Here is an 81,183-nt window from a genome sequence, read left to right on the forward strand (position 1 = left end):
CCCGCGGGCGCCCGCGGGACCCGGACGTGGCGGCCCGGGTCCTCGATGCCGCGCTCGAGGAGTACGGCGAGCGCGGCTGGGCCGGCTTCACGATGGACGCGGTCGCGCGCCGGGCAGGCGTCGGGAAGTCGACGGTCTACCTGCGCTGGCGCGACAAGGACGCCCTCCTCCTCGACGCCGTCGAGTCGCGGGCGGGCGGGATCGAGGCGGTCGACACGGGGACGCTGCGGGGCGACCTCGAGGCGCTGGCCACGAACCTGTTCCGGCACTACCTCGACCCGGCGGGGTGGGCCACCCTGCGGATGGTCGTCGACGCGGCCGGGTCACCGTCGACGCTCGGACGGCTGGGTGAGCGGGTCGCCCGACAGCACACCGATGCGGTGCTGCCGCTGCTGCAGCGGGCGGTCGAGCGGGGCGAGGCCCCGGTCGGCTTCCCGGCGACGACGCTGATGCTGTGCCTCTACGGCGCGGTCACGATGAACCGCATCCTGCTGCCGGGTGCGGACCGGCCGGTGGACGAGGTCGTCGTGCAGGCGCAGGTGGCCGACCTCGTCGACTTCGTGCTCACCGGCGCTGGCGTGTCCGGCCGACGCCCGGGCTGACCGACCGGCTCACGCCGAGGGGCACTCAGGCGACGACGTGCGGCGCGGGGCGCGGCGCGTCGAGCCGCGCCGGGTCGCCAGCCGCGAGCGCGCGGCCGACGAGGACCGCGACGGGGAGCGCGAGGGCGACCCAGGCGAGGAGGACGACCACGGCGACGAGGAGCATGTCTCCATCGTGGGGGTCGGCCCCGGGATTCCCCATGGCCCGTTCGAGTCATCTTCGCCGCCCGGACGGGTGTGCGACGGCGGGCGCCGGTCACTCGTAGCCGAGCACCTCCCGACGCCGCTCGCCCCAGGCGAGCGCGGAGGCGATGGCGTCCTCCAGCGACAGCTCGGCCTTCCAGTCCAGCAGTCGGTGCGCCTTGTCGACGTTCGCGAACGCACCGACCGCGTCACCGGGCCGGGGAGGCGCCTCGCCGAGCGGCACCTGCTCACCGAAGACCACCTCGAACGCCGCCACGAGCTCCCGGACGGTGACGCCCGTGCCCGTGCCGACGTTGATCACCGTGCTGGTGGCCTGCTCCTGCGCGAGCACGTCGTCGAACCGCTCCACGGCCCGGACGTGGGCACGTGCCAGGTCCCAGACGTGGACGTAGTCGCGGATGCCGGTGCCGTCGCGGGTGGGGTGTTCGACGCCGGTGATGGTGAACCGGTCCTTCTGCCCCCGGGCGGCCATCACCAGCTGCCCCAGCACGTGGGAGGGCTCGCGGGCGTAGATGCCGGTCTCGAGGTCCGGGTCGGAGCCGATCGGGTTGAAGTAGCGCAGGATGATCGCGCGCAGGTCGGTGGCGGCGGCCATGTCCTCGAGGACCTGCTCCATCATCCGCTTGGTCCGGGCGTACGGGGATCCGGGCGTCAGCGGGTCCTGCTCGGTCACCTCGAACGGCTGGCCGTCGCCCGAGGCGTCGGCACCCTTGGTGGCGTAGAGGCTGGCTGAGCTGGAGAAGAGCACCCGTCCGAGGCCGAGGCCGTCGAGCTCGTCGAAGAGCTCGAGCGACTTGGCGACGTTGTCGCGGTAGTACTCGTACGGCTGCTCGACCGACTCGGGCACGATGATGCGGGCCGCCATGTGGATCGTGGCCTCGAGGTCCGGGTGCTCCTCGGCGATCCGGCGGAGCAGGCTCCGGTCGGCGATGTCGCCCTCGTAGAAGACCCGGTCCCCGACGAAGGCGCGGGGGCCGGTGAGCAGCGAGTCGAGCACGACCGGGACATGGCCGGCCTGCTCCAACGCCTTGCACGTGATCGAGCCGATGTAGCCGGCGCCGCCGGTGACCAAGACCTTCATGGCACCACCCTAGGGCCGGGCGAGCCCTCCGGCGACGAGGCTCGACGAGGGCTCGACGAGGGCTCGACGAGGCCCAAGAGACCTCTCAGGCACATCCACGCCGTCCGCGCAAGCACGTCTGGACCGCTGGTCTGGACCAGCAATCCAGATCGGGTCCCTCGGCGGCCTCGACGGCCCCGATCAGGCCGGCGCGCGGTCGTCGGTGGGCGAGGCTCCCGGCGTCTCGTCCGTGGTGGGCGGGCCCGTCAGCGGCTCCCACGAAGAGACCGATCCTAGGAAAAGGCGCTGGTCAGCGGCCTTGAGCCGACGGCCGATCAGGACGGCGAGCGGCAGCGGCACGAGACACCACGCCACCAGCCCGACGATCACCCAGGTCACGCTTCGCATTGTCCTCGGAATCGCGGACCAGCGGGGGGCCATCCACGAAATCAGCAGGTAAAACCGGCGCGAACAACGGGGTCGGAGGTTTAACGCTCCACCAGCGGGTACAACGCCAGAGCCGGCATTCAGTGCTGGCAGAGGGCCAGGGACACGGCCCTCGCTGCAGATTCCGCCGACGGGCGCGGGTCCAGGCTCGGGGTGCGACCCACCGCCACCTGGGCGGAGCGAACCCGGACACAACCAACTCGTGGGGGAGTGCGTGTCGCATGACCATTGAATCGCTCAGGAGTGAGCGGGTGAGGCGTGGGGTGACCAGGCCGTCCCGAGCCCTCAAGTACCTGCCGACCACGGCCCTGGCGCTCGATGCGTTGGTGCTGCTCGGGGTCGGGGTCGCCGCGGCGATGGGTCGGGAGCGGATCAGCCTGTTCACGCCGTCGGTGGAGGTGTCCCACACGCTCGGGGTCGCCGGCCCGCTGATGCTGGGTGGGTGGCTGCTGACGATCGCGGCCCTCGGCGGCTACCGCACCAACGTCTTCGGTGCAGGGGTCGAGGAGTACAAGCGGGTCATCAACGCGAGCTTCGTGGCCGCGGGACTCGTCGGTGTCGGCTGCTACCTCGCCTCGTTCGAGCTCTCCCGCGGGTTCTTCCTCCTGGCCTTCGTCCTGGGCGTGGTGCTGCTGAGCGTCGAGCGGCTGCTGCTGCGGCGTGCCCTCCACCAGGCTCGCCGCACCGGTGCGCTGCGGCAGAACGTCCTCATCGCCGGTTCACCGTCGTGCATCGACGAGATCGCCGGAGTCTTCCGCCGCGAGTCGTGGCTGGGCTACCAGATCCTCGGGGCCCTCGTGCCGGCCGACGAGCGGGTCGAGGAGACCGACTCCGGCGTCCCGGTGCTCGGGACCACCGACGCCGCCGTGGCGACCATCCTCGAGTCCGGGGCCGACATCGTCTTCCTCGCCGGCGGCGCGGTGACCTCGGCCGACGAGATGCGCACGCTGGTGTGGGAGCTCGAGAACGACCCGGTCCAGGTGGTCGTCGCCCCGAGCGTCACCGACGTCTCCCGCGAGCGCGTCCGGGTGCGTCCCGTCGGTGGCCTGCCGCTGATGCACATCGACCCGCCGCGCTCCATCGAGGCGACCCGACGGGCCAAGCGGCTCTTCGACATCGCCGGGTCGGCGGCCCTGCTGTTCCTCTTCGCGCCGATCTTCCTCTTCACCGCCCTCGCGATCTTCGTCCACGACCGCGGCCCGGTCCTCTTCCGGCAGACGCGCACCGGGCAGGACGGCCGCGAGTTCTCGTGCTTCAAGTTCCGGACGATGGTGGTCGACGCGGAGGCGCGCCTCGCCGAGCTCCACGCACAGCAGGGCTACCAGGAGGGTCTGTTCAAGATGAAGAACGACCCCCGGATCACCGGCCCGGGTGCGATCCTGCGCCGCTACTCCCTCGACGAGCTGCCGCAGCTCATCAACGTCCTGCGCGGCGACATGAGCCTCGTCGGACCTCGCCCGCCGCTGCCGCTGGAGGTGGAGAAGTACGACCCGGCCGCCCGTCGCCGCCTCCACGTCCGCCCCGGCATGACCGGACTGTGGCAGGTCTCCGGCCGCTCCGACCTCTCCTGGTCCGAGGCGATCCGGCTGGACCTCTACTACGTCGACAACTGGTCGATGGTGCAGGACCTCTCGATCCTCGCCAAGACCTTCGGGGCCGTCTTCGGCTCCCGCGGCGCCTACTGAGGCCGCACCCACACCCCACCCGGTGTCACAACCCCCCCAGGCTCCACCGACCCGGAAAGCTGTTGATTCCCATGACGTCCCTCCGCACCCGGCTGCTCGCACCGGTGACCGCCCTGGCGCTCTCGCTCGGCACGGTCGCCGCCACCGCACCACCCGCCGCGGCCGAGTCCGGCGGCCCGGACACCACCCTGGTCTCGGCCGCCGCCGACGGCGGACCCGCCGACGGGTGGGCCGACCGGCCCCAGATCAGCGGCAACGGCCGGTACGTCACCTTCGACTCGAACGCCACGAACCTGACGGGCGGCATCCCCTACCCCGAGCGCCGCGTCTACCGGCGCGACCTCACCACGGGCACCACCCAGCTCGTGAGCGCCACCTCCTCCGGGGCGCCGGCGAACGAGTGGAGCAGCTTCTCCTGGCCCTCCGACGACGGCAACCTGGTCGCCTTCGTCTCCGACCAGTTCGACCTGTCCACCCCCACCGCCCGGGCCCGCGCCGTCTACGTCCGGGACATGGCGGCAGGGACCACGGAGCTGGTCAGCGTCAGCTCCTCGGAGCAGCCCGCGAACGGCGCCTCGAGCCGGCCGATGATCTCCCCCGACGGCCGCTACGTCGCGTTCAGCTCCTACGCCAGCAACCTCACGCCGGAGGGCGGCAACGGCCAGGAGCAGGTCTTCCTCCGCGACCGGGCGGCGGGCACCACCACGCTCGTCAGCGTGGCCACCGACGGAGGCGTCGGCAACAAGCGCAGCTACCGCGGCATGGTGAGCGCCGACGGCCGCTTCGTCGCCTTCGGCTCCTTCGCCACCGACCTCGTCGGCGGCACCAACCCCGACGTCGAGAGCGTCTTCATCCGTGACCTGGCCGCCGGCACGACGCAGCGGGTCACCGTGCGCAGCGACGGGTCACCGGCGCCGATCGGCGGAGCCCGGCCCTACCTCTCCCCCGACGCGCGCTACGTCGTGCTCAACACCTACGACCCGCTCGTCAGCAGCGACACCGACACCTACAGCGACGTCTACGTCTGGGACCGGACCACCGGCGCCATGGAGCGGCAGACCGTCTCCACCACGGGTGGCGACAGCAACGGCGACAGCCTCCGCGGGTTCATCACCGACGACGGCCGCTACACCACCTTCAACAGCTTCGCGACCACGCTGACCGACAACGACCGCAACTCGTCCGGCGACGTGTTCCTGCGCGACCGATCGACCGGGAAGACCACCCTGCTGAGCCTGTCCTGGTTCGGCGGCGGCGCCGACGGCCAGTCGTTCCGGCCCGTGATGAGCAACGACGGATCGGTCGTCGCCTACCTCAGCGAGGCCCGCAACCTCGTCGAGGGCGACCGCTCGACGGACTGGCAGGTCTACGCCGTCACCACCGCCTCCGTCCCGACCACCGCGGACACGACCCCGGCGTCGGCCACCGTGACCTCGCCGGAGCAGGGCCAGGTCCTGCCCTCGCCGGTGACCCTCCGGGGCACCGCGACCGACGACCGCGCGGTCGACAAGGTCTTCGTCCAGGTCCGGAACAACGACACCGGCCTGTGGCTGCGCCCCGACGGCACCTGGGGATCCGGCGCCGTCCGGGTCCCGACCACCCTCGCGAACCGGTACGCCGCGAGCACCGGCTGGTCGGTCGAGCTGCCGCTGGAGCCCGGCAAGTACGGCTTCGAGGTGGTCGCGCTCGACGTGGCCGGGAACATCCCCTCGAACCGGCCGTGGACCGGGTTCACCGTCGGCACCGGCGAGACCGCCGACACCACCGCGCCGACGATCTCGGTCAGCACCCCGCAGGGCGGCCAGACCGTCCCCTCGCCGGTCACCTACTCCGGCACCGCGTCCGACGACCGGGGCGTCGACCGCGTCTTCGTCCAGGTCCGCGACAACAGCACCGGCCTGTGGCTGCGCCCCGACGGCACCTGGGGCGACGGCGCCCGACGCATCCCCGTCACCCTCGCCAACCCCGGCGCCACCACCACCGACTGGTCCATCGACCTCGCCCTCGACCCCGGCAAGTACGGCTCCGACGTCGTCGCCTTCGACGCCGCCAGCAACAAGTCCGACAAGCCCTGGACCGGCTTCACCGTCGGCACCGGCGAGACCGCCGACACCACCGCGCCGACGATCTCGGTCAGCACCCCGCAGGGCGGCCAGACCGTCCCCTCGCCGGTCACCTACTCCGGCACCGCGTCCGACGACCGGGGCGTCGACCGCGTCTTCGTCCAGGTCCGCGACAACAGCACCGGCCTGTGGCTGCGCCCCGACGGCACCTGGGGCGACGGCGCCCGACGCATCCCCGTCACCCTCGCCAACCCCGGCGCCACCACCACCGACTGGTCCATCGACCTCGCCCTCGACCCCGGCAAGTACGGCTCCGACGTCGTCGCCTTCGACGCCGCCGGCAACAAGTCCGACAAGCCCTGGACGTCGTTCAGCGTCGGCAGTGCCGACACCACGGCGCCGACGGTCAGCACCAGCAGCCCGGAGCAGGGCGCGACGGTCGGCAGCCCGGTGGCGTTCCGCGGCACCGCCTCCGACGACCAGGGCGTCGACCGCGTCTTCGTCCAGGTCCGCGACAACAGCACCGGCCTGTGGCTGCGCCCCGACGGCACCTGGGGCGACGGCGCCCGACGCATCCCCGTCACCCTCGCCAACCCCGGCGCCACCACCACCGACTGGTCCATCGACCTCGCCCTCGACCCCGGCAAGTACGGCTCCGACGTCGTCGCCTTCGACGCCGCCGGCAACAAGTCCGACAAGCCCTGGACGTCGTTCAGCGTCGCCGCGGGCTGACCAGCAGCATTGAGAAGGCACAGCCGCCTGCGCACGGGCGCGGCCGCCACCGCTCTGGTGGCGGCCGCGCTCACTGCGGCCTGCTCCACCGCCCACGACGACGCGCAAGGCGCTGAGAGCCACGGCCCACGCGACCCGCGGACCTGGCCGTACGCGCCGACCTCGATCTGGAACCACCCCCTCGGCGCCGAAGGCGAGCGGGTGCCGCTGCCCGTGGCGCCTCCGGAGCAGACGCTCGCGGTCGAGGAGGACCTCATCGTCATGGCACCCGACAGCCCCCCGCGGCCCCTGCTCGAGCACGACGCGGCCTGGTCGGGCCGGTCGCGCTGCGACTCGACCACCGGCCGTGTGCTGGCGCCCGCCGTACCGATCCCGGAGGGCTGGCACACCGACCCCGGGTACGTCGGGTCCACCCCGAACCACTCGGCGGCGATCCTCATGCCCGACGGCACCGTGCTGGAGACCCAGCCGTTGCACGTCTGCGCCGACGGGACCGTCGTCTCGCAGTACGCGCCCGAGGCGTGGCGCGAGGGCTCACTGCGCTCCGACGGCCGTGGGGCCCCCGGCTCGCACGGCGGCTCGGACCTCTCGGCGCTCGGCGGGACCATCCGGCTGGGCGAGTGGGTGCCCGGCGCAGAGGTGATCCCCCACGTGCTGAAGATCGAGCTGTGGGCCGACGAGTACCTCTCCCGCCACGCCGGTGGCCACCGCTGGCCGGCGTGGAACGCCGACCGCACGGTCTGGCGCTACGGCGGCCAGGAGCCGGAGGCCCAGATGGGCTCGCTGCTGGCCCTGCCGGTGGACTTCGACGTCGACGGGTTGGACTCGGAGCCGGCGCGGATCCTCGCCCGGACGCTGCAGGGCTACGGGGCGTACGTCGTCGACGACACCGCCCGGTCCACGGTGGCGTTCGCGACCGAGTGGGGTCCCCAGGGCCGGGTGATCGAGGAGTTCCGCGACGCGTGGGGCTTCGACCTCGCCGGCGACCTCGATGCGGCCTCCGGCGACCAGCGGCAGTTCCTCGAGGACCTGGTGGAGATCTACGGTGCTCTGGAGGTCGTCGCCGACAACGGCCCGAGCACCATCGGCGGCGCCGGCGAACGCCTGGCGCCGTGGGCCCCACCGCTGGAGTCGGCACCGTGAGCCGGCCCCCTGGACCGGCACAGCCGATCTGACCGAATCGAAGGAGACGAGAACCCCGTGCGCGTGCTCCATGTGAACAAGTTCCTCTACCGCCGTGGCGGCGCCGAGTCGTACATGCTCGACGTCGCCGAGCTGCAGCGCGCCGCCGGCGACGAGGTGTCGTTCTGGTCGATGGAGCACCCGGACAACCAGCCCGACCCGAACGCCGACACCTTCGCGCCGCGGATGGAGCTGAACCCGCCTCCCGAGGGCCTCCGCGGCCGGGTGACGTCGGCGGCAGGCGTGCTCTACCGGCCCTCCGCCCGGGCGGGGATCGAGCAGGTGCTGGACCGGGTCCGCCCCGACGTCGTGCACCTGCACAACATCTACCACCAGCTCTCCCCCTCGGTCCTGCGCCCGCTCGCCAAGCGGGGCATCCCCGCAGTGATGACGCTGCACGACTACAAGCTGGTCTGCCCGACGTACCAGTTCCTCGACCACGGGAAGATCTGCGAGGCCTGCCTGCCGCGCAAGTTCCACCAGGCGGCGGTCCGGCGCTGCAACCGGGGGTCGGCGTCGGGGAGCGTGCTCGCCTCGGTGGAGATGAGCCTGCACACCGCGCTCGGGGCGTACGGCGCGGTCGACGTGTTCATCTGCCCCAGCGCGTTCATGCAGCAGAAGATGGCCGAGGGCCGGGTCTACCCCGACCGGCTGGTGCACCTGCCGCACTTCGCCGACCTCACCGAGGTGGAGCCGGCCGAGCAGCCCGGCAACGGCATCCTCTTCGCCGGCCGGCTCTCCCACGAGAAGGGCGTCGACGTGCTCCTCGACGCGGTCGCCCGGCTGCCGCGCGAGCTGACGCTCACGATCGCCGGCGACGGCCCCGACCGACCCGCGCTCGAGCAGCGTGCGGCGGACCTCGGCCTCGGCGACCGGGTCCGCTTCCTGGGCCGGGTGGCCGGCCCGGAGGTGCACCGGCTGATGCGCGCCTCGGCCGTGGTCACCGTGCCGTCGCGGTGGTACGAGAACCAGCCGATGACGATCCTCGAGGCCTTCGGCACCGGACGCCCGGTCGTCACCACCGAGCTCGGCGGCCTGCCCGAGCTGATCGAGGACGGCGCCACGGGCCGGCTGGTGCCGCACGACGACGCCGCCGCGCTGGCCGAGGCGCTCGCCGACCTGGCGCTGGACCCCGCCCGCGCCCACCGGATGGGCGCGCTCGCCCGCGAGCGGGCCTCGGCGACCTTCGCCGTACCGGTCCACCTGGCGGGCCTGCGGGCGCTCTACGCCCGCGCCGCCGAGCGGAAGAGGGTCGCGGCATGAGCCTGCGCATCGCGATGCTCGGGACCCGAGGCCTGCCGGCGACGTTCGGCGGGATCGAGCACCACGTCGAGCAGGTGGGCCGCCGGCTCGTCGAGCGCGGCCACGAGGTCACGGTCTACTCCCAGCGCGGCTACAGCGGCCAGCGCGGGACCACCACGCACCACGGCATGACGGTCGTACAGGTCCCGTCGGTCGCCTCCCGCAGCCTCGAGGCCCTCGCGCACGCGGGCCTGTCCACGGTGGCCGCGATGCACGCCCGCCACGACGTCCTGCACTACCACGCCGTCGGCCCCGGCGTCGCCGCGCCGCTGCCCCGCGCCGTCTCGCACGCAGCCGTCGTGCAGACCATCCACGGCCTGGACGCGGAGCGGGACAAGTGGGGGCGTGGGGCGCGGGCGATGCTCCGCGGCGCGACGTGGCTCTCGGCGCGGGTCCCCCACCGCACCGTGACGGTGAGTGCAACCCTCAAGGACCACTACGCCGCCCGCTACGGCCGCGAGTGCACCTACATCCCCAACGGGACGAGCCCGCGGCCCCGGGCCGAGCTGTCCGCCGCGGCCCGCGACGCCGGGGTGGAGCCCGGCCGGTACGTGCTCTTCGTCGGCCGCCTGGTGCCCGAGAAGCGCCCCGACCTCCTCATCCGCGCCTGGGCGGACGTGCCCACCGACCTGCGGCTGGTCGTGGTCGGTGGCTCCAGCTACACCGACGAGTACGTCGAGGAGCTCCACGCCCTCGCCGCCGCCGACGACCGGGTGCTGATGCCGGGCTACGCGTTCGGCGACGAGCTCGACGGCTACTTCTCCAGCGCCGGCCTCTTCGTCCAGCCCTCGGCGCTCGAGGGCCTCCCGCTCACGCTCCTGGAGGCGGTCGGCAGCCGGCTGCCCTCGGTGGTCAGCGACATCCCGCCGCACCTCGAGGTGGTCGGCGGCGACCGCCCGGGCGCCCGGGTCTTCGCCACCGACGACCGCGCCGACCTGGTCCGCGCGCTCAGCACGGCGCTGGCCGACCTCGACGGCGAGCGGCGCGCCGCCGGCGTCCTGGCCGACGACGTGCTCGCCCGGTACGACTGGGACCGGTGCACCGACGAGCTGGAGCAGGTCTACCTGGCCGCGGCGGGCCGCCGGTCGGTCGGATGAGCCGGGAGTGAGCCAGGGATGAGCCAGCGATGAGCGGCGTCGTCAGCACCCCCACGGGGGGCGCACCGGCCAGCAGCGGCGCGGCCAGGACCGCGGGCCTGGGGCGCGACAGCGGCCGCACGGTGATCGGCACCGCGGTCACCACGCTGTGCAACTTCGTCCTGCTGGCAGCCATCGCCCGCGGCCTCGGCAACAGCGCGGTCGGGCTCTTCTCGATCGCCTTCGCGCTCCGGGCCATCCTCGTCCTCGTCTGCGGGCTCGGCATGCGGGTGGCGCTGACGAAGTTCGTCGCAGGCCACCGGGCTCGCGGCGACGGGGAGGGGCTGCGCGGCTCGGTCCTGCTCGGCGTCGCGCTGCCGACCGTCTGCGCGACCGTGCTCGGCGGTGCGCTGGCGCTGGCCGCGGGCCCGTTGGCGCGGGAGCTCTTCGACAATGCGGCCCTCGTCGTACCGCTGCGGCTGGTGGCACTGAGCCTGCCCTTCGCCGTGCTCATGGACACCTCGCTCGCGGCCACGCAGGGCTTCTCCTCGATGCGGGCCTACGCCGGCATCGGGCTCACCCTGGAGCCCCTGCTGCGCCTGGGCCTGGTGGTGGCTGCCATCGCCGCAGGCGCCGGCCTGGACGCCGTGACCGCCTCCCTGCCGGTGGCCAGCGCGGTGGCCAGCATGGCCGCGGTGGTGGCGCTGCGCCGGACCATGCGGCGGGTCTCCCCCGGCGTCCGCGTCCCGTGGGGCGAGCTGCTCCGGTTCGCCTCGGTCAGCTGGGTGGCCTCGCTGGCGACCCAGGGGCTGCTCTGGGCCGACGTCCTCATCCTCGGTGTGCTCGCCTCCGCGGAGGACGTCGGCGTCTACCAGGTCGCCACCCGGATCGTGCTCGCCGCGATGCTGATGATCACTCCGCTGACGACCGCGATGGCGCCCCGGGTGGCCCACGCCCACGAGCTCGGGGACCGCCGTGGTCTCTCCGAGCGCTACCTCGGCGTCGTGCGGTGGACCTGGCGGCTGACCGTGCCGCTCCTCGTGGGCGTCGTCGTCGTCCCGGGCGCCGCCCTCAGCGCGTTCGGCGGTGACTTCGAGGCGGGGATCGTGGTCATCCACGTGCTGGCCGTCGGCGCCGTCATCGAGGCCCTCGCCGCTCCCTCGGCGGTGGTCCTCAACCAGACCGGCCACAACCGCCTCAACATGATCATCAACGTCTCGGCGCTGGTCACCAACGTCGTGCTCAACATCGTGCTGGTGCCGCGCATCGGGATCGTCGGCGCGGCCATCGCGTGGTCGGTCGTGCTGCTGGTGCCCGGCCTGGTGCGCATCGTCGCCGTCCGCCGCCTGGCGGTGGACCGCTGGCCGTTCGGCCGGCCACAGGCCGTCTCGCTGGCCGGAGCCGCCCTCGGCGGCCTGGCGGTGCTGGCCGTCGACGACCTGCTGCCGTCCGCGTGGGCGCTCCGCCTGCTGCTGGCGGGGTTGATCGTGCTCGCCTGCTACCTCGCGGTCGTGCTGCCCTTCGGGCTCACGCGGACCGAGCGCCGGCAGCTGCGCTACCGGGGGCAGATGCTCAAGCGGACCGCCGCCACCCGGCTCCCCGTGCTGCGCAAGCTGCGCAACCGCTGGCACGTCCGCTCCCTCACCCTGGGCTCGGCGCGGATCGAGATCGAGCAGCTGATCAGCCCGTTCCGCTACGACGTCCTCGCCCGGGTCGACATCTTCCGCCTCATCCGGGACCACCCGGTGCCGGTCGAGCGGGACTTCCCGGCGTTCCTGGAGCTCGCGAACGCCAGCCGCTACCGGCTCTGGTTCGACGAGGTGCTCTCCGACGTGCTGGCCCTGCGCGGCGCGCCGCCGTCGGTGCGCGACAAGGTCTTCGAGCAGATGGTGATGCGCGGCGTCCAGCTCTACCGCAGCGTCGAGCGGCACGGGTTCGACCGGCGCCACCCGGTGACGGTCGCGCTGGTCCCGGCGGGGGTCTCCGTCGGGGGCCGGGCGCTGGCGGAGGACCGGTGGATCCCGATGGACGGCTGCCACCGCCTGGCGTTGATGTACCTCTCGGGCCGGCGCTGCATCGAGAGCAGCGACTACGTCATCGACCCGCTCGACCAGCGCCTGTACCACACCGCACGGATGGCGCGGGCCGAGCGGCTCGCGCGTGAGGAGCTGCTCGGCTTCTTCGCGGCCGGGCTCGCCGAGCCCGACGCCGGCGCCCCGCCGATCGGCTCGTGGGAGGAGCTGCTCGACCGGCTGCGCAACCCCGCGAACCGGGACCCCCTCGAGGCCTGGCCCGAGGCGGCCTGGCTGAGCCGGGGGTCGGGCGAAGGACAGGACGCGGAGTCAGGGCCAGACTGGCTCGAGGTCGACGAGCCCGGTGAGCAGCGCCCGGTCGTCGGCTAGCCGCTCGCGCAGCCACGCCTCCGAGCCCGGCGGCAGCGGCGCCTCGCCCGATCCCTGGACCAGCGCCTTGTGCGCGCGGTAGTCGGCCTGGTGGTGCGGCTCGAGCCCGAGGTGCGCGAAGGCCCGGGCCATCACCGCGGCCGGCTCGGCGAAGAGCCGCTCGCTCTGCAGCACGAGCACCTGCTCGGGTCCGAAGACCCGGTGCAGCCGCTCCAGCTGCGCGCCGTACCGGCTGCGGCCGAGGTAGCTGAAGTGCCGGTGCGCGAACGCCCGCTCCGCCACCGAGCCACGGGTCAGCCGCGCCTCCTCCTGCTCCAGCGCCGCCTGGAAGTCCAGCGTCTCGAAGCCGCGTGCGGTCTCGTACCGGTGGTGCGACCAGGCCCGCTGCACGGGGTCGCGCAGCACGAAGAAGACCCGGATGCCGGGGACGTCGGCGGCCATCCGGGCCGCCGCCTCGGGGTGGTAGGCGTAGTAGGGGCTGGACTCCCCCACCAGCGGCCGCCCGCCGAGGCGCCGCTCGAGCCGGTCGACGTACGACGTGGGCGGCAGGTGCCGCCGGAACCACGCCGGTCCGCGCTCGTAGTTGACGTCGTAGTAGCGGCAGCCCTTCTCGACCAGTCCCCTGAGCACCAGCGGGTGGTCGACGAGGTACTCGTCGAGCGAGGTGGTGCCGGCGCGCTTCGCTCCCACGATCGAGTACGCCGGGTACTCGCGCGGGCCGGGCACCAGCCGGGTCAGCTGCCGTCGGGCAAGGTGGCCGGCCCGCCGGGAGACCGGGGGCAGCAGCGAGCTGGTCACCGGCTGCCGACCGGGTCGTCCGCGGGGTCGTCCGCGGGGCTGGCCGCCGGCCGCGGGTCGACCGTGATCCGGCCGCGGGCCTCGGTGACGTGGACCAGGATCGCGGCGCACGGCATCAGCACCCACAGGAAGGTCACGTTGTCGATGAGGTTCTCGGCGACCGAGGCGATCACCACGCCGAGCGTGTAGGTGCCGAGGCCGGCGACGGTCGCCTGGGTGAGCGGCCCGGCGACCACGCCGGCGGCGGGGAGCGCGTCGCCCCGCGCGTCGGAGGTCTCCGGGCCAGGGTCGGGCCGCAGCCCGAGGAAGCCGAGGTAGCGGTGGAGCGGGGTGCCGCCGACGCGCAGGATGGCCCGGCCGGCGACCATCACCAGCTGCAGGAGGAACCACAGGTAGGCGGCGAGCCCGAGCACGCCGGTCTCGACCAGGGCCCGGACGTAGTCGTTGTGCGGCTCCTTGCCGGTGAGGACCACGGACTCGTCGGGGCCGAGGCCGAGCAGCGGCTCCTCCATCGACAGCGGGAGGAGCTGCTCCCAGTGGCCGAAGCGCCAGGCGAGCGAGCTCTCGTTGCGCGGCGGCGCGTTGCCCGGCTCGAGCGAGGTCAGCCGGTCGTTGACCGCCGGGACGAAGAGGACGACGAGCACCGCCGCGACGGCGGCACCGAGGACGAACCGGCGGCTGAGCAGCATGCCGACGCAGCCGAGGCCGATGAGGGCGGCGAACCAGGCGCCCCGGGTCTGGGTGCCGAGCAGCTCGACGGCGGCGAGGAGCAGCAGCGCCCCGGCGTACCACCGGACCCGGCCGCGGGAGCGGATGAACCACGCGGCGCTGACGATCACCAGCGGGACGAGGAAGTGCCCGTAGTTGTTGGAGAGGTAGAAGACCGACTTGAGCGCGGTGACGCCGTCCTTCTCGTGGGCGACCGGCACGCCGACCAGGCCGAGCAGCGGGAAGAGCAGCGGGACGACGTAGGCGAGCCCGAGCACCCCGAGGAGCCGGGCGGGGGTGAGCTTCCGGCGGTGCAGCAGCAGGTCGAGCACGAGGAACGCCGCGACGCCGGCGGCGAAGCGGAGCACCACCTGCGCGGCGCCGGTGATGTGCGGCGCGGCGAAGGCGCTGAGCGCCATGACCAGGAGCATGGCGAGCGCGGCGCGGACCAGGGGCACCCGGAGCCGGTCGGCGAGGTCGCCGCGGTTGAACCAGAGCCAGACGAGCGAGACGAGGAGCACCGCGCCGCCGAAGACGTCGGTCAGCGCGAGGCCGGCGCTGCGCGGGCCGGCCGCGAGGTCCAGGAGCGGGCGGGCCACGATCGCGCCGCAGGTGAAGACCGCGAACGAGCGCCACGCGGAGAGCCCGGCGGCGACCAGGACGACGACGGCGGTGACGCCCGCGGCCACGGTGACGATGTGGCTGGTGGTCGCCAGCAGCGTGACGGCGACCAGGGCGAGCGCCACCGCGAGGCCGACGCCCACGAGGCGGCCACGGGTGTCGGGCCCGCGGTCGGGGGCAGGGCCCGCCGGCGGGCCGGCTGCGGGTGCGACCTCAGTAGCCATAGCGGTGCCTCCTCGGCGCGGTGATCGCCGAGACCACCGCCTGGTCGCGGCGCGGCATCGCGGTCTGCCACTCGTCGTCCCGGCGCAGCTGCACCGGCCCCAGCCGGACGCGGTTGGGGTTGCCCGCCACGGCGTGCGACGCCGCCAGGTGCAGGCCGTCGCCGCGGACGAACGAGAGGTCGGCCTCGAGGCCCGCGTGTGCGGCGGCGCGGCCCAGCTCGCGGGCCGGGTCGGCGACGAGGTCCTCGTAGCGCACGACGAGCGGGTTGTCCGGGTCGTCGCGCCACAGGGCCGGGACCGAGGAGCTCGACTCCAGCCACATCAGGCCCGACTTCACCGGGGAGAACCGTTCCATCTCCTCCTCGTACCCACCGACCTGGTGGGAGGCGGCCTGCCGCTGCCAGGACCAGGCGACCGCCCGGGGGTCGCGGACCAGGTGCACGATCCGTACGTCGAGCAGCGGGCTGCGCTCGAGCAGCGCGCCGTAGGCGGGGAGCTTGGAGGAGTCGACGACCACCGACGCGCCGCTGACCTCCGCGACGGCCGTGATCAGGCGGCCGAGCACGTCGGCCAGCTCGTCGGCCTCGGCGCTCGGGCGACCGGCCAGCCACCACGGGACCCGGCGGGTGCGCACGAGCCGGGCGATCCGGCGGTCCAGCTCGTCGGCCTCCGCGGTCGTGGGGACGGAGCCGAAGACCATCTCGAACGCGGGCAGCCAGACCGGGCAGCTGCGGACCGGCTCCCGGCACCCGCAGTGGCCGTCCTCGACGAGCCCGCGCCGCAGGCCCAGCTTGATCTCGCCGGCGCTGACCGCGCCGGGGACGCTGCCGAGCGCGTTGCCCAGCAGGGTGGATCCGCTGCGGCCGCCGCCGGCGATGAGCACGACGGTGGTGCGGGCCTGTCGGGTCATGGGTCCTCGTCGTTCGTTGGCCGTGCGGGGGGCGGTGGCGAGCACCGTGGCCGGAGCGAGCGGGTGGACGGTTAGTCTAATCAGGCTCTCGCCCGGCGGACCCGCCGGAACCACGTGACGAAAGGCTCCGCCGCGATGACCGAGCTGTCCGACGCTGCCCGCCCGACGACCAGCCCCCTGCGCCGCTACTGGTGGATCCCGGCGCTGCTGGCGATCGCCGCGGGCGTCTCCGCGACGATCACGTCGGCTCCCGAGGGGTCGGTGACCTACGGCGTCATCAACACCCGCAGCGTCAGCAGCCTCCCGAACGACCGGCTCGACCTGATCAACGACGTCAGCACCGCCGCGGCGCTGCCGTCGGTGCTGGAGGAGCCGGCGGAGATCGCCGGGATGTCGGTGGACGAGCTGCGCGAGGCGATCAGCATCGAGCGGATCGGCGACACCACGCTGGCGCGGGTGACGTTCACCTCCGAGAACGAGGACACGGAGGTCGAGCGCGAGGTGATCACCGCCGTGGTCGGCGGGGCCACCGAGTTCCTCGCCCGGGCCTCGAGCAGCGGCGGCGGCGAGCCCAGCCCGCAGCTGGTGGCGGCCCGGGAGGCCGAGGAGGCCGCGTCGGCCGCGGTCGCCGAGGCGGTGGAGGAGAACTTCGGCATCGAGCCGACCCGTGAGTACGCCGTCCTGCAGAACCAGACGCTGTCGGCGAACGACCGGACGGCGGCCGAGCGGCGCGAGGCGGCACGCCGGCTGCGGACGACCTCCAAGCAGGCCCGCGCCTACGAGGAGCTGCTGCTCAACCAGCAGCGCGCCGAGACCACGGTCACCCGGCTCGAGGCGACCGAGGTCGACCGGGTGGCCCGCCAGGCCGACCTGGCCGCCGGCGTCCCGGTCTCCTTCGAGGGCGACGTCCCCTCCACCAACGACGTGACCGCCCGGGCTCGGCGGATCCTCGCCGCGGCCGCTGCCGGCGCCCTCCTGGGTGTGATCCTGGTCATCGCGATCGCCCGCACCCGCCGCCGCGACACCCCCGCCTGACCCGTCGAGGTGGCACCCCCGCACGGTCGACGTGGGACCGCGGCACGGTCGACGTGGCAGGCCAGCACGGTCGAGGTGGCACTCCTGCACGGTCGGTGGGACGGGGCCACCACCTGGGCCATGCCAGCTGCACCCTTCGGGTCGAAGTAGGCCGAATCGAGACCCAATGCTGGTTTGGGGCGGCCGAGGACTGGGTATGGCGGCGCGCCACCCCCTAGCGTGTGGGCGTCGCATGTCCCTGACTCGGAAGGACCCCCATGCGCTCCCTCCCCCACGTCCTGGTCACCCTGACCGCGACCGCGTCCCTCTTCGCGGCGACGCCGGCCCCCGCCGGCGCCGCGAACGACTCGCTCACCGTGACGGCACAGGCCACCTCGGGCCAGGCCGCCGCGCGGACCTCGGCGCCGGCCGGCCGGGTCGCGCTGACCTGGGCGCCGACGTACATGGCGAACGACCACCACTACACCCGGCGTGAGGCCCGCAGGCTGGCCCGGCAGTTCGACCTGATCGCCGGCATGCCCATCGCGTTCCAGGACCACGTCTCCGCGATGCGCCGGGCGAACCGGCACCTGGACCTGATCGCCTACTCCAACGCCACCCTGGCCGCGCCGACCGAGGTGCGCGGGCTGCCGGAGTCGGCGTTCGCCCACGACACCGCCGGCCGCCGGATCACGGCCAACGGCTGGGGCACCTTCTTGATGGAGTCCTCCAGCCAGGCCTGGCGCGACGCCGCGGTGCGCCAGTGCGACCAGCGCTCCGACCTCGGCGGGTACGACGGGTGCCTGGTCGACATGCTGACCCTCGGCATCTTCTCGAAGAACTTCGTGACGGCCCTCCCGGTCGTGCCCGGCACCGGTCGCACCTACACCCAGGCGGAGTACCGCACCCAGATGGCGCAGCTCTCGGACGTCTACTCCCGCCAGCAGCCCGGCTTGATCCTCGTGGGCAACGCGGTGGAGAACAGCTACCGCTACTGGCAGTCCGACGTCCCGTCCCGGCCGCTGGCGACCGGCATGCCCGGTGCCCAGATGGAGGACTTCCTCCGCGGCGCGCACGACTCGGTCACCGACCTCCCCCGGGGCGGCGAGTGGCGCCGCAACGTCCGGGTCATCAAGGACCTGGAGCGGCACGGGGTCACCGGCCTGTTCACGACGAAGCTGTGGGTCGGCGCGTCGACGAAGCAGGTCAAGCGGTGGCAGGCCTACGCCATCTCCTCGTTCCTCATGGGCGCCGACGGCAACTCCTACCTCGCCTTCACCCGCTCCCGCGACCAGGCCGGCGCCACGGCCCGCAACGCGCCGTACAGCATGCCGCGGTCGATCGGTACGCCGAAGGGGAAGATGCGCCGCACCGGCTCGGGCGCCTGGAAGCGTGCGTTCACGGGCGGCGTCTCGGTCGTGAACCCGACCGGCCGCGCGCGGGTCGTCCGCCTCGGCAAGCCGCACCGGACCCTCGACGGCAAGATCGTGCGGAAGATCCGGCTGCGCCCGCGGACCGGGGACGTGCTGGTCCGCACCCGCTGAGAGCCGGCGCGTCCGGCAGACTGCGCGCATGCCCAGCGCACTCATCACCGGCATCACCGGCCAGGACGGCCTCTACCTCGCCGAGCTCCTGCTCGCCAAGGGGTACGACGTCCACGGGCTCGTGCGCGGGCAGAACAACCCCAAGCGCGACCTGGTCACCGACCTGGTGCCGGACGTCCAGCTCCACTTCGGTGACCTCACCGACATGTCGAGCCTGATCCGCGCGCTGCGCGAGTCGGACCCGGACGAGGTGTACAACCTGGGAGCGGTCTCGTTCGTCGCCTACTCCTGGGAGAACGCCCACCTCACCACCGACGTGACGGCCACGGGCGTGCTGAACCTGCTGGAGGCGGTGCGGCTCCACGTCGGCAGCGACGTGGACCGCGTCCGCTTCTACCAGGCCTCGAGCTCGGAGATGTTCGGGAAGGTGCAGGAGACGCCGCAGCACGAGGGCACCCTGCTCTGGCCCCGGTCGCCGTACGGCGTGGCCAAGGTCTACGGCCACCACATGACGATCAACTACCGCGAGTCCTACGGCATGCACGCCTCGTCGGGGATCCTCTTCAACCACGAGTCGCCGCGACGCGGGCCGGAGTTCGTGACCCGCAAGATCAGCCAGGCGGTCGCCCGGATCAGCCTCGGGCTGCAGGACCACGTGCTGCTGGGGAACCTCGACGCCCGCCGCGACTGGGGCTTCGCGGGCGACTACGTCGAGGCGATGTGGCTGATGCTGCAGCAGCCCCAGGCCGACGACTACGTGGTGGCCACCGGCGAGACGCACTCCATCCGGGACTTCCTGGACCTGGCCTTCGCCCACGTCGGCATCGAGGACTGGACGCCGCTGGTCCGCCAGGACGAGCGGTTCATGCGGCCGGCGGAGGTCGATGTGCTGCTCGGGGACGCCGGCAAGGCCCGCGACGTCCTGGGCTGGAAGCCGCGGGTCTCCTTCCCCGAGCTGGTGGCGATGATGGTCGAGGCCGACCTCGAGGCGACCCGGCAGGGGTGGTGAGGTGACCAGCGCCGGGGCCAACGCCGGTGGCCGGGCCTTCGTCACCGGCATCGGCGGCCAGGACGGCGGCTACCTGGCCGAGCGGCTGCTGGCCGACGGCGTCGAGGTGCACGCGTTGGCCCACGCGGCCGAGCCGCTCCCCGACGTACCGGGGGTCGAGCTCCATGTCGGCGACCTGACCGACGTGCCGGCGGTGCGGGAGCTGGTCTGCCGGCTCGCGCCCGACGAGATCTACAACCTCGCGGCCCTCAGCTCGGTCGCCCGTTCCTGGCAGGAGCCGGACCTGGTCGCCGCGGTCAACGGCACCGCCGCGGTGGCGCTCCTCGAGACGGCGTGGCTGGCGCGCGAGCGGACCGGGAAGGACGTCCGGTTCGTCCAGGCGTCGAGCGCGGAGATCTTCGGCCAGCCCGAGCGCTCCCCCCAGGACGAGCGGACGCCGCTGCGGCCGGTCAACCCGTACGGCGCGGCGAAGGCCTACGCCCACCTCGCGGTCGGTGTCTACCGCGCCCGCGGGCTGCACGCCTCCGCCCTGGTGCTCTACAACCACGAGAGCCCGCGCCGCCCGCGCGGCTTCGTGACCCGCAAGATCACCTCGACGGTCGCCGCGATCGCCGCCGGCCGCGAGCAGCGGCTGGTGCTCGGCAACCTCGACGCCGTCCGGGACTGGGGCTGGGCGCCGGACTACGTCGACGCCATGGTCCGGGCGGCCCACGCGGAGGTCGCCGACGACTACGTGGTGGCCACCGGTGTCGGCCACACGGTGCGCGACTTCGTGGCCGCGGCGTTCGGGCACGTCGGGATCGCGGACTGGGAGCCGCTGGTGGGCGTCGACCCGGCGTTCGTGCGGCCGGTCGACCCCACCGACCTCACCGGCGACTCCTCGCACGCGGGCGAGCGGCTGGGCTGGCGGCCGTCGACGGGGTTCGAGGAGCTGGTGGGCCGGATGGTCGACGCCGACGTCGCGCTCCTCCGGGACCGGCCGCGGGCTCAGGACTCGAGCAGGTCCAGCAGGTAGCGGCCGGCGACCGGTGGTCGAGCCCGTCGTAGGCCGCCGGCCGGTGGTCGAGCCCGTCGAGACCACACCTTCCTACACTCGGCCACGTGCGACGGGTTCTGGTCACCGGCGGTGCCGGGTTCATCGGCAGCAACTTCGTCCACCACCTGGTCGAGCACACCGACGTCGCCGTCATCGTCCTGGACAAGCTGACCTACGCCGCGAGCCGCGAGTCGCTCGCCGGGCTGGCGGAGGACCGGGTGCGCCTGGTCGTCGGTGACGTGGCCGACGCGGCCGCGGTCGACCCGCTCGTGGCCGAGACGGACCTGGTCGTCCACTTCGCCGCGGAGTCGCACAACGACAACTCGCTGGCCGACCCGGCCCCGTTCGTGCAGACCAACGTCGTGGGCACGTTCACGCTGCTCGAAGCCGCCCGCCGGCACGGCGCCCGGCTCCACCACGTCTCCACCGACGAGGTCTACGGCGACCTGGAGCTCGACGACCCCGAGCGGTTCACCGAGGCCACGCCGTACAACCCGAGCAGCCCCTACAGCGCGACCAAGGCCGGCTCGGACCTCCTGGTGCGCGCCTGGGTCCGCAGCTTCGGCGTGCAGGCGACGATCTCCAACTGCTCGAACAACTACGGCCCGTGGCAGCACGTGGAGAAGTTCATCCCCCGCCAGGTCACCACGGTCATCGACGGCGGACGGCCGAAGCTCTACGGCGCCGGGCGCAACGTCCGCGACTGGATCCACGCCGACGACCACTCGGCGGCCGTGTGGACCGTCGCGACCCGCGGGCGGATCGGCGAGACGTACCTCATCGGCGCGGACGGCGAGAAGAGCAACGCCGACGTCGTCCGGATGGTCCTCGCCCACTTCGGCCGCGACGAGGACGACTACGAGCACGTCACCGACCGCGCCGGCCACGACCTGCGCTACGCCATCGACGCCACGAAGCTCCGCACCGAGCTGGGGTGGCAGCCCCAATACGCCGACTTCGCCGACGGCTTGGCCCGCACCATCGAGTGGTACGTCGACCACCAGGACTGGTGGCGCCCGCACAAGGCGGCCGTCGAAGCGGCGTACGCCGCGAAGGGCCAGTGACCCCGGTGGCCTCGGAGCGCTACGTCCGCGAGTAGTGGCCGGTGCTCGACGGCACGACCTCGTCGCGGCACAGCGCCACGAGCGTGCGGACGACCTCCTCGCGCGGGCCGGAGACCGGCAGGCCGTCGACCTCGCGGGCGGTGACCGGCGGCACGGGGACGTGCGAGACGAGCGCGTGCTCGGGGCGGTGGTCCCGCGGCTCGTGGTCGGCGAAGAGCTCCTCGTGGAGCTTCTCGCCCTCCCTCAGGCCGGTGTACTCGATCCGGATCTCCTCGCCGGACTGCCGGATGAGCTGCTGGGCCATGTCGACGATCCGCACCGGCTCCCCCATGTCGAGCACGAGGGCCTCACCGGCGCTGCCGATGGCGGCGGCCTGGACGACGAGCTGGCAGGCCTCCTCGATGGTCATGAAGTAGCGCGTCACCTCGGGGTCGGTGACGGTCACCGGCCCGCCCTCGGCGATCTGCGTGGCGAACGACGTGAGCACCGACCCGCGGCTGCCGAGCACGTTGCCGAACCGGACGGAGAGGTACGTGCCCTGCGCCCGGTAGGCCTGCTCGGCGGTCATCCGCTCGGCGATCCGCTTGGAGTAGCCGAGGACGCTCGAGGGGTTGGCCGCCTTGTCGGTGGAGATGTTGACGAACTTCTCCACGTCGTGGCGGTGCGAGGCCTGCAGCACGTTGCGCGTGCCGAGCACGTTGGTCTTCACCGCCTCGGCCGGGTACTGCTCGAGCATCGGCAGGTGCTTGAGGGCCGCGGCGTGGAAGACCACCTCGGGCCGGCGGGCGGCGAAGACGGCGTCGAGCGCCGCGGCGTCGCGGATGTCGCAGAGGACGACCTCGTCGGAGTCGAGCAGCGCCCGCCCGTGGATGGAGAGCTGCAGCGCGTGCAGGGCCGACTCGTCGCGGTCGAGCATCATCAGCTCCGCCGGGGCGAACCGGTGGATCTGCCGGCACAGCTCCGAGCCGATGGAGCCTCCCGCGCCGGTGACCAGCACCCGGCGGCCGGTGAGGTAGTCGGCGATCGAGTCGACGTCGGTGTCGAGCTGGTTGCGCCCCAGCACGTCGGTGATGTTGATGTCACGCAGGTCTCGGATGCCGACCCGCTCCGAGAGCAGCTGCGTGGAGGAGGGCAGGACCTTGACGTCGGCGCCGGCGCGGACCGCCGCTGCGCGGATCCGGTCGACGACCTCGGTCGAGGCGCTGGGCAGGGCGAGGACCACCGTGTCGGCGTCCGTGGCCCGGACCCACTCCTCCACCTGGTCGGTGGTGCCGACGACCGGGACGCCCCGGATCCGCAGGTGCCGCTTGCGGGGGTCGTCGTCGAGGAGGCCGACCGGCCGCCAGCGCCGCTGCGGGTCACGCAGCATCGAGCCGATCAGCTCGCGGCCGGCCTCGCCCGCGCCCACCAAGAGCGCCACAGAGGCGCCCTCGGCGTGGACCTGCCCGACGTCGCGCTCGCGCAGCCGCCGCCAGGCGGCACGCGCCCACGCCATGAGGACCAGGGCGCTGAGCGTGGCGCTCACCGGCACGCTCCGGGGGACCCAGAAGCCGGCGAGGTTGACCGCGAAGACCACGGCCCCGGTGGCGAGCGTGACGGCGCCGAGCAGCATCATCTGCTCCAGGCTGCCGGTGCCGGCGCGGCCCTGGTGCAGGCGCACGGCGGTGGCGAGCGCCAGGTAGAGGCCCACGGTGGCCAGCGCGGCCACGCCGACGGCCACCCACGGCACGTCGGTCGCGGCGCTGTCGTAGCGCAGCCAGGCGAAGAAGAAGTACGACGAGACCCACGCCACACTGTCGAAGGCGAGCGCCGACGGGACTCGGTGACGGCGCACGAAGGCGACGGCGTCACTCACGGGGACTCCAGGGAGAGCAGAAGACGGGAGGCCAGCCAGTGTGCCACGCAGGTGCCGACAGGGCGCCCCTCCTCGTCCGTTCCGGTCAGCAGGAGGGGCCCGCCGGGGCCATGCCGAGCCCTCGGGTGGTCGCCGGTGCCCGGCGGACGGAAGCCGGCGATCGGCGCTGGTGCGGCTACAGTGTCGCGCGCATCACGGCCCCGGTGACGCCCAGACGAGGACGGTAAGCGCAGCGTGGAACTGAAGGACTACTGGCGGACCGTCCGACGCCGCTGGAAGCTCATCCTCACGACTGTCCTCCTCACGGTGGGGATCGCCGCCGCGTACACCTGGACGGTCACGCCGCAGTACGCCTCGAGCGCGCGCCTCTTCGTCTCCACCACCCCGTCGGACACCGCCGACGCCTACCAGGGCAACCTCTTCGCCTCCCAGCGGGTGACGTCGTACGCCGAGATCGTGGACGGCCGGCGGCTCGCGGGCCGCGTGGCGGACGCCCTCGGCGGTGAGCGGACCGTCACCGAGTTGCTCGAGACGGTGTCGGCCTCCGTGGTGCCCGAGACCGTGATCTTGGAGATCACCGCCACCGACCCGGACCCGATCGAGGCTCGCGACATCGCGCAGGCCTACGCCGAGGAGCTCAGCGACCTGGTGCCCGAGCTCGAGGCACCGGGCGCCGAGGAGCGGACGCTCATCAACGCCACCATCACCGATGACGCCGTCGCCTCGGACGAGCCGGTCAGCCCCCAGCCGGTCCGCAACCTCGGGCTCGCCTTCGTCCTCGGTCTCCTGCTGGGCATCGGGCTGGCGGTGCTGCGCGAGCTGCTGGACACCACGATCGGCTCCAACGAGGACGTCGAGGCGGTCACCGAGACCCCGATCCTGGGCCACATCATCGCTGACGGCGGCGCGGTCAGGAGCCAGCCGGCCGAGGTGCTCGGCTCGGCGTCGCCGTGGGCCGAGGCCTTCCGCGTGCTCCGCACGAACATGCAGTACGTCGAGGTCGACCACGAGCAGCGGGTCTTCGTCGTGTCGAGCTCCCTGCCCGGCGAGGGGAAGACCACCACCGCGGCGAACCTGGCCGTCACGATGGCGATGGCCGGCCAGCGGGTGGCGCTGGTGGAGTGCGACCTGCGCCGGCCGCTGATCGCCTCGCGGCTCGGCCTGGACGGCGCGACCGGCACCACGAGCGTGCTGATCGGCAAGGTGTCGCTCGAGGACGCCCTCCAGCCCTACCAGGACACCGGCCTGCAGGTGCTCGCCTGCGGCCCCATCCCGCCGAACCCCTCGGAGCTGCTGCAGTCGCACGCGATGACCGCGATGCTGGAGCAGCTGCGCAGCCGCTTCGACACCGTCATCCTCGACGCCCCGCCGCTGCTGCCGGTCACCGACGCCGCACTGCTCACGGCGCAGGTCGACGGCGCGATGGTCGTCGTCCGGCACGGCCGCACGACGCGGGACCAGCTGATGCACGCGGTCGAGCGGCTGACGAACGTCGACGCCAAGACCGTCGGCGTGGTCATCAACGCCGCCCCTGCACGGAAGTCCAACCGCAGCTACGGCTACGGGTACGGCTACGGGTACGGCTACGCGCCCCACCCGACCGCCGACGACGGCACCGGGCCGTCGGCGCAGGCCGGACGTCGGCGAGGCAAGCACACGCCGGTCCGCTGACCACCACTCCCCCGGTGGTCGAGCGCACCCATCGGTGGTCGAGCTTGTCGAGACCACTACGTGCGCCGATGGAACGCCACCTGGCCGTCGGGCTCGTGCCGCATCTCGTAGACCGGGTCGTGGGCCCGGCGATGATGGGACGGGCAGAGGTTCATCAAGTCCTCGAGGTTCGTCTCGCCACCACTGGCCCACGATCGTCGCCAGTGGTGGGCCTCGCACATCCAGGCCGGCCAGTCGCACCCGAGGGCGTTGCACTCGGGCTGCCTCAGGTTGAGCGCCCGGCGTTGTGCGGGGGATGCGAGGCGTGAGCTGCGGCCCAGGTGGAGGACTTGACCCTCGGTGTCGAGGACGGCGGTGATGATCTCGGCCTCGCAGGCGAACCGGCGCGACTGGGCGCCCGACATCAGTGCGCCGGTGTCGAGCATGCCGTGGGCGTCGCCGCCCCGAGCGGTGTCGAGGGTCATCGTCACGACGGCGGTGGCGTTCAGCCCGCCGAGCTGGGGCAGACGGTCGGCGGGGAACCGCTCGATCAGCGAGACCAGCGCCGCACCCAGCCGCTCGGGCGAGGGACGCCGCTCGTAGGCGCCGGCGCCGCCGACGGCGTTCGTGTGCTTGGGCGTGGAGAGGGCGACGAGGTACTTGTGCAGCATCTCGCCCTGCGCCTCGGGCACGCTGAACTTCCCCACCATGCTGCCCCGGCCGTCGGGGCACATCGTGAGGAACGCCTTCGCCGCCGCCTCGCGCTCCTCCCGCTCCAGCGCCCGGGCGTCGGCGGCCTCCCCGATCTCGGGAGCGAGGACGGCGAGCAGCCGCTTGGTGAGCAGCCGCAGCGCGCGGGCGTCGTGACCGGTGGCCTCGATGAGGAGGTGCTGCTCGGCACGGGCCTTCAGGTCGGCGTCGAGGTCGTCGGGCAGCGCGTCGAGGGCGTCGACGATCACCCGAGCCTGGTCGGGGTGGAGGTGCCCGCCCGCGAGGGCGACGCGGACGGCCTCGTGTCGGTCGAGCGCCTGGGCGAGCCGCATCCGTCCGACCGCGACCGGGCGGGTCTGGCGGGTCTCCACCGCCCACGCGACCGGGGTCGACGTCGCACCGGTCCGGGCGCCGGTGTCACGGCGGTCGGCCTCACGGGCCAGCCGCAGCTCCAGCTCCTCGACCTGCGCGCGCAGCCGCCCGGCCTCGGCCAGGGTCTCGGTCAGCTCCGCGTCCGACAGCGACCACAGCCGCGCCTCGGCCAGCCCGTCCAAGGTGTCCCGTGAGCGCGCCACGACCTGCGAGACCGGATGGTCCCCGCCAGGTCGCGCCTCCTTCACCATACGCACATTCTTCCGAACACATGTTCGAACAGCCATCCCCAAGATCGGGGAATCCCCGGCGCCAGGGGCCGTCAGCTTGCGGTCAGCGGCGGCGCAGGCTGGTCAGCGCAGGTCGGACGTCGGCGAGATAGACGAACGCCGCGACGGTGAAGGCGAGGTTGAGCAGCAGGATCGAGATGCCGAGGAACGGCAGCTGCAGCAACAGCCCGAGGCCGAGGATCGTGCACCACGCCGCCTTGCTGAGCTTGCCGGCCGCCTCGTAGGCCTCTGCGGGGAACAGCAGGCTGTTGACGAAGGCGAAGATCTTCACCGCCAGCAGCACGAAGAAGACGAGCAGCATGACGTAGGACTCGACGGCGAAGACGCTCTGCACGTCACTCAGCCTAGGCGCTCGCTGTCGAGCACGAGCGTGATCGGGCCGTCGTTGACCGACTCGACCTGCATGTCGGCGCCGAAGCGGCCCCGCTCGACGGAGGCGCCGAGCCGCCCGAGCTCCGCGCAGACCGCCTCGTACGTCGGCTCGCTCACCGGCCCCGGTGCGGCGGCCTGCCAGCTCGGTCGCCGGCCCTTGCGGGCGTCGCCGTACAGCGTGAACTGGCTGACGACGAGGACGGGCGCGCCCACATCGCTCGCGGAGCGCTCCTCGCGGAGGAGGCGCAGGTCCCAGATCTTCCGCGCCGTCCAGGCCACCTGGTCGGGCCCGTCGCCGTGGGTGACGCCGAGGTAGACGAGCAGGCCGGGACCTCGGATCGCGCCGACGACCTCGCCGTCGACGGTGACACTCGCCTTCAGGACCCGCTGGATGACCGCCCGCACCGGCCCAGCGTGCACGAGGCCCCCGGACCGGTGGTCCGGGGGCCTCGTGATCAGAACAGGCTGAGCTGGCCGTCAGCGGCCGGCTCGGGAGCCGTCCCAGAGATCGGCGCTCTTCAGTCGCCGACCTTCTTGGCGGCGGCGGTGGTCGCCTTGGTCGCGTTGCTCGCGGTCTTCTTGGCCGCCGTACCGGTGGCCTTGGCGCTGCTGCGCGGGGTGGTGCTCGTCTTCTTCGCGGTGCGCTTGGCCGTGGTGGTGGTCTTCTTCGCGGTCGCCTTGGCCGTCTGGCTGGTGGCCTTGGCGGTCTGGTCGGTCGCCTTGGCGGTCTGGGTCCGCGTGGTCTTCGCCTTGGTCACGGTCGTCTTCGCCGAGGCGGCCGTGGCCTGGGTGGCCTCCTGGCGGCGGATGCGGGCCAGCAGCTGCTCACCGCGCTTGGCGAGGTCGGCGTAGCGGTCGGAGACGACCACGACGTTCTCGGTGACCGCACCCTGCACGCGGGTCGGGAAGGCGAGGGCCTCCCCCTGCAGCTCGGCGACGCGGGCTTCGACGGCGGCGCGGCGGGCCTTGGCGTCCTTCGAGAGCGCGTCGACGCGGGTGCTGACCGCGACGACGGCCTGGTCGCGCAGCGCCTTGGGCTCGAGGTCGATGCCGGCGACGCTCTTCTGGACGTCGGCGAAGCGCTTCTGCACGTCGGCGACGTAGTCGCGGACGTAGCCGACGGCGAGGTCGGTGGCGCCGACGCCGGCGTAGAGCGGGCGCTTGGCGACCTCGGGGATCTCGATGGTCGTGATGTCGAACCTGGCCTTCGCCATGGCGTTTCTCCTCTTCGTCATGGGCCGGCGGGCGCCGGACCGCTGGTCAGCTCTGGTCGTCGTCGTGCGCGTCGGCCCCGGGCTGCCCGGCGTTGAGGGCCAGGAACGAGGCGTACACGTCGAGCAGGGAGTGCTTCTGCCGCTCGGTCAGACCGGGGTCGTTGAGGACCGCCAGCTCGACCGAGCCACCTACGCCGTCGTCCGGGCTGACGATGCCCGCCCGGACGTAGAGCTGCTCTGCGGAGATCCGCAGGGCCTTGGCGAGCTGTTGCAGCACCTCGGCCGAGGGGCGGCGCAGGCCCCGCTCGATCTGGCTCAGGTACGGGTTGGAGACGCCGGCCAGCTCGGCGAGCTGCCGCAACGAGAGCGACGCACTGGTGCGCTGCTCCCGGAGGTAGTCACCGAGGGACCCAACTGCGGTCCCGACCTTTCCCTTCGCCATGCATCCCATAGTGCTTGCTCCTGCTAGCGCTTGCAAGTCTGCTAGCACGTGCGTCGAGTCACAGAGCAGCGCGAACGCCGCTGGCAGCAGCTAGCACTGCCTCGGTGGTCGAGCCTGTCGAGACCACAGCCCCGGTGGTCGAGCGCAACCCCCGGTGGTCGAGCGCAACCCTCGGTGGTCGAGCGCAACCCTCGGTGGTCGAGCGCAACCCTCGGTGGTCGAGCCTGTCGAGACCACACCCCCCTTCAGAACGCCGCGCGGATCTCCCCCACGACCCGGCCACCGCCGTGCAGCTCGTGGACGCCGGTGCGGGCGACGGCCTCGGAGTCGACGCCGGACCGGCGCAACGCCGCGGCCAGGACGACCGGTCGCGCCCGCTCGGCGCCGTCGTCGATCTTGAGCGCGAAGGCCCTACCGTCCGGCAGCGCCAGCACGTGGCAGGCTTCCGCGCCGCTCTTGCCGATCGCGCCGGGGAGCGCGATCAGCACGTCGCGCTCGTCCCGCGTGGTGCCGGAGACCATCTCGGGGTGCTGCCGGATCGCCTCGGCGATCCGCCGCTCGGGGCCGCCGGTGGCGACGGCGAGCGCCCGGAAAGCGCGGGCCAGGCCGGTGAGCGACGCCGAGAGGAGAGGCGCGCCGCAGCCGTCGGTGGCGACCGTGTCGACCGGCTCGCCGGTGAGCTCGGCGAACGTCGCGAGGATCGCCTGCTGCAGCGGGTGGTCGGGCGCCAGGTAGGTGGCGGTGTCCCAGCCGTTGACCACGCAGGTCGCCAGCATCCCGGCGTGCTTGCCCGAGCAGTTCATGTGGACCTGGGTCTTCTCGCCGCCGGCCCGCACGTGCGCCAGGCGGACCTCGGGGTCGTAGGGCCAGTCCAGCGGCGTCTGCAGGGCCTCCTCGCCGAGGCCGACGGAGGCCAGGATGCGGCGTACGCCGTCGAGGTGCACCTGCTCGCCGGAGTGCGACCCGCAGGCCAGCGCCAGCAGGTCGGGCGGCAGGTCGAGGCCGGCGCGGACCATCGCCAGCGCCTGCAGCGGCTTGTTGCACGAGCGCGGCAGCACCGGGGAGGTGACGTCGCCGACGGACCAGTCGACGGCGCCGTCTGCTGCGAGGGCGACCACCGACCCGCGGTGGTGGCCCTCCACGAATCCCGAACGCACGATCTCGGCCACGACCACCGGGGAGGACGACATGGCCGAACCGTACCGAGCGCGGTTTGCAAAGATGAGCCCGTGCCGAACGCCCCGCAGCATTGCCCCTCGCCGCGCGAACTCGACGACCTCGAGCTCCTCGTGACCGGGGGCCTCGCGCCGCTCACCCGCTTCGACGAGCCGGGGAGCCCGGTGACACTGACGCTGCCGCCGGAGGTCGCCGGCGCGGCTGCCGACGCCGGGGCCGTCGAGCTCGTCGACCCCGAAGGTCTCCCGCTCGCACGGGTCTCGGTGCCCGACGGCGCGATCGAGCCGCTCACGCACGTGCAGTACGGCCCCTTCCGGCGCTACTACCTCTCCCCCGGCCAGGTGCGCGAGGCGTACGCCGGCCGCACCTTCGTCCCGGTCACCGACGCCCCGACGCAGGCGCAGCTCGACGGCCTGCGCGCGCTCGGGCCGCTGGTCCTCCTGGCGTACGTCGGCGCCGGCACCCCGGAGCTGTCGCCGGTGGCCCTCATCCGCGCGACCCTCGCCGCGGCCGAGCTGCTCCCCGACGCGGCCGTCGTCGCCGTCCCGCTGGCCAGCCACGGCGACGCCGAGCTCGACCACCAGCTCGGCGTGCAGGTGGCCTCCACCTACGCGGCCGGCGACCCGGTGCACGCGCTGCCGTCGGACGTGGTCTCGACAAGCTCGACCACCGAGGACGACCCGTACCCCCCGACCATCGCCGAGATCGTCGCCTTCGACCGCCCCGACCCGGCCGACCAAGGTCTGGTCCTCTTCTTCACCGGGCTTTCGGGCAGCGGCAAGTCGACCCTGGCCCGCGCGCTGATGGACCGCCTGCTCGAGCAGGGCACCCGGACGGTGACCAGCCTCGACGGAGACGTCGTCCGCCGGAACCTGTCGGCCGGCCTCACCTTCTCCAAGGCCGACCGGGAGACCAACATCCGCCGCATCGGCTGGGTCGCCGCGGAGATCTCCCGCCACGGCGGGGTCGCGGTGTGCAGCCCGATCGCGCCGTTCGACGAGACCCGCCAGCAGGTGCGGGCGATGGTCGACGAGGCCGGCGGGGCGTTCTTCCTCGTCCACGTCGCCACACCGCTGGAGGAGTGCGAGCGCCGGGACCGCAAGGGCTTGTACGCCAAGGCGCGGCGCGGCGAGATCCCCGAGTTCACCGGGATCTCCTCGCCGTACGAGGAGCCGGCCGACGCCGACGTCCGGGTCGACACCACCGGCCGGACCATCGACGAGGCCCTCGAGGACGTCGTCGCCGCCCTGCGCGAGGCCGGCTACCTCGACCTCGGCTCGTCCATCCCGGTGGTTGAGCCTGTCGAAACCACCTCAGCCGTGGTCTCGACAAGCTCGACCACCGAGGCGAGCTCGACCACCGAGGGACGGCCCCTCAACGTCCTCTTCGTCTGCACGGCCAACATCTGCCGCTCGCCGTTCATGGAGCTGGTGGCCCGGCGGCTGGCGGGCCCGGACGCGACGGTGACCTTCGCCAGCGCCGGCACCCACGGCTTCCGCGACCACCCGATGGACGAGGTCATGAGCGGCACGCTCGCCAGCCGCGGCGCGGAGGCCGGCGGCTTCACCAGCCGGCCGGTGACCCCACGGCTCGTCGACCAGGCGGACCTCGTCCTCACCGCGGAGGCCGCACACCGGACGTACCTCCTCGACGACCAGCCGTCCGCCTTCAAGAAGGTCTTCACGCTCGGCCAGTTCGCGGAGGCGGTGCGCGCGGCGGACCCGTCCCTCACCGGCCGCGCCCTCGTCGAGGCCGTCGGCGAACGGCGCGGACCGGCCGACGTGGCCCTCGACGTGGCCGACCCGTACCGCCGGGGCCCCGAGGCGGCGGAGCAGGCCGCGGCCGGGATCGAGGGACTCCTCCGGCTCGTCGTGCCTCGCCTGACGGGCGGCAGCGGGACCTCCGCGCCCTGATGTTCCTGCTCCGCAACGCGATCCGCGGGTACGCCTGGGGCTCGCACACCCACCTTCCCCGGTTCCTGGGCCTCGAGTCGTCCGACGGGCCGCAGGCCGAGCTGTGGATCGGGGCGCACGACAGCGACCCGTCGTACCTCCCCGACGGCCGGGCGCTGAACGACGTCATCGCCGAGGCACCCGTCGAGCTGCTCGGCGAGCGGGTGGTCGACCTCTTCGGCCCGCGGCTGCCGTACTTGATGAAGGTGCTCGCCGTGGCGGAGCCGCTGTCCCTGCAGGTGCACCCCAGCACTGACCGGGCCCTCATCGGCCACGCCCGCGAGGAGGCGGCCGGCATCCCGCTGGACGCCCCGCACCGCAGCTACAAGGACGCCTCGCACAAGCCGGAGCTGATCTTCGCACTCACCCGCTTCGAGGGGATGGCCGGCTTCCGCGACGTCACCCGGTCGGCGCAGATCCTGCGGATGCTGGACCTGCCGTGGGCCGATGACCTCGCGCACCGGCTCGAGGCCGGCTCGCCGTTCCAGACGCTCCGAGCGGTCGTGACCGACCTGCTGGCGCAGGGCGGGCCGGAGACCGCGGAGCTCCTCGCAGCCATCCGCGAGGCGGCCGTCCGCGCCGAGGAGCGCGGCCACCGCGAGGAGATGCGGGCCAACCCGGTCCGGCTCGACCCCGGGCGGATCAACCGCGAGGCGATGCGGGTCTTCGCGATGGTCGCGAAGCTCATCGAGCAGTACCCCGACGACCCCGGGGTGCTGGTGACGCTGCTGCTCAACCACGTGGTGCTGGCGCCGGGCGAGGCGATGTTCCTCGACGCCGGCGTGCTGCACGCGTACGTCTCCGGGCTAGGCGTGGAGATCATGGCGTCGTCGGACAACGTCCTGCGGGCCGGCCTGACCCCCAAGCACCGCGACGTGCCGGAGCTGCTGGCGGTCACGAACTTCACCCCGATGCCGCCCCCGCAGTGGGAGGCGAGCGAGCGCGGCCCCGGCCACGCCGTGCTCGAGCCGCCGGTCGCCGACTTCGCGCTCACCGTGGGTCGGGCGCCGGTCGCCGCCCCGCCGGCCGACGGGCCCCGCACCATCGTGGTGCTGCAGGGCACGGTCGACCTGGTCACCGGCGGGGAGCGGGTCACGGCCTGCCAGGGCGAGACGGTCTTCGTGCCGCACGCGGCCGGGCCGCTCACGATCGAGGGCGAGGGACGGGTGGCGATCGGCGCCGTACCGGCCTAGGGCAACCCCTCAGCCGCCCCATCGCTGGTTGAGGAAGGCGCGCTAGCGCCTGTCTCGAAACCAGGCCAGACCTCAGCCCCAGCCGTCGACCTCCGGATGGTCGATCCAGTGACGGCCCTCGTGGCGCAGCGCACGGATGTCGGCCTCGACCATGATCCGCACCAGCTCGGCGAACCGGACGCGCGGCTTCCATCCCAGCCGCTCCTCGGCGCGGCTGGCGTCGCCGACCAGTGACTCGACCTCCGCCGGGCGGACGTAGCGCTGGTCGAAGCGCACGTGCTTCTCCCAGTCCAGCCCGGCGTGGTCGAAGGCCGCCGCCACGAACTCCCGCACCGTCGCGCTCTCGCCCGTGGCGAGCACCAGGTCCTCGGGCTCGTCGGCCTGCAGCATCCGCCACATGCCCTCGACGTACTCCGGCGCGTAGCCCCAGTCCCGGACGGCGTCGAGGTTGCCGAGGTAGACGAAGTCGTCGAGGCCGGCCTGGATCCGCGCCACCGCGCGGGTGACCTTGCGGGTCACGAAGACCTCGCCCCGGCGGGGCGACTCGTGGTTGAAGAGGATGCCGTTGACGGCGTGGAGGCCGTAGCTCTCGCGGTAGGTGGTGGTCAGCCAGTGGGCGTAGGCCTTCGCCGCGCCGTACGGCGAGCGCGGGCGCAGCGGGGTGCACTCGCTCTGCGGCGGCGGCTCGGCGCCGTACATCTCCGAGCTCCCGGCCTGGTAGTACCGGCAGCCGGCGCCCGAGCGCCGCACGGCCTCGAGCAGGCGGACGGCGCCGATGCCGGCGGCCTCGCCGGCGTGCTCGGGCTCCTCGAAGCTGGCGCCGACGTAGGACTCCGCGGCGAGGTTGTAGACCTCGTCGGGCCGGATCTCGTGGAGCAGGGCCAGCAGCCGCCCGCCGTCGGAGAGGTCGCCGCGGTGGAGGAAGAATCGGGTGGTCGGCTCGTGCGGGTCGGCGAGCAGGTGCGCGATGCGCGCGGTGTTGACCGTGGAGGTACGCCGCGCCAGGCCGTGGACCTCGTACCCCTTGGCGAGCAGCAGCTCGGCGAGGTAGGACCCGTCCTGGCCGGTGACGCCGGTGATCAGCGCCCGCTTCATTCCCCTCCCCCTTTCGGTGGTCGAGCTCCATCGGTGGTCGAGCCCACCATCGGTGGTCGACCCCACCATCGGTGGTCGACCCCACCACCGGTGGTCGAGCCTGTCGAGACCACACTCTCGCACCGACTCGCCGCGCCGAGTCGGCACTCCACCTTCGACCCCCTATAGTCTAGTGAATCGCTCGACCATGTCGTGTTGAGCAGCGCCGATCCCGAAGGACCTCCATGGACGACCTCTTCACCACCGCCGCGCTCGCCGTGCTGGCGGTGAGCTTCGGCGTCGGCATCGTCGTCGGCCTCACGGGGATGGGCGGCGGGGCGCTGATGACGCCGGCGCTGATCTTCCTCGGCATCCCGCCGACCGCCGCAGTGGCGAACGACCTGGTGGCCGCCGCCGTCAACAAGACGGTCGGCGCGTCGGTCCACTGGCGCACCGGCTCGCCGAACCTCAAGCTGGCGGGCTACCTGATCGCGGGATCGGTGCCGTTCGCGCTGGCCGGTGGCTTCATCGTCCAGGAGCTCGGCGGCCAGGATGCCGAGGACTTCCTGGTGACCGCGATCGGCATCGCGCTGCTCTTCGCGGCGGCGAGCTACGCGCTGCGGATGTACCTCCAGTTGCGCCTGGTGACCTCCGGCAACGAGGCGCCCGCCGGCGAGCCGGACATCCGCCCGATCCCGACCCTGATCGTGGGCGCGGTCGGCGGCCTGCTGGTCGGCATCACCTCGGTCGGGTCGGGCTCGCTCATCATGGTCGCCCTGCTGCTGCTCTACCCGACGCTGTCGGCGCTGAAGCTGGTCGGCACCGACCTCGTCCAGGCGGTGCCCCTGGTGCTCGCCGCGGCCATCGGCCACGTCATCGTCAACGGCGTCGACTGGGCGGTGCTGATCCCGCTGATCGTGGGCGGTACGCCGGGCACGTTCCTCGGCGCGCGGATGGCCAGCTGGGTCAGCCAGTCGGTGATCCGCCGCGGCATCGTCATCGTGCTCACCCTCACCGGCCTGAAGATGCTCGAGGTCCCCGCCGAGGTGGTCGGCATCATCGGCGCCGGCATGCTCCTGCTGGGCCCGCTCGCCTGGGGCTGGGTGCGCCAGACCCGCGGCCTGCCGGCCTTCGACAACAACGCCGCGGCTTGGTACCACGACCGCCAGCGGCAGTAGGTACGGATCAGTCCTCGAGTGCAGTCCCTTTTGACAACCAAGTCTTCCCCGCCGACAGCGCATGTGGAAACCGAGAGTCGCTTTCGCCAACGGCCGGACGGGCGGGAACCTCTAGTCTGTCACCGCCTGGCCAGGCAACACTTGAGGAGTAGTTATGGCTCGACCGAAGTTGGGAGCAGCCGCTCGGAGTCACCCCGTAACCGCGCGAGTGCTTACGGAGTACCGACTGAAGCAGTTGCGGCGTTCGCCGAAGGGCGGCGAGCTTCGGCGGTTTGCGGAGCACTCGCAGCCAGGCACGATGACCGTGGATGTTGGCGCCAGCGTCGGTAACTTCGCGATGGCTTCGGCGCGCGCGGTCGGCCGGCGCGGCCGCGTGCTCGCGCTTGAGCCGAATCCGGAGGTATTCGCCGAGCTCGTCAACTCGACCTGGGGCGCGCCTGTTACGCCGCTCAACCTCGCCGCCTCCGACAGGCGGGGAGTCGCCTCGTTCGCGGTGCCCACGGATGAGGGGGGTAGCGCAGTACCTCCGCTCGGAAGCCTAGAGAGCCGGCCGGGTCCGCATGACACGTTCCTGGTGCGGACCGTCTTGCTGGATGAGCTTCTACCCCCCCACAGCGAGGTGTCAGCCCTCAAAATCGATGTAGAAGGTCATGAACTGGCTGTGCTGCAAGGCGCCGCCGAAACCATCGAGCGATGCGGGCCCGCGATCATTATCGAAATCGAGAATCGACACCTGGCCGAGTCCGTCGTCGAGGATGTCGTTCACTGGATCGTCGACCGCAATTACCGCGGCTGGGGCGTCCGTGGCGATGACCTGCTGCCCTGGCGGGAATTCGACGCACACGAGTGGCAGGACAGATGGCTCACGCAGAATGCGGACGGCACCGTGGACATTGGTGCCGGTTACGTGAACAATTTCCTATTCCTTCGGCGGTGACGTCCAGAAACTCAAGTCAACACCGAAGGCTCGCGGAGCGCAGTGTCGGACAGCTGGCCGGTAGGGATTACCGGCTAGCCGCCGAACTCCCAGCATCCAATGTCGACGATGGTGTCGTACCGGACCGCGAACGACCGCGTCAACGGCATCGACCTGCGTCGCGAGCGGCTTTCCGCCGCGCGCCTCGGTGCGAACGATGGCGTGCTGATTGCGGATGTAGCCGGACCGGTCTGCCGCACGGGTGAACAACTCGCTGGCGTCGTCCGTTGAGACCGAGGGCGTGCATCAGGATCGCGGCCTCGGCTTTCTAGACCATCGTCTCCGAAAGGGTCGGACTGGTTGTTGTAGGAGATGAACGCTCGGCACAGAGCGCGAGGTAGCCGTGACGGGGGAGGCGCGGAAGGGGCGGTCCGGCGACATCGGAAGCGTCGTGGAACCGTCGATGTGGCACTCCATAGCGAGCCGCATGGCCGACGGCAAGGTTTGTAATGACGAGGACGCGCGGATGAGCGCGCTGTCTGCGTCGAGGAAGCGGAACGTGTTCGCCGCACTTGGCCGCGATGACGCCAGCCGCCGCCAGCCGTCGCACCGAAACCCGGTCGACGAGCGTCTCAGCGAACGAGGACGACAGAGTCGGCAGTCACATTGCTTTCATTGGGCGCCGGCATCTAGCTCGACTTCGACGCTAGGGCCGGCCCAAGGCCCGATAGGTCCACCCGGCGCTGCGCCACACGACCGGATCGAGAGCGTTGCGCCCATCGATGATCCGGGGCCCGGTCACGTGCGTGGCCAGGTCGACCGGATCGAGCGCCACATACTCGGGCCACTCGGTGAGAAGCAGGACGGCGTCAGCGTCGCGGACCGCGTCCTCCACGGTCGCCTCAAAGGCGAGGTCCGGCCAGGCCTTGCTCGCGTTGTCGATGGCCTTGGGGTCGGTCACGGTCACCTGCGCGCCCTGGAGCTGCATCTGCGCGGCGACGTTGAGCGCCGGGGAGTCGCGGATGTCGTCGCTGTTGGGCTTGAACGCCGCGCCGAGCACGGCGATCCGACGGCCGACGATGGAGCCGCCGCACACCTCGCGGGCGAGGTCGACCATCCGCACCCGCCGGCGCAGGTTGATGGAGTCCACCTCCCGCAGGAAGCTCAGCGCCTGGTCGACGCCGAGCTCGCCGGCGCGCGCCATGAAGGCGCGGATGTCCTTGGGCAGGCAGCCGCCGCCGAAGCCGACGCCCGCGTTGAGGAACTTGCGGCCGATCCGGGAGTCGTGGCCGATCGCGTCGGCCAGCGCCGTCACGTCGGCGCCGGTGGCCTCGCACAGCTCGGCCATCGCGTTGATGAAGGAGATCTTCGTGGCGAGGAAGGAGTTGGCCGCCACCTTGACCAGCTGCGCCGTGGCCAGGTCGGTCTCGATCTTCGGCGTGCCCGCCGCGAGCGCCTCGGCGTACACCTCGTCGAGCGTGGCGGCTGCCCGGCGGCCGGACTCGGCGTCGCCGAGGCCGTAGACGAACCGGTCCGGGTGGAGCGTGTCCTGCACGGCGAAGCCCTCGCGGAGGAACTCCGGGTTCCACACCACCTCCGCCTCGGGCTGGACCGCCGCCACCCGCTCGGCCAGCTCCTCGGCGGTGCCCACCGGAACCGTGGACTTGCCGACGACCACGTCACCCGGCTTCAGCAGGGGCAGCAGGTTCTCCGTGGCCGACCAGATGTAGCGGAGGTCGGCGGCCTTCTCCCCGCGCTTCTGCGGCGTGCCGACGCACACGAAGTGGACCGTCGCGTCCGCGGCCCGCTGCGGGTCCGTCGTGAACTCGAGTCGCCCGGTGCCGACGCCCTCGACCAGCAGGTCCTCGAGGCCCGGCTCGAAGAACGGCGCCTCGCCGCGCGCCAGCGCCGCCACGTGGTCCTCGACCACGTCCACGCCGACCACGTCGTGGCCCAGCTTGGTCATGCAGGCGGCGTGGACGGCACCGAGGTAGCCGCAGCCGAAGACGGAGATGCGCACGGAGCGGAGTCTAGGGACACCGAGGCGGTGCGACCCCGAGCCAGTAGGTTGCGGGGGCCCGGCCAAGGAGTGAACTGTGGACGACGCCCGAAGGCGCCTCGCGACCGTCGCGCTCGTGGCGTACCTGCTCCTCCTGGCGTGGGGCCTGCTGGCGCCGACGCCGGACGCGCCCTCGGCGCTGGTCGCCTGGATGAGCGAGACCGCCGCCGACACGGGCCTGCCCGCCGCCCTCACTGACCCGAGCCGGATGGAGTTCCTGGCCAACGTGCTCGTGATCGTGCCGGTGCCGGTGCTGGTCGGCCTGGCCGAGGTCGGCCGCACCGCCGCATGGGACTGGCGCGACTGGACGTCGTGGGCCTTCGTCGGGTCCACCGCCGTGGAGACCACGCAGGCACTGCTGCTGCCGGCCCGCTCGGCCACGCACGTCGACATCGTCGCCAACACCGCCGGCGGGCTCCTGGGGGCGCTGGCCGTCGCGCTGCTGCGCCGGTGGCTGGTCCGTGGCGGACGCGACTTCGACCGTGGCGAGCGCCGGTGGCTACGATGACGGCTGCTGTCCCGACGAGAGGTCCTGCGCACGTCATGACTCAAACCCACGCCGACTACCGGCTGAGCCAGCTCGACCAGCTGGAGGCGGAGTCGATCCACATCTTCCGTGAGGTCGCCGCCGAGTTCGAGAAGCCCGTCCTGATGTTCTCGGGCGGCAAGGACTCCATCGTGATGATGCGCCTGGCCGAGAAGGCCTTCTACCCGGCGAAGATCCCGTTCCCGGTGCTGCAGGTCGACACCGGCTACGACTTCCCCGAGGTCCTCGCGACCCGCGACAACTGGGTCAACCGGCTCGGCGTGCGCCTGATCGTCGCCAGCGTCGAGGAGGCGATCGCCAACGGCGTCGTCGTCGACGACGGCAAGACCAGCCGCAACCGGCTGCAGATCGGCACCCTGCTCCACGCCATCGAGGAGAACGGCTTCACCGCCGCCTTCGGTGGCGGCCGCCGCGACGAGGAGAAGGCCCGCGCCAAGGAGCGCGTCTACTCCCACCGCGACGAGTTCGGCCAGTGGGACCCGAAGAACCAGCGCCCCGAGCTCTGGAGCCTCTACAACGGCCGCCTCCACGAGGGCGAGCACATGCGGATCTTCCCGATCTCCAACTGGACCGAGCTGGACATCTGGGACTACATCGGCCGCGAGGGGATCGAGATCCCCTCCATCTACTTCTCCCACCAGCGCCGCGTCTTCGAGCGCGACGGCATGCTGCTGAGCGAGAGCGAGCACAACCCGCTGAGGGCTGGCGAGACGGTCACCGAGCGCACCGTCCGCTTCCGCACCGTCGGCGACCTGACGCTGACCGGCTGCGTGGAGTCGACCGCCAGCACCATCGACGAGATCATCGACGAGGTCGCCATCGCCCGCGTCACCGAGCGCGGCGCCACCCGTGGCGACGACCGGTTCTCCGAGGCCGCCATGGAGGACCGGAAGAAGGAAGGCTACTTCTGATGAGCACCAACGATTCGCCGGTCGAGACCTACCCCGAGACCGAGGGCCGCGGCACCGTGAAGAGCGACCGGATGGACCTGCTCCGGTTCGCCACCGCGGGCTCGGTCGACGACGGCAAGTCCACCCTCATCGGTCGGCTGCTGCTGGACTCGAAGTCGATCTTCGAGGACCAGCTCGAGGCCGTGGAGTCGACGTCGAAGTCCAAGGGCTACGACTACACCGACCTCGCGCTGCTCACCGACGGCCTCCGGTCCGAGCGCGAGCAGGGCATTACCATCGACGTGGCCTACCGCTACTTCGCGACGCCGAACCGCAAGTTCATCATCGCCGACACCCCGGGCCACGTGCAGTACACCCGGAACATGGTCACGGGCGCCTCGACCGCGGACCTCGGGCTCGTGCTCGTCGACGCCCGCCAGGGCCTCACCGAGCAGTCCCGCCGGCACGCGGTGATCCTCTCGCTGCTGCGGGTCCCCCACCTGGTGCTCGCCGTGAACAAGATGGACCTCGTCGACTTCTCGCAGGAGGTCTACGACAAGATCCACCAGGAGTTCACGCAGTTCGCCACGAAGCTGAACATCCCCGACCTCGCGGTCATCCCGATCTCGGCGCTCGCCGGCGACAACGTGGTGAACCGGTCGGAGAACATGTCGTGGTACTCCGGCCCCACGCTGATGCACCACCTCGAGAACGTCCACGTCGCCTCCGACCGCGACCTCATCGACGCGCGCTTCCCCGTGCAGTACGTCGTGCGCCCGAAGTCGGACGAGCACCACGACTACCGCGGGTACGGTGGCATGGTCGCCGGCGGCGTGCTGAAGCCGGGCGACGAGGTCGTCGTCCTGCCCTCCGGCATGACCAGCAAGATCGCCGGCATCGACCTCTTCGACCGGGAAATCACCGAGGCGTTCCCGCCGATGTCGGTCACCGTCCGCCTCGAGGACGACGTCGACGTCTCCCGCGGCGACATGATCGCCCGGGTGCGCAACGCGCCGCAGCCCAGCCAGGACATCGACGCGATGATTTGCTGGATGACCACCACCCCGCTCAAGCCGCGGCAGAAGCTGGCCATCAAGCACACGACCCGCACGGCTCGTGCCCTGGTCAAGGACATCCAGTACCGCCTGGACGTCAACACCCTGCACCGCGACCAGGAGACCAAGGAGCTCGGGGTCAACGAGATCGGCCGCGTCCAGCTGCGCACCACCGTGCCGCTGCTGTGCGACCCGTACTCGCAGAACCGGACCACCGGGTCGTTCATCCTCATCGACGAGGCGACCGGCGTCACCGTCGGCGCCGGGATGATCAATAGCGCCGGGTAGGTAGGTCCTTTTAGATACGCCGCTGCCGTCCCCCTTCGCCGCCTACAGCTGGCTTGGCGACTTTGGGGGCTACAGCCTGCCTTCGGCGTGTCGCCACTACCTTCGTCCAGGTACAGCACCTGATGCTCGAGGCTCCGCTAGTGTTCCTGGCGCCGCGGACCTCTTCGGCGATTAGGCCACAGACCCGCCTCAAGTAGCGAAGCGTCCCTGAGTGTCATGTGCCGGCACCCACTTCGTGGCCTAAAAACTCGCTCGCATCACGGCTAGAGGTCGCCATGACGCCGCCCGATTACCAAGCCCTGACCAATCGTGTTGGCACCTTGAGACGTCGCGTGCCCCGCTGGTGATCTGCCAACCCACAACCTGAGCAGTGCATCGACTCGCGGAAATTGCCGCAGATGTCTTTGTTGCCATCAGCGCCGCCGAAGACAACGGCACACCAGCATCAACGTCCGCTATATCGCCGACCGCATGGCTCCAGACAGTCCGCAGGAAGGACGAGCCTGCAGATCCTGCGGGTCGTCGGTCACTGACCAGCATCGGGACAGCGCGCTTGAAGCTCCTCGACGGTCGCGGCACCGAGAGGACGGAAATTGACACAGGGAGGTTAGGCGCACGTCTGAGCACCCCAACTGACGAGACCCCGCCTTGAGCCAGTCTTACGGCGCGACGCCGTCATCTTGCTCGAACGGGCGGCGCTACGCCGTTCGCATCGGAACGCAGGGCACCTTGGCCAACCATTCTGGAGACAATGAGCAGGGGCAAGACGAAGTAGCAAGCGATCTGCGAGAGAACCGACAGCGAGACTATCGGAGCCTGAGCGAGCCAAAGCGAGACAAAGGAGGCGACATAAAGTTGAAGCGCAGACGACTCCGCGCTCATTCGATTTTCAAGCTGGCGAAGCAACCGACCGAACAGTACGGCAAAGAGCAGCAACGGAATGAGGCCCACGGAAAGATCAAGTTCAGCCCATAACGGCAGAATTTGATCGTTCGCCGCTCCGCCATAAATGATGTAGTTGTAGTGATCCGCGCCGGCCGAACCCCGAAATCCCTCACCGAAAGTCGGGATCGGAGCGAATAACGAAGCAGAAAGACTCCGAAGATCGAACCAGTCAGGCTGAGAGTACGCCACGCCCACTAGGTGGGGGGACTGAAAATAGACGAAGAGGCTTCTTTCGAGAGTCGCGAAGAAACCGAGCGCTTCGGCGCCAGCTCCACCCAGTTGCTCTTGTCGAGCCTGCCCCACGCTCACGAAGAAGACAAGAATGCCGACAGCACTGGCGGTGAGCCAAGTCCCCAGACGGCGCACTCGACCCATTCGCACTAGGACGAGAATGGCCGACATGAAAGGCACGACGAACACGGCTCGATTGAGCGAGAATGTTCCGAGAGCGTAGACGACGATCGGGATGAGCGCCGCACTCTTCACGACCGCCCCGGAGACGGACGCTGAGCGCCCGATCAGCAAGAACGCCCCAGCAGCCGTAAGCGGCGTCAAAAGAGTCCCGAAGAGCCCGAGTAACGGCGGGATATCGACGATCGCCGATGTGACCGAGCCGGATTCCTTACCACCAGCCAAGCGAACAGCGAGACCGAAGAGCCCCAAGCTTAGTATCAAGAAGCCGGCAGAGGAAGGCGGCCAGGTCACGGGCACTCTTAGTCCCCTCCCAAGCTTCGGAGCTAGGCCGTGCCAGCCCCACACCGTCCCGGCCACGAAAACCAGAAGCGCCAGTTGCGAGCGCACGGCCAAATCATCGGACGCCAGTGCGCGGAAGCCAACATCGACGTGTCCGGACAAGACGAACACAATGGGCAACACCGTGCCGGCAAGAGCTGCGATGGCCAGAAAGGGGTCAATGACTCGCAGGCGGGTCATGTCCATCTCACCTGACCGCACCACCCCCAAGGCGACCACCAAGCCGATGGCAGAACCGGTGAGGCAGTACGTAGCTGGCGCTGCGGTCAGAAGAGCGAGACCAGCCAACACGATAACAGCTGACATGCAAGCTAGAGCACTAAAGGTTCGCATCCACCACGTCCCAATCCAGGGAAGACGGTCACTACGCCGCGTAAACCGCGGCCGTCATATCGGCGATCTCGGGCCACCGATACTTCGCGGCCTGCTCCACGCAATGGCGCACCCGCACTTCTGGCGGAGAGTCATCGCTAAGGACACTGAGTACGCTCTCATGGAACGCGGCACGATCGCCGACCTTGAACAGGTGCCCTGCGGTACCAACCGCCTGGGGAATGCCTCCGAGATCGCTCGCGACTACAGGGGTCCCGCACGCCAACGCCTCGATGGCGGCCATCCCGAACATCTCATTTTGACGCGTCGGCAGGACAACAACGCTGGCACAGTTAAGAACGCCAGCCAACACGTGTTCAGATACGGCGCCGGTACAAACCACGCCTTCCGACTCAAGTTTGCGCATGAGATCGCTCTTGCCGACCGCTCCGAATCGGTCGGGAGGGCCTACGGCGACGACCGTTGTTTCCGGCGCGCTCTCAGCCAACAGCCGGGCGAGAGGACCAAGAAGGTCCGAACCCTTCTGTTCGCACACGCGTCCCAAGTACACGACGAGGTCACCCGGTGGGAGCTTGAGGTGCCTTCGGGCGGCATCAGCCGCCACAGCGTCAGGCTTGAACTGACCTAGGTCCACGCCGTTCGGCACCATCGTGAGCGGAACATCCACTTCGGGATAGAAGCGGGCGAACTCCCCCTTGCAATAATCGGAGACGGGCGCGATCGCATCAAATTTGCGGAGAGCCTCCACATAATACCGCCGACCATAGCGATTGGACGTCAGACGATACCTGAAGAAGTCGACCGTGAGCACCCGCTTCCGAAAGACGCCGCCTAGTACCCGCGCCGCGTCGGGCGACCCATGTGCGTGTAGCACGTCCCCGGAGAAGCCATTCAGGTACTTTCGCGCTCTGAGCAGGAACTCATAGTCCCGCAACGGTCGCCGCGCCCGAAGGCCTAAGGACACAATTTCGACTCCATCCACGCGGACGTTGTCCGCTGCCGAGTCCGGAGACAGTACGACCACGTTGTTCCCAGACTGGGCCTGGACCTTCGACAGTTCTAGGATTCGCCGTTGAACGGCACCGCCTCGATCAGATACAACTGGGACCTCAGAAGGCCCGATATGTACGATGCGCATAGCTAGGTTTCCATCAGCCTTTCATATAGGGCTAGGTGTTCCTTCGCCATCGTCTCAACCGAGAACTCGTCTCGAACTTCAAGCGACCTCAGTTTCGCCTGACCATTCAGACTATGCCGGTTGGTAGCGTACTCCCGAAGTGCCATCTGAAGGCCGTACGGATCGTCACGATCGAAGAGTACGCCCGCGCCCCTGACCTGCTCTGAGATTCCTCCCACGTTCGACGCAACGACGGGCACCCCAAATGCCAGAGCTTCCGTCACGACGCTGGGTAGGGCCTCACTCCAGGAGGGGAGCAGCAGCACATGTGCCCTTCGATATTCGCGATAAAGCGCCTCGCCCGAAAGTTGACCGACGAACTCGACGCGAGCATTGAGACCCAGTTCCTTACACTTCTGCTTCAACTGGCGCTCAAGGGAACTATTATGGTACACGAGCCTCAGTGACATGCGCGGTTCAGCCACCATAGCATCAAGGATCATGGCCACTCGCTTCAATCCAATCAGTTGACCGACAAAGAGGCCATGGATTTCGCCTTCATCTGGCTTCAGCGCTGGCTCACTCGCCGGAAACGCCATTCCGTTCCGTATAACACGGAGCTTGGAACGGGTGCCCGGGTAGAGGGCACAAGCATCATCAAGCTCTCTCTGGCTCAAACAAACGCCCGCGTCCATCCTTCGCATGACCAAGCGTAATCCTGCTCGTCTTCTCCATCCCGACACCTGCTCGGCCCCGTGCCGGGTGAAGACGAAGCGGACGGAACGGTCCATGAGTCCAGCCACGACCGCGGCTTTACTCAGGTGGTGCACGTGGACTAGATCGACGTCGCGCGGGCGAATGATCCTCGCCAGGTCTTCCAAAGGGACATTGATGACGTCCACGCCGCGCGCGGTTAATGCCTCGGTGAGGACCATCTCTGGTGTCGGCTGCTGCAGTAGCCGCTCGGCTTCAGTTCTCCGGAACACCCCTCCAGCCAATAGAACCCTCATTATGGAGTCCTGGGATGCGTGCTCGTCGGGCGACTGCCGAGCGCCAGAGCGACGATCGACGCACCGTACGCAGCGAGATGCGATATGGCTAAGCCAAGGGCGCCCCATTGCGGTATTGCGAATGCAGCCATGATGACCAGCACTGCGCCCAGCACCCAGTCACTCACGACCCACGCGGTGATGCGACCAGTTCCTACCGCGACGGCCCCTATCACGTTGTTCAATGCCATGAGACCTCCGACCACAGCCATCACGATGAACATCCATCGATACTCCCCGTAGCTTGAGTCCAAGATCGGCAAAACCACGACCCCGATGATGACCACGCAACACACCGCAGGAAAGGTCGACAAAGAGCCTAGGCGCCACATACGTCGGTACAGCACTCTGCGCCGGCGAGATTCAGGCGGGAGCGAAGCGATTGATGGCAAGGACGTGCTCGCCAGTGCCGTCGGATACAGTGTCACGAGTAGCAGGAATCGGTTGATGAGCACGAAGGCGGCAGTTCCGCCGAGTCCAGATTCGGAGGAAGCCAGCCATACCAGCCCTGCCCACATCGCACCCTGTATGCCGAATGAGGCACTACCCGATACGAATCCCTGCTTGAGCAGACTGCCGCGCGCCTCGCCGCCGACGCCGCGGGGTCGCGATATCAATGCTCGTCGGTAGAGCCAGGACACTCCCGCTAACGCGGCACAGAGCTCACCGCCCGCGGCTCCTAGCGCCAAGCCCGCGCCCCCACCGCCCATGGCTCCGCCTGCGATTGTGCCGGTCGCAACAAGAACCGAGCGCACGATTCCAAGCGCTGTACAGATACCGAAGGCTCGGTAACCAGCACTGATTGCGTAGATCAACGGGTTCAGCGCCAACCCGAAACCCCACAGGCTAAGCGTGCCGACCGCGGTGGGGGTAGCGATCGCCGACGGGAGAACTTGAGACGCTGGCCCTAGGACGAGAACCGATACACCTAACGCAATGGTCGAGGTCATCATCAATGTGACGGCCAGCGAGTAGCCCGCCACACTCGATTGAGTTCCCCCACCGTCGCTGGCCGCGATCTGACGGGTGACGAGTGGGGCGAGGCCCAAGAGACCTGCTGCGCCGACAAAGGAAGCACTAGAGGCCAAGAGGCCGAACTGCCCGATGCTGGACGGCGCGAACAGAAGAGCCATCGTGAGGGCGACAACCATGCCTAGGGACCGGGCGACAAGATTGCTGAGCGCAATCCAGGCGGTCCCAGCGCCGAGCGATAACGGGCCGCCACGGAGTTGACTGGTGGCGAGAGCCGCCTCGTGCCTGCGCCTTGCCGTCCTGGTCATTGGCTTGATCGCTTATCTGCTGACCGCAAGCGGGTCCGCAACCCGCGCGCTCGCGCCCTTAGATTGGAGATCAACTGGTACTGCGCAACTCGCCACTGCAGTCGCTCTAAAAAGGCGATCCAGCGATTGACTCCGACCTCCCGAGCAAGTTCTCGCTGCGCTCGCCAAATTCGATTCAGAGACCTTCTTGTCGGTCGCCGACGGCTTATTTGGTTTGGGCTCAGTCGGTAGTCGACAAGCGGCTCGTGAATATTGGCCGTATCGCCGACCTGAGCCATTCTCATCCATAACTCGTAGTCCTCACGGAGATGAGCCGCCTCATCGTAACCGCCCAGGCGGCGGGCGACTTCTGCGCTGAACATGACAGAGGAATGGACGAATCGATTTTTTTGCACGAGCAGTCTGGCTAACGACCCGCTGGATGCAACGGTCCGAGTCCCGGTCTCATGTCCGCGCACATCTATAAGAACCGCAGATGCACCGAGGAGCACTGTCTCGGGGTGGTCCTCAAGGTAAGCCGACTGCTTCCGCAGACGCAGCGGGTGAGCGCGGTCATCAGCGTCGAGGCGCGCGACCCACTGACCTTGAGCGGCACGTAAGCCATCGTTCAAGGCGACCGCAATGCCACCACGAACGGACCTTTCTACGAGGATCAGTTTGCTCGATGGGATTGCATCCCGCGCGGCCTGCGTTATGGCAGGATCCGTTCCGTCCACGACTAATACGAGCTCCCAGTCCTCGAACTCCTGCTCGACGATCGACGTGAGCGCCTCAGACAGGTAGGGCGCTGGAGCTGAGACAGGCATCAGTAAGCTGATTAGCGCCCTACTCATGCTCGGTACTCCCGAAGGTGTGCCGATACGACCGTGGGCGTATCAAAGGTGCTTCTCACACGGTCCGATGCTTGTTTTCCGAGGCGCTTTCTCAATCGGTGATCAAGGCTGAGCGTCTGCCACGCACTGGCCAGCTGATCGACGCTCTGCCGGGCCATGATCCCGGTTACGCCGTCCTCGACTGCATCCTTGCAACCTGTAACTCGATAGGTGACCGCTGGAAGTCCAGCGGCGGCAGCTTCGATGATGACATTCCCGAACCCTTCCCTGTGACTCGGGTGAATAAGCATGTCGGCCGCACTCAAGAATGGGACGATGTCGTCGACGTGGCCAAAGAAGTGCACGTCGGTCCGCTCTTTCAGCGCGTCGAGGGCAGCCTCCAACGCACGTGAACTTCCGTCCATCCTACCCAGGATCCAAAGTTGCGAGGGGCCGACTTCCGAAACGCTCGCCCAAGCGTTAGCGAGGTCCAGCATCCCTTTATCTTGAGCGATTCGGCCAATGAAGATCGATACAACACAGGTTTCCTCGAGCCTATACTTAGCTCGGAGGTCGCGTCGCGCGTTCTCATCCCTGGCGTACTTATCTGCGTCAACGCCGGATATACTGCCTGGCCCGGGGCTCTTAACTTTCTGGGAGGTCTGCCCCTGCGCGATAAGCTCATCGGCCACAGATCTACTGACGGTAACGACCTTGGTGGATAGTGAGCACGCCAGAACCTCGATCTTCACCAGAAGCCACCGACGGAAGCCGGTGGCCGTCTCGTATCGAAGCCCGTGCACCGTGTAGATTCTCACCGGAACTCGACAGATGAACGCGGCTACACCTACTACAACTGCAGCTTTCGGTGTGCCGTAGTTCACGATCCTCGGCCGGTGGTGTCGAAGATGTCGCACTGCCCGATAGAGCGCCGCAATGTCCCGTAGCAAACTTACTTGGCGGCTCATCGCAAGTTCGAGGGGAATTGTGTTCGTCGCCCGTGCGAACTTCTCCAATTCTTCCCTCCCGGCGGCCATAGCTCCCACGGAAAGATGGCGACGGACGAGCTCAACAGCGTGCGGGCGCATGAAAGCATTCAGCGACGTCGCTGTGGTTGCGGCGAGGATGACGTCAAGGCGCCGTGGCGATGATGAGCTTGTCATCTTGCGGGAACTCCCCGAACAGTCGCCTTAGGTGGCACGTCCCGCGAGACGCAAGCGCTCGCTCCAACCACCGCACCGTCTCCCACTTGCCGCTGCAGCATGATGACCGCCCCCACGCCGATGAGCACATCGTCTCCTACCACGCAGTCGCCGGAGACAGCAGAAAGGGGACTCAGGCTCACGAAGTCGCCCACCGTAGCGTCGTGGCCCATTATGACGTTGAATCCAACTTGGACATGCTGGCCTAGGGCCGTATTGGTGTCCAACGCTGCTCCGCTACAGACGACGGATCCTGCGCCGATGGATACCTCGGTGCCGATCATGGCGGCGGGGTCGATGAGGGTTGCAGCGATGAACTCCGCCGTATCCATTCGGCTCGCTAGTGCACGACGAGTTCCCGGTGATCCGATCCCGACGACGTAACGGGGTCGGTCCGGCCTTTCGATGAGGGTGTCAATGGTCCCCAAGTACCTCAGGTTCCGACGCCTCAAGCGTTCGAGATTGATGTCCGACGGCGCGTCATCAACAAAACCCAGCAGGTCCCACACCGGGGTCCCTGCAACTGCGTTGATCCGTGCGACCACGTCCGCGACCTTGCGACCGAATCCACCGGCCCCAAGTATGACGATCTCCGCAGCGCTACTCATTCGTCGCCCCCAGGAATTCTGTCATCGTAACCGTCCCTTCCGCACTGATTCCATCGCGCTTCAGTACTTTGAGGACCGTCATGCCGACTATTCTGAGGTCGAGCATCGGGCTCCGGGCGTCGACGTACTCCACGTCTCGCTCGAACCTCTCCTCCCACGTGATGGCGTTGCGGCCACTGACCTGGGCGAGGCCCGTGACCCCCGGGCGAACCTCATGGCGTCGGCGTTGAGTCGCGGAGTAACGAGCCAAGTACTTGACTCGTAGAGGGCGGGGCCCGACCAGGCTCATGTCGCCTCTGACGACGTTCCACAGGGTGGGCAGTTCATCGAGGCTCGTGGAACGGAGCAAGTGGCCAAGAGGCGTCATCCGCGCCTCGTCGGTCACCAGGCCGCGCGCGGGGTCCGGGGCGAGCATCGTCCGGAACTTCACCAGCTCGAAGATCTGCTCGTCCTTGCCGGGGCGCTGCTGCCGGAAGAGCACTGGCGGGCCGAGCCTCCGACGGATGAGCACGGCGACAACGGCTTGCAGTGGCAGGCTGACGAGCAGCGCCAGACCGCCGACCACCACGTCGAGGAACCGCTTGACCGGGTCGTACCGCTTCCCCCTCATCGGCACGTCACGGCATCGATCGCCCGCTGCACGCGAGAGAACTGCTCGTCGGTCATGCCGGACCCGGCCGGCAGGGTCAGTCCCCGTGCGAAGACCCGCTCGGACGTGCCGTCAACCGTCCCCTGCAGCCCCTGGGACACCGGTTGGAGGTGCATCGGCTTCCACACTGGTCGAGTCTCGATGCGCGCGTCGTCCATGCCGTCGTGGAGGTCGGCCGCCGTCCATCCAGCGATCTCCGGGTCCACGACGATCGCGGTCAACCAGCAGTTGTCGCCGCGGTCATCCGCGCTCCCGAGGATCCTCACCCCCCGGTGGTCGGCGAACACCTCGCGATAGCGCTCGCGCCACTGCCGGCGACGCTTGAGCATGTCGTCCAGGCGAGTCAGCTGCGCACGACCGAGGGCCGCCAGAATGTTCGAGAGGCGGTAGTTGTAGCCGACCTCGGTGTGCTCGTAGTGCGCGACGGGCTCGCGGGCCTGCGTGGACAACTTGCGGACGTGATGCGCGAGCCGCTGGTCGTTCGTCAGCAACATGCCACCACCGGAGGTGGTCATGATCTTGTTGCCGTTGAAGGACAACACCGAGGCGTCACCGAACCCGCCGGCCGGGCGACCGGCGTACGTGGCCCCGAAGGACTCCGCCGAGTCGCACAGCAGCTTCGCACCCGCCCGCGCGGCGATGGCGCCGATGGCGCCGTAGTCCACGCACTTGCCGAGCATGTCGACCGGGATGATCGCGGGGATGCGCCCCCCCGCAGAGCCGATCTCGGCGACCGCTCGCTTCAGGAGGGCCGGGCTCATGTTGCCGGTCTCCTCGTCGCAGTCGACGAAGTGCGGTGTGGCACCGACGTACCTGATCGCGTTCACCGTCGCGGCGAAAGTAAAGGTCGAGACCGGCACGACGTCACCCGGGCCGACGCCCCACGACACCAGGGCCAGGTGCAGCGCCGCGGTCCCTGACGACAGGCCGACGGCATGCGCCACGCCGACCCGGTCAGCTACTTCGCGCTCGAACGCGTCGAGGTCCGGCCCCGCAGGCGCCACCCAGCCCGACTGCATGGCGCGGAGGACGTACTCCTGCTCCAGCTCGCCGACGTCCGGCGGGGACAGAAGAATGTCGTACACGCCTGCTCTCGATCCGGTCGTGGGTGCTGGCCCTGTCGATTCTCGCTCAGCCACAGCCGGTCCGGAACTCAGACGCGTAATCTCCTGCCCGGATGCCGGGCGTCATCCGCAGCAGGCCGGGACCCCCGCCGGCAGCATCGGCGCGCATCGTCCAGCGGACGAGGGTGTCGGGCTGGCCGGTCAGCAGCACCGCCATGCTCGTCGCGGGGCGGTCGAGGTACTCGACCTTCTCCCAGCCCTCGAGCTCGCGGCCGTTGACGGTGATCTCCTCGATCGTGCCGCCTGCCGGCCCCAGGAGGTCGATGCCGACGAACTGCGATCCTCGGGCCACGCCGGGCGTCCCGAGCCCCGTGACGGAGTCGGGCAGCGCCTCGGCCTCTGCCTGGGAGATGTCCTGCCGCAGGGTCATCGAGCCGACCAGGACCTGCTCGCCGCCCTCGCACGACACCGACTCGACCTCCGCGCCGTAGCGGAGGTAATAGGACATCTTCGATCCGGTGCCGTCGTTGACGGCCACGTCCACGACCGGTCCCTCGGTGGCATCCGGCTCCACGGATCCGGTGACGCTGGTGCCCTGCAGGCGCTCCTCGACGTCGGCGTCGAACGGCGCCACCAGCAGCCGGCGCTCCTTGGCCGCCCGGTGCAGCGCGCTCACCAGCTGCGGAGCCGACACCGAGTCGCTGGTGACGGCGTCGAAAATCGCCCGCGCCGCCGCGGCGAAGAGCAGGTCCTGCGCCTCGGGCGTGCGCTCCAGGTAGGGCCGGTTGAGCAGCTCCTCGACCACGTTGTCCGCGGTCAGGGTGAGGCCGGCGACGTCTACCGGCCCGGTCGCCTCCAGCAGGTAGGACATGGAGACCGGGTCGAGGGCGATGATGCCGTCGAGGTCGACCGTCCCGACCTCCTCGGCCCACCGTGCCCGCCACAGCTCCGCGGCTCGCGGGAAGTGGGGGGTGAAGTTCGCGTCCTGCCAGTAGGTCCCGAGCTCCTCGCCGAAGAGGGCGACCTCCGGCTCCGAGAGCGGGAGCACCGGGGCGTCGAGCTCGGCGAAGCTGGCATCGCCCTGCTGGCCGAGCGACACGCGCCCGTCCTCGGCGGTGACGACGGCCCAGGAGCCGGGCATGCCGCCGGTCGCGCGGATCTCGGCGTTGTTCTGGAAGACGAAGAGGTAGTTCTGGGGCCCCTCCCCGCCCAGCATCGTGGGCAGGACGGCGAGCGCGGTGTCCGCGCTCCGCAGCCCGGCCGCGCCGTCCGCGACGTACTCCTCGAGCTGGCGGTACTGCGTGGCCAGCACGTCGACGAAGTCGTCGGCGTCGTGCTCGGCCAGGCGGTCCTCGGCGTCCCCGAACGCCTCGGCACCGCTGGCGACCGGCGACTGCAGTTCGCGCAGCGCGGGGATCGAGACGGTCGTCCTCCCCGCCACCACCTGCTCCAGGCTCCCGCGCACGTCCAGGAGAGGCGGCAGGCCGTCCTCGCTCAGCCCCGCGAGCGCCTGGCTGACCGCGGCCACGCCGTCGGCGTCGTCACCGACGACGGGCAGCCACCCCGCGACCGCCCACACCGGGCCGTCGGTCCGCGAGGCCGCCGTGCGGGCATGGACCTGCATCTCCGCCAGCGCGTCAGCGGCGGCTGCGTCGTCGCCGTCGCGCAGCGCCGACTGCAGGGCATCGGCGTCGTCGGCGGCGGCCCTCAGGTGGCCGTTCACCGTGTAGGCGAGCCACGCGGCGTACGCCGCCAGGGCGAGAGCGACCACCCCGAGCGCGATCAGCAGCACCCGTCGGCTGCGTAGCGCCTGCATCACGAAACTCCTGGCGGAAGATGGTCCGGACATGCGACCGGCCGGCACCCGAAGGTACCGGCCGGCTGGTGGAGCTCAGATCACTTGATCGTGATCCGGTAGGTCTCCTTGCTGCGCTTGAACGGGGTGCCCGGCTCGGGGATGAAGACGACGATGACCTTGTACTCGCCGGCGCGGGTGAAGCGCGGGCCGATGTACTTCTTCGGGCCGTCGTAGTCCTTGCGCTTGATGACCTCGAACTTGCTACCGACGTGGCGGTAGATGATCTTCACGCGGCCGGTGGGCTCGACGCCCTCGACCGGAGCGGTGATCCGGACCTTGATCTTCGGCTTGTTGCCACGCTTGATCGAGCCGGGCGCACGACCCTTGTTGTCGGTCGACTCGCAGGTGCCCTGGTAGCCACGGTTGCAGTCAGCGCTGGCCGGCGCGGTCGACACGCCGATCAGACCCGCCGACATCATGGTGGCCGTCGCGAGGCCAGCGATGATCTTCTTCATGCTGTCGAATCTCCCATGCTGGCCCCGGGGGAGGCCATGTCGTCAAGGTGGTTGGAGCGACGGTATCCCATTTCCTGGGGCAGCCCACACTTGTTGACGCCTATTTTTCCCGCGCGCGCTCGTGGCGACTGACAGGACTCGCTGCGCGGGAACCCTAGGACTTCTCTCAAGACTTCTCTCAGGTTCGCCGGAAAGCCCGCCGGCGGCCAGCGCCGGCTGCCAGACTCCCGCCGGGTTGCGGCGACAGAGGATCGCTGCGCCGCACGCATGACGGGAGGCCACAGGGGTGCTCGAGCACGAGTCGAACACCCTCGACGACCACCGATCGATGATCGGGCGGGACGTCGAGGTGCTGACCGCGGACGGCAGGACGGTCACGACCCTGCGCGTCGACGCGGTGCATGACCGAGGCGACGACGGGAGCGGACACCGCACGCACGCCGTCGAGCTCTCCGCGCCGGCCGAGCCGGCGCTGGGCCAGGACACCTATGCGGTGCGTTGGCCGGGCGGCCAGGAGGGTTGGCTCTTCGTCGTGCCGACCGGCCAGCACGGTGGCCGCCTCACCTTCGAGGCCGTCTTCAGCCAGGCCGTGAGCACATGACCGGCCTGCCGGGCATCGGCCTGAGCCGCCGGCGGCTGCTCGTCGGCGCGGGGGTTGCCGTCGCTGCCGGGGCGGTCGGGCCGACGGCGCTGCGACTCACCGACGACGACCGGCTGTCCGAGGTCGTCCCGACCCGCAGCCTGCTCGCCGTCCACCTCGACCAGGCGTTCACCACCCGTCACGACGACCGGGAGGTCACCTTGGTGCTCCGCGAGCTCACCGACCTCTCCCCCGACTCCGACGCCTCACGGGCTGAGACCGACTTCCATGCCCGGTTCGAGGCCGCCGGCGACCTGCCGCAGGGCACCTACACCCTCGAGCGGGACGGCTACGGCCGCAGCGACGTCTTCCTCGTCGCCGGCGCTCGGAGCACCGAAGGCGGGCGCACCCGCACCAGCCTCGGCGGCACCTTCGCCGGAGCACCCGGAGGGACGCGGTAATGCCGTACGTCGGGGAGATCCGGATGTTCGCCGGCAACTTCGCGCCAGCCGGGTGGGCCTTCTGCGACGGCCGGCTGCTGCCGATCAGCGAGAACGAGACGCTCTACCAGCTCATCGGCACCACCTACGGCGGTGACGGGCAGGAGACATTCGCCCTGCCCGACCTCCGGGGCCGCGCGCCGGTCCACCAGGGACAAGGGCCCGGGCTGTCGTCCTACCGCATCCCGGGTGAGCACTACGGCGTCGAGCAGGTGACCCTCACGCTGCCGCAGGTCCCGCGGCACGACCACCCCCTGCTCGCCGGCGGCGAGCCCACCAGCCCGTCGCCCGTCGGCGCCGCCCCGGCCCGCCCGGCCGGCGGCGCGGCGTACGTCGACGGGCCAGCCACGCCGGGGCAGACGCTGCATCCCCAGACCCTCCGACCCGAAGGCGGCGACCAGCCGCACGAGAACATGATGCCGACCCTCACGGTGTCGTTCATCATCTCGCTCTTCGGCATCTTCCCCTCCCAGACCTGAGAGCCCACCGTGAACTCCGACTACTTCCTCGGCGAGATCGCCGTGTGCGCGTTCAACTTCGCTCCCAAGGGCTGGGCCTTCTGCGAGGGCCAAGTGATGCCGATCAGCCAGAACACCGCGCTCTTCGCCCTGCTGGGTGTCACCTACGGGGGCGACGGGAAGACCACGTTCGCGCTGCCGGACCTCCGCGGTCGGACCGTGATGGGCCACGGGCAGGGTCCCGGGCTCAGCGACCGGTGGCTCGGTGAGCAGGCCGGCGTCGACAGCGTGACCCTGCTGCCCCACGAGATCCCGCGGCACAGCCACACCGTGCAGGTCTCGACCGAGGCCGCCACGTCGGGCGACCCGGCCGGGCGGCTCCTCGCGGTGCGGGAGACCCGCACCTTCCGCGCCGTCGCGCCCGACGCCTCGCTCGCGCCCGCGTCGCTCGGGACCGCCGGCGGGTCGCTCCCCCACGAGAACCGCCAGCCCTACCTGGCGCTCTCCTTCGTCATCGCCCTCCAGGGCGTCTTCCCGCCCCGCGGCTGACGCCGCGCCTCGACACACGGAGCCTTCGTGGAGCCCTACCTCGGATCGCTGATGCTGACCGCGTTCACCTTCCCGCCCAAGGGGTGGGCGCTGTGCAACGGCCAGTTCCTGCCGATCAACCAGAACCAGGCGCTCTTCGCGCTCCTCGGCACCACCTACGGCGGCGACGGGCAGACGACGTTCGCGCTGCCCGACCTGCGGGGCCGGGTGCCGGTCAGCGCCAGCTCGAGCGTCGGAGTCTCCCTCGGGGAGCGCGCCGGCGCGGAGGCCGTCACCGTCTCGCAGCAGCAGATGCCGAGCCACCGCCACGGCGTGGGCGCCACCGGGCGACGCGCCCTGAGCGGCGACCCCGCGAGCGCGACGTTCGCGCCCGGCGAGCTGGCCTGGGCCGGCGCCCCGAGCACCGCGCTGGCGCCCACGTCCGTCACCAACGCCGGCGGCAGCCAGCCGCACACCAACCTGCAGCCCTCGATCGTCCTCTCGTGGGTCATCGCCCTCCAGGGCATCTTCCCCAGCCAGAACTGAACGGACGCCGATGCCCGCCACCGCCGCCACCCCCGCGCTCTCCACCTCGATCGTCGGCGTCACGCCGGGCCGACGCCGCGCGGCCGGGCTCGCCGGCCTCGTGATCACCGGGCTCCTGACCACCCTGCCGGTCGCGCCGCCCGCGGCCGCCGGACCGGTCGGCGCGGCCGAGGGCCCGCTGAGCCAGGCCGCAACGGTCACCGGCCCGACCGGCGTCGCCTCGAACGGCACCGACCGGCACCTCGTCGTCTGGTCCGAGCCCGTCCCGGTCGACGCCGGTGGCACCCGGTGGGAGATCCGCAGCCGTCTCGTCGACGCCGACGGCACCGCCGTGTCGCCCGCCGACCCGCCGCGGATCGTGGCCGCCTTCGGCGCCGACGGGGACGGGACCCAGGACGCACTCGACGCCGCAGTCACGTGGGACCCCCGCGGGAGCCGCTACCTCGTCGCCTACGCCGCCGACACCCACCCCGACGTCGCCGACCCCGCCAACCCCGTGGACCTGACCGCCACCGAGATCTTCGTGCAGGCGGTCGCCGCCGACGGCACGCTCGACGGCGCGCGCGTCCAGGTCTCCGAGACCTGCGCCGACCCGGACGACACCGGCTGCGACGCCCGCCGTCCCGACCTCAGCGTCGACCCGACGAGCGGCGAGGTCACCGTGGTCTGGGAGGCCAACGGCGACGCCACCCCCGAGCAGCGCAGTCGCACCGACGTGCGCGCGCGCACCCTCGGCGCCGACCTGAGCGCCCTCGGAGCCCCGGTGCTGCTCAGCGGCGGTGAGACCGCCGGGCTGGGCCTGGATCCCGCGGTGGCCGAGGGCCCCGGCGGCGCGGCTCTCGTCACGTGGAGCAGCCTGACCACCGGCGGCACGCTGCAGCCGGTGGCGGCCCTGGTGCGCCCCGACGGCGCGGGGCCGACCCGGACGCTGGCCGCCGGCGGCGACGCCGAGCACCTCGACGTGGTCGCCGACGCCCACGGCTGGCTGGTGGTCTGGGCACAGAGCGGCGAGGTCCGCTGGCTGCGGCTCGGCTCCACCGGCGCGACCGCCGCCGGGCCCGCCGCCCTCCCCCTCGGCGGCACAGCCGTCACGCCTCGGCTCTCCCGGGCCGTCGACCTGGACGACTGGACCCTCGCCTGGGTCGACACCGCCACGGCCGGCGCCCCGACCGTCAAGGCCACCCGCTTCGAGCAGTCCGGGAGCGCGGCCCCCGCCCGTCTGGTCACGCACCCGGTCAGCGCGCTCCGCACCGGCGCCGCGTCGCCGACCCGACCCGCGGTCGCCCACGCCGGGCTCACGCCGTACGTCGTGTGGTCCGGCGAGGGCTCCACCCTCGCGCCCGGCGAGAGCGAGGCCTTCGGCCGGGTGCTCGGCCCCGACGTCGACCTGCGCGCCACCGTCGACGGAATCCCCGACCGGGTGGTCTCCGGGTCTCCCGGGGAGTACCCCAGCGACCAGCTCCGCGCCCTGGTCACCGTCACCAACGACGTCGCCGCCCGGGACACTTCCCTCGGCGCGACCGTCGACGTCGAGCTCCCCGCCGGCTTCGTGCTCGACAGCGACCCGGTGCAGGACGTCACCGGACCCGTCGCCGAGCCCGGCGCAGTGTCGGGCGGAACGCTGCAGCTGACCGTCGGCGCGCTCGCCCCCGGCGCGGAGGCCGCCTTCACCGTGGTGGGGCGGCCCGCCGAGGATCTCGTCGCGGGCACCGTGCAGCGCGTGCGGGCCACCGTCCAGCCCACCGGCGGGCCCACCGAGGTGGCGCCCGGCGACAACACCGGCGAGGACACCGCGACCGTCGTCGCGCCGCCCCGGGTCGCGTCCAGCACGCCCGACCCGGCCGGCCCGGCCGGCGCCGGCGACGCGACCTTCCTGCTGACCTTCACCGAGCCGGTCACCGGGCTGGACCTCGCCGACCTGTTCCTCACCACCACCGGCACCGCGAGCGGCACGCTGGCCTCCCTCGGGACGGTCGACCAGAAGACCTTCACGGTCTCCGTCAGCGGCGTCGGCGGCAACGGCACCCTCCGCCTCGACCTGCCCGCCGGGAGCGGCGTGCGCGCGGTCGACGACGGCACTCCCGTGCCGCCGGCCCTGGGATGGACCTCGGGTCAGTCGCTCACCGTCGACACCACCGCGCCGTCCGTGACCCTGGACGGCCCGACCGGTCCGGTCGCCGGGTCGTTCGACGTCACGCTGACCTTCTCCGAGCCCGTCACCGGCCTCACCACCGACGACCTCGTGACCGACAACGCCACCGTCACGTCGGTGACCGGCAGCGGGACCTCCTGGACCGCCACCCTCGCCCCAACCGCCGACGGCACCGTCACCGTCGACCTCCCCGCCGGCACCGTGACCGACACCGCCGGCAACACCAACACCGCCTCCTCCACGCTGACCCGAACCGCCGACACCACCCGCCCCACCGTCACGCTGAGCGCGCCCGCCGGCCCGCACCGTGCCGCGTTCGAGGTCTCGATCAAGGCCGACGAGCCGATCACCGGCCTCGCCCTCGCCGACCTCGTCATCGACAACGGCACCGCCAGCGACCTCACCGGCAGCGGAACCGACTGGACCGTCACCGTCACCCCGGCCGCCGACGGCACCGTCACCGTCAACCTCCCCGCCGGAGCCCTGACCGACGTCGCCGGCAACACCAACGACGCCTCCGCGACCCTGACCCGCGCCGTCGACCTCACCCGGCCCACCGTCGACCTCTCCGCCCCGGCCGGGTTCGTGCGCGGCGCCTTCGACGTCACGCTGACCTTCTCCGAGCCCGTCACCGGGCTCACCGCCGCAGACCTGGCGGTCGACAACGCCACCGTGGCATCGGTGAGCGGCACCGGAGCGACCTGGACCGCGACGTTGACCCCGACCGCCGACGGCACCGTCACCGTCGACCTACCCGCCGGCACCGTGACCGACGCCGCCGGCAACGCCAACCACGCGTCGGCGGCCCTCAGCCGGGCCGTCGACCTCACCCGGCCCACCGTCGTCCTCACCGCCCCCGCTGGCCCGCGCAACGGGGGCTTCGGGGTCGGCCTCAGCTTCTCCGAGCCCGTCACCGGGCTCACCGCCACAGACCTGACGGTCGACAACGGCATCGTCCTGGCGGTGAGCGGCTACGAGAGGTCCTGGACCGCCGCGGTCATCCCGACCGCCGAGGGCCAGCTCACCGTGGACCTGCCCGCCGGGGCCGTGACCGATGTCGCCGGCAACACCAACCTCGCCTCCGCGACCCTGACCCGGACGGTCGACCTCACCGGACCCACGGTCGAGCTCACCGCCCCCGTCGGCCCGGTCAACGGACCGTTCGAGGTCTCGATCGACGCCCACGAGCCGATCACCGGCCTCACCCTCGCCGACCTCGTCGTCGGCAACGGCACAGCCGGCGACCTCACCGGCAGCGGCACCTCGTGGACCGCCTCGATCACCCCGACCGCCGACGGAACCGTGACCGTCGACCTTCCCGCCGGGGCCGTGGCCGACGCCGCCGGCAACAGCAACGAGGCCGGCTCGCAGCTGCTCCGCACGGCCGACCTCACCCGGCCCACCGTCGACCTCGACGCCCCCGCCGGCCCCCACCACGGGCCCTTCGACGTCACGCTCACCTTCTCCGAGCCCGTCACCGGGCTGGCCGTCGACGAGCTCTCCATCGGCAACGGCACCGCCAGCGACCTGACCGGCAGCGGGACGCGCTGGACCGCCGTGGTCACGCCGACCGCGGACGGTGCCGTCACCGTCGACCTGCTCACCGGGGCGGTGACCGACGCCGCCGGCAACACCAACCCCGCCTCCACGACCCTGACCCGCACCGCCGACCTCACCCGGCCCACCGTCGACCTCGACGCCCCCGCCGGCCCCCACCACGGGCCCTTCGACGTCACGCTCACCTTCTCCGAGCCCGTCACCGGCCTCGGCCTCGACGACCTCGAGGTCACCGGCGCGACCGTCTCCGACCTGGCCGGCACCGGCACCACCCACACCGTTCGTGTCACTCCCAGCGCCGAGGGCGACGTCACCCTCCGCGTCACGGCCGGCGCGGCCACCGACACCGCCGGCAACACCAGCGTCGCCTCTGCGCCCCTCACCCGGACCGTCGACCGGACCGCACCGTCGGTCACGCTGACCCAGGGCGGCACGGGCCCGGGCACCGCCGACCGGGCGACGATCGTCGCCACGTTCTCCGAGCCGGTCGTCGGCCTGCGCGCCGACGGCGTGGAGGTCACCGGAGGCACCGTCCTCACGGTCACCGGCAGCGGCACCCGCTGGGAGATCGGCGTCGCCCTGCCCGGCGGCAGCACCACGGTCCGCCTACCCGCGGCCGCCGCTCGCGACCTCGCCGGCAACGCCTCCACGGCCTCCGCGCCGATCACCTTGACGCGCGACACGGCGTCCCCCACGGGAGCACTGAGCTCCACGACCCCGGAGGCCACGAACGCCTCCCCGATCCTCGTCACCCTCCGCTTCGACGAGCCGGTCACCGGGCTGCGGGCCGCGTCGTTCGCGGTGCAGGGCGCGACGGTCGCCGCACTGCGCGGCGGCGGAGCGGCGTACGAGCTCGACGTGGTCCCGACCGGCGACGGCGAGGTGCGGGTCTCCCTGCCGGCCGGGTCGGTCGTCGACGGGGCCGGCAACGGCAACCTCGAGATCGGTCCGCTGGTGCGCTCCTTCGAGAGCACCGGCCCGACGACCACCATCGAGGTCGGAGCCGCCGTGACCCGGGCCCCCGAGATCGAGCTCACCGTGCGCTTCTCCAAGCCTGTCGAGCCACCCGCGCCGGCCGAGCTGGAGGCGTCCCTCGCGGCGGCCCTGGCCGGCGCCGAGCTGGTCGGCTCCCAGGTGGTCGACGCGCAGACGATGATCGTGTCGGTCCTCGCCACCGGTCCCGGCGAGGTCGTGCTCGACCTGCCCGCGGGCCTGGCGCTGACCGGGCACGGCAACCCGAGCAGCCCCGCCCGAGCCGTCGTCACCCACGACCCCGTCGCACCGACCGCGACGCTCAGGCCGGCCACCGGCAAGGGGTCACCCACCAGCGACCCCGAGGTCGCCTTCACCCTCCGGGCCGACGAGCCCATCTCCGACCTCGCCGCCGACGACGTGTCGGTGCGTGGCGCCACCCGCGCCGGCCGGGTCCGGGTGGAGCGCCTCTCACCGGCGGCCTTCCGCCTGACGGTGACCGGCATGCGCAAGGACGGCAAGCTCTGGCTGCGCGTCGCCCCCGGCGCCGTCACCGACGCGGCCGGGAACCCGCTCGGCGCGCTGGCCTCGGCGGCCGTCGAGTGGCGGGCACCGCTGGTGCCGACCCTCACCGTCGACACCGCAGGCGCGCGCTGCCTCACCAGCGACGCCGTGGCGATCCCCCTGCGGCTCGCGGGGCCCCGTGACGCCGACCTGCTCGTGCGGACAGGCACCCGTCGTACCGGGAGCCCGGTGAGCGCGACCGTGCGCGGCAGCGGGACGCAGCGCACGCTCGTGATCCGGCCCGCCGACACGGGGCGGACCAAGCTGGTCCTGGTGCTCCAGTCATCCGGCGGGCGGGACCGGGCCGCGCTGACCGTGGTGGTCGGCACGCCGGGCGACGACCGGCTCCGCGGCACGTCGGGCCCCGACGTCCTCATCGGACGCGACGGCGACGACAAGCTCACCGGACGGGGCGGTCGCGACGTCCTCTGCGGCGGCGGCGGCGCCGACACCCTGCTCGGTGGCGGTGGTGCGGATCTCCTCGACCCCGGCCACGGCGCCGACACCGTGCGCGGGGGCCGCGGCGCCGACACGCTGGCGCCGCGGCCCGGCAGCCACTAGGTCGACCGAGGTCGTACGGACATGACACCGGCCGGCACCCGAAGGTGCCGGCCGGTGGCTGGGGTCAGGTGACGCTGGGGCGCCGGACCGTCGTGCTCAGAGGACGACGACGACCTCGGCGACCGAACCGACGGAAGCGATGACCTTCTTGTCGGTCGGCTCCGCCTTCGGCGCGAGCGTCCGCAGCGTCCACTCGCCGTCGCCGGCGAAGAACCGGAAGTGGCCGGTGGCCGAGGTGGGGACCTCGGCGGTGAACTCCCCCGACTTGTCGAGCAGCCGGACGTAGGCGTTGCCGACCGGCTCGCCGCCGCGCAGCACCTGGCCCTGGATCACGGCCTCCTTGGCGACGTTCACGCCGTCGAGCGAGAGCCCGCCCTCAGTTGCACCGCACATGTGACACCTTCTTCTGGGTTGGTCGGGTCGTGGTTCCGAGACGGCGCTGGCGCGCCTCCTCAACCACCGAGTGGGTCGGTTCAGGCCTCGCCGGGCTCGTCGCCGAGCGCCACCGGGACGCCGACGAGGGAGCCGTACTCGGTCCAGGAGCCGTCGTAGTTCTTGACGCTCTCGTGGCCGAGCAGCTCCTTGAGGACGAACCAGGTCAGCGAGGAGCGCTCACCGATGCGGCACAGCGCGATGGTCTCCTTGGAGTCGTCGATGCCGACCTCGGCGTAGAGGGCCTTGAGCTCCTCGTCGGACTTGAAGGTGCCGTCGTCGTTGCAGTTCTTGCTCCACGGCACGTTCAGCGACGTGGGGATGTGGCCGGCGCGCTGGGCCTGCTCCTGCGGGAGGTGGGCCGGGGCGAGGAGGCGACCGGCGTACTCGTCGGGGCTGCGCACGTCGATCAGGTTCTTCACGCCGATCGCGTCGACCGTCTCGTCGCGGAACGCGCGGATCGAGAGGTCGGGGTCCTGCGCGGTGTAGGTGGTCGCCTCGCGGTTCGGGACCTCGTCGGTCAGCTCGCGGGAGTCGAGCTCCCACTTCTTGCGGCCGCCGTCCATGAGCTTGACGTCGGAGTGGCCGTAGAGCTTGAAGTACCAGTAGGCGTAGGCCGCGAACCAGTTGTTGTTGCCGCCGTAGAGGACGACCGTGTCGTCGTTGGAGACGCCGCGCTCGGAGAGCAGGGCGGAGAACCGGTCGCGGTTGACGAAGTCACGGCGGACCTGGTCCTGCAGGTCGGTCGTCCAGTCGAGCTTGATCGCGCCACGGATGTGGCCCTTGTCGTAGGACGTCGTGTCCTCGTCGACCTCGATGACGACGACCTTGTCGTCGTCGAGGTGGTCCTCGACCCACTGGGTCGAGACGAGCGAGTTCTCGCGGCTCATAGTGGTGCTCCTTGCTTCGGGGTTCAGGGTCGGGTGAGGCGGATGATCAGGAGGTAGAGCTCGCAGCCCAGGCAGAAGCCGAAGGCGGCGTTGAGGAGGGCGGCGGCCAACGCGGCCGCCGTGGCGACCAGCCCCAGGACGGGGGCGCCCGCCAGGAAGCCGGCGAGCGCCACCACCGCGAAGACGAGGCCGACGAGCTGGGCGAAGCGCGGCGGCGCGGCGTCCTCGGTCTCCGCCGGCGGGCCGAGGCGGGGCCGCACCAGCACCCGGAAGAGCAGCGCGTACGGCGTGCGCTGCACCCCCAGCACGACCGCGGCCGCGAAGAGCGCCGCCTGGGCCGCGAGCAGACCGGTCGCCAGCGCACTCGGCCCGGTCAGCAGCACCACCGCGAGCAGGACGCTCGTCAGGGCGGCGGCGAACCGCTGGCCGCGCGGGTCGACGCGATCACCCGAGGCGACGGGGGCAGCCGTGTCCGCGCGCGAGGCGGAGGGCGAGGTGGCGGACATGGTGCTCCTGGAGAGGACGACGTGGGCGGGCCGAGGCGCGGACGTCGGGCAGGGAGCGAGGACGTCCGTCAGCAGGACCGACACAGCGCTGAGCGCACGCGGCAGTGGTCCACTGCGCGGCGCTTGGTCAGCACGGTCGTCAACATGGTCGCCACAGTAGGGGCGACCGAGGCGGCCACCGAACCGGCGTACCAGTATTCGAGATCGATGTCCGTCATGTGGGATCGCCGTCCGCGGGGAGGGCGCTCAGCACCTGCTCCTTGCGCGGCGCACCGGCAGCGCGGGTGATCTCGCGGCCGACCGCGTCCAGCACCACCGTGGTCGGGGTCCGCACCACGCCGAGGTCGCGCACCAGCTGCAGGTGCGCCTCGGCGTCGACCTCGACGTGCGCGACGCCCGGGACGGCGGCGGCGACATCGGCGAGCACCCGGCGGGTGGCGCGGCACGGCGCACAGAACGCCGAGGAGAACTGCACCAGGGTGGCCCGCTCCCCGAGTGCGGTGGCGACGCCGGCCCCGACGAGCGCGTCGGCCACCGTGGGCTCCGGGGTGTCTGCTCCGTCGCCGGGCTGCGATGCGTCCTGCTGGACGTCACGCGGAGCGTTGCTGCGAAACCGCCCGTCCGTCGTCGCCCGCCAGCCGCCGAGGCAGAGCACGGCCGCCACGGTGACGAGGAGGAGGGCGGCGCCGGTGGTCATGGTGCGCTCAACGCCCGGGTGGGCGGGGGCATTCCGGAGACGTGGTCTCGACAGGCTCGACCACCGACCGATGCGTGGTCTCGACAGGCTCGACCACCGACCGATGCGTGGTCTCGACAGGCTCGACCACCGACCGATGCGTGGTCTCGACAGGCTCGACCACCGATGGAGGCTCGACCACCGATGGGTCGCTCAGCCGCCGGCGAAGGGCGGCAGGAACTCCACGTGCGAGCCCGGCTCGACGGTGACGTCGTCGGGATCCTCCGACGCGGTCGGGCGGTCCCCCACCAACGTGGAGCAGGTGCGCAGCACGTCGGGGAGACGACCGGCCTCGGGATGCAGCGCGAGGACCCGGTCGCGGACCTCGGCGAGGGTCAGCGCGGCCTCGACGGGCAGCACGTCCTCCGCCGTACCGGCCGCGGCCTTGGCCGCCGCCCAGTACCGGACGCGAATGACCTGCGTCTCATTTCGATTGGATCGTTCCACTGTTCCCGCCACGTTTCGTTATCCTGCCCGTTACGCCAAGACCGAGGCCCAGCGTTGCGTCCCGGTTCCCGTCCCGCAACGGGGGGAGACCACTGTGAGCACACTGCTGCTGCTGACGAGCGCCCTGCAGGCCTCGGCCGACGTCCTGCCGGGCCTGGCCCTGCTCGGCCACCAGGTACGCGTCCTGCCCGCCGAGGGCAGCGCGCTGCTCGAGGCGCCCGACGCCGACCTGCTGCTGGTCGACGGCCGCCGCGAGCTCGTGCAGGCCCGCGACCTGTGCCGGCTGATCCGCACCACCGGCAGCGATGTACCGGTGCTGCTCATCGCCACCGAGGGCGGCCTCGCCGTCGTCAGCCACGACTGGGGCATGGACGACGTCGTCCTGCACACCTGCGGGCCGGCGGAGCTCGAGGCCCGGATCAAGCTGGCCATCGGCCGCCTCGGAGCCCAGCGCGACGCCGCCGACCCCGAGGCCCACGTCATCCGCTCCGGCGAGGTCGTCGTCGACGACGCGTCGTACACCGCGAAGATCGGCGGCCGCACGCTGGACCTGACCTTCAAGGAGTTCGAGCTCCTCAAGTTCCTCGCCCAGCACCCCGGCCGGGTCTTCAGCCGCCAACAGCTGCTGCAGGAGGTGTGGGGCTACGACTACTTCGGTGGCACCCGCACCGTCGACGTCCACGTCCGCCGGCTGCGCGCGAAGCTCGGGCCCGAGAAGGAAACCCTCATCGGGACGGTCCGCAACGTCGGCTACCGGTTCGTCCTCCCGGCCAAGGAGAAGGCGGCCGCCGACGACGCCCGCGCCGTCACGGAGGGCGCGGACGCGGACGCGGACGAGCAGGCGCAGCCCGACCGGCAGGAGCAGGACGCCTGAACCGCGACGCCTCCCCCGACCCGCACGGACCCGACCTGGCCACCGTGCGCCGGATCGCCGACGCCGCCGAGGCCGCCGACGGTGCCGCGCCGCTCGACGAGGCGACGTGGCTCGCGCTGCGCCACCGGCCGGAGACGGTGGACTCGTGGCTGCGCGGGGACGGCTTCGCGCTGCGGATCGGCTCCGAGCTGAGCATCGTGGTCCACCCAGACGCCCGCGGCCGCGGTCTCGGCAGCGGCCTGGCCGCCGACGCCGTGCCGGCCTCCGGGCCGCTCGACGCCTGGTCGCACGGCGACCACCCGGCCGCCCGCCGCCTGGCGGAGCGTCACGGGCTGGAGCGCAGCCGCGAGCTGTGGGTGATGCGACGGCCGACCGCCCTGCCCCTGACCGAGCTCACGAGCCCCCAGGGCGTCACCATCCGCGGCTACCGGCCGAGCGATGCCGCGGAGGTGGTCCGCGTCAACGCCGAGGCCTTCGCCGCCCACCCCGAGCAGGGCGCCATGGACGAGGCGAACCTCGCCGAGCGGATGGCCGAGCCGTGGTTCGACCCCGCCGGACTGCTCGTCGCCGACGACGGCACCGGTCGGCTGCTCGGCTTCCACTGGACCAAGCAGCACTCCCCCGACCTGGGCGAGGTCTACGTCGTCGGCATCGACCCCGCCGCGCAGGGCCGTGGCCTCGGCAAGGCACTGACCCTCGCCGGCCTCCACCACCTCGCCCGGCAGGGCGTCGAGGAGGTGCTGCTCTACGTGGAGTCCGACAACCACCCGGCCGTCGCCGTGTACGGCGGGCTGGGGTTCACCCACGCCGGCCGGGACACCCACGTGCAGTACCGGCGTCGGGGCTGACCCTCGTTTCGGCGGCGCCTGGTGGTCTCGACAGGCTCGACCACCGAACGGGCTCGTGGTCTCGACAGGCTCGACCACCGAACGGGCTCGTGGTCTCGACAGGCTCGACCACCGAACGGGCTCGTGGTCTCGACAGGCTCGACCACCGAGAGGGCTCGTCAGCGGCGACCGATCCGCCAGATCGGCAGGTCCACCCGGCACGGCACGCCGGCCCTCGCGGCGTGACGTCGACACCACGCCACCCCACCGAGCCCGGCAGTGTCGGCGAACAGCACCCCGCGCAGGTCGATGAAGACCGACTCGACAGGCTCCGCCGCCTCGAGGACGTGCGACGAGAACGCGTCGCGAAGCGCACCAGCGAGCTCCTCGTCGAGCTCACCCACGACCGTGACCGTGACGGAGGCACCCTCCAGCACGGTCGAAACCTTCGACTGCAGGGCTTGCCTCCCGAGCGCTGGCCCCCTACGACAAGGTGTCACCATAACCGTGGGGCCAGTCGCGCCCTAACTTCGCACCGCCGCCCGGGCGGCGCGACCGGCTCAGCGGTGGAAGCCGGGGGCGTGCGGGCACGCCGATCCGTGCCTGCGCCGACAACGGACCTTGCGGCGCCAACGCCTGAACGCATGATTCATCGGGCACCCTTCCCCGAGGGCTTCGACCGACTCCGCCTGAGCCGACCGGCGTCGACCGTAGGGCGATGGTAAAGGCGTGGCAAGGAGCCCTCTCACCTGACTGGACCGGCGCGCCCACGGACCGAGATCACCGCCGCACAGGCACCCGGGCCGGCGACCACGCGAAGGCCCATCGTGCCGCGACGGAGCCCTGCTGTGCCCTGACCAGCAACCAGCCGGCGCCCACGCCGACGCCCGCCAGCAGGAGCGGGGTGAACACCCCGGACACGCCCACCTCCCGGAGACCGACTGCCGCCACCAGCATCGGGATGAAGTGGGCCAGGTAGTAGACCATCGAGCTCCGGCCCACCGCCGCCGCTCGCGCGCCGGCCCAGGTCGACTCCGTCCGGCGCACCGCCTGCGCGGCCACGAGGATCCCCGCGAACGCCGGCAGCGCCCAGAGCGCCTGGTACCGCACGTCCTGCCCCTGCGCGGCCAGCCAGCCCGCCGGCGCGGCCACAGCCGCGGCGGCCCAGACCACCGGCGCCGACGCCGTGCGGCGCCAGACCTCGGGCCGGCGTACCAGGAGGTCGCCGAGGAAGAAGAAGGCGAACAGGAAGAAGAACCGCCGGACGTGCTCGACGTCCTGGCCCAGGTACGCCGCGCCGAGCCCGGCCGCGATCAGCGCCGTCCGCGGGGCCCGGCGGCAGACGAGGCCGGCGACGTAGAAGACGAAGATGTGCAGCAGGTACCAGGTGTAGGCGTCCTGCACGACGACCGGCCGGGCCGCCGACCACCAGTCCGCCTCGCCACTCATGGCGTCCAGCGCGAGGAACGCCGCCACGAGGGCGAGCGACCACACCACGTACGGCCAGGCGATCCGGTGGAGCTTCCCCGCCAGGTACGCCGCGGGGCCCTTGGCCAGCGACCGGGCCAGCAGCATCCCCGACAGGAGCGTCAGGGCCGCCATCCGGAACGGGCTGAGCGCGGACGTCGCCGCGACCAGCCAGCTGGGGCCGCCGGTGAGGTCGACCGCCAGCAGTGCCGCGTGGTAGGCGACCACCGCGAGGACGGCGTAGCCCCGCAGTGCGTCCATCCACGCCATCCGGTCGGCCATCGCGGGCAGCCTAGCCACGCCCGCGCAGCGGCGCTCAGGCGCTCACCCGGCCTCTCGGTCCTCACGGGCGGCGCGCTGCTCGCGCGTCTCCGCCTGCTGGCCCGCGCGGAACGCGCGACCCACTGCTATGGCAATCGGAATCGACAGCAGCACCCACCCCAATGCCACTGCCGCTATCACGGCGGTGGTCATGGTTTTTCCTTTCCGCAACCCCGGCTGGCGTAAACCATCCGTTCGAACGGACTCTTAGGACGATCGGGGAGCGACTCGCGCACGGGTGAGGCCGACCGCGGGCCGATCCTGGCCCCCTTGGTCGGCACCGCGAAGTAGCCCGTGCGGGTGAGGCGGTGCCCGTCCGGACATGATCTCGCTGACGCTAGACCAGACCTGCGTCACACCGGCGTTTTGCCCGCGCCACGACGCTGGGCGCGCGACCATGGTTGCCGTCCGGCGGCTTGGCCGCACCATCCGACTCTTGGGGGAGAGCCGACCTGTGACCACGATGATGACTCAGAGACCACGCCCCGCCAGGGGACTCCGCCAGTGGTGGCACGACCTCGAGCACGACGCGCGGCAGCGCGTCGTCGAGCGCACCACCCACGCGACCATCGCCCTCTTCGGCGTCGGCTCCCTCGTGCTCTGCCTGGTCGCGCTCCGCACGATCTGAGCGCGCCGGCCGGGTCACCTGCGGCTGTCGGACCCCTCGCCCTGGGGCTCGCCGTGGGACTCGCGGATCTCGCGGCCCTTCGCGACGTCCTCCGCGTGCTGCTTGTCCTGCTTCTTGATGTTGCGGTCGTCGCGCGGCGGCAGCTGCAGCTCGTCCTCGGCCGGCATGCCCGCCTGCAGCTCCCGGCCGCGCTCCAGCTCGGAGTCGAGCTCGGCGCCGAAGAGCAGCGCGAGGTTCGTCAGCCACAACCACAGCAGGAAGACGATGACACCGGCCAGGGAGCCGTAGGTCCTGTCGTAGGAGGAAAAGTTGGCGACGTAGAAGCCGAACGCCACCGACGCCAGGACCCACACCAGGATCGCGATGAGCGCGCCGACCGAGATCCACTTGAACTTCGGCTGCTTGATGTTCGGCGTGACGTAGTAGAGCAGCGCCACGATGACGACGACCAGCGCCAGCAGGACGGGCCACTTCGCGTACTGGAAGACCGTGACCACCGTGGAGCCGAGCCCGATCCGCTGACCGATCTCCTCGGCCAGCGGCCCGGAGACCACGAGGCCGACGAGGACGACCGCGACCATCGCGACCAGCACGAGGGTCAGCAGCATCATGATCGGGCGCAGCTTCCAGAACGGGCGGCCCTCACGGATCTCGTAGATCCGGTTCATCGCCCGGCCGAACGCGCCGACGTACCCGCTCGCCGACCACAGTGCCGCCGCGAGACCGAGGATCAGCGCGAGGCCGGCGGCCTGCGAGCTGGCGAGCTGCTCCAGCGGCGGCCCCAACGTGTCGGCGACCGAGCCGGCGCCGATCTGCTCCATGATGTCGAGGATCGTGGTGACCGTCGCCTGCGGGTTCGACACCAGGCCGACCAGCGACATCAGCGCGATGAGCGCCGGGAAGAGCGCCAGCACCGCGTAGTACGTCAGCGCCGCAGCGTTGTCGGTGCACTGGTCCTTGGAGAACTCCCGCACCGTCTTGCGCAGGACGTAGAACCAGGAGCGCTTGGTCAGGTCGTCCGGGGAGTCGGGCTTGGACTCGTGGTCGGGCGCGACCTGGCTGTGGCGGGACATGGGGAACCGGTTGCCGCAGGTGGGAGCGGCAAACGTCTGGGTGGTCTCGACAGGCTCGACCACCGAGCGAAGGCGGCTCGACCACCGACGGCTCGTGGTCTCGACAGGCTCGACCACCGGTCGGCTCGTGGTCTCGACAAGCTCGACCACCGACGGCAGGCGGCTCGACCACCGACGGCAGGCGGCTCGACCACCGACGGCGGTCAGGGGCGGCCGCCGGTCTCGCGGATCTCGCGCCCACGGCGGACGTCCTCGGCCTCCTTCTCCCGCGACTTCTCCAGCCCCCGGGTGTCGCGCAGCGGCAGCTGCAGCTGCTTCTCGGCCGGGATGCCCGCCTGGAGCTGACGACCGCGCTCGACCTCGGAGGCGACCTCCGCGCCGAACAGCAGCGCCAGGTTGGTCAGCCACAGCCAGAGCACGAAGACCACCACGCTCGCGAGCGAGCCGTAGACCTCGTCGTACCGGGCGAACTCGGTGACGTAGAAGCCGAACGCCGCCGTGACCGCCACCCCCGCGAGCAGCGCGACCAGGGCGCCGACCGAGAGCCAGTGCAGCTTCGGCTGCTTGATGTTCGGGGTGACGTAGTAGAGCAGCGCGACGACGAGGACCGCGACGACCAGCATCACCGGCCACTTGGCCACGTTGTAGGTGGCGATGGTGCTCTCGGCCAGACCGAGCTGCTCACCGACGGCCCGCGCCGCCGGCCCGGAGAGCACGAGACCGATGAGCAGCACCGCCACGAGGACCAGCAGGCACACGGTCACGAGGAGCATCAGCGCCCGGCGCCTGAGGAACGGCCGCCCCTCGCGGACCTCGTAGATGCGGTTCATGGCGCGGGCGAACGCGCCGACGTACCCCGAGGCCGTCCACAGCGCCGCCGCGAGACCCAGCGCGAACGTCAGCCCGGCACCGGGCCTCCCGCTGAGCTCGCGCAGCGTCGGCTCGAGGGTCTTCGCCACCGGACCACCGCCCAGGTCGCGGAGGATCGCCAGCACGGCGTCGACCGTCTCGGTCCCCTGGCCGACCAGCCCCACCAGCGACAGCAGCACGACCGCGGCAGGGAAGAGCGAGAGGACCGCCCAGTACGTCAGGGCGGCCGCCACGTCGAGGCACTGGTCGTCGATGAACTCCCGGACCGTCTTGCGCACCGCGTACCGCCAGGTGTGCCGGGTCAGGTCGATCGGCAGGTTCGGCTTCGACGGGTGCGAGAACAGACGCATGCCGGACCGGTCACCGTGGGCGGGCGCGGCAAACGCCCGGGCGCGTCAGCGCAGCGGGCGCACGTGCAGCCCGACCTCCGGGTCGACCACGACCTCCTGCGCCGCGGCGACGCCGTCGACCAGCAGCTCGGCGTCGAGCGCGACGTTCCGCTTCAGCAGCGCCAGCGCGATCGGGCCCAGCTCGTGGTGGCGGGCCGAGGTGCCCACCGTGCCGACCACCTTCTCGTCCAAGGTGGCCTCGGCACCGACCGCGGGGAGCCGGTTCTCGCTGCCGTCGAGGTGCAGCAGCGTCAGCCGGCGGGGCGGCCGGCCCAGGGTGTGCACCCGTGCGACGGTCTCCTGCCCGCGGTAGCAGCCCTTGTCGAGGTGGACGGCCGGGCCGATCCAGCCGACCTCGTTCGGGATCGTGCGGTGGTCGGTGTCGAGGCCGAAGCGCGGCTCCCCACGGGCGATCCGGAGCGCCTCGAACGCCCACAGCCCGCACGCCGGGCCGGCCGCGTCGGCGTACGGCGCCAGCTGGTCGCGCGGGACCAGGTCGACCTTGCCGGGGCGCCACATGACGGCCAGGTCCGGCACCTCGGCGACCTCCACGCGGGTCATGAACTTCATCCGCTCCAGCCACTCCACCAGCGCCGCGCCGCGGCCGGGCTCGGTGTGGGCGGTGAAGGCCGAGCCGTCGTCGTACCCCTCGAAGGCGTGCTCGACGTGGCCCTGCGGGCTGAGGATCAGCGCCTGCGTCCACTGCTGGGCCGGCAGGTCCAGGAAGTACTGCGTCGTCAGGGAGTGCAGCCAGGTCAGCCGCTCCGGACCCTCGATCCGGACCACGTCGCGGTGGGAGAGGTCCACGAACCCCTCCCCCGACTCCAGCGTGCGCTGCTCGCCGTTGAACGAGCCGTAGTGGGCGGCGACCGGGGCGTCGACGCCGTCGCCGGCGACCGCTCCGGGGAGGTCGAGCAGGGGGCTGGTCATGGGGTGGTCTCCTTGCAGTCGGTGCAGTGGCCGAACACCGTCAGGTGGCCGACGTCGGCGATGAAGCCGTCGGCCGCCAGCCGGTCGGTGAGCGGGGTGAGCACATCGGGGTCAACCGAGACGACCGTGTGGCAATTCCGGCAGACCAGGTGGAAGTGCTCGTGACCGGTGACCGAGTGGTACGTCGGCGCCCGGTCGCTCAGGTGGGCGTGGCGGACCAGGCCGAGCTCCTCGAGCACCTCGAGCGTCCGGTAGACCGTCGAGACGTTGACCGACTCCGAGGACTCCCGCACCTTCGCCAGCACCTCGTCGGGAGTCGCGTGCCCGAGCTCGTCGACCGCCCGCAGGACCAGTTCGCGCTGCGGGGTCAGCCGGTAGCCGCTCTCCCGGAGCTTCGCGCGCCAGTCCTGCTCGGGCATGCCAGCGCCCTCAGGCCCGCTGCAGGCGCGCCCACAGGTGCGGCTGCAGCGACTGGCCCGCCGCGGCCATGTCGTAGGCGTAGAGCAGGTCGCCCTCGACGTTGCCGTACAGCCGGTGGCCGGCGGTGACCTCCTTGGCCGACTCCGTCCGCGCGATCGCGTCGGTGGCCAGCTCGAGCTTGCCGTCGCCGGCCTGCCCGTACCAGACCTCAGCGAAGCCGGTGTTGTGCGTGAGCACCAGCTCCACCCTGCCCTCGGGCCGGCAGCGCAGGAAGCCGGTCTCCTGCGCGCCCTGCCGCAGCGTGTTGCCCTCGTCGTCGATCACCCAGGAGCGGGCGAAGTAGTGGAGGAAGGGGCGGCCGTCCTGCTGGAAGACCAGCTCCTGGCCGTACTGGTACGGCTCGATCGTCGGGTAGTCGCCGCGGCCGTTGCCGCGCCAGGTGCCGAGCATCCAGGCGACCGGGCCGCAGTCGGGGTGGAGGTTCTCCGGGATCTGGAAAGGCACCTGGCGAGTCTAGGCGGTGGGTGCCGGCTGCAGGAGTCCCGCGCGTCCCGGGCGCTTAGAGTCAGCCGCATGACCCGCCCACTCGTCGTCAAGGTCACCTGCGGCGCGGAGGACGCCGAGCGCTGCAACCAGGCGTTCACGGTCGCCGCCGCCGCCGTCGCCTCCGGGGCGGAGGTGTCCCTGTGGCTGACCGGCGAGGCCGCCTGGTACGGCGTGCCCGGGCGCGCCGAGGAGTTCTCCCTGCCCCTCGCCACCCCGCTGGCCGACCTGCTCGCGGCCGTGACCGCCGGCGGGACCGTGACCGTGTGCAGCCAGTGCGCGGCCCGGCGCTCGATCACCGAGGACGACCTGCGCCCCGGCGTCCGCATCGCCGGCGCCGCGTCGTTCGCCGAGGAGGTCCTGCGGCCGGAGGTGCAGGCGCTCGTCTACTGAGCCCGCGGGGCGTGCCTCCGGCGGGAGCGTCCGTGACTATCCCGCCGGAGGGTCCGTCGGGCCGGTGCGGAGCTCGACCCAGCTCTCGGGGCCGGCCTGCACCGGCGAGCCGGCGGCGACGAGCACCGTGCCGTCCGCGGGACGCAGCAGCACCGTGGCCAGCGTCGCCCACCGTTCGCCCAGCGTCGCGGAGGCGCTCGGGGCGCAGCAGATCTCGGCCGGGTCGCCCGGCCCGGTGCACAGGTACGGCAGCAGGTCGGCCGGGTCGGCCGGGTCGAACCGCTCCTGCACCCGGGCGGTCAGCAGGTCCAGCCGCTGCAGCGAGTCGGGCTGGTAGAGCTCGGTGCGCTCACCGGCCGCCGGCCCGGCCGCGAGGAAGTGGTTGGTGTGCAGCAGGCAGCGCTCGTCGGCCGGCAGCAGCGCGTTGCCGGCGGGGCTGAGCTCCACGATCCGGGCGCCCTCCGGCGTGACCACGGTGATGGCGCTCGACGTCCGCACCGGCGCCTGCACCAGGATGTCGAGGGCGTGGTCGAGCGAGGTGGCGCTGTGCAGCACCTCGGCGGCGACCAGGTGCACCGGCACCGCGCCGGGGGCGTCGTCGCGGTGGCCGAGCACGTTGAGGTGCACGCCCACGCCGGCGTCGTTGAGCCCGATCTTGGCGAGGATCCCGTGCTCGGTGAGCCCGACGTAGGACCGCTCGGCGGTCGCGACCGACTGGAGGTGCCAGGAGCCGGCCAGCTCCTCGTGCCAGTCCCAGGTCTGCGCCGAGAACGCCGGCGCACGGGTGCTGACGACGGTCGAGCACTCGCCGGGCCGCGCGCCGGAGGTCAGCGCGAGGATCTCGGTCCGGGCGTTGAGCGCGGCGACCTGCCACTCCTCCAGACCGGCACCGGCGGCGGTGCCGGAGACCTCGGCCGCCAGGTGCGGCGCCCACGCGGCGACGGCGTCCAGGCAGCCGCGGGCGCCGTCCCGGACGTCGGCCGGCCGCACACCCTGGGCGGCGAAGAGCTCCTCGTAGACCGCCCAGCAGCCGGTCACCGCCGCGCGGCCGACCTCGCCGCGGCGCACGCCGCGCTGGTAGGGGTCCGGTTCGTCGAGCCGCACCGTCGTGGGCTGCCCGAGATGGTCACGCATCGAGGTCCTCTCCGTCGTCCGGCCGGTCGCTGCGCCGTACCGGTTTCCAGCCGGGCCGCGGCGCGCTGTCGATCAGCCGCCGGGTGTAGGGGTGGGTGGGGTGGTCGAGGATCTCGTCGGCGGTGCCCGACTCGACGATCCGGCCGCGCCGCATCACCACGATGTCGTCGGCGACCTGGCGCGCGACCGCGAGGTCGTGGGTGATGAACAGGTAGGTCAACCGGTTCTCCACCCGCAGCCGCTCCAGCATCCGCAGGATCTGGCTCTGCACGGTCACGTCCAGCGCCGAGACGGCCTCGTCGAGCACGATCACCGACGGCGACGGGGCGAGCGCCCGAGCGATCGCCACCCGCTGCTTCTGCCCACCGGAGAGCTGCTCGGGCGTGGCCCGCATCAGCTCGGGCTCCAGGCCGACCTCGGCGAAGAGCTCGGCGCAACGGTCCCGCCGGCCGGCGGCGTCGAGGTCGGTGTGGACCTGCAGCACCTCCGTCACCGCGACGGAGACGGGCAGCCGCCGGTTGAGCGAGCCCTGCGGGTCCTGGAAGACCATCTGCACCTGGCGCGAACGCCGGTGCCGCTCGCGGCGGCCGGGGCGCGCCGCGATCGCCGTGCCTCCCAGCCGGATCGTGCCCCGGTCGGGGCGCTCCAGGCCGACGAGCATCCGGGCCAGGGTCGTCTTCCCCGACCCGGACTCCCCCACGACCGCCAGGCAGCGCCCCCGGTCGATGCGCACGGTGGTCTCCTGGACGGCGTGCACGGTCGTCCGGGACCGGCCACGGCCCACGGTGAAGGTCTTCTCGACGTCCTCGAGCACGACCATGGGCTCCGCCTCGTCGGTCGCGACGGGCCGGTTCGGTGCGGCCACAGTTCCTCCCTCGTCAGCCACGGCGGTCCAGGCTCGGCTTCGAGCTGACCAGCATCTGGGTGTACTCGTGCTGCGGGTCGGCGAGGACGGCCTCGGCCGGGCCGCTCTCCACGATCCGGCCGCGCGACATGACCGCGATCCGGTCGCACGCGGCCGCCGCCAGGTCCAGGTCGTGGGTGACGAAGAGCATCGCCATCCCGGCCTCGGTGCGGGCCTCGTCGAGGATCGCCATGACGTCGGCCTGCGTGGTCACGTCGAGCGCGGTGGTCGGCTCGTCGGCGAGCAGCAGGTCGGTGCCGCGGGCGACCGAGCCGGCGATCACCACGCGCTGCAGCATCCCCCCGGACAGCTGGTGGGGGTAGGAGCGCAGGGTCCGCTCCACGTCGGCGATGCCGACCTGGTCCAGGACGGTGCGGGCGAGGTCGAGCGCCGCCTCCGCGCCGACCTCCGGCCGCGCGGCGAGCACCCCCTCGACCAGGAACTTCCGCACGGGGAGCACCGGGTTCAGCGCCGCCTGCGGGTTCTGGGAGATCATCGAGACCGCTCCGGCGCGGAACCTGCGCAGCCGCTCGCCGGACAGGGCGAGCACGTCGTCCCCGTCGTGACGGACCTCGCCGGTGACCTGCGAGGGCGTCGGCAGGGTGTGCAGGATCGTGCGCATCGTCATCGACTTGCCGGAGCCGGACTCCCCGACGAGGCCGACGGCCTCCCCGCGGGCGACGGTCAGGTCGATGCCGGACAGCACAGGGGTGCCGTGGCCGGGGGGCCCGATGGCCACCGAGACGTCGACGAGCTCGAGCATCAGATCCTCCCGGCGGCGCGCCGGCCGCCCAGCTTCTCGCCGAGGAACCCGACGGCGGCGACGGTGAGCACGATGCAGGTGCCGGCGTACAGGCTCTCGGTCGGGTGACCGGCCAGCAGCGAGGACTGCCCGGCGGAGACCATCAGTCCCCAGTCGGCGTCCGGCGGCTGCACCGCGAAACCGAGGAACGACAGCGCGGCCAGGTCGATCATCGCGTAGCCGAAGTTGATGGTCGCGCCGGTGAAGACCTGCTGCTTGACGTTGGGCAGCAGGTGCCGGCGGGTGATGGTGAAGCCGGAGATGCCCTGCAGCTCGGCCGACTTCACGTACGCCAGGTTCCGCTCACGCAGCGCGACGCTGCGGATCACCCGCGCGGTGTACGGCGTGTAGCCGATCGCGAGCGCCACCACGGCGGTCTCCACGCCGGCCCCGAAGACCGCGATCGCCAGCACGGCCAGCAGCAGGTTCGGGAACGCGAAGAGGAAGTCGAGCAGCCGACTGACCAGGTTGTCGACGACACCGCCCCACCAGACCGCGAGCAGCGCCAGGCTCCCGCCGAGCAGGGCCGTCAGTCCGGCGACGACGAGCGCCGCGGTGATGCTGGAGCGCGCGCCGACGGCGAGCCGGGTGAAGAGGTCACGCCCGGCCTGGTCGGTGCCGAGCCAGTGCTCCGGCCCGCTCGGCAGGTAGCGGTCGAGCACGTTGCCGGCCTCGGGGTCGTACGGGCTGAGCACCGGGCCCAGCGCCGCCCACAGCGCGACCAGCGCCAGCCAGCCCAGGCACACCACGACGAGCACGCTCGGGCGCCCCCGACGGCGGCGCGCGGCGGGGACCGCGACCTCGGGGAGGTCAGCCGGGGCGGTCATGCCCTGCTCCCGAGCCGGACACGCGGGTCGATCACGCCGTAGAGCAGGTCGACCACCAGGTTGATGAACCCGAACGCCACCACGAGGATCAGCGCCACCGCCTGGACGACGGCGAAGTCCTGCTGCTGGATGGCGCCCACCAGGAGCGCCCCGATGCCGTCGAGGGTGAAGGCGTACTCCACCACGAAGGCCCCCGCGAAGAGCGCGGCGATGTGGACGCCGGAGACCGTCGTCACCGGCAGCATCGAGTTGCGCAGCACGTGGCGGCGGACGACGACCCGCGCCCGTACGCCGCGCGCCCGCGCCGCCTCGGCGTGCTCGGACTCGCGCTCCTCCCGGACGGCGGTGCGCGTGATCCGCGCGACCACCGCCAGGGAGGGCAGCGCGAGCGCGACGGCCGGCAGGGTCAGGTGCTCCAGCCGGCCCAGGAAGCCCTCGCCCGACCCGAAGACCGGGAACCACCCGAGCGTCACCCCGAAGACGCTCATCAGCAGCAGCGCCGCGAAGAACGTCGGCACGGCGAAGCCCAGGTTGGACCCGAAGAGCACCAGGTTGTCCAGCCAACCGGGCCGCAGGCCCGCCACCATGCCCAGCCCGACGCCGACCACGACGATCAGCACCGCGGCGTACGCCGTGAGGTAGAGCGTCGTGGGCAGCCGGTCGGTGATCAGGTCCGAGACGTCCTGGCGGTAGGCCAGCGAGCGCCCGAAGTCGCCCTGCAGGACCCCGCCGAGCCAGTCGACGTACCGCACGAGGAACGGGTCGTCGAGCGAGTACTGCTCACGGATGGAGGCGAGCACCTCCGGGCTGACCGTGCGTCCCTGGACCAGGAACTGCTCCGGGCTCCCCGGTGCCAGGTAGAGGCCACCGAAGACCGTGAAGCTGGTCGCCAGCAGGATGACGACGAGCGCGAGGACGCGCTGGGCGAGGTAGTACAGCATCGGGTCGCGCTGCTTACTCCGCGGCGCCCAGGTCGGCGGCCCACGGGTAGTAGAGGTAGACGAACGACGCCGGCACGCCGGTGACCCGCTCGTTCATGTAGAGCCGCACCGCCGGGTCGACCAGGGGCAGCCAGGGCAGGTCGGTCATGGCCAGCGCCTCGATCTCGGCGACCAGCTCGGCCCGCTCGTCCTCGTCCCTGGTCCCCTCCGCCTCCTGGATCAGCGCGTCGATCTCGGCGTTCTCGTAGTCGGAGAAGTTCTGCGAGCCGTCGGCGCCCACGATCGTGCGCAGGAAGACCAGCGGGTCGGGGACGTCCATGTAGTTGGTCGTCACGAAGCCGCCGTAGCCCTCGCGGGCCTTGGGGTCGGAGAAGAACGCACCGAACTGGGCGCTCGGGACGCCCTGCGGCTCGACGGTCAGGCCCAGCTCCTCGCCGGCCCGGGCGAGCTCGGAGATGATGTCGGCGTAGAAGGAGCGCTCGCTCGGGTAGGCGATGGTGATCGGCTGGCTGAGGTCGACGTCGCCGGCCTCCTCGAGGATCGCCTTGGCCGCCTCGAGGTCCGGCTCGACCGGCGGCAGCTCCTCACGGGCGGCGCTGAAGGCGTCGGCGCCGTAGGACCATCCGCCGTCGGGGACGAGCGAGCGCGAGGCCGTGGCGGTGCCCTCGTAGACGGTGTCGGCCAGGGCGCTCTTGTTGGTGGCCGTCCACAGCGCCTTGCGGACCGCCGGGTCGCCGAGCGGGCCGTCGCCGGTGGCGATGATCGCGGCCAGCTGCAGCGAGCTGCCGAGGTAGAGCTCGCCGCTGTCGGCGGCCTCGAGCTGCGGCACGGCGCTGAGCGGGACGTCGTACGAGCCGTCGACGGCGCCGGAGACCAGGGCGTTGGTGATCGCGGCCGGGTCGACGATGAACTCGATGGTCAGCTCGGACACCTTCGGCATCCGGTCCTCGTTCCAGTAGTCCTCGTTGGCGTCCAGCGTGATGTTCTGCCCGCTGTTCCAGGCGCCCACCGAGAACGGGCCGGTGCACATGACGCCGGCCTTGGGGTTGCCGTAGGCCTGGCCGGCCTGCTTGCGCTGCTGCTCGTCGACGACGACGCCCAGCGGGGTCGCCATGTAGGAGTTGAAGGTGTGGTCCGGCGCGCCGAGGCTGACCGTCACCTCGTGCTCGCCGGTCTTCTCGATCGACTCGACGTTGCCGCTGACCGCGTCGCTGGCCCAGTAGCTGCCCTCGTCGGGGTCGAGGTGCCGCTTCAGGCTGAAGACGACGTCCTCGGCGGTCATCGGGGTGCCGTCCCAGAACGTGACGTCGTCGCGCAGCTGGTAGACGTACTCGGTGCCGTCCTCGTCGACCTCGAAGGACTCGGCGAGGTTCGGGGTGATCGTGTAGTCGGGCTCCATGACCATCAGGCCCTCGCAGAGGTTCGCCACCACGGTGTTCTCCGGGTAGTTGAACGCCTTGATCGGGTCGAGCGAGGCCGGCTCACCGAACGGCAGGTTCCAGCTGGCGGACTCCAGCTCGCCCGCGGCCGGCTCGGTCGTGGTGATCAGGTCGGTCAGGCCCTCGCCCGACGTACCGCCTGGCCCGTCGGAGCCCCCGGAGCCGCTGCACGCGGTCAGGGCCGTCGCCAGCGAGAGGGTCGCCAGCACCCCAAGTCGTCGGTTCATCGTTGCCACCTCGTTCGAAAAGTGTGTGCTCGGTTTCACGCGTTCCGGTCAACGTAGGGACGTAAAACGTTTTATGGTAGAGCGAGGCAGCCTCGGACCAAGCTGTGTCCGAACCGTGACCTGGATCGCACCGGAGGTGGGACGTGCGCCGACGCGTGACGATCCGCGACGTCGCGGCCGCGGCCGGCGTCTCCATCACGACGGTCTCGCACAGCCTCAACGACAAGGGCACGATCTCCGCCGACACCCGCGAGCGCGTCCGGGTGGTGGCCGACCGGCTCGGCTACCAGGCCGACCCCCTGGCCCGCGGGATGCGCCGCAGCCCCATCGGCGTGGTCGGCCTGATGCTGAGGCCGCTGGACTCGCTCGGCACCTACCGGCCCGGCGGGGTCGACTACTTCACCCGGCTCTCCGGGGCGGTGTCGGTCGAGTGCCTCGACCACGCGATCAGCGTGATGCTGATTCGCGACCTCACCCGGCTCCCCCGCTCGCCGCTGAGCCTGTCGCTCGACGGCTACATCATCGACGACCCCCTCGTCGAGGACCCGGTCATCGACCTGCTGATGACCCTCGACGCGCCGTTCGTGACCATCGGCCGGGACCCGGCACGGCCCGACTTCACCCACTGGATCGGCTCGCACGACGCCGACGAGACCGCGCGCGTCCTCGAGCTCTTCGCCGCCTCCGGGGCGCGGCGGATCGCGCTGGTCACCGGCGAGGACGCCAACGCCTGGAACCTCGACTCCGAGTCCACGTACCTGTCCTGGGCCGCCACGCACCGCATGCCACCCCAGGTCGTGCGCCAACCTGAGGCGGCCGGTGTCGACGGCGGGCGGGCCGCCGCCCGGGAGCTCCTCGCCCGGGACCCCCGGCCCCCCGACGCCATCTACTGCCTCACCGGGCGCCACGCCCGCGGCGTGCTCGAGGAGCTCACCGGACGGGGGGTCGACGTACCGGGGCAGACCCAGCTGGTGGCCGGCTCCGACGCCGAGCAGGCACGCAGCAGCAACCCGCAGATCACCGCCATCGACCTCGAGCCGGAGTCGGTCGCCACCGTCGCGGTCGGCCGCCTCCGCCAGCTGATGCGAGGCGAGAGCGATCTCGGGCCGCCCACGCCCCTGCGGAACCGGCTCATCGAGCGCGGCACGACGCTGCGTGGCCCGGCAGCCGGTTGAGGGTGGTCGTCCGGGTCCTGTCGGGGGGTGGTCACGGACGTTCCCGGGGGTGACGACCCCCGTGGAGGGCGAGAACGTCCGTGACTGTCCCCGCAGCCCCATCCGGCAGTGAGGACCCGCGAGGACCGATACGCTGCGGCGCCATGAGCCCCGCCGCGCCGCCCCCGGAGGACGGCACGAGCACGCGCCGCTGGCTGCGCCGTGACCGCCCCGCGACCGAGCTGCCGCTGACCCACGAGGAGGCGGTCGCCCGGGCCGCCGAGCAGACCGCCGCGGCCGAGCAGGCCGCGGCCCTGCGCCGTGCAGCCGAGCTGGCCGCGTCCGAGCAGGCCGCGGAGCGGCTGGTCGCCGAGGAGTCGGCCCGCGCCGCAGCCGCCGACGCCGAAGCCGCGCACCGCCGGGTCGAGGAGCTGGCCCAGGTGGCCGAGGACGCCCGGCGCCTGGTCGCCGCGCTCGAGGAGCGGTCCGCCGCCCCGCTGGCCGCCGCAGCGGGCCGCGAGGAGGCCGAGGCCGCCCTCGGAGCCGCCG

At 71.5% G+C, this 81,183-nt stretch carries 78 protein-coding genes; 33 read left to right on the forward strand and 45 right to left on the reverse strand.

Features of this window, described 5'->3' with window-relative positions:
• A partial coding sequence (locus tag ACSMHG_RS11995; protein WP_435745222.1) for a TetR/AcrR family transcriptional regulator occupies positions 1–602 on the forward strand: 602 nt, incomplete at its 5' end.
• A 25-nt stretch (positions 603–627) separates the two neighbouring features.
• Here ACSMHG_RS11995 and ACSMHG_RS12000 read toward each other — a convergent pair.
• The 3 genes from ACSMHG_RS12000 to ACSMHG_RS12010 all read right to left on the reverse strand — a co-directional run bounded on the left by ACSMHG_RS12000 (position 628) and on the right by ACSMHG_RS12010 (position 2,265).
• Positions 628–768, reverse strand: coding sequence for a hypothetical protein (locus tag ACSMHG_RS12000; protein WP_435745224.1), 141 nt, complete (start codon positions 766–768; stop codon positions 628–630).
• 90 nt (positions 769–858) lie between these two features.
• Positions 859–1,887: a UDP-glucose 4-epimerase GalE gene (gene galE / locus ACSMHG_RS12005; RefSeq protein ID WP_435745226.1), complete on the reverse strand. Its 1,029-nt coding sequence runs from the start codon at positions 1,885–1,887 to the stop codon at positions 859–861.
• A gap of 180 nt (positions 1,888–2,067) precedes the next feature.
• Positions 2,068–2,265 (reverse strand): hypothetical protein, encoded by a 198-nt coding sequence (locus ACSMHG_RS12010; protein WP_435745228.1) that lies wholly within the window; start codon positions 2,263–2,265, stop codon positions 2,068–2,070.
• Positions 2,266–2,576: 311 nt separating this feature from the next.
• Here ACSMHG_RS12010 and ACSMHG_RS12015 point away from each other — a divergent pair, with 311 nt between their 5' ends.
• The 6 genes from ACSMHG_RS12015 (at position 2,577) to ACSMHG_RS12040 (ending at position 12,755) form a co-directional block, all read left to right on the forward strand.
• The gene (locus ACSMHG_RS12015) at positions 2,577–3,998 is read left to right on the forward strand and encodes a sugar transferase (protein WP_435745230.1); all 1,422 of its coding nucleotides are present in this window, start codon (positions 2,577–2,579) and stop codon (positions 3,996–3,998) included.
• Between the two features lie 71 nt (positions 3,999–4,069).
• The gene (locus ACSMHG_RS12020) at positions 4,070–6,793 is read left to right on the forward strand and encodes an Ig-like domain-containing protein (RefSeq protein WP_435745232.1); all 2,724 of its coding nucleotides are present in this window, start codon (positions 4,070–4,072) and stop codon (positions 6,791–6,793) included.
• Positions 6,794–6,802: 9 nt separating this feature from the next.
• The gene (locus ACSMHG_RS12025) at positions 6,803–7,936 is read left to right on the forward strand and encodes a hypothetical protein (protein ID WP_435745233.1); all 1,134 of its coding nucleotides are present in this window, start codon (positions 6,803–6,805) and stop codon (positions 7,934–7,936) included.
• Positions 7,937–7,993: 57 nt separating this feature from the next.
• A complete protein-coding gene (locus ACSMHG_RS12030; RefSeq protein WP_435745235.1) occupies positions 7,994–9,238 on the forward strand; it encodes a glycosyltransferase in 1,245 nt (414 codons plus the stop codon).
• Positions 9,235–10,374: a glycosyltransferase family 4 protein gene (locus ACSMHG_RS12035; protein ID WP_435745237.1), complete on the forward strand. Its 1,140-nt coding sequence runs from the start codon at positions 9,235–9,237 to the stop codon at positions 10,372–10,374. Before ACSMHG_RS12030 ends, ACSMHG_RS12035 begins: the two co-directional genes overlap by 4 nt.
• Positions 10,375–10,403: 29 nt before the next feature.
• Positions 10,404–12,755 (forward strand): oligosaccharide flippase family protein, encoded by a 2,352-nt coding sequence (locus ACSMHG_RS12040; protein WP_435745239.1) that lies wholly within the window; start codon positions 10,404–10,406, stop codon positions 12,753–12,755.
• On the opposite strand, the gene ACSMHG_RS12045 is transcribed toward ACSMHG_RS12040, so the two are convergent.
• Genes ACSMHG_RS12045 through ACSMHG_RS12055 form a run of 3 tightly spaced genes read right to left on the reverse strand, consistent with a single transcriptional unit; the run spans position 12,696 to position 16,016 of the window.
• Positions 12,696–13,553 carry a sulfotransferase family protein gene (locus ACSMHG_RS12045; RefSeq protein ID WP_435745241.1) on the reverse strand — a complete coding sequence of 286 codons (858 nt, stop codon included), beginning with the start codon at positions 13,551–13,553 and terminating at the stop codon, positions 12,696–12,698. The genes ACSMHG_RS12040 and ACSMHG_RS12045 overlap by 60 nt on opposite strands.
• A complete protein-coding gene (locus tag ACSMHG_RS12050) occupies positions 13,550–15,106 on the reverse strand; it encodes an O-antigen ligase family protein (RefSeq protein WP_435745243.1) in 1,557 nt (518 codons plus the stop codon). Before ACSMHG_RS12050 ends, ACSMHG_RS12045 begins: the two co-directional genes overlap by 4 nt.
• Complete coding sequence (locus ACSMHG_RS12055; RefSeq protein WP_435745245.1) at positions 15,096–16,016, reverse strand: sulfotransferase; 921 nt, start codon at positions 16,014–16,016, stop codon at positions 15,096–15,098. The genes ACSMHG_RS12050 and ACSMHG_RS12055 overlap by 11 nt, the downstream gene beginning before the upstream one ends.
• Before the next feature lie 135 nt (positions 16,017–16,151).
• On the opposite strand from ACSMHG_RS12055, the gene ACSMHG_RS12060 reads away from it, so the two are divergent.
• The 5 genes from ACSMHG_RS12060 to rfbB all read left to right on the forward strand — a co-directional run bounded on the left by ACSMHG_RS12060 (position 16,152) and on the right by rfbB (position 21,683).
• Positions 16,152–17,051, forward strand: a complete 900-nt coding sequence (locus tag ACSMHG_RS12060; protein WP_435745247.1) for a YveK family protein — start codon at positions 16,152–16,154, stop codon at positions 17,049–17,051.
• 257 nt (positions 17,052–17,308) lie between these two features.
• Positions 17,309–18,574, forward strand: a complete 1,266-nt coding sequence (locus ACSMHG_RS12065; RefSeq protein WP_435745249.1) for an alpha-amylase family protein — start codon at positions 17,309–17,311, stop codon at positions 18,572–18,574.
• Positions 18,575–18,602: 28 nt separating this feature from the next.
• Complete coding sequence (gene gmd / locus ACSMHG_RS12070; RefSeq protein WP_435745251.1) at positions 18,603–19,583, forward strand: GDP-mannose 4,6-dehydratase; 981 nt, start codon at positions 18,603–18,605, stop codon at positions 19,581–19,583.
• Position 19,584: 1 nt separating this feature from the next.
• Positions 19,585–20,598 (forward strand): GDP-mannose 4,6-dehydratase, encoded by a 1,014-nt coding sequence (locus tag ACSMHG_RS12075; RefSeq protein ID WP_435745253.1) that lies wholly within the window; start codon positions 19,585–19,587, stop codon positions 20,596–20,598.
• An 86-nt stretch (positions 20,599–20,684) separates the two neighbouring features.
• Complete coding sequence (gene rfbB, locus ACSMHG_RS12080; protein ID WP_435745256.1) at positions 20,685–21,683, forward strand: dTDP-glucose 4,6-dehydratase; 999 nt, start codon at positions 20,685–20,687, stop codon at positions 21,681–21,683.
• 19 nt (positions 21,684–21,702) lie between these two features.
• Here the strand turns inward: rfbB and ACSMHG_RS12085 are convergent, their stop codons facing one another.
• Positions 21,703–23,538, reverse strand: coding sequence for a polysaccharide biosynthesis protein (locus ACSMHG_RS12085; RefSeq protein ID WP_435745259.1), 1,836 nt, complete (start codon positions 23,536–23,538; stop codon positions 21,703–21,705).
• 234 nt (positions 23,539–23,772) lie between these two features.
• Between ACSMHG_RS12085 and ACSMHG_RS12090 the strand changes: the two genes are divergently transcribed.
• Entirely contained in the window at positions 23,773–25,209 is a 1,437-nt protein-coding gene (locus ACSMHG_RS12090; RefSeq protein ID WP_435745261.1) for a tyrosine-protein kinase domain-containing protein, read from the forward strand.
• Positions 25,210–25,265: 56 nt separating this feature from the next.
• Here the strand turns inward: ACSMHG_RS12090 and ACSMHG_RS12095 are convergent, their stop codons facing one another.
• The 6 genes from ACSMHG_RS12095 to ACSMHG_RS12120 form a co-directional block, all read right to left on the reverse strand.
• Positions 25,266–26,522 (reverse strand): HNH endonuclease signature motif containing protein, encoded by a 1,257-nt coding sequence (locus tag ACSMHG_RS12095; protein WP_435745263.1) that lies wholly within the window; start codon positions 26,520–26,522, stop codon positions 25,266–25,268.
• 82 nt (positions 26,523–26,604) lie between these two features.
• Entirely contained in the window at positions 26,605–26,895 is a 291-nt protein-coding gene (locus ACSMHG_RS12100; RefSeq protein ID WP_435745266.1) for a DUF2516 family protein, read from the reverse strand.
• 5 nt (positions 26,896–26,900) lie between these two features.
• Positions 26,901–27,338 (reverse strand): D-aminoacyl-tRNA deacylase, encoded by a 438-nt coding sequence (gene dtd / locus ACSMHG_RS12105; protein WP_435745268.1) that lies wholly within the window; start codon positions 27,336–27,338, stop codon positions 26,901–26,903.
• Positions 27,339–27,451: 113 nt separating this feature from the next.
• The gene (locus ACSMHG_RS12110) at positions 27,452–28,147 is read right to left on the reverse strand and encodes a hypothetical protein (RefSeq protein ID WP_435745270.1); all 696 of its coding nucleotides are present in this window, start codon (positions 28,145–28,147) and stop codon (positions 27,452–27,454) included.
• Between the two features lie 46 nt (positions 28,148–28,193).
• Positions 28,194–28,589 carry a helix-turn-helix domain-containing protein gene (locus ACSMHG_RS12115; RefSeq protein ID WP_435745273.1) on the reverse strand — a complete coding sequence of 132 codons (396 nt, stop codon included), beginning with the start codon at positions 28,587–28,589 and terminating at the stop codon, positions 28,194–28,196.
• A 245-nt stretch (positions 28,590–28,834) separates the two neighbouring features.
• The gene (locus tag ACSMHG_RS12120; protein ID WP_435745275.1) at positions 28,835–29,779 is read right to left on the reverse strand and encodes an asparaginase; all 945 of its coding nucleotides are present in this window, start codon (positions 29,777–29,779) and stop codon (positions 28,835–28,837) included.
• Between the two features lie 39 nt (positions 29,780–29,818).
• Here ACSMHG_RS12120 and cysC point away from each other — a divergent pair, with 39 nt between their 5' ends.
• Positions 29,819–31,678, forward strand: coding sequence for an adenylyl-sulfate kinase (gene cysC, locus ACSMHG_RS12125; protein WP_435745277.1), 1,860 nt, complete (start codon positions 29,819–29,821; stop codon positions 31,676–31,678).
• A complete protein-coding gene (gene manA / locus ACSMHG_RS12130) occupies positions 31,678–32,910 on the forward strand; it encodes a mannose-6-phosphate isomerase, class I (RefSeq protein WP_435745279.1) in 1,233 nt (410 codons plus the stop codon). Before cysC ends, manA begins: the two co-directional genes overlap by 1 nt.
• 72 nt (positions 32,911–32,982) lie before the next feature.
• Here manA and gmd (ACSMHG_RS12135) read toward each other — a convergent pair whose 3' ends face one another.
• Entirely contained in the window at positions 32,983–34,005 is a 1,023-nt protein-coding gene (gene gmd, locus ACSMHG_RS12135; RefSeq protein ID WP_435745282.1) for a GDP-mannose 4,6-dehydratase, read from the reverse strand.
• 224 nt (positions 34,006–34,229) lie between these two features.
• Here gmd (ACSMHG_RS12135) and ACSMHG_RS12140 point away from each other — a divergent pair, with 224 nt between their 5' ends.
• The 3 genes from ACSMHG_RS12140 to ACSMHG_RS12150 all read left to right on the forward strand — a co-directional run bounded on the left by ACSMHG_RS12140 (position 34,230) and on the right by ACSMHG_RS12150 (position 36,369).
• Positions 34,230–35,162: a sulfite exporter TauE/SafE family protein gene (locus tag ACSMHG_RS12140; RefSeq protein ID WP_435745284.1), complete on the forward strand. Its 933-nt coding sequence runs from the start codon at positions 34,230–34,232 to the stop codon at positions 35,160–35,162.
• A gap of 298 nt (positions 35,163–35,460) precedes the next feature.
• Positions 35,461–36,099, forward strand: a complete 639-nt coding sequence (locus ACSMHG_RS12145) for an FkbM family methyltransferase (protein WP_435745286.1) — start codon at positions 35,461–35,463, stop codon at positions 36,097–36,099.
• Positions 36,100–36,198: 99 nt separating this feature from the next.
• A complete protein-coding gene (locus ACSMHG_RS12150; protein ID WP_435745288.1) occupies positions 36,199–36,369 on the forward strand; it encodes a hypothetical protein in 171 nt (56 codons plus the stop codon).
• 415 nt (positions 36,370–36,784) lie between these two features.
• On the opposite strand, the gene ACSMHG_RS12155 is transcribed toward ACSMHG_RS12150, so the two are convergent.
• Complete coding sequence (locus tag ACSMHG_RS12155) at positions 36,785–38,098, reverse strand: UDP-glucose dehydrogenase family protein (protein WP_435745291.1); 1,314 nt, start codon at positions 38,096–38,098, stop codon at positions 36,785–36,787.
• A 76-nt stretch (positions 38,099–38,174) separates the two neighbouring features.
• Between ACSMHG_RS12155 and ACSMHG_RS12160 the strand changes: the two genes are divergently transcribed.
• From ACSMHG_RS12160 to ACSMHG_RS12170, 3 genes are all read left to right on the forward strand, one after another.
• Positions 38,175–38,645: a VanZ family protein gene (locus ACSMHG_RS12160; protein WP_435745293.1), complete on the forward strand. Its 471-nt coding sequence runs from the start codon at positions 38,175–38,177 to the stop codon at positions 38,643–38,645.
• A 35-nt stretch (positions 38,646–38,680) separates the two neighbouring features.
• Complete coding sequence (gene cysD / locus ACSMHG_RS12165; RefSeq protein ID WP_435745295.1) at positions 38,681–39,595, forward strand: sulfate adenylyltransferase subunit CysD; 915 nt, start codon at positions 38,681–38,683, stop codon at positions 39,593–39,595.
• Positions 39,596–39,666: 71 nt separating this feature from the next.
• Positions 39,667–40,917 (forward strand): sulfate adenylyltransferase subunit 1, encoded by a 1,251-nt coding sequence (locus ACSMHG_RS12170; RefSeq protein WP_435745388.1) that lies wholly within the window; start codon positions 39,667–39,669, stop codon positions 40,915–40,917.
• A 675-nt stretch (positions 40,918–41,592) separates the two neighbouring features.
• Here the strand turns inward: ACSMHG_RS12170 and ACSMHG_RS12175 are convergent.
• The 11 genes from ACSMHG_RS12175 to ACSMHG_RS12225 all read right to left on the reverse strand — a co-directional run bounded on the left by ACSMHG_RS12175 (position 41,593) and on the right by ACSMHG_RS12225 (position 53,042).
• Positions 41,593–42,801, reverse strand: coding sequence for a hypothetical protein (locus ACSMHG_RS12175; RefSeq protein ID WP_435745297.1), 1,209 nt, complete (start codon positions 42,799–42,801; stop codon positions 41,593–41,595).
• Between the two features lie 178 nt (positions 42,802–42,979).
• Positions 42,980–44,086, reverse strand: coding sequence for a glycosyltransferase family 4 protein (locus ACSMHG_RS12180; protein WP_435745299.1), 1,107 nt, complete (start codon positions 44,084–44,086; stop codon positions 42,980–42,982).
• 2 nt (positions 44,087–44,088) lie between these two features.
• Positions 44,089–45,000, reverse strand: coding sequence for a glycosyltransferase family 4 protein (locus ACSMHG_RS12185; protein WP_435745301.1), 912 nt, complete (start codon positions 44,998–45,000; stop codon positions 44,089–44,091).
• Positions 45,001–45,074: 74 nt separating this feature from the next.
• Positions 45,075–46,265, reverse strand: a complete 1,191-nt coding sequence (locus tag ACSMHG_RS12190; protein ID WP_435745303.1) for a polysaccharide biosynthesis protein — start codon at positions 46,263–46,265, stop codon at positions 45,075–45,077.
• 125 nt (positions 46,266–46,390) lie between these two features.
• Complete coding sequence (locus ACSMHG_RS12195) at positions 46,391–47,227, reverse strand: glycosyltransferase (RefSeq protein WP_435745305.1); 837 nt, start codon at positions 47,225–47,227, stop codon at positions 46,391–46,393.
• A complete protein-coding gene (locus ACSMHG_RS12200) occupies positions 47,224–48,294 on the reverse strand; it encodes a glycosyltransferase (RefSeq protein ID WP_435745307.1) in 1,071 nt (356 codons plus the stop codon). Before ACSMHG_RS12200 ends, ACSMHG_RS12195 begins: the two co-directional genes overlap by 4 nt.
• A gap of 71 nt (positions 48,295–48,365) precedes the next feature.
• Positions 48,366–49,016, reverse strand: a complete 651-nt coding sequence (locus ACSMHG_RS12205; RefSeq protein WP_435745310.1) for a NeuD/PglB/VioB family sugar acetyltransferase — start codon at positions 49,014–49,016, stop codon at positions 48,366–48,368.
• On the reverse strand, positions 49,009–49,626 hold the full coding sequence (locus ACSMHG_RS12210; RefSeq protein WP_435745390.1) for a sugar transferase: 618 nt from the start codon (positions 49,624–49,626) through the stop codon (positions 49,009–49,011). The genes ACSMHG_RS12205 and ACSMHG_RS12210 overlap by 8 nt, the downstream gene beginning before the upstream one ends.
• Positions 49,623–50,750, reverse strand: a complete 1,128-nt coding sequence (locus ACSMHG_RS12215; RefSeq protein ID WP_435745312.1) for a DegT/DnrJ/EryC1/StrS family aminotransferase — start codon at positions 50,748–50,750, stop codon at positions 49,623–49,625. Before ACSMHG_RS12215 ends, ACSMHG_RS12210 begins: the two co-directional genes overlap by 4 nt.
• 46 nt (positions 50,751–50,796) lie before the next feature.
• Positions 50,797–52,545, reverse strand: coding sequence for a DUF4012 domain-containing protein (locus ACSMHG_RS12220; protein WP_435745314.1), 1,749 nt, complete (start codon positions 52,543–52,545; stop codon positions 50,797–50,799).
• 80 nt (positions 52,546–52,625) lie between these two features.
• Entirely contained in the window at positions 52,626–53,042 is a 417-nt protein-coding gene (locus tag ACSMHG_RS12225) for a hypothetical protein (RefSeq protein WP_435745317.1), read from the reverse strand.
• Between the two features lie 286 nt (positions 53,043–53,328).
• Between ACSMHG_RS12225 and ACSMHG_RS12230 the strand changes: the two genes are divergently transcribed.
• From ACSMHG_RS12230 to ACSMHG_RS12255, 6 genes are read left to right on the forward strand one after another with little or no spacing between them, the layout of a single operon-like run.
• Positions 53,329–53,643, forward strand: a complete 315-nt coding sequence (locus ACSMHG_RS12230) for a DUF6916 family protein (RefSeq protein ID WP_435745319.1) — start codon at positions 53,329–53,331, stop codon at positions 53,641–53,643.
• Positions 53,640–54,083, forward strand: coding sequence for a DUF6916 family protein (locus ACSMHG_RS12235; RefSeq protein WP_435745322.1), 444 nt, complete (start codon positions 53,640–53,642; stop codon positions 54,081–54,083). The genes ACSMHG_RS12230 and ACSMHG_RS12235 overlap by 4 nt, the downstream gene beginning before the upstream one ends.
• Positions 54,083–54,601: a phage tail protein gene (locus tag ACSMHG_RS12240; protein ID WP_435745324.1), complete on the forward strand. Its 519-nt coding sequence runs from the start codon at positions 54,083–54,085 to the stop codon at positions 54,599–54,601. Before ACSMHG_RS12235 ends, ACSMHG_RS12240 begins: the two co-directional genes overlap by 1 nt.
• A 9-nt stretch (positions 54,602–54,610) precedes the next feature.
• Entirely contained in the window at positions 54,611–55,129 is a 519-nt protein-coding gene (locus ACSMHG_RS12245; RefSeq protein ID WP_435745326.1) for a phage tail protein, read from the forward strand.
• Between the two features lie 27 nt (positions 55,130–55,156).
• Positions 55,157–55,654, forward strand: a complete 498-nt coding sequence (locus tag ACSMHG_RS12250) for a phage tail protein (RefSeq protein ID WP_435745328.1) — start codon at positions 55,157–55,159, stop codon at positions 55,652–55,654.
• 10 nt (positions 55,655–55,664) lie between these two features.
• On the forward strand, positions 55,665–61,460 hold the full coding sequence (locus tag ACSMHG_RS12255) for an Ig-like domain-containing protein (RefSeq protein ID WP_435745331.1): 5,796 nt from the start codon (positions 55,665–55,667) through the stop codon (positions 61,458–61,460).
• 96 nt (positions 61,461–61,556) lie between these two features.
• Here the strand turns inward: ACSMHG_RS12255 and ACSMHG_RS12260 are convergent, their stop codons facing one another.
• The 5 genes from ACSMHG_RS12260 to ACSMHG_RS12280 form a co-directional block, all read right to left on the reverse strand.
• The gene (locus ACSMHG_RS12260) at positions 61,557–61,853 is read right to left on the reverse strand and encodes a DUF1416 domain-containing protein (RefSeq protein WP_435745333.1); all 297 of its coding nucleotides are present in this window, start codon (positions 61,851–61,853) and stop codon (positions 61,557–61,559) included.
• A gap of 80 nt (positions 61,854–61,933) precedes the next feature.
• Positions 61,934–62,782: a sulfurtransferase gene (locus tag ACSMHG_RS12265; protein WP_435745335.1), complete on the reverse strand. Its 849-nt coding sequence runs from the start codon at positions 62,780–62,782 to the stop codon at positions 61,934–61,936.
• Between the two features lie 23 nt (positions 62,783–62,805).
• Positions 62,806–63,288 carry a DUF4395 domain-containing protein gene (locus tag ACSMHG_RS12270; RefSeq protein ID WP_435745337.1) on the reverse strand — a complete coding sequence of 161 codons (483 nt, stop codon included), beginning with the start codon at positions 63,286–63,288 and terminating at the stop codon, positions 62,806–62,808.
• Between the two features lie 214 nt (positions 63,289–63,502).
• The gene (locus ACSMHG_RS12275) at positions 63,503–63,985 is read right to left on the reverse strand and encodes a thioredoxin family protein (RefSeq protein WP_435745339.1); all 483 of its coding nucleotides are present in this window, start codon (positions 63,983–63,985) and stop codon (positions 63,503–63,505) included.
• 192 nt (positions 63,986–64,177) lie between these two features.
• Positions 64,178–64,483 carry a MoaD/ThiS family protein gene (locus ACSMHG_RS12280; RefSeq protein WP_435745342.1) on the reverse strand — a complete coding sequence of 102 codons (306 nt, stop codon included), beginning with the start codon at positions 64,481–64,483 and terminating at the stop codon, positions 64,178–64,180.
• 82 nt (positions 64,484–64,565) lie between these two features.
• Here ACSMHG_RS12280 and ACSMHG_RS12285 point away from each other — a divergent pair, with 82 nt between their 5' ends.
• Both ACSMHG_RS12285 and mshD read left to right on the forward strand, forming a co-directional pair.
• On the forward strand, positions 64,566–65,345 hold the full coding sequence (locus ACSMHG_RS12285; protein WP_435745344.1) for a response regulator transcription factor: 780 nt from the start codon (positions 64,566–64,568) through the stop codon (positions 65,343–65,345).
• A gap of 44 nt (positions 65,346–65,389) precedes the next feature.
• The gene (gene mshD, locus ACSMHG_RS12290; RefSeq protein ID WP_435745346.1) at positions 65,390–66,193 is read left to right on the forward strand and encodes a mycothiol synthase; all 804 of its coding nucleotides are present in this window, start codon (positions 65,390–65,392) and stop codon (positions 66,191–66,193) included.
• Between the two features lie 158 nt (positions 66,194–66,351).
• Here the strand turns inward: mshD and ACSMHG_RS12295 are convergent, their stop codons facing one another.
• From ACSMHG_RS12295 to ACSMHG_RS12305, 3 genes are all read right to left on the reverse strand, one after another.
• Positions 66,352–66,609, reverse strand: coding sequence for an STAS domain-containing protein (locus ACSMHG_RS12295; protein ID WP_435745348.1), 258 nt, complete (start codon positions 66,607–66,609; stop codon positions 66,352–66,354).
• A gap of 343 nt (positions 66,610–66,952) precedes the next feature.
• Positions 66,953–67,921 (reverse strand): acyltransferase family protein, encoded by a 969-nt coding sequence (locus ACSMHG_RS12300; RefSeq protein WP_435745351.1) that lies wholly within the window; start codon positions 67,919–67,921, stop codon positions 66,953–66,955.
• Between the two features lie 42 nt (positions 67,922–67,963).
• Positions 67,964–68,113 (reverse strand): hypothetical protein, encoded by a 150-nt coding sequence (locus tag ACSMHG_RS12305; RefSeq protein ID WP_435745353.1) that lies wholly within the window; start codon positions 68,111–68,113, stop codon positions 67,964–67,966.
• A 301-nt stretch (positions 68,114–68,414) separates the two neighbouring features.
• Between ACSMHG_RS12305 and ACSMHG_RS12310 the strand changes: the two genes are divergently transcribed.
• Positions 68,415–68,588, forward strand: coding sequence for a hypothetical protein (locus tag ACSMHG_RS12310; protein WP_435745356.1), 174 nt, complete (start codon positions 68,415–68,417; stop codon positions 68,586–68,588).
• A gap of 14 nt (positions 68,589–68,602) precedes the next feature.
• Here the strand turns inward: ACSMHG_RS12310 and ACSMHG_RS12315 are convergent, their stop codons facing one another.
• The 5 genes from ACSMHG_RS12315 to ACSMHG_RS12335 form a co-directional block, all read right to left on the reverse strand.
• On the reverse strand, positions 68,603–69,661 hold the full coding sequence (locus ACSMHG_RS12315) for a YihY/virulence factor BrkB family protein (protein ID WP_435745358.1): 1,059 nt from the start codon (positions 69,659–69,661) through the stop codon (positions 68,603–68,605).
• 203 nt (positions 69,662–69,864) lie between these two features.
• Positions 69,865–70,881: a YihY/virulence factor BrkB family protein gene (locus ACSMHG_RS12320; RefSeq protein WP_435745360.1), complete on the reverse strand. Its 1,017-nt coding sequence runs from the start codon at positions 70,879–70,881 to the stop codon at positions 69,865–69,867.
• A 45-nt stretch (positions 70,882–70,926) separates the two neighbouring features.
• The gene (gene ygfZ, locus ACSMHG_RS12325) at positions 70,927–71,850 is read right to left on the reverse strand and encodes a CAF17-like 4Fe-4S cluster assembly/insertion protein YgfZ (RefSeq protein WP_435745362.1); all 924 of its coding nucleotides are present in this window, start codon (positions 71,848–71,850) and stop codon (positions 70,927–70,929) included.
• Positions 71,847–72,269 carry a Fur family transcriptional regulator gene (locus ACSMHG_RS12330; protein ID WP_435745364.1) on the reverse strand — a complete coding sequence of 141 codons (423 nt, stop codon included), beginning with the start codon at positions 72,267–72,269 and terminating at the stop codon, positions 71,847–71,849. Before ACSMHG_RS12330 ends, ygfZ begins: the two co-directional genes overlap by 4 nt.
• Before the next feature lie 10 nt (positions 72,270–72,279).
• Positions 72,280–72,774 carry a heme-binding beta-barrel domain-containing protein gene (locus tag ACSMHG_RS12335; protein WP_435745366.1) on the reverse strand — a complete coding sequence of 165 codons (495 nt, stop codon included), beginning with the start codon at positions 72,772–72,774 and terminating at the stop codon, positions 72,280–72,282.
• A gap of 69 nt (positions 72,775–72,843) precedes the next feature.
• Here ACSMHG_RS12335 and ACSMHG_RS12340 point away from each other — a divergent pair, with 69 nt between their 5' ends.
• Positions 72,844–73,206: a DsrE family protein gene (locus ACSMHG_RS12340; protein ID WP_435745367.1), complete on the forward strand. Its 363-nt coding sequence runs from the start codon at positions 72,844–72,846 to the stop codon at positions 73,204–73,206.
• A 36-nt stretch (positions 73,207–73,242) separates the two neighbouring features.
• Here ACSMHG_RS12340 and ACSMHG_RS12345 read toward each other — a convergent pair whose 3' ends face one another.
• Genes ACSMHG_RS12345 through ACSMHG_RS12370 form a run of 6 tightly spaced genes read right to left on the reverse strand, consistent with a single transcriptional unit; the run spans position 73,243 to position 79,480 of the window.
• Positions 73,243–74,340, reverse strand: coding sequence for a C45 family autoproteolytic acyltransferase/hydrolase (locus ACSMHG_RS12345; RefSeq protein WP_435745370.1), 1,098 nt, complete (start codon positions 74,338–74,340; stop codon positions 73,243–73,245).
• Positions 74,333–75,205: an ABC transporter ATP-binding protein gene (locus ACSMHG_RS12350; RefSeq protein WP_435745372.1), complete on the reverse strand. Its 873-nt coding sequence runs from the start codon at positions 75,203–75,205 to the stop codon at positions 74,333–74,335. Before ACSMHG_RS12350 ends, ACSMHG_RS12345 begins: the two co-directional genes overlap by 8 nt.
• 13 nt (positions 75,206–75,218) lie before the next feature.
• Positions 75,219–76,007: an ABC transporter ATP-binding protein gene (locus ACSMHG_RS12355; protein ID WP_435745374.1), complete on the reverse strand. Its 789-nt coding sequence runs from the start codon at positions 76,005–76,007 to the stop codon at positions 75,219–75,221.
• Positions 76,007–76,873, reverse strand: coding sequence for an ABC transporter permease (locus ACSMHG_RS12360; RefSeq protein ID WP_435745377.1), 867 nt, complete (start codon positions 76,871–76,873; stop codon positions 76,007–76,009). The genes ACSMHG_RS12355 and ACSMHG_RS12360 overlap by 1 nt, the downstream gene beginning before the upstream one ends.
• Positions 76,870–77,814, reverse strand: coding sequence for an ABC transporter permease (locus ACSMHG_RS12365; RefSeq protein ID WP_435745379.1), 945 nt, complete (start codon positions 77,812–77,814; stop codon positions 76,870–76,872). The genes ACSMHG_RS12360 and ACSMHG_RS12365 overlap by 4 nt, the downstream gene beginning before the upstream one ends.
• Positions 77,815–77,827: 13 nt before the next feature.
• Positions 77,828–79,480, reverse strand: coding sequence for an ABC transporter substrate-binding protein (locus ACSMHG_RS12370; protein ID WP_435745381.1), 1,653 nt, complete (start codon positions 79,478–79,480; stop codon positions 77,828–77,830).
• A 143-nt stretch (positions 79,481–79,623) separates the two neighbouring features.
• Here ACSMHG_RS12370 and ACSMHG_RS12375 point away from each other — a divergent pair, with 143 nt between their 5' ends.
• Positions 79,624–80,655, forward strand: a complete 1,032-nt coding sequence (locus tag ACSMHG_RS12375) for a LacI family DNA-binding transcriptional regulator (RefSeq protein ID WP_435745383.1) — start codon at positions 79,624–79,626, stop codon at positions 80,653–80,655.
• A 143-nt stretch (positions 80,656–80,798) separates the two neighbouring features.
• On the forward strand, positions 80,799–81,183 hold a 385-nt coding region (locus ACSMHG_RS12380; RefSeq protein ID WP_435745386.1), incomplete at its 3' end, for a hypothetical protein.

Origin of the sequence: Nocardioides ureilyticus (assembly GCF_051280745.1) — a bacterium.
Taxonomy (GTDB): Bacteria; Actinomycetota; Actinomycetes; order Propionibacteriales; family Nocardioidaceae; genus Nocardioides.

Excerpts from the sequence above, each read along its gene's own strand:
- ACSMHG_RS12000 (WP_435745224.1), bottom strand. The coding sequence starts at position 768 with ATGCTCCTCGTCGCCGTGGTCGTCCTCCTCGCCTGGGTCGCCCTCGCG.
- galE (WP_435745226.1), bottom strand. The coding sequence starts at position 1,887 with ATGAAGGTCTTGGTCACCGGCGGCGCCGGCTACATCGGCTCGATCACG.
- ACSMHG_RS12020 (WP_435745232.1), top strand. The coding sequence starts at position 4,070 with ATGACGTCCCTCCGCACCCGGCTGCTCGCACCGGTGACCGCCCTGGCG.
- ACSMHG_RS12035 (WP_435745237.1), top strand. The coding sequence starts at position 9,235 with ATGAGCCTGCGCATCGCGATGCTCGGGACCCGAGGCCTGCCGGCGACG.
- ACSMHG_RS12040 (WP_435745239.1), top strand. The coding sequence starts at position 10,404 with ATGAGCGGCGTCGTCAGCACCCCCACGGGGGGCGCACCGGCCAGCAGC.
- ACSMHG_RS12050 (WP_435745243.1), bottom strand. The coding sequence starts at position 15,106 with ATGGCTACTGAGGTCGCACCCGCAGCCGGCCCGCCGGCGGGCCCTGCC.
- ACSMHG_RS12055 (WP_435745245.1), bottom strand. The coding sequence starts at position 16,016 with ATGACCCGACAGGCCCGCACCACCGTCGTGCTCATCGCCGGCGGCGGC.
- ACSMHG_RS12060 (WP_435745247.1), top strand. The coding sequence starts at position 16,152 with ATGACCGAGCTGTCCGACGCTGCCCGCCCGACGACCAGCCCCCTGCGC.
- ACSMHG_RS12065 (WP_435745249.1), top strand. The coding sequence starts at position 17,309 with ATGCGCTCCCTCCCCCACGTCCTGGTCACCCTGACCGCGACCGCGTCC.
- gmd (WP_435745251.1), top strand. The coding sequence starts at position 18,603 with ATGCCCAGCGCACTCATCACCGGCATCACCGGCCAGGACGGCCTCTAC.
- ACSMHG_RS12095 (WP_435745263.1), bottom strand. The coding sequence starts at position 26,522 with ATGGTGAAGGAGGCGCGACCTGGCGGGGACCATCCGGTCTCGCAGGTC.
- ACSMHG_RS12110 (WP_435745270.1), bottom strand. The coding sequence starts at position 28,147 with ATGGCGAAGGCCAGGTTCGACATCACGACCATCGAGATCCCCGAGGTC.
- ACSMHG_RS12115 (WP_435745273.1), bottom strand. The coding sequence starts at position 28,589 with ATGGCGAAGGGAAAGGTCGGGACCGCAGTTGGGTCCCTCGGTGACTAC.
- ACSMHG_RS12120 (WP_435745275.1), bottom strand. The coding sequence starts at position 29,779 with ATGTCGTCCTCCCCGGTGGTCGTGGCCGAGATCGTGCGTTCGGGATTC.
- manA (WP_435745279.1), top strand. The coding sequence starts at position 31,678 with ATGTTCCTGCTCCGCAACGCGATCCGCGGGTACGCCTGGGGCTCGCAC.
- gmd (WP_435745282.1), bottom strand. The coding sequence starts at position 34,005 with ATGAAGCGGGCGCTGATCACCGGCGTCACCGGCCAGGACGGGTCCTAC.
- ACSMHG_RS12140 (WP_435745284.1), top strand. The coding sequence starts at position 34,230 with ATGGACGACCTCTTCACCACCGCCGCGCTCGCCGTGCTGGCGGTGAGC.
- ACSMHG_RS12145 (WP_435745286.1), top strand. The coding sequence starts at position 35,461 with ATGACCGTGGATGTTGGCGCCAGCGTCGGTAACTTCGCGATGGCTTCG.
- ACSMHG_RS12150 (WP_435745288.1), top strand. The coding sequence starts at position 36,199 with ATGTCGACGATGGTGTCGTACCGGACCGCGAACGACCGCGTCAACGGC.
- cysD (WP_435745295.1), top strand. The coding sequence starts at position 38,681 with ATGACTCAAACCCACGCCGACTACCGGCTGAGCCAGCTCGACCAGCTG.
- ACSMHG_RS12170 (WP_435745388.1), top strand. The coding sequence starts at position 39,667 with ATGGACCTGCTCCGGTTCGCCACCGCGGGCTCGGTCGACGACGGCAAG.
- ACSMHG_RS12175 (WP_435745297.1), bottom strand. The coding sequence starts at position 42,801 with ATGGACATGACCCGCCTGCGAGTCATTGACCCCTTTCTGGCCATCGCA.
- ACSMHG_RS12180 (WP_435745299.1), bottom strand. The coding sequence starts at position 44,086 with ATGCGCATCGTACATATCGGGCCTTCTGAGGTCCCAGTTGTATCTGAT.
- ACSMHG_RS12185 (WP_435745301.1), bottom strand. The coding sequence starts at position 45,000 with ATGGTCCTCACCGAGGCATTAACCGCGCGCGGCGTGGACGTCATCAAT.
- ACSMHG_RS12190 (WP_435745303.1), bottom strand. The coding sequence starts at position 46,265 with ATGGTTGTCGCCCTCACGATGGCTCTTCTGTTCGCGCCGTCCAGCATC.
- ACSMHG_RS12195 (WP_435745305.1), bottom strand. The coding sequence starts at position 47,227 with ATGAGTAGGGCGCTAATCAGCTTACTGATGCCTGTCTCAGCTCCAGCG.
- ACSMHG_RS12200 (WP_435745307.1), bottom strand. The coding sequence starts at position 48,294 with ATGCGCCCGCACGCTGTTGAGCTCGTCCGTCGCCATCTTTCCGTGGGA.
- ACSMHG_RS12205 (WP_435745310.1), bottom strand. The coding sequence starts at position 49,016 with ATGAGTAGCGCTGCGGAGATCGTCATACTTGGGGCCGGTGGATTCGGT.
- ACSMHG_RS12210 (WP_435745390.1), bottom strand. The coding sequence starts at position 49,626 with ATGAGGGGGAAGCGGTACGACCCGGTCAAGCGGTTCCTCGACGTGGTG.
- ACSMHG_RS12220 (WP_435745314.1), bottom strand. The coding sequence starts at position 52,545 with ATGCAGGCGCTACGCAGCCGACGGGTGCTGCTGATCGCGCTCGGGGTG.
- ACSMHG_RS12225 (WP_435745317.1), bottom strand. The coding sequence starts at position 53,042 with ATGAAGAAGATCATCGCTGGCCTCGCGACGGCCACCATGATGTCGGCG.
- ACSMHG_RS12235 (WP_435745322.1), top strand. The coding sequence starts at position 53,640 with ATGACCGGCCTGCCGGGCATCGGCCTGAGCCGCCGGCGGCTGCTCGTC.
- ACSMHG_RS12240 (WP_435745324.1), top strand. The coding sequence starts at position 54,083 with ATGCCGTACGTCGGGGAGATCCGGATGTTCGCCGGCAACTTCGCGCCA.
- ACSMHG_RS12255 (WP_435745331.1), top strand. The coding sequence starts at position 55,665 with ATGCCCGCCACCGCCGCCACCCCCGCGCTCTCCACCTCGATCGTCGGC.
- ACSMHG_RS12260 (WP_435745333.1), bottom strand. The coding sequence starts at position 61,853 with ATGTGCGGTGCAACTGAGGGCGGGCTCTCGCTCGACGGCGTGAACGTC.
- ACSMHG_RS12265 (WP_435745335.1), bottom strand. The coding sequence starts at position 62,782 with ATGAGCCGCGAGAACTCGCTCGTCTCGACCCAGTGGGTCGAGGACCAC.
- ACSMHG_RS12270 (WP_435745337.1), bottom strand. The coding sequence starts at position 63,288 with ATGTCCGCCACCTCGCCCTCCGCCTCGCGCGCGGACACGGCTGCCCCC.
- ACSMHG_RS12275 (WP_435745339.1), bottom strand. The coding sequence starts at position 63,985 with ATGACCACCGGCGCCGCCCTCCTCCTCGTCACCGTGGCGGCCGTGCTC.
- ACSMHG_RS12300 (WP_435745351.1), bottom strand. The coding sequence starts at position 67,921 with ATGGCCGACCGGATGGCGTGGATGGACGCACTGCGGGGCTACGCCGTC.
- ACSMHG_RS12305 (WP_435745353.1), bottom strand. The coding sequence starts at position 68,113 with ATGACCACCGCCGTGATAGCGGCAGTGGCATTGGGGTGGGTGCTGCTG.
- ACSMHG_RS12315 (WP_435745358.1), bottom strand. The coding sequence starts at position 69,661 with ATGTCCCGCCACAGCCAGGTCGCGCCCGACCACGAGTCCAAGCCCGAC.
- ACSMHG_RS12320 (WP_435745360.1), bottom strand. The coding sequence starts at position 70,881 with ATGCGTCTGTTCTCGCACCCGTCGAAGCCGAACCTGCCGATCGACCTG.
- ygfZ (WP_435745362.1), bottom strand. The coding sequence starts at position 71,850 with ATGACCAGCCCCCTGCTCGACCTCCCCGGAGCGGTCGCCGGCGACGGC.
- ACSMHG_RS12330 (WP_435745364.1), bottom strand. The coding sequence starts at position 72,269 with ATGCCCGAGCAGGACTGGCGCGCGAAGCTCCGGGAGAGCGGCTACCGG.
- ACSMHG_RS12340 (WP_435745367.1), top strand. The coding sequence starts at position 72,844 with ATGACCCGCCCACTCGTCGTCAAGGTCACCTGCGGCGCGGAGGACGCC.
- ACSMHG_RS12345 (WP_435745370.1), bottom strand. The coding sequence starts at position 74,340 with ATGCGTGACCATCTCGGGCAGCCCACGACGGTGCGGCTCGACGAACCG.
- ACSMHG_RS12355 (WP_435745374.1), bottom strand. The coding sequence starts at position 76,007 with ATGCTCGAGCTCGTCGACGTCTCGGTGGCCATCGGGCCCCCCGGCCAC.
- ACSMHG_RS12360 (WP_435745377.1), bottom strand. The coding sequence starts at position 76,873 with ATGACCGCCCCGGCTGACCTCCCCGAGGTCGCGGTCCCCGCCGCGCGC.
- ACSMHG_RS12365 (WP_435745379.1), bottom strand. The coding sequence starts at position 77,814 with ATGCTGTACTACCTCGCCCAGCGCGTCCTCGCGCTCGTCGTCATCCTG.
- ACSMHG_RS12370 (WP_435745381.1), bottom strand. The coding sequence starts at position 79,480 with ATGAACCGACGACTTGGGGTGCTGGCGACCCTCTCGCTGGCGACGGCC.